At 67.5% G+C, this 101492-nt stretch carries 94 protein-coding genes, 1 other RNA gene and 1 pseudogene (1 of these 96 cut by a window edge); 53 read left to right on the top strand and 43 right to left on the bottom strand.

Going from position 1 to position 101492, the window contains the following annotated elements; translation table 11 throughout:
- On the top strand, positions 1-1797 hold a 1797-nt coding region (locus AB0L57_RS16785), incomplete at its 5' end, for an NAD-glutamate dehydrogenase domain-containing protein (protein ID WP_364962380.1).
- Between the two features lie 174 nt (positions 1798-1971).
- On the opposite strand, the gene AB0L57_RS16780 is transcribed toward AB0L57_RS16785, so the two are convergent.
- Positions 1972-3123 carry an SPFH domain-containing protein gene (locus tag AB0L57_RS16780; RefSeq protein ID WP_364962376.1) on the bottom strand — a complete coding sequence of 384 codons (1152 nt, stop codon included), beginning with the start codon at positions 3121-3123 and terminating at the stop codon, positions 1972-1974.
- A 186-nt stretch (positions 3124-3309) separates the two neighbouring features.
- Between AB0L57_RS16780 and AB0L57_RS16775 the strand changes: the two genes are divergently transcribed.
- Both AB0L57_RS16775 and AB0L57_RS16770 read left to right on the top strand, forming a co-directional pair.
- On the top strand, positions 3310-4923 hold the full coding sequence (locus AB0L57_RS16775) for an amino acid permease (RefSeq protein WP_364962373.1): 1614 nt from the start codon (positions 3310-3312) through the stop codon (positions 4921-4923).
- 127 nt (positions 4924-5050) lie between these two features.
- On the top strand, positions 5051-7492 hold the full coding sequence (locus tag AB0L57_RS16770) for a tetratricopeptide repeat protein (protein ID WP_364962371.1): 2442 nt from the start codon (positions 5051-5053) through the stop codon (positions 7490-7492).
- A 5-nt stretch (positions 7493-7497) separates the two neighbouring features.
- Here AB0L57_RS16770 and AB0L57_RS16765 read toward each other — a convergent pair whose 3' ends face one another.
- The gene (locus AB0L57_RS16765; protein WP_364962368.1) at positions 7498-7872 is read right to left on the bottom strand and encodes a DUF1707 domain-containing protein; all 375 of its coding nucleotides are present in this window, start codon (positions 7870-7872) and stop codon (positions 7498-7500) included.
- A 119-nt stretch (positions 7873-7991) separates the two neighbouring features.
- Here AB0L57_RS16765 and AB0L57_RS16760 point away from each other — a divergent pair, with 119 nt between their 5' ends.
- The 5 genes from AB0L57_RS16760 to AB0L57_RS16740 all read left to right on the top strand — a co-directional run bounded on the left by AB0L57_RS16760 (position 7992) and on the right by AB0L57_RS16740 (position 14081).
- The gene (locus AB0L57_RS16760) at positions 7992-8720 is read left to right on the top strand and encodes a MerR family transcriptional regulator (protein ID WP_364962365.1); all 729 of its coding nucleotides are present in this window, start codon (positions 7992-7994) and stop codon (positions 8718-8720) included.
- 164 nt (positions 8721-8884) lie between these two features.
- Positions 8885-9403 carry a hypothetical protein gene (locus AB0L57_RS16755; RefSeq protein ID WP_364962363.1) on the top strand — a complete coding sequence of 173 codons (519 nt, stop codon included), beginning with the start codon at positions 8885-8887 and terminating at the stop codon, positions 9401-9403.
- Between the two features lie 130 nt (positions 9404-9533).
- Positions 9534-10109, top strand: a complete 576-nt coding sequence (locus tag AB0L57_RS16750) for a dihydrofolate reductase family protein (protein WP_364962360.1) — start codon at positions 9534-9536, stop codon at positions 10107-10109.
- 70 nt (positions 10110-10179) lie between these two features.
- On the top strand, positions 10180-11583 hold the full coding sequence (locus AB0L57_RS16745) for an AAA family ATPase (RefSeq protein WP_364962358.1): 1404 nt from the start codon (positions 10180-10182) through the stop codon (positions 11581-11583).
- On the top strand, positions 11580-14081 hold the full coding sequence (locus tag AB0L57_RS16740) for an AAA family ATPase (protein ID WP_364962355.1): 2502 nt from the start codon (positions 11580-11582) through the stop codon (positions 14079-14081). The genes AB0L57_RS16745 and AB0L57_RS16740 overlap by 4 nt, the downstream gene beginning before the upstream one ends.
- A 72-nt stretch (positions 14082-14153) precedes the next feature.
- Here AB0L57_RS16740 and AB0L57_RS16735 read toward each other — a convergent pair whose 3' ends face one another.
- Together AB0L57_RS16735 and AB0L57_RS16730 are read right to left on the bottom strand one after the other, a co-directional pair.
- Positions 14154-15245 carry an aminotransferase class V-fold PLP-dependent enzyme gene (locus tag AB0L57_RS16735; RefSeq protein WP_364962353.1) on the bottom strand — a complete coding sequence of 364 codons (1092 nt, stop codon included), beginning with the start codon at positions 15243-15245 and terminating at the stop codon, positions 14154-14156.
- Positions 15246-15350: 105 nt separating this feature from the next.
- On the bottom strand, positions 15351-16295 hold the full coding sequence (locus tag AB0L57_RS16730) for an MBL fold metallo-hydrolase (RefSeq protein WP_364962350.1): 945 nt from the start codon (positions 16293-16295) through the stop codon (positions 15351-15353).
- 99 nt (positions 16296-16394) lie between these two features.
- Between AB0L57_RS16730 and AB0L57_RS16725 the strand changes: the two genes are divergently transcribed.
- On the top strand, positions 16395-16841 hold the full coding sequence (locus AB0L57_RS16725) for a MerR family transcriptional regulator (RefSeq protein ID WP_364962347.1): 447 nt from the start codon (positions 16395-16397) through the stop codon (positions 16839-16841).
- Position 16842: 1 nt separating this feature from the next.
- Here the strand turns inward: AB0L57_RS16725 and AB0L57_RS16720 are convergent, their stop codons facing one another.
- The 3 genes from AB0L57_RS16720 to AB0L57_RS16710 form a co-directional block, all read right to left on the bottom strand.
- Positions 16843-18138 carry a sensor domain-containing diguanylate cyclase gene (locus AB0L57_RS16720; RefSeq protein ID WP_364962344.1) on the bottom strand — a complete coding sequence of 432 codons (1296 nt, stop codon included), beginning with the start codon at positions 18136-18138 and terminating at the stop codon, positions 16843-16845.
- 32 nt (positions 18139-18170) lie between these two features.
- On the bottom strand, positions 18171-18974 hold the full coding sequence (locus AB0L57_RS16715; protein WP_364962342.1) for an SAM-dependent methyltransferase: 804 nt from the start codon (positions 18972-18974) through the stop codon (positions 18171-18173).
- A gap of 99 nt (positions 18975-19073) precedes the next feature.
- On the bottom strand, positions 19074-19853 hold the full coding sequence (locus AB0L57_RS16710; RefSeq protein WP_364962339.1) for a maleylpyruvate isomerase N-terminal domain-containing protein: 780 nt from the start codon (positions 19851-19853) through the stop codon (positions 19074-19076).
- A 235-nt stretch (positions 19854-20088) separates the two neighbouring features.
- Between AB0L57_RS16710 and AB0L57_RS16705 the strand changes: the two genes are divergently transcribed.
- Positions 20089-20862: a DUF6319 family protein gene (locus AB0L57_RS16705; RefSeq protein WP_364962336.1), complete on the top strand. Its 774-nt coding sequence runs from the start codon at positions 20089-20091 to the stop codon at positions 20860-20862.
- A gap of 90 nt (positions 20863-20952) precedes the next feature.
- Here AB0L57_RS16705 and AB0L57_RS16700 read toward each other — a convergent pair whose 3' ends face one another.
- Genes AB0L57_RS16700 through AB0L57_RS16690 form a run of 3 tightly spaced genes read right to left on the bottom strand, consistent with a single transcriptional unit; the run spans position 20953 to position 23650 of the window.
- Entirely contained in the window at positions 20953-22488 is a 1536-nt protein-coding gene (locus AB0L57_RS16700; protein WP_364962334.1) for a GGDEF domain-containing protein, read from the bottom strand.
- The gene (locus AB0L57_RS16695) at positions 22488-23045 is read right to left on the bottom strand and encodes a hypothetical protein (protein ID WP_364962332.1); all 558 of its coding nucleotides are present in this window, start codon (positions 23043-23045) and stop codon (positions 22488-22490) included. The genes AB0L57_RS16700 and AB0L57_RS16695 overlap by 1 nt, the downstream gene beginning before the upstream one ends.
- 56 nt (positions 23046-23101) lie before the next feature.
- Positions 23102-23650 carry a pyruvoyl-dependent arginine decarboxylase gene (locus AB0L57_RS16690; RefSeq protein WP_364962330.1) on the bottom strand — a complete coding sequence of 183 codons (549 nt, stop codon included), beginning with the start codon at positions 23648-23650 and terminating at the stop codon, positions 23102-23104.
- Positions 23651-23828: 178 nt separating this feature from the next.
- Between AB0L57_RS16690 and AB0L57_RS16685 the strand changes: the two genes are divergently transcribed.
- Together AB0L57_RS16685 and AB0L57_RS16680 are read left to right on the top strand one after the other, a co-directional pair.
- Complete coding sequence (locus AB0L57_RS16685) at positions 23829-25550, top strand: sodium:solute symporter family protein (protein WP_364962327.1); 1722 nt, start codon at positions 23829-23831, stop codon at positions 25548-25550.
- A gap of 12 nt (positions 25551-25562) precedes the next feature.
- Positions 25563-25847, top strand: a complete 285-nt coding sequence (locus AB0L57_RS16680; protein WP_364962324.1) for a hypothetical protein — start codon at positions 25563-25565, stop codon at positions 25845-25847.
- Here the strand turns inward: AB0L57_RS16680 and lhgO are convergent.
- The 7 genes from lhgO to AB0L57_RS16645 all read right to left on the bottom strand — a co-directional run bounded on the left by lhgO (position 25844) and on the right by AB0L57_RS16645 (position 35801).
- Positions 25844-27049, bottom strand: coding sequence for an L-2-hydroxyglutarate oxidase (gene lhgO / locus AB0L57_RS16675; protein WP_364962321.1), 1206 nt, complete (start codon positions 27047-27049; stop codon positions 25844-25846). The two genes, AB0L57_RS16680 and lhgO, sit on opposite strands and share 4 nt — an antisense overlap.
- 76 nt (positions 27050-27125) lie before the next feature.
- Positions 27126-27782 (bottom strand): YcnI family protein, encoded by a 657-nt coding sequence (locus AB0L57_RS16670; RefSeq protein ID WP_364962319.1) that lies wholly within the window; start codon positions 27780-27782, stop codon positions 27126-27128.
- A gap of 98 nt (positions 27783-27880) precedes the next feature.
- A complete protein-coding gene (locus AB0L57_RS16665; protein ID WP_364962316.1) occupies positions 27881-28579 on the bottom strand; it encodes a hypothetical protein in 699 nt (232 codons plus the stop codon).
- A 281-nt stretch (positions 28580-28860) separates the two neighbouring features.
- Positions 28861-30513, bottom strand: a complete 1653-nt coding sequence (locus AB0L57_RS16660) for a PepSY domain-containing protein (protein ID WP_364962314.1) — start codon at positions 30511-30513, stop codon at positions 28861-28863.
- A 767-nt stretch (positions 30514-31280) separates the two neighbouring features.
- Positions 31281-31853, bottom strand: coding sequence for a hypothetical protein (locus AB0L57_RS16655; RefSeq protein ID WP_364962312.1), 573 nt, complete (start codon positions 31851-31853; stop codon positions 31281-31283).
- 286 nt (positions 31854-32139) lie between these two features.
- Complete coding sequence (locus AB0L57_RS16650; protein ID WP_364962309.1) at positions 32140-33798, bottom strand: acyl-CoA synthetase; 1659 nt, start codon at positions 33796-33798, stop codon at positions 32140-32142.
- Between the two features lie 149 nt (positions 33799-33947).
- On the bottom strand, positions 33948-35801 hold the full coding sequence (locus AB0L57_RS16645; RefSeq protein WP_364962307.1) for an acyl-CoA synthetase: 1854 nt from the start codon (positions 35799-35801) through the stop codon (positions 33948-33950).
- A gap of 94 nt (positions 35802-35895) precedes the next feature.
- Between AB0L57_RS16645 and AB0L57_RS16640 the strand changes: the two genes are divergently transcribed.
- The gene (locus AB0L57_RS16640) at positions 35896-36045 is read left to right on the top strand and encodes a hypothetical protein (protein ID WP_364962304.1); all 150 of its coding nucleotides are present in this window, start codon (positions 35896-35898) and stop codon (positions 36043-36045) included.
- Between the two features lie 44 nt (positions 36046-36089).
- Positions 36090-36383 (top strand): tail fiber domain-containing protein, encoded by a 294-nt coding sequence (locus tag AB0L57_RS16635; RefSeq protein WP_364962301.1) that lies wholly within the window; start codon positions 36090-36092, stop codon positions 36381-36383.
- Positions 36384-36465: 82 nt separating this feature from the next.
- Here the strand turns inward: AB0L57_RS16635 and AB0L57_RS16630 are convergent, their stop codons facing one another.
- The 3 genes from AB0L57_RS16630 to AB0L57_RS16620 all read right to left on the bottom strand — a co-directional run bounded on the left by AB0L57_RS16630 (position 36466) and on the right by AB0L57_RS16620 (position 38420).
- Positions 36466-37353, bottom strand: coding sequence for an aldo/keto reductase (locus AB0L57_RS16630; protein ID WP_364962298.1), 888 nt, complete (start codon positions 37351-37353; stop codon positions 36466-36468).
- A 40-nt stretch (positions 37354-37393) separates the two neighbouring features.
- Positions 37394-37768 carry a DUF2255 family protein gene (locus AB0L57_RS16625; protein WP_364962295.1) on the bottom strand — a complete coding sequence of 125 codons (375 nt, stop codon included), beginning with the start codon at positions 37766-37768 and terminating at the stop codon, positions 37394-37396.
- A 226-nt stretch (positions 37769-37994) separates the two neighbouring features.
- The gene (locus AB0L57_RS16620) at positions 37995-38420 is read right to left on the bottom strand and encodes a YbaB/EbfC family nucleoid-associated protein (protein ID WP_364962291.1); all 426 of its coding nucleotides are present in this window, start codon (positions 38418-38420) and stop codon (positions 37995-37997) included.
- 212 nt (positions 38421-38632) lie between these two features.
- Here AB0L57_RS16620 and AB0L57_RS16615 point away from each other — a divergent pair, with 212 nt between their 5' ends.
- Together AB0L57_RS16615 and AB0L57_RS16610 are read left to right on the top strand one after the other, a co-directional pair.
- A complete protein-coding gene (locus AB0L57_RS16615) occupies positions 38633-40198 on the top strand; it encodes a hypothetical protein (RefSeq protein ID WP_364962288.1) in 1566 nt (521 codons plus the stop codon).
- A 106-nt stretch (positions 40199-40304) separates the two neighbouring features.
- Positions 40305-44786 (top strand): hypothetical protein, encoded by a 4482-nt coding sequence (locus tag AB0L57_RS16610; RefSeq protein WP_364962285.1) that lies wholly within the window; start codon positions 40305-40307, stop codon positions 44784-44786.
- A gap of 25 nt (positions 44787-44811) precedes the next feature.
- Here AB0L57_RS16610 and AB0L57_RS16605 read toward each other — a convergent pair whose 3' ends face one another.
- Complete coding sequence (locus AB0L57_RS16605) at positions 44812-45240, bottom strand: YbaB/EbfC family nucleoid-associated protein (protein WP_364962282.1); 429 nt, start codon at positions 45238-45240, stop codon at positions 44812-44814.
- 215 nt (positions 45241-45455) lie between these two features.
- Here AB0L57_RS16605 and AB0L57_RS16600 point away from each other — a divergent pair, with 215 nt between their 5' ends.
- Positions 45456-47078, top strand: coding sequence for a hypothetical protein (locus tag AB0L57_RS16600; protein WP_364962279.1), 1623 nt, complete (start codon positions 45456-45458; stop codon positions 47076-47078).
- A gap of 105 nt (positions 47079-47183) precedes the next feature.
- Positions 47184-52976, top strand: a complete 5793-nt coding sequence (locus AB0L57_RS16595) for a hypothetical protein (RefSeq protein WP_364962276.1) — start codon at positions 47184-47186, stop codon at positions 52974-52976.
- A gap of 265 nt (positions 52977-53241) precedes the next feature.
- Here AB0L57_RS16595 and AB0L57_RS16590 read toward each other — a convergent pair.
- The 4 genes and pseudogenes from AB0L57_RS16590 to AB0L57_RS16575 all read right to left on the bottom strand — a co-directional run.
- Positions 53242-53436: pseudogene (locus tag AB0L57_RS16590) on the bottom strand (heat-shock protein HtpX); the annotation flags it as partial.
- A complete protein-coding gene (gene arsB / locus AB0L57_RS16585; RefSeq protein WP_364962273.1) occupies positions 53342-54484 on the bottom strand; it encodes an ACR3 family arsenite efflux transporter in 1143 nt (380 codons plus the stop codon). The gene arsB and the pseudogene AB0L57_RS16590, both read right to left, overlap by 95 nt.
- Complete coding sequence (locus AB0L57_RS16580) at positions 54481-54852, bottom strand: metalloregulator ArsR/SmtB family transcription factor (RefSeq protein WP_364962270.1); 372 nt, start codon at positions 54850-54852, stop codon at positions 54481-54483. Before AB0L57_RS16580 ends, arsB begins: the two co-directional genes overlap by 4 nt.
- 74 nt (positions 54853-54926) lie before the next feature.
- A complete protein-coding gene (locus tag AB0L57_RS16575) occupies positions 54927-55457 on the bottom strand; it encodes an ArsI/CadI family heavy metal resistance metalloenzyme (RefSeq protein WP_364962267.1) in 531 nt (176 codons plus the stop codon).
- Positions 55458-55552: 95 nt separating this feature from the next.
- Between AB0L57_RS16575 and AB0L57_RS16570 the strand changes: the two genes are divergently transcribed.
- Complete coding sequence (locus AB0L57_RS16570; protein WP_364962264.1) at positions 55553-55912, top strand: Rv2640c family ArsR-like transcriptional regulator; 360 nt, start codon at positions 55553-55555, stop codon at positions 55910-55912.
- A 185-nt stretch (positions 55913-56097) separates the two neighbouring features.
- Here AB0L57_RS16570 and AB0L57_RS16565 read toward each other — a convergent pair whose 3' ends face one another.
- The 5 genes from AB0L57_RS16565 to AB0L57_RS16545 form a co-directional block, all read right to left on the bottom strand.
- On the bottom strand, positions 56098-57336 hold the full coding sequence (locus AB0L57_RS16565; protein ID WP_364962261.1) for an acyl-CoA dehydrogenase family protein: 1239 nt from the start codon (positions 57334-57336) through the stop codon (positions 56098-56100).
- Between the two features lie 54 nt (positions 57337-57390).
- The gene (locus AB0L57_RS16560) at positions 57391-58776 is read right to left on the bottom strand and encodes an acyl-CoA dehydrogenase family protein (RefSeq protein ID WP_364962257.1); all 1386 of its coding nucleotides are present in this window, start codon (positions 58774-58776) and stop codon (positions 57391-57393) included.
- Positions 58777-59078: 302 nt separating this feature from the next.
- Positions 59079-59864: a histidinol-phosphatase gene (gene hisN / locus AB0L57_RS16555; RefSeq protein WP_364962254.1), complete on the bottom strand. Its 786-nt coding sequence runs from the start codon at positions 59862-59864 to the stop codon at positions 59079-59081.
- A gap of 46 nt (positions 59865-59910) precedes the next feature.
- Positions 59911-60717: an SDR family oxidoreductase gene (locus tag AB0L57_RS16550; RefSeq protein WP_364962252.1), complete on the bottom strand. Its 807-nt coding sequence runs from the start codon at positions 60715-60717 to the stop codon at positions 59911-59913.
- 177 nt (positions 60718-60894) lie between these two features.
- Positions 60895-61491 (bottom strand): NAD(P)H-dependent oxidoreductase, encoded by a 597-nt coding sequence (locus tag AB0L57_RS16545; RefSeq protein ID WP_364962249.1) that lies wholly within the window; start codon positions 61489-61491, stop codon positions 60895-60897.
- A gap of 145 nt (positions 61492-61636) precedes the next feature.
- Here AB0L57_RS16545 and AB0L57_RS16540 point away from each other — a divergent pair, with 145 nt between their 5' ends.
- The 6 genes from AB0L57_RS16540 to ftsX all read left to right on the top strand — a co-directional run bounded on the left by AB0L57_RS16540 (position 61637) and on the right by ftsX (position 66567).
- Positions 61637-62494, top strand: a complete 858-nt coding sequence (locus AB0L57_RS16540) for a helix-turn-helix transcriptional regulator (RefSeq protein WP_364962247.1) — start codon at positions 61637-61639, stop codon at positions 62492-62494.
- Between the two features lie 132 nt (positions 62495-62626).
- The gene (gene prfB / locus AB0L57_RS16535) at positions 62627-63739 is read left to right on the top strand and encodes a peptide chain release factor 2 (RefSeq protein ID WP_025347988.1); all 1113 of its coding nucleotides are present in this window, start codon (positions 62627-62629) and stop codon (positions 63737-63739) included.
- A gap of 159 nt (positions 63740-63898) precedes the next feature.
- The gene (locus tag AB0L57_RS16530) at positions 63899-64753 is read left to right on the top strand and encodes a mechanosensitive ion channel family protein (protein WP_364962243.1); all 855 of its coding nucleotides are present in this window, start codon (positions 63899-63901) and stop codon (positions 64751-64753) included.
- Complete coding sequence (locus AB0L57_RS16525; RefSeq protein ID WP_364962240.1) at positions 64740-64898, top strand: hypothetical protein; 159 nt, start codon at positions 64740-64742, stop codon at positions 64896-64898. The genes AB0L57_RS16530 and AB0L57_RS16525 overlap by 14 nt, the downstream gene beginning before the upstream one ends.
- A 74-nt stretch (positions 64899-64972) precedes the next feature.
- Entirely contained in the window at positions 64973-65662 is a 690-nt protein-coding gene (ftsE, locus tag AB0L57_RS16520) for a cell division ATP-binding protein FtsE (RefSeq protein ID WP_364962237.1), read from the top strand.
- Positions 65662-66567, top strand: coding sequence for a permease-like cell division protein FtsX (gene ftsX, locus AB0L57_RS16515; RefSeq protein ID WP_364962234.1), 906 nt, complete (start codon positions 65662-65664; stop codon positions 66565-66567). Before ftsE ends, ftsX begins: the two co-directional genes overlap by 1 nt.
- 136 nt (positions 66568-66703) lie before the next feature.
- Here the strand turns inward: ftsX and AB0L57_RS16510 are convergent, their stop codons facing one another.
- The gene (locus tag AB0L57_RS16510) at positions 66704-67237 is read right to left on the bottom strand and encodes a GNAT family N-acetyltransferase (RefSeq protein WP_364962231.1); all 534 of its coding nucleotides are present in this window, start codon (positions 67235-67237) and stop codon (positions 66704-66706) included.
- A gap of 370 nt (positions 67238-67607) precedes the next feature.
- On the opposite strand from AB0L57_RS16510, the gene recQ reads away from it, so the two are divergent.
- The 3 genes from recQ to AB0L57_RS16495 all read left to right on the top strand — a co-directional run bounded on the left by recQ (position 67608) and on the right by AB0L57_RS16495 (position 70314).
- On the top strand, positions 67608-69722 hold the full coding sequence (gene recQ / locus AB0L57_RS16505; RefSeq protein WP_364962229.1) for a DNA helicase RecQ: 2115 nt from the start codon (positions 67608-67610) through the stop codon (positions 69720-69722).
- Between the two features lie 85 nt (positions 69723-69807).
- Positions 69808-70062 (top strand): hypothetical protein, encoded by a 255-nt coding sequence (locus AB0L57_RS16500; protein WP_364962227.1) that lies wholly within the window; start codon positions 69808-69810, stop codon positions 70060-70062.
- A 15-nt stretch (positions 70063-70077) separates the two neighbouring features.
- On the top strand, positions 70078-70314 hold the full coding sequence (locus AB0L57_RS16495) for a hypothetical protein (RefSeq protein WP_364962225.1): 237 nt from the start codon (positions 70078-70080) through the stop codon (positions 70312-70314).
- 21 nt (positions 70315-70335) lie between these two features.
- Here AB0L57_RS16495 and AB0L57_RS16490 read toward each other — a convergent pair whose 3' ends face one another.
- Positions 70336-70725: a hypothetical protein gene (locus AB0L57_RS16490; protein ID WP_364962223.1), complete on the bottom strand. Its 390-nt coding sequence runs from the start codon at positions 70723-70725 to the stop codon at positions 70336-70338.
- 330 nt (positions 70726-71055) lie between these two features.
- Between AB0L57_RS16490 and smpB the strand changes: the two genes are divergently transcribed.
- The 5 genes from smpB (at position 71056) to AB0L57_RS16465 (ending at position 74444) form a co-directional block, all read left to right on the top strand.
- The gene (gene smpB, locus AB0L57_RS16485; protein WP_025347997.1) at positions 71056-71529 is read left to right on the top strand and encodes an SsrA-binding protein SmpB; all 474 of its coding nucleotides are present in this window, start codon (positions 71056-71058) and stop codon (positions 71527-71529) included.
- Positions 71526-72389 (top strand): DMT family transporter, encoded by an 864-nt coding sequence (locus tag AB0L57_RS16480; protein WP_364962220.1) that lies wholly within the window; start codon positions 71526-71528, stop codon positions 72387-72389. Before smpB ends, AB0L57_RS16480 begins: the two co-directional genes overlap by 4 nt.
- Before the next feature lie 98 nt (positions 72390-72487).
- Positions 72488-72858, top strand: a transfer-messenger RNA (tmRNA) gene (ssrA, locus tag AB0L57_RS16475).
- A 153-nt stretch (positions 72859-73011) separates the two neighbouring features.
- Positions 73012-74091: a hypothetical protein gene (locus tag AB0L57_RS16470; protein ID WP_364962218.1), complete on the top strand. Its 1080-nt coding sequence runs from the start codon at positions 73012-73014 to the stop codon at positions 74089-74091.
- Between the two features lie 122 nt (positions 74092-74213).
- Positions 74214-74444, top strand: a complete 231-nt coding sequence (locus AB0L57_RS16465) for a hypothetical protein (protein WP_364962216.1) — start codon at positions 74214-74216, stop codon at positions 74442-74444.
- A 141-nt stretch (positions 74445-74585) separates the two neighbouring features.
- Here AB0L57_RS16465 and AB0L57_RS16460 read toward each other — a convergent pair whose 3' ends face one another.
- On the bottom strand, positions 74586-75275 hold the full coding sequence (locus tag AB0L57_RS16460; RefSeq protein ID WP_364962214.1) for a DUF899 family protein: 690 nt from the start codon (positions 75273-75275) through the stop codon (positions 74586-74588).
- A gap of 88 nt (positions 75276-75363) precedes the next feature.
- Positions 75364-76344, bottom strand: a complete 981-nt coding sequence (locus AB0L57_RS16455) for a helix-turn-helix domain-containing protein (protein WP_364962212.1) — start codon at positions 76342-76344, stop codon at positions 75364-75366.
- A gap of 99 nt (positions 76345-76443) precedes the next feature.
- Between AB0L57_RS16455 and AB0L57_RS16450 the strand changes: the two genes are divergently transcribed.
- From AB0L57_RS16450 to AB0L57_RS16430, 5 genes are all read left to right on the top strand, one after another.
- A complete protein-coding gene (locus AB0L57_RS16450) occupies positions 76444-77259 on the top strand; it encodes a dienelactone hydrolase family protein (RefSeq protein WP_364962210.1) in 816 nt (271 codons plus the stop codon).
- A 155-nt stretch (positions 77260-77414) separates the two neighbouring features.
- Entirely contained in the window at positions 77415-80219 is a 2805-nt protein-coding gene (locus AB0L57_RS16445) for a hypothetical protein (protein ID WP_364962207.1), read from the top strand.
- 36 nt (positions 80220-80255) lie between these two features.
- Positions 80256-81047 carry a thioesterase family protein gene (locus AB0L57_RS16440; protein ID WP_364962205.1) on the top strand — a complete coding sequence of 264 codons (792 nt, stop codon included), beginning with the start codon at positions 80256-80258 and terminating at the stop codon, positions 81045-81047.
- A 150-nt stretch (positions 81048-81197) separates the two neighbouring features.
- A complete protein-coding gene (locus AB0L57_RS16435; RefSeq protein WP_364962203.1) occupies positions 81198-81827 on the top strand; it encodes a helix-turn-helix domain-containing protein in 630 nt (209 codons plus the stop codon).
- Between the two features lie 68 nt (positions 81828-81895).
- Entirely contained in the window at positions 81896-83536 is a 1641-nt protein-coding gene (locus AB0L57_RS16430) for an MDR family MFS transporter (protein ID WP_364962201.1), read from the top strand.
- A 70-nt stretch (positions 83537-83606) separates the two neighbouring features.
- Here AB0L57_RS16430 and AB0L57_RS16425 read toward each other — a convergent pair whose 3' ends face one another.
- The gene (locus AB0L57_RS16425; RefSeq protein WP_364962198.1) at positions 83607-84368 is read right to left on the bottom strand and encodes a 3-hydroxyacyl-CoA dehydrogenase; all 762 of its coding nucleotides are present in this window, start codon (positions 84366-84368) and stop codon (positions 83607-83609) included.
- A gap of 371 nt (positions 84369-84739) precedes the next feature.
- Between AB0L57_RS16425 and AB0L57_RS16420 the strand changes: the two genes are divergently transcribed.
- Positions 84740-85315, top strand: coding sequence for a TetR/AcrR family transcriptional regulator (locus AB0L57_RS16420; RefSeq protein ID WP_364962195.1), 576 nt, complete (start codon positions 84740-84742; stop codon positions 85313-85315).
- A gap of 17 nt (positions 85316-85332) precedes the next feature.
- On the opposite strand, the gene mscL is transcribed toward AB0L57_RS16420, so the two are convergent.
- A complete protein-coding gene (mscL, locus tag AB0L57_RS16415; protein ID WP_364962192.1) occupies positions 85333-85773 on the bottom strand; it encodes a large conductance mechanosensitive channel protein MscL in 441 nt (146 codons plus the stop codon).
- A gap of 141 nt (positions 85774-85914) precedes the next feature.
- Between mscL and AB0L57_RS16410 the strand changes: the two genes are divergently transcribed.
- Positions 85915-86676, top strand: coding sequence for a helix-turn-helix domain-containing protein (locus AB0L57_RS16410; protein WP_364962189.1), 762 nt, complete (start codon positions 85915-85917; stop codon positions 86674-86676).
- Here AB0L57_RS16410 and AB0L57_RS16405 read toward each other — a convergent pair.
- The gene (locus AB0L57_RS16405; protein WP_364962186.1) at positions 86658-87050 is read right to left on the bottom strand and encodes a VOC family protein; all 393 of its coding nucleotides are present in this window, start codon (positions 87048-87050) and stop codon (positions 86658-86660) included. The genes AB0L57_RS16410 and AB0L57_RS16405 overlap by 19 nt on opposite strands.
- Positions 87051-87287: 237 nt before the next feature.
- Between AB0L57_RS16405 and AB0L57_RS16400 the strand changes: the two genes are divergently transcribed.
- Positions 87288-88277 (top strand): AraC family transcriptional regulator ligand-binding domain-containing protein, encoded by a 990-nt coding sequence (locus AB0L57_RS16400; protein WP_364962183.1) that lies wholly within the window; start codon positions 87288-87290, stop codon positions 88275-88277.
- Between the two features lie 89 nt (positions 88278-88366).
- On the opposite strand, the gene AB0L57_RS16395 is transcribed toward AB0L57_RS16400, so the two are convergent.
- The 3 genes from AB0L57_RS16395 to AB0L57_RS16385 all read right to left on the bottom strand — a co-directional run bounded on the left by AB0L57_RS16395 (position 88367) and on the right by AB0L57_RS16385 (position 92240).
- Complete coding sequence (locus AB0L57_RS16395) at positions 88367-88558, bottom strand: hypothetical protein (RefSeq protein WP_364962180.1); 192 nt, start codon at positions 88556-88558, stop codon at positions 88367-88369.
- Positions 88559-88875: 317 nt separating this feature from the next.
- Positions 88876-90579: an AMP-binding protein gene (locus AB0L57_RS16390; RefSeq protein WP_364962177.1), complete on the bottom strand. Its 1704-nt coding sequence runs from the start codon at positions 90577-90579 to the stop codon at positions 88876-88878.
- Positions 90576-92240: an AMP-binding protein gene (locus AB0L57_RS16385; RefSeq protein ID WP_364962446.1), complete on the bottom strand. Its 1665-nt coding sequence runs from the start codon at positions 92238-92240 to the stop codon at positions 90576-90578. The genes AB0L57_RS16390 and AB0L57_RS16385 overlap by 4 nt, the downstream gene beginning before the upstream one ends.
- Before the next feature lie 70 nt (positions 92241-92310).
- Here AB0L57_RS16385 and AB0L57_RS16380 point away from each other — a divergent pair, with 70 nt between their 5' ends.
- Positions 92311-93171 (top strand): LuxR C-terminal-related transcriptional regulator, encoded by an 861-nt coding sequence (locus tag AB0L57_RS16380; protein WP_364962174.1) that lies wholly within the window; start codon positions 92311-92313, stop codon positions 93169-93171.
- Between the two features lie 94 nt (positions 93172-93265).
- Here AB0L57_RS16380 and AB0L57_RS16375 read toward each other — a convergent pair whose 3' ends face one another.
- On the bottom strand, positions 93266-93805 hold the full coding sequence (locus AB0L57_RS16375) for a YceI family protein (protein WP_364962171.1): 540 nt from the start codon (positions 93803-93805) through the stop codon (positions 93266-93268).
- 102 nt (positions 93806-93907) lie between these two features.
- Here AB0L57_RS16375 and AB0L57_RS16370 point away from each other — a divergent pair, with 102 nt between their 5' ends.
- The 10 genes from AB0L57_RS16370 to AB0L57_RS16325 all read left to right on the top strand — a co-directional run bounded on the left by AB0L57_RS16370 (position 93908) and on the right by AB0L57_RS16325 (position 99053).
- Positions 93908-94729: a helix-turn-helix transcriptional regulator gene (locus AB0L57_RS16370; protein ID WP_364962167.1), complete on the top strand. Its 822-nt coding sequence runs from the start codon at positions 93908-93910 to the stop codon at positions 94727-94729.
- A 122-nt stretch (positions 94730-94851) separates the two neighbouring features.
- Positions 94852-95418 carry a sigma-70 family RNA polymerase sigma factor gene (locus AB0L57_RS16365; protein WP_364962164.1) on the top strand — a complete coding sequence of 189 codons (567 nt, stop codon included), beginning with the start codon at positions 94852-94854 and terminating at the stop codon, positions 95416-95418.
- The gene (locus AB0L57_RS16360; RefSeq protein WP_364962443.1) at positions 95418-95993 is read left to right on the top strand and encodes an Asp23/Gls24 family envelope stress response protein; all 576 of its coding nucleotides are present in this window, start codon (positions 95418-95420) and stop codon (positions 95991-95993) included. The genes AB0L57_RS16365 and AB0L57_RS16360 overlap by 1 nt, the downstream gene beginning before the upstream one ends.
- Complete coding sequence (locus AB0L57_RS16355; protein ID WP_364962161.1) at positions 95990-96379, top strand: Asp23/Gls24 family envelope stress response protein; 390 nt, start codon at positions 95990-95992, stop codon at positions 96377-96379. Before AB0L57_RS16360 ends, AB0L57_RS16355 begins: the two co-directional genes overlap by 4 nt.
- Positions 96376-96711, top strand: a complete 336-nt coding sequence (locus AB0L57_RS16350) for a hypothetical protein (protein ID WP_364962158.1) — start codon at positions 96376-96378, stop codon at positions 96709-96711. Before AB0L57_RS16355 ends, AB0L57_RS16350 begins: the two co-directional genes overlap by 4 nt.
- Positions 96712-96731: 20 nt before the next feature.
- Positions 96732-97232 carry an Asp23/Gls24 family envelope stress response protein gene (locus AB0L57_RS16345; protein ID WP_364962155.1) on the top strand — a complete coding sequence of 167 codons (501 nt, stop codon included), beginning with the start codon at positions 96732-96734 and terminating at the stop codon, positions 97230-97232.
- Positions 97233-97237: 5 nt separating this feature from the next.
- Positions 97238-97426 carry a hypothetical protein gene (locus AB0L57_RS16340; RefSeq protein ID WP_364962153.1) on the top strand — a complete coding sequence of 63 codons (189 nt, stop codon included), beginning with the start codon at positions 97238-97240 and terminating at the stop codon, positions 97424-97426.
- 101 nt (positions 97427-97527) lie between these two features.
- Positions 97528-97785 carry an Asp23/Gls24 family envelope stress response protein gene (locus AB0L57_RS16335; protein ID WP_364962151.1) on the top strand — a complete coding sequence of 86 codons (258 nt, stop codon included), beginning with the start codon at positions 97528-97530 and terminating at the stop codon, positions 97783-97785.
- The gene (locus AB0L57_RS16330; protein ID WP_364962149.1) at positions 97782-98336 is read left to right on the top strand and encodes a DUF6286 domain-containing protein; all 555 of its coding nucleotides are present in this window, start codon (positions 97782-97784) and stop codon (positions 98334-98336) included. Before AB0L57_RS16335 ends, AB0L57_RS16330 begins: the two co-directional genes overlap by 4 nt.
- Positions 98337-98474: 138 nt before the next feature.
- Positions 98475-99053, top strand: a complete 579-nt coding sequence (locus AB0L57_RS16325; protein WP_364962146.1) for an alkaline shock response membrane anchor protein AmaP — start codon at positions 98475-98477, stop codon at positions 99051-99053.
- A gap of 23 nt (positions 99054-99076) precedes the next feature.
- Here AB0L57_RS16325 and AB0L57_RS16320 read toward each other — a convergent pair whose 3' ends face one another.
- Both AB0L57_RS16320 and AB0L57_RS16315 read right to left on the bottom strand, forming a co-directional pair.
- Positions 99077-100375, bottom strand: coding sequence for a D-arabinono-1,4-lactone oxidase (locus tag AB0L57_RS16320; protein WP_364962143.1), 1299 nt, complete (start codon positions 100373-100375; stop codon positions 99077-99079).
- Positions 100376-100525: 150 nt separating this feature from the next.
- Positions 100526-101200, bottom strand: a complete 675-nt coding sequence (locus AB0L57_RS16315) for a TetR/AcrR family transcriptional regulator (RefSeq protein ID WP_364962140.1) — start codon at positions 101198-101200, stop codon at positions 100526-100528.
- A gap of 218 nt (positions 101201-101418) precedes the next feature.
- Between AB0L57_RS16315 and AB0L57_RS16310 the strand changes: the two genes are divergently transcribed.
- Positions 101419-101492 carry the beginning of an MFS transporter gene (locus AB0L57_RS16310; RefSeq protein WP_364962440.1) on the top strand. It continues 1354 nt past the right edge of the window, so only the first 74 of its 1428 coding nucleotides appear in the window; the start codon lies at positions 101419-101421; the stop codon falls past the right edge of the window.

The raw sequence follows: 101492 nt of genomic DNA, 5'->3' as shown, positions 1-101492 counted from the left end.
GCGTCGTCGTTTGCGGAGCGGTTGCGGTTGTTCGGGTTGCCGCGGTCGTCGTGGGCGGATTACGACGCGTCGTTGATCAGCACCGGCGGCGGCGTTTTCGACCGGTCGGCCAAGGCCATCACGGTCACCCCGCAGATTCGCGCCGCACTGCAGCTGGATCCGGGCGTGAGCACGCTGTCGCCGCCCGAGATGATCCGGGCGATTCTGCAGGCCCCGGTCGACCTGTTGTGGAACGGCGGTATCGGCACCTACATCAAGGCCAGCACCGAATCGCATGCCGACGTCGGTGACAAGTCCAACGACGCCGTGCGTGTCGACGCGGATCTGTTGCGGGTCAAGGTGATCGGTGAGGGCGGCAATCTGGGTGCGACCGCCCTGGGCCGGATCGAGTTCTGCCGGAACGGGGGCCGGATGAACACCGACGCCCTGGACAACTCCGCCGGTGTGGACTGCTCCGACCACGAGGTCAACATCAAGGTGCTGCTGGGCGCGGCGATCTCGGCCGGCGACCTCGCCGCCGACGACCGCAATGCCCTGCTCGCCGATATGACCGACGAGGTGTCGGATCTGGTACTGCGCGACAACATCTCGCAGAATTTCCGCATGGGCCTGTCGCGGTCGAACGCGGCTGCCATGGTGGAGGTGCACCGTCGGCTCATCGCGGAGTTGGAGACTCGACGTGGCGTGGACCGGCAGCTCGAAGCGCTGCCGTCGGAGGCCGAACTGGATCGCCGCGCCGCGGCGGGCGCCGGGCTGACCTCGCCGGAGCTGGCGAATCTTCTGGCCCACGTGAAGCTTTCGCTCAAGGCCGATCTGCTCGGTGGTGATCTGCTCGACAACAGCGCCTTCGAGGCGTCGCTGCCCGGCTATTTCCCGACCCCGCTGCGCGAGCGGTTCGCCGCCGCGATCGGCCGCCATCCGTTGCGCCGCGAAATCCTGGCCACCATGGTGGTCAACGACATGGTCGACTACGGCGGTATCACCTATGCCTTCCGGCTCGCCGAGGAGGCCGGGGCCACCACCGACGACGCGGTGCGTGCCTTCACCGCCGCCGTGGAGATCTTCGATCTGCGCACGCTGTGGGAACGCATTCGCACCACGCCGATGTCCGCGGTCGCTCGCAACGAACTCGAACTCGAGACCAAGCGGACCCTCGATCGGGCGGCGCGCTGGCTGCTGACCAACCGGCCGCAGCCGATCGCGGTGGGTGCCGGTATCGCCCGGTACCGCGACGGCGTACGCACGCTGGCGTCGAAGGTGCAGGCGTGGCGTCCGGGTGGGGTGGCCGACGATATGGCGGCGCGCTCGGGCGGGCCGATCGAGCACGGCGCGCCGCGGGAACTGGCCGAGGAAGTCTTCCTGCTGATCCACCGTTTCCCGCTGCTGGACGTGCTCGATATCGCCGATATCTGCGAGCGGGAGCCCGACGAGGTCGCCTCGCTGTACTACGCGCTGGACGCCCATTTCGAGATCCAGCGGCTGCTGTCCGCGGTCGCTGGACTGGATCGTGACGACCGGTGGCGGACGCTGGCGCGCTTGGCGGTTCGCGAGGATCTCTACGATTCGCTGCGATCGCTGACCGCCGATGTGCTGACCACCGCCGAACCGGAGGACAGCCCCGAGGAGAAGATCGCGTACTGGGAATCGACCAACCGGTCCCGGCTGAGTCGAGCGCGTGCGGCGCTCGGTGAGATCTTCGCTTCCGATGCCCATGACCTGGCCACCCTCTCCGTGGCCGCACGCCAGGTCCGCAGCATGGTCGGCAGCGCCGAAACGACGGCGACGGTGCCCAGCTGACCTGCCGGTGGGTTCGGGTGCGCCGACTGGGACCGGCGTACCCGAACCCGGTCCGGGGCTGATCTGCTCCGGAGCCGATACCGATGCCGCGCGCTCCGTGAACCGGGCGCGTGGCATCGCTGTATTCGGAACCGGGACGCCCGGCCGTAGCGTTGTTCCGCTCGGAGCGGCCGCTCAGGCCGGAGCCGCGGTGCCGCAGGCTCCGCAGAAGCGTGCCGCGGCGGTCAATTCCGTACCGCACTCGGTGCAGTGCCGTGGCAGGACGGCCAGCCGGGTACCGCATTGCATACAGAACCGTGCGGAGCGCGGGTTACCGGTGCCGCATCCGGTGCAGACCGTTTCCCCGGCGGTCAGCGCGGCGGGAACGTCCTCGTCCCGCGCGGGCGGCGGGGTCCGGGTGACCGCCGGCTGCTGTGGTGGTGGCGAGGCCGGCCCGCCGGCCCAGGGTGATGCCGCCGGCCCGCCGGCGCCCGGGTGACCCATGGCTCCCATATTGCCGATGGCACCCAATCCCAGTGTGGCGCCGAGGAATCCGCCCTCCGCGCCACTGTGCCCGTTCGCCATGCCCTGACCGGCGCCCAGCGCCATCTCGCCCGCGGCGTAGCGCTGGAAATCCCCGGCCAGCCGGATATAGGTGACATCCTTCGCGAGCCGCTTGATCCGCTCGGCGTCCTCGGGGGCGAGGGTGATGTCGAAGTTGCCCATCCGCGAGATCCGCAGTCCGTACTCGTACAGGGTGAGGTTGGTCCGTCGCACCACCTCGGTCTCGATCGGCTGCAATTGCGCCGAGAGTCCCAGCACCTGCCACTCACCGTTCGAGATACCGTGTGACACGGTCATCTTCATCGACTTGAGTAGCAGATCCGCACACCATGACTGAATTCCGGCAGGGTCGGTGAGGTCGGTGGTGCCGACGAGGGAGGTGATCAACTGGGCGGGATCGCGGATGGCCAGGGCGAATTCGCCGAAGACCCGCAGCGTGACCACCTGTTCACTGGCCGGGTCCGCGATATCGTCGAGCCGTCCGCCGAATCTCACACCGGCGAACTCACGCGTGGAGACGAAATACAGTTCCGCGCGGTAGAAGTTGTTTCCGGTGACGGTGTCGACCAGTGCGCCCAGGACCGGCAGTTCGTCGGCGTCCACGCGGTGCCGCCCCGGCCCCATGGTCGCCACGACATGCCCGGACTTGACGAACAGCGCGATCTGATCGGCGTTGACTATCGTCCGGCTGTAGCGTCGGATGTTGACGTCGGGCCATTTGTAGACCAGCTGGTCCTTGTGGCCGTCCGGGACGGCGATGAATTCCCGCTCGAACCAGGCCATATCCGCACACTCTCCCTCGACTGTCTACCTGCACATTGTACCGATACCTATCGGTATGGTTTCCGGATCCGGGTGCGGTGTACTCATTTCCTTTGCGTTACAACCCAACACACGTATTGAACGTGCCGTTAAATGACGGTACATTGCTTGAAGATATGATCGCCGTCACGTGAAAGGTCCTCCATCATGACAACTGTTCGACCTCCTTCGGAGGCGACGGCGCCCACGGACGCGCTGCATGCCGAGGATGCGGGCTATCACAAATCGCTGCGCCCGCGGCAGCTGCAGATGATCGCCATCGGCGGTGCCATCGGCACCGGCCTGTTCCTCGGCTCGGCCAGCCGGCTGCACGATGCGGGGCCGGGCCTGTTCCTGGTCTACGCAGTCTGCGGAATCTTCGTCTTCTTCATCCTGCGCGCGCTCGGCGAGCTGGTGCTGCACCGTCCCTCCTCGGGATCGTTCGTCTCCTACGCCCGTGAGTTCTACGGGGAGAAGCTGGCTTTCGGCGTCGGCTGGATGTACTTCTTCCACTGGTGTATGACCGGCATCGTAGACATCACCGCCATCGCGACCTATGTCCATTACTGGGGAGCGACCAAGGTGATCCCGCAGTGGGCGATCGCCTTGATCGCGCTGGCCATCGTGGTCAGCATCAACCTGATCTCGGTGCGCTGGTTCGGTGAGCTGGAGTTCTGGGCCGCGCTGATCAAGGTGGTCGCGCTGATGGCCTTCCTGATCGTCGGCACGATCTTCCTGGCCGGGCGTTTCGACCTCGATGGTGCGACCACGGGTCCGAGCCTGCTCAGTGCGCACGGCGGACTGTTCCCGACCGGATTCCTGCCACTGGTCACCGTCACCACCGGTGTCGTATTCGCCTACGCGGCAGTGGAACTCGTCGGCACGGCGGCGGGTGAGGCGGAGAACCCGGAGAAGATCATGCCGCGCGCGATCAATTCGGTGATCGCTCGTATCGCGCTGTTCTACGTCGGCTCGCTGATTCTGCTCGGACTGCTGCTGCCCTACACCGCGTTCCACTCCGGTGAGAGCCCGTTCGTCACCTTCTTCTCCAAGCTGGGCGTGGGCGGCGCGGGGTCGGTCATGAATGTGGTCGTGCTGACCGCGGCCTTCTCCAGCCTCAATGCCGGTCTGTATTCCACCGGCCGCATTCTGCGCTCGATGTCGATGAACGGCAGTGCCCCGTCGGTGGCCTCGCGCATGTCGAGTTCCGGTGTGCCCTATGTCGGCATCCTCGCCACGGGCGCGATCGCGCTGATCGGCGTGGGGCTCAACGCGGTGGTGCCGGACCAGGCATTCGAGATCGTGCTGAACATGTCGGCGCTGGGCACGATCTTCGCGTGGACCGCGATCATCCTGTGTCAGCTGCAGCTGTGGCGGTGGTCGCGTACGGGTAAGGCGGAGCGGCCTTCGTTCCGGTTGATCGGTGCGCCCTACACCAGTTTCGCGACGCTGGGCTTCCTTGCACTGGTGGTCGTACTGCAGGCCTGTAACCATGAGGCGGCACAACGCTTCGCGGTGCTCGCCATGGTGTGCGTGATGCTCCCGGCGCTGGTCGTGGGCTGGTTCGTGGCCCGGCGGAAGGTGCTGGCCGTGGCGACCGAGCGAATGGGTTACACCGGTCAGTTCCCAGTGCTGGCCGAACGCCCGCTGCAGCACGACGGAAGTGAGGATGCGACCACGCCGGCAGCCCCGGTCGCATCGGCCGAAACCCCCGACGCCACACCGGCGAAGGCGGACGAATCGGAGGACCCGCCGTCGCCGGCCGGTTCCGACGAGAAGTGAGCACCCGATCCGCCCCGGTACCACCGGGGCGGATCGCTTCCCGGGGCTGGGAACCCCGGAGGCGCGAGGTCGCGGCCGGGGAACCAGAATGAAGCCCCGGTTCAGCAGCGGTCTCGGAAGGTTTCTCATGCCGGAACGACCCGATACGCCAGTCCCGCATCCGTGGGCGAATCGCCGGATCCGGGGCAGCGAGGTGCCTGGCCCGGAAGTCCATCCGTGGACGACCCGGCGTGGCGGGGGTGAAGCGTCGCAACGACTCCGGGCCGATGTCGAGCAGTCGGCGCGGCAATCGATACCCGCTGTTCCCGATTCCGAGCCGGTCCACCACCCGGTAACCGGCGGCACGCCACCGGCCGACCCTGATCCGGGCACCCTCGGCGTCCTGAGCTCGGACCTGCTCGGCCTGGACGGTCTCGGGCCGGACAGTGGATCGGGCCGCAGTGCCCGTTCCCGGCCGAGCCCGCGCCGCCTGGGGGCGGGCCTGGTGGACATGCCGCGGGTGATGCCCGTGGATCCGCGTTCGGCGGTGCTCGACGATCCGGAAGTTCCGGAGCACAAACGGTTCTGCTGGAAGTGCAACAAGCCGGTCGGCCGCTCCGGCGACGCGGGCAGCGGCCCGGTGGCGGGCGACTGTGGCAACTGCGGATCGCCGTTCAGCTTCCGCCCCATCCTGGGAACCGGTGAGGTGGTCGCGGGTCAGTACGAGGTGCAGGGCTGTCTGGCCCACGGTGGGCTGGGCTGGATCTACCTGGCCGTCGATCGCAATGTCAGCGATCGCTGGGTGGTGCTCAAGGGGCTGCAGAATCCACAGGATTTCGAGGCCCACGTGGTGGCGCTGGCCGAGCGGCAGTTCCTGTCTGAGGTCGCCTATCCCGGCATCGTGAAGATCTACAACTTCGTCAAGCATCGATGCCCGGGCCGCGATGTGGCCGACGGTTACATCGTCATGGAGTACGTGGGCGGGCAGTCGCTCAAGCGAGTACTCGATCAGCTCGCCCCGCAACGAATTCCGGTGGCCGAGGCGATCGCCTACGTGATGGAGGTCCTGCCCGCGCTGGACTATCTGCACGCGTTCGGGCTGTCCTACAACGACCTCAAGCCCGACAACATCATGGTCGGCGACGACGAGGTCAAACTCATCGATCTGGGCGCCGTGGCGGCCATGGAGTCCTTCGGGAGCATCTACGGCACACCCGGATTCCAGGCGCCGGAGATCGTCGAGACCGGCCCCACCGTCGCCTCCGACATCTACACCGTGGGCCGGACCCTGGCCGCACTGGCGCTGACCCTGCCGCGCGACGAACAGGGCCATCACCCACCGGGAATCCCGGGGCCGGACGAGCAGCCGCTGCTGCGGCGGTATCCGGCGCTGCAGCGCCTGCTCGGCCGCGCCACCCATGTCGATCCGGCACGCCGGTTTCCCTCCACCTATTCGATGTACTGCCAGCTCACCGGGGTATTGCGGATGGTGCTGGCCGCCGACACCGACCGTGAGTATCCGCAGGCATCGGTCGAATTCGGCACCATGCGAGGCGATTTCGGCATCGAGACGCTGATCGGCCAGATCGACGGCATCGTCGACGGCCGTCACCGCATGCCGGTCCTGGACGCCCGCGCGGTCGTGGCGGCACTGCCGGTACCGCTCATCGACGGCACCGATCCCAGTGCCGAGGTGATCTCGACTCTGCTGCACGGTGATCCGCGCCATGCCCTGGACACGTTGCTGCGCATGCGTGATCGCATCACCTCCGGTGTGATGGCCGAGCCGGCCTCCTTCGAACTCGAGGGTGCGCTGGCCGCGGTGCGCGCGCATCTGGATCTGGGGGAGGTGCTCGCGGCACGGGCGCTGTTGCAGGAGTTGGCGATTCGCTACAGCTCCGATTGGCGGCTGTCGTGGTACCGGGGGATCGCGGATCTGCTGGACGGCGAATTCGAGAGTGCCTATCCGCACTTCGAGATCGTGCGCGCCATGCTGCCCGGTGAGATCGCGCCGCCGCTGGCACTGGCGGCCAGTGCGGAGCTGGTTCTGCAGCACCTCGAATTGCCGGCCGACGCGGACGGCTGGCACCGTGCGGCGATCGAGAGCTATCGCACCGTCTGGCATACCAACCGCGGTGTGGTCAGTGCCGCGTTCGGCCTGGCCCGGCGGTTGGCCGCCGACAACGAGTCGCTGGCCGCGGTGGAAGTGCTCGATCGGGTACCGACCTCGTCACGGCATTACGCGGTCGCCCACATGACCGGCGGTCTGTTGCTGGTGTCGCGGCCGGTCGCCGAGGTCACCGCCGAGGATCTGGCCACCGCGGCCGCGCGGCTCGGTGCGCTGGCCGAGGAACCGCGGGCACTGCAACTGCAGGTCGTCGTGGTGGGTGCGGCGCTGGAATGGCTGCGCGCGGGTGGCCTGCCGCGGCACCCGGACGCCACGCTGCTGGGCTTCGCGCTCACCGAATCCGGCTTGCAGGAGGGATTGGAGGTCTCGCTACGCGCGCTGGCCCGGACCGCACCGGACCGGTTGCATCGCTACCGGCTCGTCGACCTGGCCAATCAGGTACGCCCACGGACCCGGTGGTGAATGCCTCAGGCGACGCCGCGGGCCCGCCACACCATGACCGCGACCGGAGCGGCGGCGATCAGCAACAACCACAACCAGTTTCCGGCCGCCCAGGCCGACACGATCGAGAACACGGTGATCGCGCCCGCGAGTACGGTCAGGGACGGTAGCGGATTGGCGGCTGCGGGCGGGTCGGGAGTGACCGGCGGCGCCGGGATGATGCCGGGCAGGTCGGTGAACAGCGCGGCCAGCTCGACTCTGGTGTCGGCCTGGGTGGCCAGGGTGGTGCGCTCGTCGAATTCGGTCATCGTCAATCTGCCGGCGCCCAGCTGCTGTGACAATTCCTGCAGTGCGCGCTCTCGCTCGGCGACGCTGGGGCGCGCGTCCGCCATATCGTCCATGCAGAGCAGGATAGGTCCTCCTACCCTCGCACGCCGCAACCGTACCGGCCAAGCTTGGGAACCGGCATGCCGCTCAGCGCTTTCGGCCGGCTCACATTTTGGTGTGGTTTCCTTGATGTATGACGACCGGGACCGAGTACACCATCGACGAGCTTGCGCGCGAGGCAGGTACCACCGTGCGCAGCCTGCGGGTGTACCACGAGCGGGGCGTGCTGCCCCCGCCGCAGGTCAAAGGTAGGACCGGTTTCTACGGTGCCGATCACCTGAACCGGGTTCGGACGATCAGCCGGCTGCTGGACCGCGGGATCAAACTCAACGGCATCAAGGAGCTGCTCAACGCCTGGGACCGTGGCGACGATCTCGGCGACATCCTCGGCGAGCCCGGGCCCGGCGCGTCGGAGCAGTACTCGTCCGGGGAGACCATCGCCGCGACCGATCTCGAGCGGCGCTTCGGCGAGGTGGCCAACGGGCTGTCCCGGGTGGTCGCCCTCGGCCTCTACGAGCCGGTCGACGCCACCACCTACCGCGCCGCCGATCCGGCACTGCTGCGGGCGGCCGATCAGCTCGCCGCCGCCGGGGTGCCCGAGGCGGAGATCATCACCGAGTTCGAGCGGCTGGCCGGTGAATGCGATCGGATCGCGCGGCGTTTCACCGATCTGTTCCAGCGCACGGTCTGGACCACCTACCAGAACTCCGAGGCCACCTCGGCCGATCTGGCCCGGATGGCCGCCGGTGTGGAGGCGGTCCGGGTCGTTCCGGCGCAGGCGGCGGGTGAGCTCATCGGCCGGTTCGCGGCCCGCTACCTCGACCAGGACAGTGCGCTCACCGAGGCGCTCGCCGATTCCTGAGCCGCCGCCGTCGGGCGGTCAGTTTTGTTCTCCGCGATTTCTGTTACCTCCAGCGCTGGGGATATGACGCATGTAATGCGCCGTTAGGTAGCGGTACATTAGTGGTGTGGCCATTGCTTCGGTTGTGATATGGCGCCGGAGCGCAGATGAACGGAGACACACCGATGACCGCCACCACCCGTACCCGCTCCCTCCGAGCCCTCCTTCTCACCGCCGCCGTCGCGATCACCGCGGGCGCCGCCATGACCGGCCTCTCGGCAGCGCCGGCCGCGGCAGCGCCGGCCGGGCCGTACTGCCTCTGGGCCGGTGACGCTTTCCCGCAGGGTGCCAGCGTCCACGCCGGCGGCTGGGACTTCGGTTGCCGCACAGATCTTTTCGGTGCCGCACGCTGGAACACCGAAGGTGCGTCCGGCCGGGCCGACACCGTCGGCAATCCGGGATCCTTCGGTAATCCCGTGGGCCGCTTCAGTCCTGGAGCCCGCCAGCCCGGCACCTCCTACAACGACTACTGTGTGGGCAATCAGCTGATCGAGGGCACCGAGGATGTGTACGAGGCGGTTCCGACCACGGGCGGGCTGTTCTGGCGTGCGGCCGGGCCGATCTCGCAGTGGCGCTTCCGTGGTGCCGCGCCCGAGCCGACCTGGCGGTCGTCGAGCCTGTGCCGGGACGGCGAACTGCTCTGAGTGCTACGGACCCTTCGCTGCGGGAGTATCGGCACGTACTTAGGTAGGTGCTTCCTGGTATTACCGATGCGCGCCGATGTCTTGTCTGGGAACAATCACACATCCGCGTTCAACGGCAGATGGGGCAGCGATGGGAAGTGTGACACTGTGGATGCAGATGTCGCTCGACGGATATGCGGAGGGTCCTGACCAGGAAGTTCACTGGCCGGTGGTCGACGAAGAGTTGTGCGAGTCCTTCCTCGACGAGCTGCGCTCGGCCGACATGTTCGTCTACGGCCGTAAGACATTCGAAATCATGGCGGCTTTCTGGCCCTATGCGGATTCCGACCCGGCCATCTCGCCGTTCTATGTCGAGTTCGCGCGATGCTGGAAGCGCACCCCGAAACTGGTCTTCTCCCATACCCTCCGGAATCCGGGCTGGAACACCCGGGTGATCGGCGCCGATCCGATCGCGGAAGTCGCCGCGCTGCGCAGCGCGGCGACCGGGCCCATCGTGGTGTTCGGCGGCGCCGAGACCGCATCCTATTTCCTGGAGCACGATCTCGTCGACGAGTACCGGCTGTTCGTACATCCGCTACTACTCGGCGGCGGGGTACCGCTGTTCCCCAAGCCTCTGGACACCGCGGGGCTGCAGCTGATCGACATCATGACCTTCGACAGCGCCGTGGTGCAGATGCACTATCAGCAGGCCGAATCCATCTGCTGACCGGTATTCGAGTCCGGTTCGCCGGGAATCCGGGTGCACCGGGACTCAGGTGCGATAACTTGGTCATACTATGTTCCAGCTATCGCGTCCCGGTGCGCTGCCCGCCACCAGTAGCGAGTTCGTCGGCAGGCAGGCACAGCGGGAGCGAATCGCGGCCCTGATCGGGAGCGGCGCCCGCCTGATCACCCTGGTCGGTCCCGGCGGTATCGGCAAGACCAGACTGGCGGTCGAATCGTTGCGGCGTGATGTCGAGCGGCCGACACGCTGGCTGGCATCGGCCGATCTCGATGCCGCCACCGTGGCCGCGGAATTGCGGATGTGCGCGTCCCGGCCCTCGATCTCCGCGCACATCCTGGTACTCGACGCCTGTGACGGCGTACTGCCCACGGTCGCGTCGGAACTCGTGGATCTCCTGGCGGCCGATCCGAATCTCACCGTCATCGCGACCAGTTGTGAGCCGATCGGCTGGATCGACGAACATCTCGTCCAGGTCCCGCCACTCACACCCGCGGATGCGCTGCGCCTGTTGCGGATTCGGATCGAGCTGGGCGGACGCCGCATCGAGCCCGGCCCTGCCGAGACCGCCATCCTCGCCCGGATCTGCCGCCACGTCGATCACAACCCGCTCTGGCTGCGCCTGGCCGCGGCCCGCCTGCAACAGAATCCGCCGGTCGCCGTCCTTCGTGAGGTGAGCGGGGACGCCTACGACCGCCGACTGCATTGGTCGGATGGCGCGCGGGTCGGGGTCGAGAACCGGCACCGCGATATCGGAGCTTCGATCGCCTGGTCCGCCGGGCGCTGCGATGCGGCCGAACAGCTCATGCTGCAGCGGCTTTCGGTATTTCCCGCCGGACCCGACGGTGACGGTGGCGCGGAGCGGGAGGCGATCGTCGCGGTGTGCGCCGATCGCCGGCTGGCCGCCGAGTCGATCGATGCGATCCTCGACCGGCTGGTGGAACTCTCACTGGTGACGGTCCGCCTCACCGGTGCGACGGCTCGATGGAGTCTCGCCGAATCCGTGCGCATCTACGCGCGAGCGCAACTGCACGGCCGGGATTCGCACGAGGCCAACCGGCTCGCCGCGCGTTACCGCAGCCTGCGCCATCAGCAGGGCCGCCGTGACGCTCCGGCCACCGCACAGCGTCCGTGCCGCATCGTCGCGCCGCCGGTTCGTGTCACCGCACCAGCGGCTGCCACCGCCCCGGCGCATCCGGAACCCGATCGCTGGCAAGCACTGTCGCGGGCCGAGCGTGAGGTGGCGGTACTGGCCGCCGCGGGCTGGCCCAACAGCGCCATCGCCGGGCGCCGTCGGAGTTCGGTGCGCACGGTCGACGCGCAGGTGGCGATGGTCCGGCAGAAATTGGGGATCAGCTCCCGCACCGACATCGTCGGCCATCTGCCCGCCGACGCGGCCGAGCGGATGCGAGCCGAAGCCGCGCAGCGGCATGACCGGCCCGGGACCGCGGGGTCGTGACCGAGCCTGCTGCCTCGCAATTCGTCGGCCGAGGACGGGAATTGCGGCGCATCTCCCAGCTCCTGGAGCCGGGCGGTCCGCGCCTGATCACCCTGCTGGGCCCCGGCGGTATCGGAAAGACGACGCTGGCCACGGAGGCGCTGCGCCGCTCGCATCGGACCGGCCTCGATCAGATGCTGTGGGTCCGGCTGGCGCGGCTGGAGGCGGGAGCCGATGTCGAGGCGGTCGCCGAGGAGGTCGTGCGGGCGGTCGCGCCGTCGGACCTGTCCGGTCGCCGCGCGGAGGACTGCCTGGCGGACGCCTTCGCCGCACTCGGATCCCGGCGGCCGATCATGGTGCTGGACAACTGTGAACATGTGCTGCCGTCGGCCGCCCGGATCATCGTCGAGCTGCTCACCTCCATTCCCGATGTGACGGTCGTGGCGACCAGTCGCGAGCCGATCGGCTGGACGGACGAGTATCTCGTTCCGGTACAACCCCTCACCGGCGATCATGCGCTGGAACTGTTTCTGCGTCGCGCCGAGTTGACCGGCCGCTCGGTGCCCGATCATCCCGCGGAGCTGGAGATCGCCGCGGGGATCTGCCGTCATGTGGACAACAATCCGCTGTTCATCCGGCTCGCGGCGGCCCGGTTGCGCTACCGCCCGGCCGCCGAACTGCTCCGTGATCTCACCGGTGACGGGTCCGATGCGCGGCTGCGCTGGTCGTCGAATGTGCGCGCCGGCGGCGAACCGCGGCACCGCACCGTCGGTGATGTCATCGCCTGGTCCTATGGGCTGTGCAGTGCGCCGGAGCGGCTGCTGCTGGACCGGATGTCGGTGTTCGCGGCCGGATTCGATCCCGGTGACGACGATATCCGCTGCGGTGGTGTCGAATACAGTGCGATCAGCTCGGTGTGCGCGGACGACGCGTTACCGGAGCCGATGATCGCGACCACCCTGCAACGGCTGGTCGAGCGGTCGCTGGTGTCGACCCGGATGACGGCGACCACGGTCCACTACTTCCTGCCCGAGAGTGTGCGAGTGTTCGCGCGTACCTGCCTGCGCGCCCGGTTGCCGGACGGTCCCCGGGCACTGACCGAGTCCCGGCTGCTGGCCCGCCACCGCCGGTACTTCCGCGACAAAGTCGTTGCCGGACGGGCGATCTGGTATGGGCCGGACGAGCTGCAATGGATCATCTGGGCCCGGGCGTCCTGGGACGATGTGGTGCTCGCGGTGGAGACCGGCCTCGGTGATCCGGCCGAGGCGGTGCTGGGGCTCGAGATCGTCACCGCGGCCATGGCTTTGCGGGTGCCGTTCTTCACCGGAGCGAGCCGTGCGATCACGGTACTCGGTGAGCGCGCGCTCGATCTCGTCGGCGATGATTCCGCACATGCGGTCCTGCGGACCTCCGCCAAGGCGCTGATCGGCTGGGTCGCACTGTGGCAGGGGCGTTTCGACTACACCGCCCGGCTGCTGGACGAGTGCGCCGCCGAATGTCTGACCGACCCGGCGCTACGCGGCCGCTGGCGCGAGTTCACCGCCACCGATGTCGGCCTGCCCCCCGAGGTGGAGTTCACCTGGGGCCTGGAGTTGTTTCTCATCCATCTGGATCTGCGATCGATCGATGTGCTGGCGCGGGCCCGGGACAAGTTCGCCACCGCGGGCGATCGCGGTGGCCGCCAGCGCAGCGAATTGTTCCTCGTCCTCGCCGCGGCCAGTATGGCCTCGCCGGAGATCGCCGAACGCGAGATTCGCCGCCATCGCGACGACGCCGCGAAAAGCGATGCGCTCTGGGCGGTGTCGTGGGCCGAGGTCGCGCGTGTCGTCGCCGAATCCCGATACGGCGATCCCGAGGTCGCGGTGCGCCGGGGCCGGGAAGGGGTCGCCCAGCATCTGGAGCGCGGCGACACCTGGACCGCCGGCTGGATCATCCACTTCTGCACCGTCGCCCTCGCCACGATCCTGTCCCGCCGGGCCGAATCCGGCGGCCGCACGGGAGCACTCGAGGCCGCGGCGCGCGAGATCGCCCATCTGCAGGGTGGGACCGCCGCACTGCACCGGTCGATGGGGATCGCCTCGGACCGGGTGCCGTTGGTGATCAGCGGATCGGACGCGGCACGGGCCGCCGCGATCGGGGTGCTCGGCCCGCAACGCTACGAGGCGGCGGTGCGGCGGGGCACCCGATTGCGGCCCGAGGCACAGGAGCTGCCGCGCTACTTCCTCGGCCGGCTGGCCATCACCGAACCGGCGGGCGAACACGACGATTCGGGCTGGCGGGAACTGTCGCCCGCCGAAAGCGATATCGCGATCCTGGTGGCCGCCGGGTGGACGAACAACGCGGTCGCGATGCGGCGCGGCACCTCGGTGCGCACGGTCGATGCCCAGGTGGCCACCATTCGCCGCAAGCTCGCCGCCGCGAACCGGTCGGCCATCATCGACCGTATTCCGGCCGAGTTGCACGACCGGGTCGAGGCCGAATCGCGGCGGCCGCCCGGTCGGCTCCGGAAATCCTCCTGAATCCGGCTGGGCGGTGCTGGGTTTCGGTGCGGCCGGCGCCGCATCGCGGTGAGATACGGCTGGTCGCGTGGCTCACTCGGCCGGAGCACCGGGCGCGGGGCGGACGCCACCGTGGTCGGGCCGATCCAAGATGTCGCCCAGCACCTTCAGCGCCCGGTCGACATCGCCGGTGTCGTTGTAGAGGTGGAACGACAGCCGCAGCGCTCCCGCCCGCGCCGTGGTGACGACACCGGCGGCGGACAGATGCCCGACGGCCGCGCCGGCGCCGGGAATCGAAACGATCGGCGCCGCACCGGCAACGGGCACGAGGCCGAGCTCGGCCAGTCCGGCACGGAATCGGGCAGCCAGTGCCAGATCGTGGTCGCGAATCGCGTCGATCGTCATCTCCTCGAGCAGTTCGGCACCGGCCAGCGCGCCCACCACTCCGAGCCAGTCCGGGGTGGCGTCGAAGCGCCGCGCGGTATCGGCAAGCCGTTGCGGTGCATACATTTCCGCCGCCCGATCGGCAGCGGCGTACCAGCCGGGGGAGGGCGGACGCAGCCGGTCGGCGATCTCCGGGCGCATCGCCAGCAGGCCGACGCTGCGCGCGCCGAGCAGCCATTTGAAACTCGCGCCGACCCAGATGTCGGCGTCCTCGAAGCGCAGCGGCAGCCATCCCGCGGCCTGCGAGACATCGAACAGCAGCAGTGCGTCGTGTGCCCGGGTGGCCGCACGCAACGCGGCCACCTCGACCGCCCGGCCGTCGGCCGACTGGATCAGGCTGCAGGCCACCAGCGCCGTCTCCGGCCGTACCTCCTGTGCGAGCCGTTCCAGTGGCACCGTGCGTATCCGGAGATCGCCCCGGTAACGGAATGGATTGGGGACGGAGGCGAAATCGCCCGCGGCCACCAGGACTTCGGCGCCGGGTGCGAGTGCGGCGCTCGCCGGTCCGACGAGCGTGGCGACCGAGGCTCCGATCGCCACGTCGGCCGCGGTCGCGCCGGACAGCAGCCGGGCGTAGCTCGCGCGCAGCGGATCGACCCGATCGTCGTGGTGCGACGGGGTGGCGTTGCCGCGTGCCCATTCGTCGAGAACCGCACGCACCGCCGCGAAGGCCCGCGCCGGTGGGATGCCGTAGGCGGCGGTGTCCAGATATGTGGTGCCGATATCGAATTCGGAGGTCATACCGTCATGGTCGCCGGAATGCGGGGCGCCGATCCATAGCCAACCGCCGATCGCTGGACCGGGCCGCTATCCCGGTGCGCGGCGCCGTATGCCCGGGTGATCCGTTCACTCCGGTGCGGTGGCGTGGCCGTCCGGCAGGCTACGGGCGGCCGCGTGGTCGTGGGTCGGAACGATGGTCACCGCGGTGCGGGCCAGGTGCAGGCGATGCAGCGTCCGGAAGGTGGCATCGCGGTCCTGGTCGACGAAATTGCCCGGGAAGCTCGCCTTCTGGCGAATCCGCTCGATCTGCAGGGTGTGCCAGGCGGCATCGCCGGCGAGTAGCACCCACCCCCGGCGGGTGTGCGCGAGAACGCCGACACTGCCCGGTGTGTGGCCGGTGAGGTCCACGAGGATCACGGTGCCGTCGCCGAACAGATCGTGACTCGCGGTGAAGGTCAGCACCGGGGGCCCGTCGAGTTCGTATTCGGCGACCGGCCGGTCCCGCAGCGCGGCACGCACACCGCCGACCGGCGCGACCGGTCCGGACGAGATCCACTGCCGCTCGACACGGTGCAGATGGACCGGCAGGCCCGGCAGATCCAGCAGCCCGCAGATGTGATCCCAGTGCGCGTGGGTGGGCAGTGCGAAATCCAGTGGTTCCGGAGCGTGCGCACGCAGCGAGTCGACGGTGGCGACGGTATCTGCCGGTGGGCGGACCACCGCCCGCAGTACCGCCGGCAACTCGGCGATCGCACGCCGTCCGACATCGTGGCAGACCCCGGGATCGACGACGAACCGCGCGCTGGGATGTTCGACGACGAATGCGGTGAGCGCGTTGTCGACGCGCAGAGGGTGCAGCGAGCCCTCGGCGATCACGGCGGTCGGCACCGACCGCGGAGCCTGCGGCAGCGCACGCACCGCGACCGTTCCCTGTGGCCGGGGCAGCCCGGCATCGGTGATCGTGGCGACCAGCCGAGCGTCCGGGCGTCGCGGCGCCACCAGGCCGCGAACGGAACCCGCTGCGGCACTGCAGCATTCGAGTAGTGTCGGCTTTCTCGCTGGATCCGGCATGGGGTACCTCCGTGCTGTGGTCGGGCGCGGCCGGCGAGCCCGGCACCGCGTGTCGTGGCACGATAAAACTTGATGTCGACATGAAGTAAAGGGGCGGAGATGGACGGGCTCAAGATCGGTGATGCCGCGGCGGCGGTCGGTGTCGAGCCGCATGTGCTGCGGCACTGGGAATCGGTGGGGCTCCTGTATCCGGCCCGCAGTGGCTCGGGGCATCGGGCCTACGACAGCAAGACTCTCGATCAGGCCCGGCTGATCCGTGCCATGCAGCGCACCGGATTGTCGCTGAGCCGGATTCGCGAACTGGGCCTGTCCCGGCACGAGCAGCGGCTCGCACTGCTGGCCGACGAGCGGGCGCGACTGCGGCGGCGGATCGAGCTGTACGAGGCCACCGACCGGTTCCTCGCCCATATCGCCGAGTGCAAGCATTCGATCATCGCCGAATGTCCCGGCTGCTCGGCATTCGTCACCGGCGACGGTCGCACCGAGGAGGTCCGGCAGGACTTCTCCCGCCCGGCGGGACGCCGCCCGACGGGTGTCGCCCGCTGATCTACTGATGCTGCCGGGACCGCCCACCCGGCCGATGCCTGGCACTCTTGTCGCGGTACATCGCGGTATCCACCGCGTGCATGAGATCGTCGACCGCATCGGGATACTGGCTGACCAGTGCGGTACCGATGGACGCGCCCACCGTGATCGAGCGATCCCCCACGGCGACCGGTTCGGCCAGCGCGGCGAGTAGTCGTCCGGACACCGTGACCAGCTGCTCCTCGTCCGCGCACTGCTCGATCAGGACGATGAATTCGTCGCCGCCGATGCGCGCGGCCAGTCCGTCCGGCCCGGCCGCCGTGCCCAGCCGCTCGGCGACCACGCGCAGGACGCGGTCGCCGATGGTGTGGCCGTAGTCGTCGTTGATCTCCTTGAATCCGTCCAGATCGAGATAGCACAGCCCGATCGGGGGACGGGACCGGGTGAGCCGGTCGAAGAACAGCAGCCGATTGGCCAGCCCGGTCAGATCGTCGTGGTGCGCGTCGTGCCACAAGCGGTCGGCGAGCGCCTTGCGCTCGGTGATGTCGACGGCCACCCCGATGAGAAAGCGCACACTGCCGCCGGTGTCGCGCACCACCGACATCGACAGGTCGATATCGGAGTGGTGTCCGTCCTGCCGGGTGAGCGAGGTCTCCATCCGGAACCGGTCGAGTTCTCCGGCCAGCAGCTGCTGGAACTGACCGTAGGCCTCACCGATGTTGTCCGATCCGAGTACCGCGGCGACCGACTGTCCCACGATCGCCGTGGTGGGCACGCCCAGCATCTCGGCAAAGGCGGCGTTCACATCGCGCACCCGCCCGGTCCGGGCATCGATGGTGCCGATTCCCACCGAGGCGCCGGCGAAGATGGCCGCGAACCGCGCCTCCGACAGTTGCCGCTGGGCCTGCTCCTCGCGCACCGCCGCCAGCGCGGCGGTCAGGGTGGTCTCCTGTTCGGCGAGCGCGGCCGTGCGCAGGGCCGCGGTGAAACCGGCGGCGAACTCCCCGGCCACGGTGACGGCCCGGTCGCGGACCTCCGCACAGCCGGGCTGCCCGGGATCGGGACAGAGGTCGGCGACCATATCCCGGCAGATCACCGCGATCGATCGGCTCACCGCGACCTCGTCCCGGTAGTTCGCGGCGACCAGTGAGGCCGCCGCCAGCCGCGCGGACTCGATACCGGAGGTGCCGCGCAGCGCGCCCAGCAATTCCTCGCAGAGGCCGGTGAGCAGGGTTTCGATCTGGCTCCGGGTAAGCGTCGGCGCGACCACTCCATCGAGCGCGTCGGCCCAACGCGCAGCCAGCTCTTGCGAACCCACCCTTACAGCCCCTGCCTATCCGGTATGCCCCGCTACGCCTTGTGCCCCACACCCGCCAACCCCAAGGACCGTCCCGGAGTCTCGTGGAGATCGCGCTCGGATTCCGGTCGCCACAAGGGTAGTTCGACCACGCCCGGTTCGACCAGTTCCCATCCGGTGAACATCTCGGTGATCGCGGCCCGGTCGCGGAATCGGATGCCGATACCGCTGGTCGACTCCTCGTGGATCCGGGCCGCGGCCTCCGGGCGCTGTGCCGTGCTCAGATGGGAGATCGCCACATGGCTTCCGGCGGGCAACGCCGCGTGCAGGGCGGCGACCATATCGCCGGGGTGCTCCTCGTCCTGCAGCAGATGCAGGACCGCCACCAGCAGCAGCCCCACCGGGCGGTCGAAGTCGATCAGGCCGGTGGCGCGGGCGCGCGACAGGAGTTCGTCGGGTTTGCGTAGATCTGCCTCGACGGCGCCGGCGTTCTCGTCACCGTTGAGGATGCTCGCCGCGTGGCCGACCGCGACCGGATCGATGTCGACGTAGAGCACCCGGGTCGCTGGATCGATGGCCTGGGCGACCTCGTGCACATTGCCGGCGGTCGGAATGCCGGAGCCGACATCGAGGAATTGGCGAATCCCGGCATCGGCCATGAAGCGCACCGCGCGTCGCAGGAAGGCACGATTGCTGAGCGCCAGCCGAGGCAGATCCGGGACCAGTTCCCGTCCGGCCGCCGCCGCCTGCCGATCGACCTCGAAATTGTGCGATCCACCGAGCAATGCGTCGTACATCCGGGCCGGGCTCGCCCGGTTCATATCGACACCCTCGGGCGCCCACGCTGGCCTGTCCACTCGAAACCCCTCTACCGCTCCGTGCGCCGGCCCGTATTCCGGCCCCCGTCGCCGATCTTGTGAAACATCACTGTACGCCCGCACGCGGTGGTCGGCGGCTCACACCAGATTGATGGAGTCCAGGACGCGGGCGCCGAGTTCGGCATCGCCGGTGACCGCGACGGCTCCCGCTCGCCAGGGCAGCCGCCGGGTACTCCACAGCGGGAACTCGAGCGACAGTGCGGCGATGTGCGCCGCGGCCCCCGCGGCCTGGCCCGGCCGCACTCGCAGCCGTCCGGCCCGGGATTCGATGCGCCAGGTGCCGCCGCCGGGGCCGGTCAGAGTCAGCGCGACGGGGGCGTCCAGCCAGGCCAGTGCCTCGCGATGGGATCGCTCGAGCAGTGCGGTGAGCCAGGTCGTGACCGCGCTCATCCGCTGTGGATCGGTGGCGGGCGGGGGGAGATCCAGGGCAGCGGCGATGTCGTGACGCAGATGGGTGTGCCAATCGAAGATCAGCATGGCCGGCACCAGTTCGAGCCGGTACCAGCCGAGTTCGCCGACCGGGAATCCGATCCGGCGCAGTCCCGGCGCGGTGACCGGCGACAGTGCCCGCTCCGCGCGCCGGGACCAGGTCTCGAATTCCGGCAGGACATGCCTGGTGGTGTGGGAGCGCTTGTCGTCGACCAGTTGTTCGTTGAGGCGTTCCAGATCGCGGGTGGCGGCGAACGCGGCGGCGCCGGGACCGACGACCGCGCGGGCCAGGATCGTCATGTGTATGACGACCTCGGCCACCGACCAGCCGGCGGCGGCGCTGGGCGCGGCCCACTGGTCCTCGTCGAGTCCGGCGCAGAACTCGATCACGGTGCGGCGTTCCTCGCCCAGGCCGGATAGCGAGCTCATGGACACCGCACGCTACCGGTTGGGGCCCGCACAGAGCCAGAGCACAGCGAATATCGGGCGATACGACGACATTCCGGCCTCCGTGGTGGTGGCGCGTGACACCGGCACACGAGCGTTTGCCGACGCGTAGCCAGCGCTCTCGTGTCGCGGCCGATGCCCGGTGCGATGTGGACTTGTCGGTGCCATGGTGCATGCTCATGGCACGCCGATGTCTTCAACCCGCCCGGAGAGCACCATGTCGTCCCCCCGTACGAAACCGCAACCGTTGTCCGACACCGAGATTCGACAGATAACCGACGAGCTCGCCGACGGCCGGCCACCCATGGTGTGGTTCACGGCGGCGGCAGTGGGAGTATCCGAGGGGCGATCGGGCAAGGTGATTGCGCTCGGTGATCCCGCCGAGGGCGATTTCCTGCAGGTCCGTCCCACCGGATCGAAGGACGTCATGTCATTCTCGCCGACCGAGGTGACACTGGCCAAGCCCGCTCGTAAGGACAAGCGCACCACCACATCCGAGACCACCGGCACTTCGCCGTCGGTAACGAGGAAGGACACCGCAGTGAGCATGTCGTCGACCGTGACCGCGCCACCCGCGCCGCCCACCCCGGCATCGGTGCCCGGCGCCGCCGCGTCGAAACCCCAGGCGCCGCAGCCCGCTTCCGAGCCCAAACCGGTGGCGAAGCCTGCCGCGACCACACCCCGCACCCCGCGGGACAAGCCCGCCGCGGCGGCACGCAAATCCAAGACGCCAGAGGTGACGGTCACCTTGGCCGGCACCGCCGACGGGGAATGGACCGTCGATGTGGTGCACGGTAAGAAGCGCGCCATCAAGGGGCTGTCGGTCGCCGGTGCGGCGGTCGCCCAGGCCGCGAAGCTGCTCGATTCGGAGGTCGCCGAAGTGGTCGACTCGGTACTCGAATCGGTCCGTACCACGCAGCGCGCCAAGGTGGAACAGCTGCAGGCCGAACTGGAGCAGGCCCGGCGCCTATTGGACGAGCTGGCCGGATAGGAGCTGCCTTGTCCGGCGCCTGATGGGAGGCCCGCGCGGTGACACTCGTCGCCGCCTTCGGATGCGGCTCCCATCAGGCGCCGCGGTCTCTCAGACCGCTGGTTCGTGCCGGTGCATCCGGCGGCGGCTCTCGGTCTGCGGGAGGTGGCGCAGATCGTCGTGGAATGCACAGCCGAGGGCGTAGTCCTTGGCGTGATACATCGCGGAATCCGCTTCGCGCAGAAGGTCGTAGACGGTGGCGTCGGCGCTGCGTGGCCCGCTGCAGGAAATGCCGATACTCACGCCCATGGTCACCTCGGCAACCGACAGTTCGAAAGGTTTGGCGAAGGCGGCCAGCAGCTTCTCGGCGAGTACCGCCGCCTCGGCGCGGGTGGCGCCGGCCAGCACCACGAATTCGTCACCGCCGTACCGTGCGGCGATGTCGTCGCGCTGGATCACCCGCCGGATCCGGGCCGCGGCATTGGCGATGAGCTCGTCGCCGACCGCGTGCCCGTAACTGTCGTTGACGGTCTTGAATCCGTCCAGATCGAGAAACAGCAGCGCGATCGGGCGCCCGGTCCACAGCTCGTGATCACGAGCCGGGGTGCGCAGCAGCGCGGACCGGTTCAACAGGCCGGTGAGCATATCGTGGTCGGCTTGATACTGGGCCCGTCGTTCGCTGCGCGCACTGCGCACGATCGCCCGTTCGCTGCGCACGAGAACCCCCACCAGCAGCATGGCCAGCAGGGTGGACACGACGACCCGGTCCAGGGTGCCCACCCGCGCGCCGACCGTCGGCACCAGGGAGGCGACCACCAGCGTCACCGTGATGACGCTGGCCCGCTGCCGCGAACGGTGCGGATGGACGCGCCGGGTGCCGCCGAGGGTGACCATGGTCGGATGCAGCGCCGCCAGGCCGACGATCCCGTATGCCAGCAGCAGCGGCAGCAGCAGCGCCCGGTCGTCGAGGTGCACCGACCCGGCCGATTGCAGGTTGTAGCCGAGATCGGCGACGAGAATGGCCAGCAGCCCCAGATGGACCAGCCGCAGCGAGGTTTCCGAGCGGCTGGAGGTGACCATCGAATGGGTCACCAGCGTCAGCAGCAGCGCGTCGATCACCGGATAGATCGGCATGATCAGGGCGGAGGCATCCCACTGCCGGGTGGTGTGCAGCACGGGGGAGATCAGGAAGGTCCACGAGGCGAGCAGCGCCCCGAGCGCGATCAGGCCGGAGTCGAGGACGAGGTCACGTTGTGCGCCGGTGCGGCGCGGCCACAGCCACAGGAACGCGGCCACTCCGACGCCGGTATATCCGGCCAGGGTCGCCAGATCGTCCAGCGGTGGCATCCCGTTGTCGGCGAAGACTCGCAGAATCGTTCCGGCGGCGAACAATACGGCCGAGGCGGCCAGAAGATACCAGGCGGTCGGTGCGGGCGGATGGTACCGGCGCACGCCGATGCCGATCATCGCCAGCGCCGCGAGAACCACGGTGACCATCGCGCCCAGTGCCAGCGCCGGGGACTGAACCAGGAAGACCATCACCATGATCGCCGCGATTCCGGCCGATAACAGTGTGTGCCACAACTTTTCCGACGGCCACGGTCGCCGGATGCGGGTGGTGTGGTGGTGCTGTGTGTCGGATGTCATCAGCCCCCCTGGTCCGCGTCGGAGACGAAGCGAGCCGCGTAGTAGGTCTGTGAATCCTCGACCGCGACTTCTACATTCGCCTGTTCACCGACCGCATTGCGCAATGCGTCGGCGAACGAGAGTTGAGAATTGTTGTACGAGCAGATGTCCCAGCCGACGACCCCACCAGCTGCCGCCAGGATCCGGACAACTGTACTGATCATGGCATGAAAAGCCGCCCCATGTCGCGCAGTTGGGGTAACGAGGGTGAAACCTGCATAGTAAATCGCATCGCGCGCGGCGTGTTGGGGAAATCGTGTCGCAAAATACTCCGGACTGATCCACGGGACGGTGTCGAGATGTCGTGTCAGTGTGGTAAGTCCGATCGGCTCACCGGTCCCGGTACGCGCCACGATCTTGTCCACGCGGGTATCGGTCATCTCCGCGTGGAACTCGTTGCGATGCAGTACCTGCCGGGCGATCGCCCGCGACCGCAACGGTGCGAAGGCCACCTCGTAGAGCTCGTGGAACAATTCGATCTCGGTATCCGGGATCGCCGTCTCGACGGTGATCACCACATCCGGCCAGCACCGGCCGCCCGGCGGCCGGTGCACCAGCCGGGGGCCCGCCCCGCTCACGGGTGCTCCCAGCCCGAGGACCGATAGGCGGCCAGCGCCAACGCGCAGGTGGGCGCGCCGTCGGAACCCGCCTGCACGGTGGCGGTGTGGATCGGCCCGAAACGCCCCGGCCGCGCGGCGGTCATATCGGCGAGGCTGGCGCGGATCAGATCGTCCACCTGCCCGGCGGTCTCGGCCTCGTGCTCGACGAACAGTCCGGCACCCGATCCGTCCGCGCGCAGCGTCCAGCCCACTCCCGCCGCCGTGGTGGATCCCGCGGCGGCCGAATGACCGAGCGCGTAGACGCAGTAGAGTCGATCGCCCCAGGCGATCCGGTGCCGGACCCGGGAGGTTCGCCGAACCCGGGTCCGCGGCGGGATGACCGAGGACAACCGGATCAAATTCGCCTCTCCCGCACCGAGTTCGCGCAGGGCCGCGTCGAAGGCGGAAACCTCCGTCGCTCCGGTTCCGACCGCCGTCGCCACGTCGATGGTCAGTGCCGAGGAGTCGCCGCGGTCGCGTCCGCGGCGGCCGCGCGGGTCGAGCGGAGTGTGAGTCGTCAGCATCGTATCGTCCGATCCTTCCCGGGGGCCCATCAGTCTTACATTTTGGAGGTCCTACTTTCGCTAAAACAGCCCACGCCGCGCCCGGCACCGACTGCCCCCTGAGATCCAGTGTGGCGCGCTACTATCCGGGCACATCGCGATCCGGTCGACCGGCAGGTCAATCCGACAGGAGACCCGTATGCAGTTCGTCGCCGCGGCACCGTACCGATTCGATTCCCCGGTAACGGTTCTGGCCGCCGATCAGCTCCGACTCGATGCCGCTCCGGTCGATTACGCCCTGGTCGCTCTGTATTTCGTCTTCGTCCTCGGAATCGGGCTGATGGCCCGGGCGCGGGTGTCGTCCAGTATCGACTTCTTCCTGTCCGGTCGTTCGCTGCCCGCGTGGGTCACCGGTCTCGCGTTCATCTCCGCGAATCTCGGCGCGGTCGAGATCATGGGGATGTCGGCCAACGGCGCCGAATACGGCATGCCGACCATGCACTACTTCTGGATCGGCGCGGTCCCGGCCATGCTGTTCCTCGGTGTGGTGATGATGCCGTTCTACTACGGCTCCAAGGTACGCAGCGTCCCGGAATTCATGCGCCGCCGCTTCGGCACCGGGGCACATCTGGTCAACGCCCTCAGTTTCGCGATCGCGCAGGTACTGATCGCCGGGGTCAACCTGTATCTGCTGGGTTCGATCGTCAATGTCCTGCTGGGCTGGCCGCTGTGGGTATCGGTGATCGTGGCGGCGCTGATCGTGTTGTCCTACATCACCCTCGGTGGTCTGTCGGCGGCGATCTACAACGAGGTCCTGCAATTCTTCGTGATCGTCGCGGCACTGCTGCCGCTGACCCTGGTCGGCCTGCATCGCATCGGCGGGGTGAGCGGATTGAAGGAGCACGTCTCCGCCCTGCCCGACGGGGCCGAGCAATTGCACTCCTGGCCGGGGCACGAGCTCAGCGGTTTCTCGAACAACTTCCTGTCGGTGGCCGGCATCGTGCTGGGCCTGGGCTTCGTGTTGTCCTTCGGTTACTGGACAACCAATTTCGTGGAGGTGCAGCGCGCACTGGCCACCCATTCCATCTCGGCCGCCCGCCGCACCCCGATCATCGGCGCGTATCCGAAGATGTTCATCCCGTTCATCGTCGTCATTCCGGGTATGGTCAGCGCCCTGCTGATTCCGCAGATCGCCGAGTTCAAGGCCACCGGTGCCGGGGACGCGAACTACAACCAGGCGTTGCTGTACCTGATGAAAGAGGTACTGCCGAACGGACTTCTGGGTGTCGGCCTGGCCGGTCTGCTGGCCGCGTTCATGGCCGGGATGGCGGCCAACATCTCGGCGTTCAACACCGTGTTCAGCTACGACCTGTGGCAGCAGTACGCGGTCAAGGACAAGCCCGACGGCTACTACTTGACCGTCGGCCGCCTGGCCACCGTCGGCGCCACCGCCATCGCGATCGGGACCGCGTTCATCGCGGGCAGTTTCTCGAACATGATGGACTATCTGCAGACGCTGTTCTCGTTCTTCAACGCGCCGTTGTTCGCCACCTTCATCCTCGGCATGTTCTGGAAGCGGATGACACCGACCGCGGGTTGGGTCGGCCTGGTGTTCGGGACCCTGAGCGCGGTCGTGATCTTCATCCTCAACAAGGCCGAGGTGTTCCACCTCTCGGGGCAGGGGGCGAGTTTCGTCGCGGCCGGTGTGGCCTTCGTGGTCGATATGGTGCTCAGCATCGCGGTGAGCCTGGCGACCGCGCCCAAACCCGATGCCGAACTCGTCGGGCTGGTGTATTCGGAGACACCGAAGGAGCAGCTCACCGACCCGGACGCCGCGACGCTGCCGTGGTATCAGCGACCGGTGCTGCTGGCCGGGATAGCACTGGTCATCGTGATCGCTCTGAACATCTTCGTCGGATGAGGAAGTGACGCCATGCTTTTCGATATTCGGACCATCGTCGGCGCGCTGCTGGGGTGCTACGGCGTCGTCCTCGTCGTCACCGCCGCCGTACACGACACCGCTGCCCAGCGCGCCCGCACCGGCGGCTGGAACATCAACCTGTGGGCCGGAGTCGGCATGCTGGTGGTCGCGGCGGTCTTCCTGCTCTGGGCGGTCTTGCGTCCGGTGCGCGCGGCCGGCGGCGGACCCGATTCCGCGGCAACGCAGCCGGGCGGCCACCCGGGGGCCGGACCGGAGCCGGGCGCGAGCGAGCGTTAGGTACCCGCCCGGCCGTCGATGACGTCGAGTACGTACTCGGCGATCGCCATACTCGAGGTGGCGGCCGGTGACGGCGCGTTGCGCACGGTGGTGATCGGGCCGAGGTGGTGGATGCGGAAATCGTCGACGAGCTCGCCACTCGCATCGACCGCTTGTGCGCGGACCCCCGATCCGCCGCGTTCGACATCGCGCACGCCGATCTCGGGCACATAGCGCGCCGCCGCCCGCATATAGGCACGCGCCGACACCGAGCCGTACATTTCGCGAATTCCGGTCCGCCAATGCCGTCTTGCCATCCGCCACGATCCGGGCCAGGCCGCGAGTTCGCACAGATCGCGCGCCGAGAACGCCGACCGGCGGTAGCCCTCCCGTGCGAAGGCGAGGACGGCATTGGGACCGACCTCGACCGCACCGCCCACCCGGCGCGTGTAATGCACACCCAGAAAGGGATACCGCGGATCGGGCACCGGATAGATCAGTCCGCGGACCAGATCGCGCTTCGCGGGTTTCACCAGCATGTACTCGCCGCGGAACGGAATGATCCGCGGGCCGGGTTCGTCACCGGCCGCCCGCGCCACCGCATCGCTGTGCAGTCCGGCACAGATGATCAGCCGATCCACGACCAGACTCTGTGCCGGTGAACCGATCTCGATCGCGCCACCGCGGCGGGTGATCGAGGTGACCGGGAACGACAGCCGCACCTCACCACCGGCGGTGGTGATGTCATCGGCGAAGGCCGCGGCGATCCCGGGAAAGTCGGTGATGGCGGTATGTGGTGAGCACAGCGCCGCCAGTCCGCGCGCGTGCGGCTCGATGTCCCGGATCTGGGCGGCATCGATGCGGCGCAATCCGGGTACGCCGTTGGCACCCGCGCGGGTGGCGAGAGCGTCCATGCGGGTGACATCGTCGGGCGTGATCGCCACGACCAGTTTGCCGACCTCGTCGTAGGGCAGGCGTTTCTCGGCGCAATACTCGCGCAGCAGATCCCGGCCGCGAGCGCACAGCACGGCCTTGGCCGAGCCCGGCTCGTAATAGATTCCGGCGTGCACCACACCGGAGTTGTGACCGGTCTGGTGGGCGGCGACCCGATTCTCCTTGTCCACGACCACCACTCGGGTATCGGGCCGCCGGCGGGTGAGCTCGCGGCCGACCGCCAGTCCGAGAATTCCCGCGCCGATGATGCCGACGCGCCGGTCCGTCATGCTCGTTCCCGCCTCTCGCGCGCTGCCGGTGGCCAATCTACGCATCGGCCGCCGTTCGCCGCGACGCCGGTGTGGTTCAGGACCGCCTGCGGGTGAGCATCGTCGCGGCGGCGAGCACGCTCAGCGCACCGAGCACGATGCCGATACCGCCGAGCCAGCGGGCGGTGGTGTCGTAATCGTGTTCCTCGGCGTCCGCCGCCGCGTGGACGTCTCCGTGATTCGCGGTACCGCCCGACTGCGCGGGCGCGAGGTGCACCGTCGGTGCGGGATATTCGGGTTCGGTGTCACCGGAAGCCGTCTGATCCCAGGCGACGACCGTGCCGTCGGCGTAGGTCTGGGTCGCCGGCAGGGTGAGGATGTCGCTGTCGGGCAGTCCGTCGGCGAGCACCGGGAACTGCTCGAACTCGCCGGGACCGATCCCGCCGCCCTGATCCGCGGTCCAGGTGATGGCGGTGACCCGGTGGCTGTCGTCGCGGGTGATCTTCGTCTTCCACCCCGGGGTCGGTTCGGTCTCGGCTTCGGTCAGCCCGGGAAAGCGCACACTCAGTCCGGTGGTGGCACTGCCGGTGGCCGATTCGTTCGGCACCCGGAAGGTCAGCACGGCCGAACCGCCGCGCGCCGCGTCGGGGGCCGAGACGGTGACATGGGCGGTTGCCGAGGCGGCCACGAGAAATGCGGCCGCCCCGGCCGCGAGGCCGATGAAGATGACGCGGTGAAACCAGGATGTGTTCACGATCGGGCCGCTCCTGTGTCGGTGATGCCGGAGAGAACCTCATGCCGATCGTCGAACCATAACCCGGTCCGCCGCGCCTGCCCATCACCTCATCGCCCTCATTTCGCGGGCATCGGCGCGTTGGTGGTGGTGAAGTACTGCACGGCGGCCATCACGGCGACCGGTGCGGTCACCAGCAGTTGCCCCGCGAGGGTGCCGACCGCGCCGATCGCGACGACGCCCGCGATGCAGCCGACGACCGCGGCCGGGACGAACGGCCCGAACATCCCGACGATCGTGGCGGCCGCGATGGTGGCGCCCGCGACCCCGCCGAGCAGGCAACCGAGTGCGCCGCCGCCGATCCCGCCGACCAGGGTGCCGATGGTGGCACCCGCACCGAGGGTGCTGGTGAGCCGCGACCACGCGGCCTGCTCGCGGTCGTAGGGCGTCTTCCACGGCGCGCTGTCCTCGAACGGCATGGCCACCGGCTGGTAGACCGCGTGCTCCCGGTCGAATTCAGGCGTCAGCGTCGCGGTGCGGTCGTGGACCCGTGCCTGGATCGGGAAGACGAAATCGTCGACACGGAAGAACAATTCGGTTCCGGCGAGGACGGTTCCGTCGGCCGCGCGGATGGTGAACACACCGTGATCGGTGCTCATCGAGCCGGCGTCGGTGGCGATGACGGTGCCGGTCTCGGTGGTGGTGACGTGGTAGCCGACCGCATCGGTCGCCTCCGGCGCGGCGTTCGCGGTGGCGGTGTTCAGCCCGAGGGCGGCGGCGAGCAGTGCGGAGGTGGCGGCGATCTTCTTGATTCCCATGATGAATCCCTTTGCGCTGTGCGGTAATCGAAAATTTGCTGAGGGTGTGCCGACCACACCGGAACGGGGCACGGCCGTGCCCCGGACGACCGAAGCGACGGTGTCCGTGGATATTTCGGCGGGTCAGCGGTTGCCGGTGGTCCACCGGCATCGGTCACGCTCCCGGGGCGCGCACCATCGGACGGGCGGTGCCAGACCGCTCGCGCCGGATCGGTGAAAGCCGCTGTGACGCAGTTGATCAGCGCCGACAGCCGAGGGTGACCGGAGGTAACTTCAGGAGGTCAGGCGACGGCCCCTTCGCGACGTCTCGTCACGAAGCCCACGAACAGATCGATGATCAGGAAGGCGAGCAGACCGATCCCCAGTACCGGAGCGAACCAGCCGACCGCCACGGTGACGACGGCCAGCGCGGCGACGATCCACGGCGGTGTCCGCCGCAGTACCCCGCGCACGGGGGCTCGCCCGAGCGGGAGCCGGCGCTCGGCACGAATCGGCCTGCGCTGCCACCACATTCGGTAGCCGTAGCCGATCACCACGATCAGGGCGATCATCGTGGCCAGCAGCAGAATCTGATTGGCGAGGCCGAACAGCATGCCCATGTGCAGCTGGATTCCCCAGTTCGCGAGTTTCGCCATGAGCGGCCAGTCCGCATAGCGCAGGATGTCGACGACATCGCCGGTGCGGCCGTCCACGGAGATCGAATCCTGGGTGTAGACCCCGGACAGGCGACGTTCCTTGACCACGAACGCGGTGTGATCGCCGGCCGGAATCGAGATCTCGACCGGCCCGTCCACCCCGTGCCCGCGCGCGACGGCGAATACCTTGTCCACCTGCGCGGCACGATCGGCGGAAACCGGCATGGACATCCCCGCGCCACCACCGTGATGGTCGTGTTCGGAGCCCGCCGGCATCGACGGTCCGGTCGAACCCGGCAGTGCGGTGGCGACGACCGGGGTGGTCCAGCTCAACTGCTGCCGCAGTGCGGTGATGTGGTCACCGGCATGCGCGGACCAGGTCAGCCCCGTAGCCGAGAGGAACAGCAGCGGTAGCAGAATCCACGTGCCGAGCGCGGCGTGCCGGCTCATACCGCGGCCGCGCGCGGTCCTGCCCCGCTGCGGCCGGACCATGTGCCGCAGCGATCCACGCGACCGGCGTACCCACAGCACGATTCCCGCCAGCGCGATGACCCACATCCAGGACGCGGCCATCTCGCTGTAGAGCCGGCCGGTCTCACCCAGATGCAGATTGCGATGCAGCACATCGATCCAGGTGCGCAGTGGCAGCGCGCCCGTGCTGCCGTAGACGACGCTGTCGCCGACGGGTTTCGCGGTCGCCGGATCGACGAAGACCGCCCGCTGTTCGGACGCACCCAGCCCCGGATCGGAGAACAGCACCCGGGTGGTGTCGCCCGGATGCTGCGCGGGATCCACGGCGGCAAGCGCCGACTCCGGTGCGCCACCGACCGCCGCCGCGATCTGCTCGGACAGCGGCCGCGCCGGTCCGCTCGAATCCACATGCAGCAGATCGCGATTCACGACCGATTCCATGGTCGGCGCGATCGCGTACAACGCACCGGTGACGGCCGCGATCAGAATGAACGGCGCCACGAAGACCCCGGCGTAGAAATGCAGCCGCAGCGCCAGGGCCTGCAGGGCCCGCGCGGGGCCGTGCGTTCCCGGCCGCTCCGTGACCGCGGACGCGGCCGATGCGTTCGCCGGGGCGTCGCCGGGTGCCCCGGGCCTACCCGGTGACGCGCCATCGGGCGTGGTCCGCGGTGTCACATCCCGCCCGGTGCCGCCCGGTGAATCCGGCTCGGTATCAGTGGATTTCGAGTGCGATTCCGAGGGCTGCGCCTGGGGCGGCGACTCGTGTGCCGCTCTCGGTGGCGCCTTGTCGGGCGGCGGCTCGGCGCCGGTCGCCGGTATATCGGTCATGCTCACTGGTAGTGCTCCTGTTTCGAAGGCACCCACATCCGCTCGACATCGCCGTCGGCTCGATGAGCCCGGCGGGCTCGGCGAGCAGCCGCGATCGTCGGCCGGGGACCGCGCACACACCGGGGCGTGCGGATCGGATGACCACGGCACCTCGGGTGCACTCGACCGGTACGTCGCGCCGAGACGCGGTGCCGGTCGCCGAACGCGGTGCCGGTCGCCGAACGTGGTGCCGGTCCTGCGACGCGGTGCGCCCCGCCGATACGCGGTGCGGTCCGCGCCGAACGCGGTGCCGGGCCTGGCCGATGCCCGCGCGTACGGCGCTCGCGCCCTCGCCGTTGCGGGCCACCGAGACGATCACCGTCGTGTCGTGAACGGCGGGCCGTGATCGCTCGTGCCCGCTGTCATCGGCTCGATCGTTGCGCCGCCTCCGGGGCGACCCGTCGCGTACGCGGACGGCTGCCGCTCAGCGGCGACCGTGACGGCGCAATGCGATGAACCGATGGCCCGGTGGCCGATTCGCGGTGCGAACCGTTCCGGGCCGGTGGACGCGATCGAGGTGACGGTTCGCGATACCGGGCCCGGTCACGGGGCAAAGCAGGGACTCTCGCCCAGCGGGTGGCATCGCGGACCGACCGCGATTCGACTACGGCGCGTGGCCGCGGCCAACCGGTGTTCGGCCGGTCATCCGAGCGCTGGATTCACCACGCGACGAGAGCGTGCGGCGGTGACGACGGCTGTGCGGATGTGGGTATTGAATTGACTCAGCGCTACGCGGCGAGCGGTGGTCCACGGGTGCGGAAGGTGTCGGCGGGGAAGATCCGCAGGATCACGCGATCGCGGTGGGCACCGTGTGGAAGGACGGGTTCGGGTACCGCGGGGGTGCTGACCAGGACCGGCAGCACCCGCGCCACGGCGGTGGCGATCCGGTAGGCGGCCTCGGCGCCGAGAATGACGATCGCGGCGGCGACGGCGCCGGCCAGGTGGGCGCCCACCATCACGGGGGTCCACAGTGGCAGATCGTGCATGTGCGCCATATCGGCCGACATCACCAGATGGCCGAGCAACTGCCCGCCGAACAGTGCCGTCACCAGACCGGCGGTGCTGGTCCGCAGCGGGGCGAGGGCGGCGACCAGGGCCCCGACGGCGGTCGACGCCGCGACCAGCAGCATCAACGTGCTGGACTGCACGGGCATCGCACCGGCGGCCCAGCCGTGCGCGGCGATCGACAACGCGCCCGATATCGACCCCGCCGACGCGCCCCGCAACCGAGCGACCGCGGTCCGGCGCGCACGCGCCGAAACCTGGGCTCGGGCCGCGGGGCCGCCGGAACGGGGAATCACGAGCTGAATGATAGCCGACGCTTCTCGGCTGATTCACAGACAGCTCAACGCTTGTCCGAGTGGAACCGACGGGTGCGCGCCGCGGGCATGGTCGGTGCGGAACACACTGTCCCAGAGGTGATCTCGTGCCCCGTCGGCGCGGCGGGCAGTCTTCGGATCCGATGCGGACCCATGGCGTGGCTCATACTCCGAACAGGCGGGGTATGGCCGGGCTTCGCTCGGTGGCCCGACGATACGACCGGCCCGGGAGCAGGCTGCTCCCGGGCCGATCGAAGAATTTCGCGAACTACTCGCCGGGGACCTCGATCTCCGACAGCGGCTTGCGCAGCAGCTTGCCGGTGGCGTTGCGGGGCAGCTCGTCGAGGAAGATCACCTCGCGCGGTACCTTGTAGCGCGCCAGGTTGGCCTTGACGTAGTCCTTGATCTCCTGCCCGTCGCGCTTGGACTCCGGACCCGGCACGACGAAGGCGCGCAGGCGCTTTCCGAACTGATGATCGTCGACGCCGATGACCGCGGCCTCCTGCACGTCGGAACGGTCGGCGATGAGGTGCTCGACCTCCTGCGGGAAGACGTTCTCGCCGCCCGAGACGATCATGTCGTCGTCACGACCGTCGATGAACAGCAGGCCGTGCTCGTCGAAGTGACCGACGTCGCCGCTGGACATCATGCCGTCCACGGTCTCCTTGGTGCGGCCGTCGGTGTAGGCCTTGAACGAGTGCGGGTTGTCGATGAAGATCGTGCCGGTGACATTCGGCGCGGTGATCCGCTTGCGCTGGTCGTCGTACAGTGCGATCCGGATGCCCACCGGTGACTTGCCCGCGGTGTTCGGCGCGTGCCGCAGCTCCGGCGGGGTGGCCACGGTGATCACGGCGCATTCGGTGGAGCCGTACACGTTGTAGAGGGAGTCGCCGAAGTAGTCCAGGGCGCGGGTCACGACATCCGGCGGGATCGCCGATCCGGCCGCGAAAATGACGTTCAGCGAGGACATGTCGTACTTGCCCAGGATCTCTGCGGGCAGATCCAGCATGCGCTGCAGCATCGTCGGCACCACGACCAGTTCCCCGGCCCCGAATTTCTCGATGTTGGCCAGAGTCTGCTCGGGATCGAACCGCCTCTGCTGGAACACGATTCGGTTGCCGAGTGCCAGGCCGATGGTGAACTGCGACAGCCCGGTGGCGTGGAAGATCGGTGCGGCCATCAGGATCGTGCCATCACGCGGGACCGGAATCCGGTCGACCAGCTGCGCGGAGATGAAGGGGCTCACCTTGTCCCGTGGCGCACCCTTCGGGGTGCCGGTGGTCCCACTGGTCAGGATGACCATGCCGCCCGGTTTCGCCGGAAGTTTCACCGCGTCGGTGGACTGACCGGCCATCAGCGAATCGAGGGTCGGCACCGACGGATCCGCGCCGTCGGACTCGTCGGACCAGGTCAGGATGCGCGGAACCGATTCCGGGATCGCGCTCGTCAGCTCGGTGAACTCGCTGTCGTGCAGGAGCGCCTTGACCTTCTCGCGGGCGACGACATCGGCGAACTGCGGCTTGGCGAATCCCGTGTTCATCAGTACCGCGCGGACGCCGAGCTTGCCGGTGGCCAGCAGCGTCAGCACCAGGCCGCGGTGGTCGCGGGCCAGCACCGCGATCACGTCGCCCTCGCCGACACCCTGTGCATTCAGCGCGCGGGCCAGTGCATTCGACTGCCGGTCGAGTTCGCCGAAGGTCAGCTCGCCACGTTCGTCGACGATCGCCGGGGAGTTCGGCCGGGTCTGCGCGGAATGCACGACCACGCCGGCGAATGGGCCGTACTTCCCGATCGCGACGACCGAGCGCACGGCGTGATCGGGCCGCAGCGGGTCGAACAGCCCGCGCCGGCGCATCGTATTGGCCCCCAGGACCAAATCTCCGACCTTGCGAAGCGTGGTGCTTGCCGACGGAAGGACAGCTGACATGGGTACAACCTTCCGCGATCCCGCCTGACCTGGGCCGGGCTGACCGCAACATCGAGATCCAGTGCGTGCTAACCCTAGCAAGCAGGGCAGGGTGAATGTGGTTCGCGTCTCTGTAACCGACGGTACCGGAAAACTGGTCGGGTGACCGGTTATGTGACCGGGTATTCCACCAGTTCCCGGCGCAGCAGCTTGCCCGTGGCATTGCGCGGCAGATCGTCGAGGAACACCACGTCGCGGGGGACTTTGTACCGGGCCAGCGTGCCCTTCACATAGGCCTTGATCTCGTCGGGATCCAGGGTCGCGCCCGGCTCCGGTACGACGAACGCGCGCAGCCGTTTACCGAATTCGACGTCGTCGACGCCGACCACCGCGGCATCGAAGATGTCGGCCCGCTCCAGCAGCAGATTCTCGACCTCCTGCGGGAAGACGTTCTCGCCGCCCGAGACGATCATGTCGTCGTCACGGCCGTCGACGAACAGCAGGCCGTGCTCATCGAAGTGGCCGACGTCGCCGGAGGACATGTATCCGTCGATGATCTGCTTGTGCCGGCCGTCGGTGTAGCCCTCGAACGGCGCGCCGGAGCGAATGAATATGCGGCCCTTGACATTCGTGCCGCGCACCCGCTGATCGTCGTCGTCGAACAGCACCACTTCGCAGGTGATGGGTGCCCGCCCGGCGGTGCCCGGCGCGATGGCCAGATCCGCCGGCTGGGCGACCGTCGCCACCGCGCATTCGGTGGAGCCGTAGAGGTTGTAGAGCACCGGCCCGAAGGCTTCGGTCGCGCGCACGGTGAGTTCGGGGGACAGGGCCGAACCCGCCAGCACGATCGATCGCACCGACGACAGGTCGTAACGTTCCCGGATCGCCGGATCCAGCTCGACCATCCGGTGCAACATGGTCGGCACGGCCACCACCAGGTCGACCCGATGCTGCTGAATCAGGCCCAGGGTGCGCTCGGCGTCGAAGCGGCGCATCATCACCGTGGTCGCGCCGATGGCGGTCGCGATCAGCCAGGTGGCCTGGCCGGTGCTGTGGAAGATGGGGGAGACGATCAGCATCGTGCCCTGTGTCGGGAACGGGATGCGGTCCGCGATCTGTGCCGAGGAGATCGGCGAAACTGCCTCGCGCGGAGCGCCTTTCGGCAGTCCGGTGGTGCCGCTGGTGAGGATGACGAAGCCGCCGGGTTGCTTCGGCAGCGGCAGTTCGGCCGGCGGATGCGCCTCGATCAGTTCCTCGATGGTCATCGCACCCGGGGGCAGTTCGGCGCCCTCGTCGACCCAGGTGAGCACGCGCGGCAGCTCCGGCGGCAGTGCGTCGAGCAGGCCGACGAACTCGCTGTCGTGCAGCACGACCTTGACCTGCTCACGCTCGCAGACCTGCGCGAACTGCGGCTTGGCGAATCCGGTGTTCATCAGGGCCAGACGGGCGCCCGCCTTTCCCGCCGCGGCCATGGCCAGCAGCAGGCCGCGATGATCGCGGGCGAGGATGGCGATGACGGTTCCGGGTGTGACGCCGAGAGATTGGAGTCCGTGGGCCAGCCGGGTGGAGTTCTCGTCCAGCTCCCGGAAGGTGAGGCTGCCGCGCTCATCGATCAGCGCCGGGCGGTCCGGCCACATCCGGGCGGCGTGGCGCACCATGGTGGCCTGCGGCCCCAGGGCCCGGCCCTCCTTGGCGGTCAGCAGCGTCTCACCCAGGTTGCGCGGGTCGATGAAACCGCGCTCGCGCAGCACATTCAGCGCCCGCACGGCCTCGGTCACCTCGATCGTCCTGCGGCGAACCTCGTGCAGAACGGACCCGATTCCGATGCCCAAACCAATCACCTCCACACCGAGCGCGACCCATCGCGTGCTGGGGACGCTAGCAGGGAGAGGAGGGGGTTGGTACACACTTTCGGCCAACGGTTCGGCCTCGAATATGGCGGAATCGGTGTGCCGCGGATCGCGCCGCGTCTGCCGATGGCTGCCGGGGCGCCCCGCGCCGACAGGTGACCGGCGATTGGCCATTTTTGGGGACAGTGATCGTGGCGCGATCCGCGAGACTGCACGGTGTCGATCGAACTGTATTCATCGGCGATCGACACCAGGAAAAGGAGTAGAGATGAGCAAGTTCTCCACAGCGATGCAGATCGCCTCGGTCACCGCGGCCGGAGTTGTGCTGGCCGTTGTCAATTCGGGTGCCGCGAACGCGGTCATCGAAAGTAACCGCAACATCAAGCGAGACATCACCGAAGTCCGTTGGGACCGCTGATGTCGATCCGGCGGCTTCGGCGTCTTTTGCCGAAGTCGCCGGGGGTGCGGACGCCGGCGGGCGAGGCGGTGAACGGATACGACATCCTGGCGAAGGTCACCGAGCTGCCGATCAGTACCTGGCGCTATGAATGGGAACCCTCGGATGTCCGTCATCTCGGTCCGATGGCTCAGGATTGGATGGCGACCTTCGGCCTCGGCGACACCGACGAGGCCATCTACAACGTGGATGCCAGCGGCGTCGCGCTGGTATGTATTCAGGCACTACAGCGAGAGGTGGCCGAGTTGCGCGCCGAGGTCGCCGAGTTGCGGGCCGAGCGCGAACCGGCGGGCGAGTGAACGCCGCGGCCCACCCCCGAAGCCGGTAGCCGCGCGGGCTGGAGTGGACGCCCGGCGTTCCCTGCCGTCGCGACCGGTCCCCTCATGCCTCCGGGATGGCGACGCCGAAAGTGTCCAGCGTGATGGCCTCGGGCTCCGGCCCGCCTCGGCGGCCGGTGTCGAGGGCGTCGATGACGTCGAGTTCGTCGGCGCTCAGTTCGAAGTCGAAGACCTGGAAGTTTTCGATGATGCGGTGCTCATGGGTGGATTTGGGGATGACCGACCGGCCCTGCTGCAGGCCCCAGCGCAGCATGACCTGAGCCGGAGTCTTGTCGTGCGTGGCCGCGATCGTGATGAGGACCGGATCTTCGAGCGCGCTGGTGTGCACGCCTTCGCGGTAGAAGGTGATGCCACCGATCGGTGACCAGGCCTGGGTGATGATTCCGTGCTCGGTGTCCGCGGCCGCGACATCGGGCTGCCGGAAGTAGGGGTGCAGCTCGATCTGGTTCACCGCGGGCACGATCGAGGTCTTCGCGAGCAGGTTGTCGAGATGGTCGCGCATGAAGTTGCTGACGCCGACGGCGCGGACCTTCCCGTCCGCCAGCAGCTTCTCGAGCGCGCGGTAGGCGTCGACGGTGAGGTCGAATCGGGAGGGCAGCGCCTGGTGCAGGATCAGCAGGTCGATCTGGTCGACGCCGAGTTTGGCGGCGCTCTTGTCGAAGGCGTGCAGGGTGGCGTCGTAGCCGAAATCGCTGATCCACACCTTGGTTTCGATGAACACCTCGGACCGGTCGACGCCGGATCGCCGGATCCCCTCGCCGACCTCGCGCTCGTTGCCGTAGACCGCCGCGGTGTCCACGTGCCGGTAGCCGGCGCGTAGCGCGGCCTCGACCGCCGCCGCGGTTTCCGCGGGCGGACTCTGATACACCCCGAGCCCGATCGCCGGCATCCGGACGCCGTTGTTGAGGGTGAGTTGCGGTGTCGCGTTCATGGATCGTCCTCCTCGAAGTCTGATCTGCGGACGGCCTACCTCAACGCGGTTGCACGCGCATGGTGGTCTGCGCGGCGATCGAGCTGTTGATCGAGTCGACGATCGAGACGGCGTAGCGGTGATACTTGTCGCGGTAGGCGGCATCGATGCGGTCGTTGATCTCCCCGTCGACATCGACGAACGACACATCCACGTCGAGGTCCCCGGCGTGCAGATGGCCCTGGTGCCGGGGGCGGGTGGACCGGTACCAGGCGGCGGCGGGCCCATTGACTGATCGGATGTAGACCTCGTCGCCGTCGCGGACGGCCCAGATGACGCGCGGTGTGGACAGGGTGCCGTCCGGTCGGGTCGAGGATATGTCGATCTCGTCGACCCGGGCGATGGTGTCGAGCTGCTGAGGGGTCCATACGGTCACGTCGATCACTCCTTGTCGATTCGCAGCGCTTGTCGATCCGGGTGGTGCGTTCGTACCGAATTTCTTCTGGGCGGCCGAGGTCCGGGCTACGGAAGCCTCAGAGCACCCGCGGACGCCCGCCGAGCGGCCGACTGCGGACGGACACCGGGCTCTGGTGTGGCCGGATATGTTTCCGAGTCCAAGCTACCGTCCGGCAGGATCCTCCGCCGCGGCCGGTATGCCCGGCTCATGACGGTGCGTCGTCTTCGCGGTCGATTGGGAAGGGGTCTCGCAGGCTCGGGGCGCCGGGGAGTAGATCGGGGAGGTCTGGTAGTCGGCCGACGATTTCGTTGAGGGGTTCGACGGTTTGTGCGGCGTATCTTTCGGCGTGTGTTGCTGCTTCGCGGATGACTTCGGTGAGCATTTGGGCGAGTTTGTCGGGTTTGTTGCGTAGGGCGGCGGGTTTGAGCTGGATTTCTGTGACGACGCCCGCCGAGTCGACGGTTGCTTCGATGGTTCCGTCGACGGATCGTGCCTGGATTCGGAGGGTGTGGAGTTGGTCGCGGATTTGTGCGACGCTGCGCATCTGGTCGTCGTAGGCGTCCAGGAGGCTGTTGATCTCCATGCGGGCGTGGGCCTTGAGTTCGTTGTCGTCGGGGATCAGTGGATCCATTACCGGGCAACATCTTCGAGGGGGCCGCGGGGGCGTCGGATCGTGGCGGCCGATGTCGATATCGCACTGCTCATGGTCACTCCGTTCCTCTCGCGTACCACGGTATTCCGGGGCGGACGCGATTATCGCGTTCCGCCGTCGTGATCATTCCCATCATCAGGAAATCTGCATGAAGACCGGAGAATCGTCGGCAACCGAGTGAGGTGGTTGTATTGGGCCAGGAGCTACGAGTCGACGAGGATCGGCTCCGTGCGGTCGCGCGGGAATACGACACCATCGCCCACAGTGTCCAGGCGGCATATGACGAACTTCGGGCCGTGATGGCCGAGGAAGGCAATTTCTGGGGTGACGACCAGACCGGTCGTGCCTTCGCCGAAACCTATGTGCCCGACTCGCGTTCCCTGGTGGAGAGCACGAAGGACATGCTGACGTTGCTGGCCGGACAGGGAAAGGCGCTCGAAGGAGTGCTCGCCGACCTTCAGGCCACGGACTCGTTCGGCCGGGCCGGCATTCGTGATTCGTTGGACTCCGAGCAGACGCAAGCAGTTCCGGAGCCGGCATCCGCCGGGCAGGTCGGCGACCCGTCCCGTTCGACGGCCGCCCGCCCGGACGGGGTATCGGCATCCGATGCCGACTCGGACCAGCGCACCCGGACGACGCTTCCGGATCGGCTCGGTGCCGAGCCCACGAATGGTGCGTCCGGTGCGGCGCCGGACACCCCGGGTAGCGAATCTTCGGATGCCGCGACCCCGCCCGTCAATGGTTCGCGGCCCACATCCGTTGTGCCGCCATCGAATTCCAAGGGATCGCCGGTACGCGGAACCTCGGAGAACAAGTCTCCGAAGGCAACCGAAAAGGCAGCCGGGGCGCAGCGCTCGGATACACCGTGGGCACGCGGTGCGCGTGGATCCGGTTCGCCCGCTTCCCCGGCCCCCGGCACCGTGTCGGCACCGTCCACCCGGCCGGGCGACGGTCGTGGGCCACGGCCGAACTCGCCTGGGACGAAAGCGCCGCACGGCCCGAACATTCGGAAACCGGCGACGCCGGCTGCCGCTCGACGCGAGGAGAAACCGGACAAGCGCAGGCTCGCCGCTCCGGACGAGGCTCGCCGGCTGGCCGAGCTCCTCGAGGACCGGCACGGTCTGCGAGTCCTCGGATTCGACACTCCGGGAATCGAACTCGACACTCTCCGCGAGATCGTGCGCGCGCTCGACGATGTCCTCACCGCGCATCCCTACCTCGTATTGCCCGAATTCGCGATCGGCGATTGCGGAGTGCGGATCACGAGCCTGGACCGGTCCGCCGTTCGGAGCGAGCGGGAAGCGGTCCCGGGCGTCGTGCGAATGACCCTGAATGCCGCTGCCGCGAAGGATGTCGGTCTGCTGGCGAGGCAGACGGGAGTGGACTTCGAGAACCGGCCGTTGTATTTCACCATCGCGCGCGAACTCGGGCACGTCCTGGATATCACCGGAGGGCTGCGTGCGCATTCGATATCGCAGCGGAGATTGATTGCGGAATATCTTTCCGAACGTGGTGACAGTCGATTCGGTATTCCGGTCGGCGCCATCGTCGGTGACTATCGCCGGTGGCGCGGTCGATTGGGTGAATACGGACTGCCCGGCGGCCGGTTCGATCCAGGTATGGCGCTGGCCGACGCGTTCGCCGAAGTGCAGATGGGAACGGAGGAAGCCGGTGCGCCGGCGCAGGTCCTGCAACGGCTGCTCGTGGAAACCGCGCAGCGTTACAGTCCGAAAGTCGTTACGCGGCGCCCGGAGTGACCGGTACGTCCGCGAATGCCGTCCCGCGCCGGTCGCACCCAGGGTGTGACCGGGGCGTCGTCGTGGCGCCGCTCGATTCCGGCGAGCGCTCGATCGGACATGCGTCGTGAACCCACAGCAGATACCCGCTGAATTTCCGGATTGGCTGGTCGGATCGATCCTCGGCCACAAGCCCGACTACATCGTGGAGAAAAGTAGTCGAGTCAACGATGCCCTCGTGAAATACGCCACCGAATGTGCGAGAGCGGCGGAATGCATCGACAAGAACGCGGCGGCTGAAAAAGACGCAATTTCCGGAGTGATTGCCGAGTCCAGAGCGTCCACGAACACGCAGACTTCGAAATACCTGCGAAATTCGTCCGCGCATGCCCTGTCGCTGTCCGGGCAGCTGCAGTCGACGCAGGACAATGTCGATTACACGAACGCGCTGATAATAGCCGGCGGCGGGGTACTGCTGGCGACGATCGTCGTGGATCTCGCACTCGGCGGGCCAGGGGTTGTCAAAGCGGCGGCCGATCGGGCGCGGACCGAAACCGCATGGAAGGCCATGGTCCGGGGACTCTGCAATCTGGTGAAGGGTGTGGGTGGCAGGGCTACGACAGAGCGGGCCGCGTCGCCGCTGATGCGGCTTGCCGGACACGGTGCCTTGATGGGGGCCGCGAATATGGGCCTCACCGACATTGCCGCACAGGTGTACATGGTCGGCAGCGGGAAATGGGACCACTACGAGGTGGGCAACATCGTGCGGTCGATCGTCGTCGGCGCGGGCAGCGGCGCCGTCGGCTCGGTGATCGCGTACAAGGCCGCGCCATGGATGGACCGCTCACTCAGCCGGTCCGCCGCCGTGAATCCCGTGGTGCGGCAGGTGACGAAGGCAGCGTTCCTCGGCGCCGGTTCCGGTGTCGCCGGTTCCGGTGCGGGAGTGCTCTTGCAGGGGTTGCTCACCGGTCACGTGCCCACGGGCGATGAACTCGAAGCGGCGTTGACGACCGGATTCTTCGGTGGTGTGGCGGGAGCGCTACCCGTCGCGCTCGCTCGTCCGGGGACGGCCACGGCTCGCCCCGGCCAGGTGTCGGCGCCGGAAGGGCGCAGAGTCGTTGCGCCACCGTCGGAGTCGGCGCCACCGATGCTGGGGTACAAGCCCCGTGCGGGGGGCAGGTCCGGTGCGGAGACTCCGCCCGAGCAGATGAATTCTTCTGGGGTGACGGCGGGGGACCAGCTGGTGTCCAAGCCCGCGGAGGGGGGCAAGTTCGGCGCGAAGATCCCGCCCGGGCAGATGAATTCGTCTGCGGTCATGCCCGGGGACAAACTCGTGTTCAGGTCCGGTGCGGAGCCTGGTTCGGGAAGTGGGGCCGCCGGGGCCGACATTCCCAAGGGCCAGACTGTCGAGACGCCGCACCCTGGTCGAGCCGGCGCGGGCGAGACCGGTGCAGGACGTACCGGAGCCGAGCCGCAAGCGGCTGGTGAGAGCGCTTCGCCTGGTGGCCAACAGAATTCGGGCACCGGAAGTGCCGCCCGCCCGCCCGGCACCCCCACGGGTGAACCGGGCGCGGTCAAGCCGGTCACCGAGCCGGCGCCCCGGGCTCCGGCCCAGTCTGCCGACGAGAAGGCAACACCTCCCGCGTCGACAGGCAGTCCGGGCGACCAGGCCGCACACGGCACCAACAGGCCCGGACCGGGTGGGGAAGCCGCGCGCACCGGAAGTGAGAACCAGACTGCCGGATCGGGCGAGGCCGCACACGCGAGTACGGGCAAGGGCGAAGCGGCACCGGACGGGGCCGTCGATCGCAACGCCGACGGCGCCGCGCCGGAGACCGGGCGTGGTGATGAAACGGGGCCCGGTGAGCCGCTGAACCCCGCGGTGGTGGCGTTGAAGCGGGAGCACGGCCACTTGCTGCGAATGATCTGGGATTCGGGGCCGTTCGCTCAGCGAGGGCCCGATACCGCGACCCTCGCGGCGAGATTCGGCTTCCCCGCCGAAGGGTTTCCGACAGGCCGTGCGGTGACCGCGATCAATGACGCCATGCGAGTTACCAGGCTCAGTGGTGGAGATGTCAACGATTTCATCGGCAACGTCGCAATCCGCCTGGAAAACCACAACATCAATTTCGACGGCTCCTCGCGTGGTACCAGCAGTCCGCAAGCCGGTGGACCCGCGCCGAACGCGCGTGCAGGCAGTACCGCAGCTGCCGGTGAGAATCGAACCGGTGGTGCGCTGGAGAGCGGAGGTATGCAGGAGGCTGCCCCGAAGCAGGCCGTCGGTCCGGAGCCGAACGGGCAGCAGCAGAGCCGAGAAGGCGATTCGGGTGAGTCGCCGCCCCCTCGCCAGGGGGCCGATGATCCGGCATCGCTGGGCGAGAGATACCGCGGCCATCTGAATGAATTGATGGATAAGGGAATCTCACTCAAAAGTGAGGCCGGCGCGGAATATCTGGCCCGGAATCCGCTGCCCGAGTTGCCTCCGGGGGTTACCGAGTCGCAGGTGGTGGACGCGATCGATTACGCCGTGCAAGCCAATCGGCGCAATGGCGGGGATGCCGACGAAGCCGTCGCGTATGTCCGTAGGGGACTGGAGCACTACCGGACGGAAAACCGGCTGAATGCGGAATCTCCTGCGGCATCGGCAATGTCGAGGAAGCCGGACGGCCCGCCTGAGGCGAAATCGGCGCAGGAGTCCGGTACCGGAAACAATGAAGGGGCAGGCCGGCCCCACAACGGTTCCGCTGGTCGGCAGGAGGATGGGCAGAGCGCGACCCCACCGCCCGGCAAAACCGGTGATCCGGCCCCGGCGCAGCAGAGCAGTGCGGCGAAGTCCGGTGACCCGGATGGAAGGTCGAGTGCGAAACCGGCGGGTCCCGAGGGGGCGAGCGAAACACCGCCCACGGGCCGGCGGCCCGCCACAGCTCCACCGGATTCTGGTGCAGGAGAGGCAGGCTCCGGTGGGACGGATTCGCCGTCGGCCGGTGTTGGCGGCGGACGCACCGGTGGGACCGAGGAGCCGTCGGCGGGGACGGCCAAGGTCGACGATGCTGGGTCGGGCAAAGACGGTGATGGTCAGGCGAAGAAGTCCGAGAACACGTCCGACGACGGCACGAACGGGGGCAAGGACGGCAAGGACCAGGAGAGCAGGAACGAGTCCGACAATGGCAAGAAGGACCCGCCTGACAAGGAGGACGGCGAGCAGAAGGACGCCGACAAGAAAGACGGTGACAACAAGGACGGCGACAACAAGGACGGCGACAAGAAAGACGGCGACAAGAAAGACGGCGACAAGAAGGCCCCCGAAAAGAAGTTCGATTGGAGCAAGCTCAAGAAAAAGAAGGGGCTCATCGCGCTGGGTGTGCTGGCAGCCGGCGGATATGCCTACTCGCAGAACTGGTTCCCCTTCGGGGGCGGCTCCGAGGACAGTGCCGGCGGGAGCGACTCCGATGACGCAGGGCCGGAACCGAATCCGGCACCGAAGGAGAAGGCGCCGTCGGTGACCCCGGCTTCGCCGGACCCGACGGTCACACCGACTCCGGTCACACCGACTCCGGTGACGCCGAGTGCGCCGTCGAGTGCCACGCCGTATCTTCCGCCGAGCAGCGTGACGCCGACTCCGGTGACTCCGAACCCGGCAAATACTCTGCCGGATCACAACTCGCCACCGACCGTGCCGACGCCGGTGGATCCGACGGGACCCGGTGCGCAGCCGATCGACAACCAACAGGTTCCGGCTCAGCAGCAAGGATCAGGTCTCGGTGGTGTCGTCGGCGGTGCCGGGATGGGTTCGGACCAGTCGGGAGGAATCGGAGGTTTGATCGGCTCCGCCGCGAATGCCATGGCCATGATGTCGATGATGGGTGCGATGCAGCCGCAAGACGATCCGGATCTGGGCTATGACGACAACGCCGTGGCACAGGCGGCACCCGCGCCGCCGCAGGGTGACGGTGCGCAGCCGGGTGCTGCGCCTGCCGAGGGCGAAGGTGAGGGTGGTGATCCGGAGGGGGACAAGGATTCCGGTGCGGAGTCGGACAAGGACCCCGGGGCCCCGGGCGACGACTCGAAACAGGATTCGAACGAAGACGGTGCGGACGAGAACAAAGAAGACGGTTCCAGCACGGATGCGAACGAGGGGCCCGCAGCGGACAACGAGGCTGGACCCGATGCGGGTGACGGATCCGAACCGGCCTCGGAGGGAGCCTCGGGCCCCGACGCGGGGGCGGGCACCGAGCCCGGCGAGGAATCGGCTTCGGGGCCAGGGGCCGGTACCGACGCCGCCCCGGGGCAGACCCATGATGCGAGTTCGGCTCCGAACCCGGACGGTTCGATTCCGGCTCCGGAACAGGGATCGAACCAGGATGCCGACCCGGCAGACGGCGCGAACCAGGCCGCCGACGGCGGTGCTGCCCCGTCGGATCAGCAGCCGGGCCCGGCTTCCGATTCGCAGGCGGACCCAAGCTCGACGACTACAACTCAGTCGGTCGCCGACACCTCACCCGCTCGGCCCGGGGATCGCTGGCGGTTCGGTGCCTCCCCACGCGGTGCGCACCCTTGGTCGCGACTGTCCACTACCGGCCCGGATTCTTCGCTGCCGTCCACGACCTGACCGGCCGTGCGGCGAATGATCCAGCTCAGGGCGACGGTGCGTCGTCTTCGCGGTCGATTGGGAAGGGGTCTCGCAGGCTCGGGGCGCCGGGGAGTAGATCGGGGAGGTCTGGTAGTCGGCCGACGATTTCGTTGAGGGGTTCGACGGTTTGTGCGGCGTATCTTTCGGCGTGTGTTGCTGCTTCGCGGATGACTTCGGTGAGCATTTGGGCGAGTTTGTCGGGTTTGTTGCGTAGGGCGGCGGGTTTGAGCTGGATTTCTGTGACGACGCCCGCCGAGTCGACGGTTGCTTCGATGGTTCCGTCGACGGATCGTGCCTGGATTCGGAGGGTGTGGAGTTGGTCGCGGATTTGTGCGACGCTGCGCATCTGGTCGTCGTAGGCGTCCAGGAGGCTGTTGATCTCCATGCGGGCGTGGGCCTTGAGTTCGTTGTCGTCGGGGATCAGTGGATCCATTACCGGGCAACATCTTCGAGGGGGCCGCGGGGGCGTCGGATCGTGGCGGCCGATGTCGATATCGCACTGCCCACTCTCGCTCCGTTCCTCATGCGGCCGGCGATATCCGGACTCCGGGTGTGATTATCGCGCGTCGCCATCGCGATCATTCCCATCACTAGGAAATCTGCCTGGAGACCGGAGAATCGTCGGCAACCGAGTGAGGTGGTCGCGGAATGGGGCAGGAGCTGCGGGTCGACGAGGATCGGCTGCGCGAGGTCGCGCGGGAATACGATTCGATCGCCGACAGTGTGCGCCGCGCCTACGACGAACTTCGGGCCGTGATGGCCGAGGAAGGCAATTTCTGGGGTGACGACCAGACCGGTCGTGCCTTCGCCGAGACCTATGTGCCCGACTCACATGCCTTGATGGACAGCTTGAAACAAATGCTGACGTTGCTGTCCGGGCAGGGAAAGGCGCTCGAAGGAGTGCTCTCCAACCTCGAGGCCGCGGATTCTGCAGGTAAGAGAATCACGCGTAATGCATTGTCCGATAATGACTTTCGCTCGAATACCGGTGCGTCCGCACCGATCGCTCCGGCTGCGGCCGCCGATCGGGTATCCGCCGGGCAGCCGGGCGATCCGGCTCGATCGTCGGTGCCCGGTACCCCGCCGGATGTATCGGTTGCTCCCGGCATTGTCGCCGGCGCCGGGCCGGAGGGGGCGGATCCGCTCGGAACGAAACCCTCGGCTGCTACGCCGAATCCCGCCGCGTCCGATGCGGCGCCGGCAACCGCCGGCGACAGTTCGTCCGATGCGTCCGTCCCCGCTGCCGGTGGTTCGCAACCGGCATCCGGTGTGCAGGCATCCGACGCCAAGCGCCCGGCGCCGCGCGGGGCCGCGGAGAACCAGACCTCGAAGGCGGCCGATAAGCCCGCCGCGGCGCAACGAGCGGATACGCCGTGGTCGCGGAGCCCACGTGGCACCGGTTCGTCCGCTCCCGCCGCACCGGGCAAAGTGTCGGCACCCTCCACCCGGCCCGGTGGCGGGCACGGGGGCCGGCCGAATGCGCCGGGGTCGAAAGCCCCGCACGGCCCGAACATCCGGAAACCGGTGTCGGCGGCGCCGATTCGTGCCCAACGCGACGAGAAGCCGGACAGCCGCAGGCTCGCCTCCCCGGACGAGGCTCGTGAGCTGGCCGCCATCCTCGAGGAGCGGCACGGTCTGCGAGTCGTCGGATTCGAAACTCCGGGCATCGAACTCGATACGCTTCGCGAAATCGCGAGCGCCCTCGACGATGTCCTCACCGCGCATCCGTACCTCGTACTGCCCGAATTCGCGATCGCAGATTGCGGGGCCGAGCCCATCGGCCTGGACCGGGTCGGCGACCTGGGCGAGCGGGATGTGGTCCCTGGTGTCGCGCGTATGACCCTGAATATCGCTGTCGCGAAGGATGTCGGCCTGCTCGCAGGGCAGGTAGCGGCTGAATGCGAGGACCGGCCGGTGTATTTCACCATTGCGCGGGAACTCGGTCGCGTCCTCGATATCACGGGAGGTCTGCGTGCACATTCGATATCGCAGCGGAGATTGATTTCGGAATATCTTTCCGAACGTGGCGACAATCGGTTCGAAATCCCGGTCGGCGCCATCGTCGGTGACTATCGCCGGTGGCGCGGTCAATTGCGTGAACATGGGCTCCGGGGCGGCAGGTTCGAACCGGGCATGGCGCTGGCCGACGCCTTCGTCGAGGTGCAGATGAGAATGGGGGAAGCCAGTGCGCCGGCTCAGGTCCTGCAACGGCTGCTCGTGGAAACCGCCGAGCGGTACAGTTCGAAAGACCTCGCGAGTCGGCCGGGGTGACGGAGATGTGCGCGACCATCGTTCTATGCCGGACACGCACCTCGTGATGACCGGCGCGTTTGCTGTGCCGGTCGAGTCCGGTAGCTTCTCGGCAGGGTCGCTCTCATGGACCCGCTGAAGATACCCGGTGAATTTCCGGATTGGCTGGTCGGCTCGATTCTCGGTCACTCTCCCGACTACAAAGTCGAGAACGGTGATCGAGTAAATGACGTCCTGATGAAATGCGCTGCCGAGTGTAAGAACGCGGCAGCGCGTTTCGATAAGAACTCGGCAGCCGAACAAGAGGCGCTTTCCGGAGCCGTTGCCGATTCGAGGGCCCCTGCAAATGCGCAGACGGCTCAATATCTGCGAAATTCATCCGAACATGCCCTGTCGTTGTCCGGGCAGCTGGTGTCGACGCGCTACAACGTGGATTACACGAATGCGATGATCGTATCCGGCGCCGCCGTGCTGCTGATAATGATCACTGCTGAACTCGCACTCGGCGGCCCCACGGGCGTCGCCAAAGCGGCCGCGGACCGGGCGCGGACCGAAGCAGGATGGAAGGCAGCGGTCCGGGGGCTCGGCAACTTGCTGCGGAAGGTGGGCGGCCAGGCAACGACGCAGCGGGCCGCATGGCCGTTGGCGCGGATTGTCGGGCGCGGCGCGGTGATGGGTGGGTTGGGCATGGGCGCCACCGACGTCATCGCGCAAACATATCTTGTGAGTACTGGGAAATGGGACCACTACGAGGTGGGGAACATCCTGTCGTCGGTACTTGTCGGCGCGGGCAGCGGCGCTGTCGGTGCCGGGGTCGCGTACAAGGTCGCGCCATGGATGAACCGAAGTATCGGTCGATCCGCCGGCGCGAATCCGAAGATCGCGGATCACATCGTGCGGGTGGCCTTGTTAGGTGGTACTTCCGGTATCGCCGGCGCTGGTGCCGGCGTCGGTTTGCAGGCCATGCTCAACGGCGGGCACATGCCGACCGGCGAAGAACTGAAGGCCGCGATCACCACGGGGTTGTTCGGTGGTATCGCCGGAGCGTTGCCCGCGGGGCTCGCCCATCCGGCGCCGGGGGCGAGTGCGGCGCATCCCACGATGCCGAGCCGGTCTGTCTCGGCGGACGTGCCTGTCTCGAAGGCGGTCGATGCGAAGGGGCTGTCGTCGAAGGCGCTGGCGGAGGTATCCGGGCCGGTGAATTCGCCGGATGTGAAACTGCCATCGTCGACGAACCTGCCGGAAAACCGCAGCGGCATCAAGTTGACGGAGTCGACCCCCGGCCTGTTCCCGTCGGAGCGTGCCATCGACTCCATCCCGGTGAATTCTTCCGATGTCCCCCTGCGGGTTCCGGAGAATTTCTCGCCCAAGACCTCGCCCGAGCCCGTGCCCGTCGACGCATCGAATGTGGTTTCCCAAACCCAGGAGCCCGTCCTCGTAGGCGCGGTCGCAGAGGGAAAGGGCGCGGCCGACGGCGCCGCTCCGGACGGTCCGAGGATGAACTCGGATTCACCTCGAGGGCCGTCGGAGCCGACTCCGAAGCCGGATACGGCGCCCCGGCCGGCGAGCCCTGTTGGGGGGCAGTCGGATTCGAGCTCGTCGAGTGGCACCGGATCGAGCGGGACCGGAGGCTCCCACCGCCCGGGCGGCGGATCGACAGAAGGACCGTCTTCGAGCCAAGCGCCCAGACCGCCGACGGGTGGTTCGGGAGATTCCGCATCCGGCTCACCGGAGAGTTCGCCGACTCCGCCGGGAAATGGGACCGGCCCTGAGACGAACCCATCGCCGCCGAGGCAGGGAGCAGACGCCACGGACGGTTCGAGTGATTCGTCGGTGTGGGGTCCGCGCGATAAGGAGTCGGTGTACGGACCGCCTGAGAACGTGTCGGTGTGGGGACCGCCTGAGAAGGACGTGCTCGGTTCGCCCGATCCGACAGTGTGGAGTGGAGGCCAGACCCAGGGCGATTCGGCAGGCCAGCCCCTGGTTGGTGACGGCGCTTCGACCGGTGAGCCGGGCAACCCGGGGAGTGGGCCCGGCGCTGAGGATATCGGCAAGGCCCAGACCACCGAGACGCCGCACCCCAATAGAGCCGGCGCGACCGACACCGCCACGGACCAAGGAGCAGCCGAGCCCGCGCCGCCGGCGGCGGCAAAGCCCGCCGAGACAACCCCACCTGGTGAGGGGCCGGTGACTCGGACGGCCGAGGAGGGATCAGGTACTCCGAAGGTCGAAGAGACTGCGGGCCCGAACGACCCGGGAGCCGCGCAGACCTCCACTGCCGCTCGGCCCGCGGGTTCGGGTGGTGAGGCTTCGTCGGGACAGGTCGTGCCGCCGGGTGCGGCGTCGGCCAGTGGGGATCGTGCTCCCAGCGGTGGGCAGCAAAACCCGGGATCTGGGACCGGGGAGCGTGCGTCGAGTCCGCGTGCATCGGAATCCGGTGCCGGACAGGCAGGTACGGGTCCCGCGAAACCAGCGGCTGGAGCGGCGGAGTCGAAGCCCGGTGGGCCGGCCGCCGCGGAAACCGGTGCGGCCAGGCCAGTGCGCGAGTGGGAGCCGCTGCGGCCGCGTACGGGAGAAGGTGATGACACCGCACCGGGCGCGAGTCAGCAGCCCGTGAAGGTTGCCGGTGAGGGTGAGGCTACCGATCCGGCCCAGCCTGCCAAGCCTGATGGGACTGAGCCCGGGGAAGCGAAGCCTGATAGGCAACCGACCGGTCCGGAGGAACCGGCCGCTCGTCAACCGAGCGAGGAACGGGAACCGGCCCAGCCATCCGGCAAGGCCGATGAAACGTTCGCGAAGCGGCAGGAGGAGCTCCAGGAAGAGCGTCGGCAACTCGATCGCGAACAGGCGGACAACCGGAAGGCGGTGGAAAAGCACCGCGCGGCCGGGGACCAGTTGGATCACGACGAAGCGGCAGCTGGACAATCGGAACTGAATCCGGAGCAGCGGAAAGAGCTGCAGGACAGGGATAAAAAGTGGGTCACCAAAGCCGACAGGCTGTACGACGAGGGCCGCGAACTGAGGGCCAGGAACGATGCGCTGAGTGCCAAGGAGCAGAGGCTGAGTGAGGATCTCGGCGCAGCGAGAAAACAGCTGGACGGCGAGTGGGAGCAGTACCGGGAGAAGCTCTCGGCGCATCAAGCCGAATCGGAGGAGCTGAACGCGGATATCGCTAGGAACAAGCAGGCTTTGGAGGAGACAGATCGTCCGGGGGCGACCGCGGAGCACAACGGGAAGCCGTCGAGAGAGCATCTGCTGGAGGAGAAAAAGGCGCTGGAGGACAGGCAGGCGGACCTGGCCGACAAAAAAGACAAGCTCTACGACACGGATGACGATCTGAACGCCAGGAACGATGCACTGTGTGACGCGGAGCGGAATCTTCGTGAGAGTCAGCGCAATTCGGGACAACGGCCTCGAGAAGAAGAGCCGCCCGGGACTGCCAAGTCCGGTGATGCGGAGGGGGGGAACCCCGACGGAAGCAGTGGCACGAAGGGGCCCGACGAGGCGGGTTCGCCGGAGCGGCCGAGTACGCCGGAACAGCGGGTTGAGAATTTGAAGGCGGAACAGGCTGATCTGAGGCGACAGCGGTTACGCCTGGACCGTGACTATGAGCTCCTGCGCAACGACAACGCAGTGAAGGATGCAGAAAATGAAATAAATTTGTCGAAATTTTCGAAGGATAATCCGGGCAACGAAAGTGGATTGGAGGATTTAAAAGCGAAACACGCGGAAAAGATGATTCCGCGGGAAAAGGATCTGCAGGCCATAAAACAGCAGTTGGATGATATACACGGAAAGCTGGAGGCGAAGCAAAAGGAGTTGGACGAGCTTCAGAACGAGCTGCAGGGGGAACCAGACGGGGAAGCGAAATCAAATCCGGATCCGGATAAAACGCCTGAGCCGGGATCAGAACTTCCTCGCGATCCGAGTAATGGGACGCCGAGGGCGACACCACCACCAATGGGGGAGCCTCCAAAGAGTGGTGATGGAACGGGAGCAGGTGCGCCTGATGGGGCGGCCGCGCCCAAGGGGGACGGTGAGGGGGCCGCGCCCAAGGGTGATGGTGAGGCCGGAGCTGCGAAGCCCAGCGATGGCGAGTCGCAGGCGGCGCTCGAACGGCAGCAGAAGAGTTTGGAGGCGGAAAAGGCGAAGCTGGAAAAGGAGCGGGACGCCCTGGCTCGTGAGGTGCAAGAGCTGAAAGGCAGAAAGGCATCGCAAGATGCCGAACACATAAAGGAAATAGAAAAGCTGGTCGGGGAAAAACCGGACGACCTGGAGGCAATGAACAAATTAAGAAGGGAACAGCTGGAAAAAGAGAAGCCGCTGGATGGGGAGCTGAAGTCAAAGGAACAGCAGTTAGCGGATAAACAGGAAGAGGTGAAGGAGAAAGATGGAGAGTTAGGAGGGGTTCAGAAGAAGCTGCACGGGGAAAAAGATACGGACAAGGACGGCTCGGGCAAGGGCGATAAGGACACGAAGACCAAGAACGAATCCGACAACGGCAAGAATGACGGCGACAAGAAGGACCCCAAGAAGAAATTCGACTGGGGCAAGGTCAAGAAGCACAAGGGCCTGATCGCGCTCGGTGTGCTGGCGGCCGGCGGATATGCGTACTCGCAGAAATGGTTCCCCTTCGGGGGCGGCTCCGACGACAGCTCCGATGACGGGGGCGGTTCGGACGACACAAACACACCGGACAAGAGCACGACACCGAAGGAGAAGACACCGGCGGTGACCCCGGCTCCGACGGACTCGTCCACGACCACACCCGATCCGGTGATACCGAATTTGCCGTCCGTGAATACACCCGGTCTGCCATCGCAGACTCCGTCGAGTTCGTTGACGCCGAGTTCACTGACCCCCAGCCAGTCGATTTCGCCGATAGACGACAGCACGTCGTCGCCGACATCGCTGGATCCGACGGGATCCGGGGCGCAGCCGGATGACAGCTCGTCCTCCGATGTTCCCAATGATCTCGGCTCGGGCGGCCAGCAGATTCCGTCGCAGCAGAATCCGTCCCAGCAGACCGGATCGGGGCTCGATGGTCTCGTCGGCGGTTCCGGCGCGAGTGCCGACCCGACGGGCGGTATGGGTGGGATGCTCGGCGCCGCGATGATGATGATGTCGATGTTGGGCTCCGGAACGGGCTCCGACGACTACTCGGACGCGGGTTACGACGATGGCGGCGTGGCACAGGCGCCGCCTGCGGCACCGCCGCCGGCGGTGGATGGCACACAGCCGAGTGACGGCACGGGAGAAGCACCCGCCGATGGCACGGGAGCCGACTCGGGCGAGGGCGCCGATCCGGAGTCGGACAAGGATTCCGATCCGGACAAGAAGCCGGAGGACGGGACCGGTACCGACTCGGAGGACGGCTCGGGCACGGGCGATGACTCGAAGCCCGGCTCGGACAAGCCGGACGGCGCGGACGCGGACAAGAAACCGGACGGTGACAAGCCCTCGGATTCGGAGGCGGATACAACGCCAGGTTCGGAGTCGGCTCCGGGTGACGGTTCGACGCCCGGCACCGATGACGGCTCGAGCCCCGGCGACGGTACGAACCAGGACCAGACATCAGGTGATCAGGGACAGGCTCGAGGCGATGGTTCGGAGTCGACTCCGAACCAGGGCTCGGCCCCGGGCACGACCTCGACCGACGGTTCGGCCCCGAGCCCGGATCAGTCGTCGGTCCCGGAGGCGACCTCGACCGATGGATCGGGAACGAGCCCGGATCAGGCTTCCGACACCGGCACAACCGCCGGGCCCGGTTCGGGTGCCCCGATTCAGCAGGTCGCCGACACCTCACCCGCGCAGGCGGGAGACCGATGGGAGTTCGGTGTTTCCCCGCGTGGTTCACACCCTTGGTCGCGTCTGGCCACCACCGGTCCCGATGCCTCCGCGCCGCCGTCCAGGGCCTGACCCACACCTCGGCGACCACGACATCGGCGCGACAACCACCAAGGGACCGCCGCCTTTGGCACGGTCCTCCGGGATATCCGTGACGGGAAGAAGTTCAAGCTTCCGCATCGGCGGGAACGCGCAGACCCACGATGTCCTGTTGTCGATGTTCCGAATGCGCTGGACCGGGCAACGCGATCGCCACGGCGGCCCCTCTGGAGACGTGCACATGTCGCTGTTCCCTCTGGCCGGTTCGCGCCCAGGTGCACCGGTGCACCGTGCCAATTCAGGCTTGCCGCAGCACCAGTTGTGCCACCAGTTGCTCTACGAGCGAACGGATTTCGTCGCGGATGGGTCGGACCGCGTCGATGCCGAGCCCGGCGGGGTCATCGAGTTTCCAGTCGCGATGGTCGACGCCGGGGAAGTACGGGCACCTGTCGCCGCGGCCCTTGGTGATCACGACGTCGCTGGTCTCGACGGTTGCGTAGGGCGAGGGAGACGTAGACGAGGCCGACGAGTACGGGGACTTCGATGAGGGGTCCGACGACTCCGGCGAGGGCTTGGCCGGAGGTGGCGCCGTAGGTGGCGATCGCGACGGCGATGGCGAGTTCGAAGTTGTTGCCCGCGGCCGTGAAGGCGAGGGTGGTGGTGCGTTCGTAGCCGAGCCCGGCCAGGCGTCCGTAGAGGTAGCCGCCGCCCCACATCATCGCGAAGTACGCCAGCAGCGGGACGGCGATCCGTACGACATCCCATGGCCGTGAGGTGATCTGGTGGCCTTGCAGGGCGAACAGGATCACGATCGTGAACAGCAGCCCGTAGAGCGCCCAGGGCCCGATCCGCGGAATCAACCTCGACTCGTACCAGTTCCGCCCGCGAGCCTTCTCGCCGAGACGGCGGGTGAGGAACCCGGCGACCAGTGGGATGCCGAGGAAGATCAGCACCGATTTCGCGATCTGCCACGGCGAGGTGTCGATCGCGTCTTGTTCCAGGCCGAGCCATCCGGGCAGGACCGAAAGGTAGAACCAGCCGAGCGCGGCGAACATGACGACCTGGAAGATCGAGTTCAGCGCGACGAGCACGGCAGCGGCTTCGCGGTCACCGCAGGCGAGGTCGTTCCAGATGATCACCATGGCAATGCATCTGGCGAGGCCGACGATGATCAACCCGGTGCGGTACTCGGGCAGATCCGGCAGCAGCAGCCACGCGAGAGCGAACATCAGCGCGGGCCCGATCAGCCAGTTCGATACCAGGGAGCCGATGAGCAGTCGGCGGTCGCCGGTGACGGTGTCGAGGCGGTCGTAGCGGACCTTGGCCAGCACCGGATACATCATGACCAGCAGCCCGATCGCGATCGGCAGTGAGATTCCGTCCACCTCGACCGCGGACAGGCCGTCACCCAGGCCGGGGATCAGACGCCCGAGTAGCAGACCCGCCGCCATGGCGACGCCGATCCACACCGGGAGAAAGCGATCCAGTGTCGACAGCTTCCCGACCACCGCGGGGTGATCGGCGTATTCGGTGGCCGTCACACCGGCATCCCCAATGCGTCCTGTCTGCCGAGTATCGACGACAGTTGTTCGAGAGCTTCGGGAACGATGCGGTAGTAGACCCAGGAGGCTCGGCGTTCGCTGGTGACCAGCCCGGCCTCGCGCAGGACTTTGAGGTGATGGGAGATGGTCGGCTGGGTGACCTCGAGTCCGTCGGACACATCGCACACGCACGCCTCCCCACCGGCGCGGGCCGCGATGGCCGACAGCACCCGCAACCGGACCGGATCGGCGAGGGCTTTGAACATCACCGCCAACTCGACCGCTTCCGCACCGGTCAACGCGCGCCCCACCGTGGGAGTGGGGTCACAGCCGACCGGCGCAGCCGGCGACACCTCTGATTTGGACATGCATCGATATTGACCGACATCGATATCGCAGGGCAAGCGAACACCCGGTGAACGCGCTCACCCTGACGGTGTGGTCAGTTGCGGCAGGTGCCCGAGGCGGTGGCCTTGTCCTTCGCCCCGGGAGTGCAGCACGCCGCCGACTCGTCGACAGCGGACTCGGAGGGCGCACTGCCGGTGCTGCGGCAGGCCTGGACGGCTTCGGCGTCATCGGTGGCGAATTCCGGTGCGGCGCCGAAGTTGTCGGTGTCGGCGAGAACGGTGTAGACCTCCCATTTCTCGGCGTTGGGGCCGGTGACCCACACCTTGTCCTGGGTGGCGAAGCAACACGTGGTCGCGATCTGCTCCTCGGTGAACAGGCCGGCCTCGGACAGGCGCGCGATCTCGCCGTGAACCTGTTCGGAGGTGTCGACCTCGACGCCGAGATGATTGATCGTGCCACCCTGGCCGCTGTTCTCGAGCAGGACCAGCTTCAGTGGCGGCCGCTCGATCGCGAAGTTGGCGTAGCCGGGCTCGCGCTTGGCCGGTGCGGTGTCGAACAGGGTCGAGTAGAAGGTGATCGCCCGCTCGAGGTCGTCGACGTTGAGGGCGAGTTGCACGCGGGACATGAAAACCTCCATAGTGAGACATATGTCGAATAGGTGATGAGGCCGAGTCTGCCACTTTTTCGACATATGTCAATATCGCAGGTAGTCTGGTCTGCATGCCCAAGACGCTGCCCGTGATCGACATGTCCGCGCCGGTGTGCTGTGCGCCGGTGGCCGCGGGCCCGGTCGACGACTCCGCCGCCCTCGAAGTCGCCCTGCGACTCAAGGCGCTGGCCGACCCGGTGCGAGTGAAACTGATGTCGCTACTGCTCGCCAGTCCCGGCACCGGCGAGAACGGCGGCGATCTCGCCGCCGCGGTCGGACTCTCGGAGTCGACCGTGAGCCATCACCTCGGTCAGCTCCGCAAGGCCGGTCTCGTCGACTCCGAGCGCATCGGCATGAACGTCGTACACCACGCCAAACGCGACGCACTCACCGCGCTGTGCGTGGTCCTCGACCCCGATTGCTGCCGCTGAGTCGCGTCGGCCGAGGCGCATTCGCCGCGCTGTACTGTGCACCGGAATGAACGGCTCGCCTCGCCGTCGAAGGCGGCCCAGCGGCGGCCCGAGACCGACTCATGAACAGAACACTCTGCCCGGGAACGAAAGAACCGGTGCGAGTCGAGGAGCAGACTCGCACCGGTTTTTCATTGTCTACCAGCCTATTTCAGCTCGGCGCTGCTCAGTTCCAGCACCCGCCGGGCCACGATCAGCTGCTGGATCTGCTGGGTGCCCTCGAAGATGTCGAGAATCTTGGAGTCGCGGCTCCACTTCTCCAGCAGGGTTCGCTCGGAGTAGCCGATGGCGCCGGCCAGCTCGACCGCCTTGAGGGTGACGTCGGTGCCCATCCGGCCGGCCTTGGCCTTGGACATGGACGCCTCGAGGCTGTTGGGCTTCTTGTTGTCGGCCATCCACGCCGCGCGCAGCGACAGCAGATAGGCGGCCTCCCAATCCGATTCCAGGCGAAGGAATTCCGCGGCCGCGGCGGGCTGGTTGTTGGCGGGGATGTCGTAGGAGATCTCCACGCCGGCGTCTTCGAGGATCTTGCGCAGTTCCTCGAGCGCGGCGCGACCGACACCCACGGCCATCGCGGCCACCAGCGGGCGGGTGTTGTCGAAGGTCTGCATGACCCCGGCAAAACCCTTCTCCACGTTGACTTCCGGACTGCCGAGGATGTTGTCGGCCGGAATACGGCAGTCCTCGAGACGAAGCTCGGCGGTGTCGGAGGCCTTGATGCCCAGCTTGTGCTCGAGGCGAGCGACGGTGAGGCCCGGGGCATCTCGCGGCACCACGAACGACTTGATCGCCGCGCGGCCCTTGGACTTGTCGACACTGGCCCACACCACGATGTGGGTGGCGCGCGATCCGGCGGTCACGAAGATCTTGGTGCCGTTGAGCACCCACTCGTCACCGTCGAGTACCGCGGTGGTCGACACCGCGGCCGAGTCCGAGCCGAACGAGGGTTCGGTGATCGCCATCGCGGCCCACACCTTGCCGAACCGCTCGAGCTGCTCATCGGTGGCCACCGCGGCGATCGCGGCGTTGCCGAGACCCTGATACGGGATCGACAGCATGAGACCCACATCGCCCCAGCAGGTTTCCAGAGCGTTCAGCAGTGCGGACATGTTGCCGCCGTTGGTGTTGCCGAGCAGTTCGGTGGCGTGACCGCCACCGGACTCGGTGCCCGACTTGGCCTTACGGCCGCCCGACGCACCGGAGATGTCCTGGGTGCCGGAGTCCGCGAGGCCCTCCACCATGGCGGCCATGGTGTCGAGTTCGACCGGGTATTCGTGTTCGGCCAGATCGTATTTGCGCGAGGCCGGGCGGAAGATCTCGGCGGCGACCTGGTGGGCCTGGTTGGCGCTGGCCCGCAGCTTCTTCGGGAGTTCGAGATTGATCATGTTCGGGTTCTCCTGGGGGAGTTGGCTGTTGAACTGGGCGCGTCAGCGCGCCAACTACACGAGCACCACACCTTCGGCGACGCCGATGGCCCGCAGATCGCGGTACCAGCGCTCGACCGGGTGTTCCTTGGTGAAGCCGTGCCCGCCGAGCAGCTGCACGCCGTCGAGTCCGATCTGCATGCCCTTGTCGGTGGCGAGCTTGCGGGCCAGCGCCGCCTCACGGGCGAACGAGAGCCCCTGCTCCGCGCGTGACGCACCCCGCAGTGTCACGAGCCGCAGGCCGTCGAGTTCGATGGCGATATTGGCGACCATGAACGCGACCGCCTGCCGGTGCGCGATCGGCTCGCCGAACGCCTCGCGTTCCTTCACATACGGCTTGACGTAGTCCAGCACGGCCTGCCCGGTGCCGGCGGCGAGCGAGGCCCAGCCCAGGCGGGCCAGCCGCACCGCGTCGGCGTACTCCTCGGCGCGCTGGGCGGCGTCACCGTCACCCAGGATCGCCTCGGCCGGTACGGCCACGTTGTCCAGGATCAGCCGGCCCAGTCCCGCGGCCCGCAGGCCCATGCTGGGATCGGCCTCGATGACCACACCCGGGGTATCGGATTCGACGATGAACAGCGCGGGGCGGCCGTCGATTTCGGCGCCGACGATGAACAGCTCGGCGTCGGCCGCGGCCGGAACCAGGCTCTTGACACCGTTGATCCGGTAACCGCTGGGGGAGCGGGTGGCCTTGGTCTGCAGCGCGAACGGGTCGAACAGGGCGCGCGGCTCGCTGATGACCACCGACGCCTGCGGCACGTTCTCACCCGTGAAGGCGCCGAGGTAGGTCTGCTGCTGCGCGTCCGAACCCCACTGTGACAGCGCGACCGCGACACCCGAGGGCGCGAGAATCGGCAGCGCCAGACCCATGTCGCCGTGCGCGAGTGCCTCGGCCACCAGCGAATTGGTGACCGCGCCCCGCTCGCTGGCCGCGCCCTCGAGTTCCTCGGGCACGTTGATCAGCGTGATGCCGAGTTCGGCGGCGCGTTCGAGCAGATCCTTCGGGGCCGCGGTCGCCGCGTCCGCCTCGAAGGCGGCCGGGCGCAGGATCTCGCCGGCGAAGTCGCGCACCGTCTCGACGATCATCTGCTGCTCGTCGGTCGGGGTGAGGTCGAAGTAGTCCTTGGTGCGGGACTCGTTGGCGGGCAGGCGTTTCGGCTTTCCGCCGCCGGAAACCTTGCCGAACGCGCGGGTCGCGGCGCCGAGTGTCCGGAAGCCGGTCTTGGTGCCCTCGTAGGTGAGCCGTTCGATGGGTTTGCGCAAGTTGTACTTCTCGGCCAGCTCGGACCCGGTAATAGTGGTCATGACCCGCATGGCGGCGCCCATCCAGTCACGCTTCACCGGGTTGAGGCCGACAGCGGAATCCGGACGTCGCGTGGTTGCGGTGTCTCGAGTGCTCATAGTCACCAGTCTTCTCGGGTGGGTTCGGGTGATCGGTCCCAGCATCTTACTTTCGAGTAAGTATATCTTACTCCAGAGTAAGAACGCCGTCGAGCAGTAGCGGATATCGCGGTGATCTCGATCCCGCGCGCACCCGCGGCAATCGCGCCGGGCGGTGCGGAAACATGGCTTGGACCGGCGCCTTCGTCATACGGAGAGCGCGGCCCCCGATTTCGGAGTGAACGCCGGGACAACGACGGACGCCGCATCGATGCGGATGCGGCGTCCTCATGGCTTGTCGAGTTGTGCCCCGATCGTGCGGTTCAGGCCCGCAGGGCACTCAGTACCGATTCGTGCAGTAGCCCGTTGGTCGCGACGGCGCTGCCGTGATGCGGGCCGGGGGTGCCGTTCAGGGCCGTGAAGGTGCCGCCCGCCTCGCGCACCAGGACATCGAGCGGGGCGAGATCCCACAGTGAGACCTCCGGCTCGGTCGCGATGTCCACCGCACCCTCGGCGAGCAGGCAGTAATTGAAGAAATCGCCGTAACCGCGGGTGCGCCACACCTGGTCGGTGAGGTCGATCAACTGATCGCGCAGGCCCAGATCGCGCCAGCCGGACAGGCTCGAGATGGCGAGGCTCGCGGAGTTCAGACCCGTCACCGCGGACACCGAGATCGGTGTCGGGGCGCCCTCGCCGAAGGCGGTCCAGGCGCCGGAACCCGTTGCGGCCCACCAGCGCCGGCTCAGGGCGGGCGCGCTCACCACGCCCACCACCGGAACGCCGTCCTGCAGTAACGCGATCAGGCTCGCCCAGACCGGGACGCCGCGCACGAAATTCTTGGTGCCGTCGATCGGATCGATCACCCACTGCCGGCCGACGAGTTCGGCATCGCCACCGAACTCCTCACCCAGGACCGCATCGTGCGGGCGGCGCTCGATGAGCGTGGCCCGCAATGCCCGCTCGACGGCCAGATCCGCATCCGACACCGGCGTCAGATCCGGTTTGGAATCGACCTTCAGATCCAGTGCGCCGAAGCGTTCACGGGTGATGGCGTCGGCCTCATCGGCCAGGCGCAGGGCAAGTTCGAGATCGCCGGCATGCTCGCTCACACCGCAACCGTAGTGGGCGCGGCTTTCCCGCACACCGGCGACCGGTTCACTGCTGCGGCTGCCAGACCGCGGGCCAGTCCTTACCGCGGAAGGCGGCGTCGATCCCGCCGTCGCAGAAGATGACCGAGCCGACGAAGAATCCGGCCTTGTCCGACAACAGGAATGCCGCGAGTTCGGCGATCTCCTCCGGTCGTCCCGCCCGCCCGATCGGGGTCATCGCGAGGAACTGCTTCATCCCCTCGCCGGTGAGCGCGTCCTTGCTGCCCTCCTGCGTCATCGGGGTGTCGATGATGCCCGGTGCGATGGCATTGAGACGGATGCCCTCGCCGATGTACTCGGCGGACTTCGTGCGCGCGTACCAGGCCAGTGCCGCCTTGGTGGCCGGGTAGGCCTGGATGGCGCCCAGATCGCCGAAGGATTCCGCGATCTCCCGGGCGCGCTGCTCCTCGCCGGCGAGGCAGGCATCGGCCAGTTCGACCGGCCACATCGGTTGTGTCGTGGTGGAATTCGACGACACCAGCACCACCGAGGCGGCATCGGATTCGCGCAGCAGCGGGCGCAGCCCCTCCAGCAGTTCGACGGCGCCGAAGTAGTTCACCGACACCACCAGGCCACCGGGCCGGCCGGTCGCGGCGGCGACGCCGGCGAAGGGCAGGAAACCGTCGAGCCGTCCCTCGCTGATCCGGGTGATCTCGGCGACCGCCTGCGCCCGGCCCTCGGGTGTGCCCAGGTCGGCGGTCACATCGGCATCGCGAAGATCGACGCCGATGACCCGATGCCCTTCCTTCTCCAGATGCGCGGCGACGGCCGCGCCGATACCCGACGCGCTACCGGTTACGGCGATGGTCCCCATCGACCCTCCTGTTCGGCTGGATAAGTCCACGAATCAGCTCTTACGCATCGAGGCTAATGGTCCCGGTCCCGGCCGCCGCGCGGCGTTCCACTGAGCGGGCCGAACACGGTGGCAGCGAGCGAGTCGCCGGCGAGCTCGTCGACGGGCCGAGCGCCGATTTCGGGGGCTGTCGGGGTGCTATGCGGGTTCGGCCGCGGGGCGCAGGGCAGCCAGGGGTACCGCCCAGCGATACAACTGCTCGAGCATGGTGCGGGCAGCGGTCTCCGGGCCGGAGGGATCGTGCAGTGTGCCGTCGGCGTCGAACAGTTCGAAATACCGCGGGAAGGTGACCACGCCACCGACCGTGTGCGCGTCGAGCTCGTTGAAGACCTGTCGCAGGTGACCGATGGCGTAGAGGCCGCCACTCTTCCCGCCGTACCCCACGAACCCGATCGTCTTACCGCTCCATTGGGTGAAATGCCAGTCGATGGCCACCTTGACCGCGGCCGGATAGCTGCGGTTGATGTCGGGGGTCACCACGACGACGGCGTCGGCTTCGTCGAGCGCGCGCGTCAGCGGCAACATCCCTTGTGGGCGAGGCGGATCGGGCTCGATCATCGGCGAGATCGCGGGCAGGGCCAGCGGCAGGTCCACCTCGGCCAGATCGACGACCCGCACCGCGAAACCCTCGTGGCGGCGGGCCTGTTCGACGAACCAGTCGGCCACCACCGGGCCGAACCGGCCCTCCCGGACACTGGCGATGATCACGGCGAGTTTCACGGTACTGCTGGACAATTCGACTCTCCTCGAGCGTCGGTGCCGCGGCCGGGCGGCCGCTTCCCCTCGACTGTGGCCGGGCGCGCGGCGGATAGGGAGTCCGTGCCGAGAGTGGTAGTCGCGGGGCCACCCTCCGCGCGGCCGACGCTGTTAGGTTCGAGATGTGAGCGACAACGAGCTCGGGACCTTCCTGCGCGGCCTGCGGGAATCGGTGGCACCCGCGCAGGTCGGCCTCCCGGCCGGGCCGCGCCGCCGGACCCCGGGGCTGCGCCGTGCCGAGCTGGCGACCCTGGCCGGGGTCAGCGTCGAATATCTGACCCGGCTCGAGCAGGGCCGCGATCGGCATCCGTCGGCCGCCGTATTGTCGTCCTTCGCCGAGGTGCTCGCCTTGACGCCGGCCCAGCGGGTGCATCTGCACCGGCTGGCCAAAGGCGCCGAGCCCGGCTTCACCTGCAGCGGCAGCCCACATCCCAATCGAGTGGTGCGACCGCCGGTGCTGGCGATCCTGGATCGGCTCGCCCCCGCTCCCGCGGCCGTGTTCAACCGGATCGGCGAGGTGCTGGCCTGCACCGATGGCTATCGGGGGTTGATGGGCCCGACGGGGCAGCTCGACGGCGGCCTGCCGGCGAACCAGCCGCGCTGGCTGTTCACCGATCCGCGCGCCCGCGCCGTCTACCCCGACTGGGAGCACAAGGCCGACCTGGCGATCGCCACGCTCAAGCAGGGGCCGTTCCGATCCGACCCCCTCGTCGCCGCGCTGATCGATGACCTCTCCCTGCTGGCAGGCCCGGAGTTCACCCGGCGACTGGCGTCGATCCCCGGCCTGCCGGACGCCACCGGCGTGGTCCGGATGGACCATCCCGAGGCGGGCCCGCTGCGCCTGGCCTACGAGCGTCTGGATCTGTCCGCCGATGACGACCAGTACATCCAGGTCCACCTGCCCGCCGACGATGCGTCCGCCGCGGCGCTCGATCGGCTGACCGGGCGGCGTCCGGGCGGTTTGCGCGCGGTCTCCGGCTGAGCATCGCGGTCTGCGGCGTCGGCCGCCGGTCCGCTCCCGGTCGTGCCGGCGGGTGGCATCCTGGGGTCCGATACCGCACCACGCCTCGCCGGATTGCACCGCCCCAGCACGCGACCGGTAGATTGGAACACCGTGCATCCTGACGTTTCCGCTGATCTCGCCGAACTCGACACCACGCTGAAGACTGTCGAGGCGGTGCTCGACATCGACGAGCTGCGCCGGCGTATCGACGAACTCGAACACCAGGCCGCGGACCCGGAGCTGTGGAACAACCAGGAACACGCGCAGCAGGTCACCAGTGAGCTGTCACATGCGCAGGGTGAGCTGCGCCGAGCCACCGAGTTGCGGCAACGCCTCGACGATCTGCCGGTGCTCTACGAGCTGGCCGAAGAAGAGGAGGGCGAGGCCCGCACCGCCGCACTGGCCGACGCCGATGCCGAACGCGCGTCCCTGCACGCCGATGTGGAGGCGATGGAGGTTCGCACCCTGTTGTCGGGTGAGTACGACAAGCGTGAGGCGCTGGTCAACATTCGCTCCGGCGCCGGTGGTGTGGATGCCGCCGATTGGGCGCAGATGCTGATGCGCATGTATGTGCGCTGGGCCGAGAGCCACAAGTATCCGGTCGAGATCTACGACACCTCCTATGCGGAGGAGGCGGGCATCAAGAGCGCCACCTTCGCGGTGAAGGTGCCCTATGCCTACGGCACGCTGTCGGTCGAGATGGGTACCCACCGGCTGGTGCGCATCAGCCCATTCGACAACCAGGGTCGCCGTCAGACCTCCTTCGCCGAGGTCGAGGTGCTGCCCGTGGTCGAGGGCACCGATCACATCGAGATTCCCGAGAACGAGGTCCGCGTCGACGTCTACCGCTCCTCGGGCCCGGGCGGCCAGAGCGTCAACACCACCGACTCCGCGGTCCGGCTCACCCACATTCCGACCGGCATCGTGGTCACCTGCCAGAACGAGAAATCGCAGCTGCAGAACAAGATCTCGGCGATGCGGGTGCTGCAGGCCAAACTGCTCGAGCGCAAACGGCAGGAGGAGCGCGCCGAGATGGATGCGCTCAAGACCACCGAGGGTGCCTCGTGGGGCAACCAGATGCGTTCGTACGTCCTGCATCCGTACCAGATGGTGAAAGATCTCCGGACCAACTTCGAAGTGAACAATCCGACAGCGGTTCTCGACGGTGATATCGACGGCTTCATCGAAGAGGGAATCCGCTGGCGGATGCGTCAGGACGCGTGATTCAGCGAATTTTCGATCGCAGATGAAATCCGGATTCGCCTATCACGGCACAATCACGGCCGCTCGGTCGCCGCGGAACCGTAGTAACCTGTCTGACGTGTGTTCGGTCGGCAAGATGGCTTGTGTCGGTGCGTGGTTGACTGCGGAGAGGATGTGCCGATGACGACATCCCTCGCCGGAGCGGGTACCGAGTTCACCAACTTCGTGCGTGGCAGCGGGCTCGAGATCGTTCTGCTGATCGTGGGCGCGATGCTGTTCAGCCGCTTCGCGACCTTCGTGCGCGACCGTGTCACCCGCCGGATCGACTCCGGATTCCAGAGCAGTGATTCACTGGTCCGCACCGAGGCCGCCAAGCATCGGCACGCGCTCGCCCAGGTCATCACCTGGGTGCTGCTGACCCTCGTCTATTTCCTGGTGACGCTGGAAGTGCTGCAGCGCTTGGGCTTTCCCATCGGCGGCCTGGTCGCTCCGGCCGCCGTGATCGGTGCCGCTCTCGGTTTCGGTGCGCAGCGCATCGTGCAGGATCTGCTGGCCGGATTCTTCCTGATCACCGAGCGGCAGTACGGCTTCGGTGATGTGGTGCGGATCGCGGTCACCGGCCAGTCCGAACCCGCCGAGGGCACGGTCGAGGACGTCACGCTGCGCATCACCACGCTGCGCAATCCCGACGGCGAAGTGGTCACCGTGCCGAACGGTCAGATCGTGAAAGTCACGAATCTGTCGAAGGATTGGGCCCGCGCCGCGATCGACATACCGGTTCCGGCCACCGCCGACATCACCAAGGTCAACGAGATCCTGCACGAGGTGGGCGCCAGGGCCTTTCAGGATCGCCGCCTGAAATCGCTGCTGCTGGACGAACCTACGGTGATGGGCGTGGAGGATCTGACCGTCGACCAGATGAACATCCGCATGGTTGCCCGCACGCTGCCGGGTAAGCAATTCGATGTGGGACGTGAGCTACGGGTGCGCGTGGCCGCGGCACTACGCCGGGAGGGCTTGAGTGAAACTGCGTAAATCGACCGCCGTCCTCGTCAGCGTCTGGGTGGCGACATTGGTCGTGTATCTGTTCGTCAAACCGTCCACTCCGGACCATTCCGATCTCCCCAAGATCATGAATGCGGTATCCGGATCCACGATGACGACCGAGCCCGCCCACTGACTTCCCTGTGACAGATCGCATGACCCGGTGTGGGGGGAAGAATGCCATGACTTCGCTGGCTACACTGACTCTTCGTGATTACCCTGCGGAACGTCACCAAGTCGTATAAAACTTCGACGAGACCCGCGCTGGACAATGTTTCGGTCGAGGTCGACAAGGGCGAGTTCGTCTTCATTATCGGGCCGTCCGGGTCAGGTAAATCGACGTTCATGCAACTGTTGCTGAAAGAGGTCAAACCGACCGCCGGCGAGGTGCATGTCGCCGATTTCCGGGTCGACAGGTTGCCCGGCCGCCGCGTGCCCAGGCTGCGGCAACGCATCGGCTGCGTCTTCCAGGACTTCCGGCTGCTGCAGCAGAAGACGGTCGAGCAGAATGTGGCCTTCGCGCTGGAGGTGATCGGCAAGAACCGCAAGTTCATCAACCGTGCCGTGCCCGAGGCGCTGGACCTGGTCGGCCTGTCCGGTAAGGCGGACCGGCTGCCCAGCGAACTGTCCGGCGGTGAGCAGCAGCGCGTCGCGATCGCCCGGGCCTTCGTGAACCGTCCGCTGGTGTTGCTGGCCGATGAGCCGACCGGCAACCTGGACCCCGACACCAGTCAGGACACCATGATGCTGCTGGAACGCATCAATCGCACCGGCACCACGGTGCTGATGGCGACCCACGACAACCACATCGTCGACGCGATGCGCCGGCGCGTGGTCGAACTCGATCGCGGCCGCCTGGTTCGTGACGAGGCCACCGGCGTGTACGGGGTGGGCCGGTAATGCGCGCGAGCTTCCTGTTCAGCGAGGTCTTCAACGGCCTGCGCCGCAACATCACGATGACCATCGCGATGATCCTGACCACGGCCGTCTCGCTGACGATGCTCGGCGGCGGCATGCTCGCGGTGCGGATGGCCGACAAGACCGAGCAGTACTTCCTCGACCGGCTCGAGGTGCGGCTGTATCTGACCGAGGACGTCTCGGCGAACGATCCGGACTGCTCCCAGGATCTGTGCCGGGCCCTGATGTCGGATCTCAAGGCCGAGCCGGGCGTGGAATCGGTGCAGTTCCTCAACCGCGCCGAAGCCATCCGCGAGGCCAAGGAGAAGACCTTCAAGGACCAGCCGGAGCTGGCCAAGTATGTCAGTGAGTCGCCGCTGCCGGCCTCGCTGCGGGTCAAGATGGCCGACACCGGGCAGTATCCGCGCATCTTCGCCGACTTCCAGAGCCGTCCCGGCGTCGGATTCGTGCGCAATGACAAGGACATCGTCGATCGGCTGGTCAGCCTGTTCGACGGCCTGCGGAACGCGGCATTCGGCCTGGCGGTGCTGCAGGCCCTGGCGGCGCTGCTGCTGATCGCGAACATGGTTCAGATCGCGGCGTTCACCCGTCGCGAGGAGGTCGGCATCATGCGCTTGGTCGGCGCCACCCGCTGGTATACGCAGCTGCCGTTCCTGATGGAGGCGGTGGTCGCGGCGCTGGCGGGCTCTGTGCTGGCGGTGATCGGCTTGATCGTCGCCCGCCCGCTGGTGATCGACCGTGCCCTGGGCGACCTGTTCGCCTCCAAGGTCTTCCCGCGCATCACGGGCGACGACATCGCGGTGGTCGCGATGACGGTGCTCCCGGTGGGCATCGTGTTCGCGGCCCTGACCGCGTACGGAACCCTGCGGTACTACGTGCGGGAGTGAGGCTCCGTCGACGGTGATCCGGATCGCGGCCCGAGCACAGCAGTGTGGGGCCGCGATCCGGTCACCTGGATCGGCGCAGACATGGTTATCTGCGTCGCGGTGTCCGCGCGCCTGTGCGAACCGTCCCCGGACGCGATCAGCTCAGTGGCTCCCGTGGCGCCGGGACCAGGGATTTCTCCAGTAATACGACACTGGCGACACCGTTGAAGTGCGCGGGCAGCGGAACCTGCCGGACCTCGGCGAACCCGTGCCGGGCGTAGTAGGCGCGCAACACCGGATTGGTCGCGACGACGTCGAGCCGCTGTGTCGCGAGACCGTGGGCGAGTGTGCGCTCGGCGCAGAACCGCAGGACGGCGCTGCCGATCCCGAAGCCGCGCATCGAGGGCGCGACCATCAGCCCGTGAACGTAACCGGCAGGGGTGTGCTCACCCCAGAACTCGGCATCGTTCCAAGCCAGGCGCACCGCGGCCTGGAGGTCACCGCCGTCGGACCGCAGGACGTACCACTCACCCGAGCCGATTTCGGTGGCCAGGCGACCGGCCGGGTATTCGCCGGGCACCCACTGCGCGATGGAGTTGCCGACCATCCACCCCGCCAGCTCGTCCCGCAACGCGAGCACCGCCTGCGCATCGTCGGAGGTCGCCGAAAGCATCGCGGCAGGTCGAGTCACGAATCGGAGACTAGCAACCAGCGCGAAAGTTCCGGGAATGGTCCACCCGGGTGGGTCGGGGCCAGGGGTCGAAACCATCGCGGCGGCCCGGCTCACGAGCCCGCAGACCGACAACTGTGCTGAACCCTCCCGGGACGGTGCTCCAGGGTGGGTTTCGGCCCGCCTCGATTCTGGACTGCCGGAGCGGGGGAGCGAAGCGGAGGAGCGGAGAAGGGAAGAATCGAGGCCCAGAGGGCCGAAACCCCGCCGCAGCGAAGCGAAGGCAGAAGACACAGCCGAAACCCCGCCGCAGCGAAGCGGAGGCCAAGAATGGAGTGCGGCTGTGGATCGGGGATCGTTTCCGTCGGCCGAGGTCCGTAGGATGGCTGGCGTGAATCCCCCGGAGACGCTCGATACGGCCGACCCTGCACCAGCAGGTGTGGAAACTGGTGCGGCGCAACAGGTTCTGCAACGCGTCTTCGGCTACGACAGTTTCCGGGGCCTGCAGCACGAGATTGTCGACCAGGTGATTTCCGGTGGTGACGCGCTGGTGCTGATGCCCACCGGCGGGGGTAAGTCGCTGTGTTATCAGATTCCGGCGCTGGTGCGCCCGGGGGTGGGGGTGGTGATCTCACCGCTCATCGCGCTCATGCAGGATCAGGTGGACGCACTGACCGCGCTGGGGGTGCGGGCCGGGTTCCTCAACTCCACTCAGTTTCCCGACGAGCGGCGCACGGTGGAGGCGCAGTTCGTCGCCGGGGAGCTGGATGTGTTGTATCTGGCCCCGGAACGGTTGAAGCTGGAATCGACGGCGCAGCTGCTCGACCGGGGCACGGTGTCGGTCTTCGCCATCGACGAGGCGCACTGTGTATCGCAGTGGGGCCACGACTTCCGGCCCGACTATCTGGCCCTGTCGATGCTGCACGAGCGCTGGCCCGACGTCCCGCGTATCGCGCTGACGGCAACGGCCACCGAGGCCACGCGTCGTGAGATCGCCGAGCGGCTCGATCTCACCGGTGCGAAGCATTTCGTCGCGGGCTTCGACCGGCCGAACATCCAGTACCGGATCGAGCCGAAGAATCGCGCCGATCAGCAACTGCTGGCGTTCATCCGCGCCGAGCATCCGGGGGAGGCGGGCATCGTCTACTGCCTGTCCCGTAATTCGGTGGAGCGAACCGCGGACTTCCTGTGCGCCAACGGAATAGCCGCCGTGCCGTATCACGCCGGCCTGGACGCGCGTACCCGTGCCACCAACCAAGCGCGGTTCCTGCGTGAGGACGGGCTCATCGTGGTGGCGACGATCGCCTTCGGGATGGGGATCGACAAACCCGATGTGCGGTTCGTCGCGCATCTGGATCTGCCGAAATCGGTGGAGGGCTACTACCAGGAGACCGGCCGCGCGGGTCGTGACGGGCAGCCCTCGACGGCGTGGATGGTCTATGGCCTCAACGATGTTGTGCAGCAGCGGAAAATGATCGACTCGTCCGACGGTGACGCCGCTCATCGCCGGCAGTTGCAGCTGCATCTGGACGCCATGCTGGCCCTGTGCGAGACGGTGCAGTGCCGCCGGGGGCAATTGCTCAACTACTTCGGTCAGTCGGGCGGCACCTGCGGCAACTGCGACACCTGCCTGAATCCGCCCGAATCCTGGGACGGCACGATTGCCGCGCAGAAGGCGCTCTCGGCGGTGCTGCGGCTGCGGCGTGAGCGTGGCCAGAGCTTCGGCGCCGGGCATATCGTCGATATCCTGGTCGGCAAGTCGAATCCGAAAGTACTGCAGCACAAGCACAACGAGCTGAAGGTCTTCGGCGTCGGCGCCGATCTGCGCGATACCGAGTGGCGTGGGGTGATCCGGCAGTTGCTGGCGCAGGGCCTGCTCACCGTGCACGGTGAATACGGCGTGCTGACGCTCACCGAAGCCAGCGACGATGTGCTGTTCAAACAGCGCAAGGTGATGATGCGCCGCGAACCGGAACGGGTGAAGGCACCGCGGGCGGCCAAGGGGAAGGCGTCGCGGCTCGCCGCCGCCGACCTCGATCCGGCTGCCGCGGACCTGTTCGAGCAATTGCGCGGCTGGCGGGCCTCGGTGGCGAAAGAGCAGGGTGTGCCCGCGTATGTCGTCTTCCACGACGCCACTCTGCGCGAGATCGCGAGCCGCATGCCCACCACGTCTGTCGAACTGGGGGCCATCAGCGGAATCGGTGAGAACAAGCTCGCGAAGTACGGCGAGGGCGTTCTCGAGGTCCTGACGACCCCGTCGGGGGAGCGGGAATCCGCTCGCACCGCCGCTTCGGGTGGCGGGGGCGAGTCCGCGCCCGGTGCGGACGCGTCCGCCCGCCGATCCGGTTCGGGTCCGGCCGATCGGCAATCGGCGCGTTCGGCTCGCACGGCGCGCGATTCGGGGCCGTCGGCGAACCGTGGTCGTGCCGCCGCCGCTGCGCCCGCCGTTCCTGACTGGGACTTCGCCGATCCGGATTTCGAGCCGCCGCCGGACGAGGGGTACTGAGTCCGGATACCGCGCGACCGGCCGGTTATCGCCCGGCACCGGGCTCGTGTTTATCGATCGCGCCCTGCTGGGTAACCATTTCGCCATGACCCAAGGCCACGACCCGGTGATCGACAGCAACGGTTCGCCCGGATACCGCAGCACCGTTCCGGCAACCGAATCCGTGGCAGCGGTCACAACCGAACGGCCGGAGGCGGCGGTGTCGGCCCCCGCCGGTCCGGTGGCCCGGCCCAGCTCGGTACGGCGGGCACGGATGGGTTTGCGGGCGTCGACGGTGATGCTGATCGCCGTCTGGATTGCGGTATTGGCCCTTTATCTGGCGGTGCGACCGGGCGGATAGCGGTAGCGTGCCGCTATGTCCCACGATCACCACGACGACCGATCGGATCAGTCGTCGGATTCCGGCCCCGGCGGCGAACCGCCGGATGCCGCGAAATCCGTTACTCGCCGGGGCCTCTCGGATTCGGTCGAGGCGGGATGGTTGCGCCCGCGTGCGCAGCCGCTCGGGCACGTCCGGGCGTCGACGGTGGTGCTGTTGCTGGTCTGGATCGGTGTGCTGATCCTCTACCTGGAGGTCCGTCCAGGCGGCTGACGCGTCCGATGCCCGGGTGGGTCAGCGCTCGGCGCCGACCCGCTCCCACATCATCGCGTCGTACCAGCCGTAACGCTGAAAAGCCCAGTCCTGCACCGTCTTCGCCATGAGATCGAAGGCGGGCGAATGCGGATTGCCCCAGCGCGCGTTGTCACGCACACTGGCACGAAACTTCATACCGGGACCGCCGGTGTACTCGACGATGTAGCCGCGGCCGTCGTCGGGATCGATGCGCTGATCCATCCGGACGCGTAGATACTGTTGGGCGGCAGGCGAACCCGGCCGCTCGACGACGAGCTGTGGTTCTCGGTAGTCCAGCTCGGCCAGGAGATCGTGTAACTGGGCATCGGTGGGGTCGTCGAGAACACGATCCCCGGCCGTGCTGACTCTGAATTTGGGTGCCGTTGTCACACAATCATTTTGGCTGAAGATGACCAAGATCGTGACCGAAACGGTTCCCTATGTTGGGGATTCCAAACGTGAGAATCCGCACCCTGACCTCGCCGCTGTCGATCAGGCCACCATTCGGCCTGTCGAAGGGTGACCGGGGTCACGGGCATTTTCGGGCCGCGATATTCGTTTTCCTTCCGTCGGCCCGGCGTGTAGACCGGGACGGGTCCGTATGGTGCTCATCGGGCGCGGAGCCCCGAGCGGCCGGTGCGTGCCGGGCTGCCGGTCGAGCAGGGGACAATGGCAGCGAGCAACGGCCGCCGAGCTGCGTGGAGTGGAAGAAAGGTGTTCATGAAGGAGAAGGGGCGCAAGGTCATCGCGACCAACCGCAAGGCGCGGCACAACTACACGATCCTCGATACCTATGAGGCGGGGATCGCGCTGGTCGGTACCGAGGTGAAGAGCCTGCGGGAAGGAAAGGCGTCACTGGTGGACGCCTACGCCACCATCGACGACGGTGAGGTGTGGCTGCGCGGCCTGCATATTCCGGAATACGGGCACGGCACCTGGACCAACCACTCCCCGCGCCGCACCCGCAAACTGCTGCTGCACCGTCGCGAGATCGACAAACTCACCGGCAAGACCAAGGAGAGCTCCCAGACCCTTGTCCCGCTGTCGATGTATTTCGCCGACGGCAAGGTGAAGGTGGAACTCGCGCTGGCCAAGGGTAAGCAGGACTACGACAAGCGCCACGACCTGGCGCGGCGTACCGCCGAACGGGAGGTGACGCGCGAGCTCGGTCGGCGGGTGAAGGGTATGCGTTGACCGCTATCGCCTTGGCGCTGATCGCATCCATCGGTTACGGGGTCAGCGATTTCGTGGGTGGGCTCGCGTCGCGCCGGGTGGCCGCACTGCGGGTGGTGATCGTCTCCTACCCGCTGTCGGCGGTGATCTTGATCCTGATCGCCCCGTTCGCCGGTGGCGGCCCCGACGTCGCCACCTTGTGGTGGGGTGCCGCCGCCGGTGTGGCCAGCGGCCTGGCGGTGTGGTGGTTCTACGCGGCACTGGCCCGCGGTCCGATGGCGGTGGTGTCGCCACTGACCGCGGTGCTGTCCGCCGGAGTGCCGATCGTGATCGGTCTGGTCGTGGGCGACCGCCCCAGCCCGGCCGCCTACGTGGGCATCGTGTGCGCGGTGGTGGCGGTGGTGCTGGTGAGCAAGGAATCGCCGGACAAGGTGACCGAGGAGATCACCGGCGGCCGGGAACTTCGCTTCGACCGCCGCATCGCCGTGCTGACCGTGGGCTCGGGCGTGGCCTTCGGGCTGATGTTCGTCTTCCTGCACGAATCCGCGGCGGCGCCCGGCCTGTGGCCGGTGCTGATGTCGCGGCTGTCGGCGACCGTCGTGGTGTGGGTGGCGGCGATGACCACCGGAAACTTCCATCGCCCGCGGGGCGAACCGCTACGACTCGCGTTCTATGTGAGTGTGCTCGATGTGGCCGCCAATGTGGCGATGCTGTACGCCTTCCACGGTTCGATGCTGTCGCTGGTCAGCGTGATCGGCTCGCTGTATCCGGCGGCGACGGTGCTGCTGGCGATGGTGCTGCTCGGCGAGCGGGTGGGCCTGCTCCAACGCATCGGCATGGTGCTGGCGCTGGGCTCGGTCGCCCTCATCGCAACCGGTTGAAACCCGGTCACGACCGGCGGGAATGCATGACGCGGAAGTGATGTTAGTATGAAAAGCCCGGCTTACCGGCCGGGTGTTCATCTGAATCGAACGACTACGGGGCTGATCGGTTTCGACTGCGTACGTCGATTCAGGGGAAGCGTGTCGGTGCAGGCAAGAGACCACCGTAAGCGTCGCTGCAACCCTATAAGCGCCGATTCCAATCAGCGCGACTACGCTCTCGCTGCCTAAGCAGTAGAGCGTGTCTGTCAGTCCGGGTTTGCTCTCGGTCCGGGTACTGGCATCAGCTAGAGAGCTTCACCGTCCGGCTCGGTCGCGGAGTCGTACGGGACATTCAACAGCGACTGGGATCGTCATCTCGGCTTGTTCGCGTGACTGAGAGATCCGAGTAGAGACACAGCGAACTGCACACGGAGAAGCCCTGAAGAAGCGGCGGAGGACCCGGGTTCAATTCCCGGCAGCTCCACTACGGGCCCCTCACCTGAGCCCCAGGTGAGGGGCCTTTCTCATCGCCCATCCCACCCCGCGATGCGGCGGCGATCGCTCGACCCGTCCGGAACCGGTGCCGGGCGCGGTCCCGCCACAGCTGTCATATCGCCCGGCCCGGGGTAGAACTGACACCGTGACGCGGTATGCATACGAGCCAGGGTCCGGCGCTCTCGTCGCGAGCTGGGGAACCGGCCAGGGGGATGTGGCGCAGACCATCGCTACTCTGCCGAGGGCAGTGGAGCCGAAGATCGCCCTGGCGCTGGCGGCCGCGCTGACGAAGCTGTCGGGGTATCAATGGCGAACGTATACGCATCCGGCGTCCGCGGCGGGTGATCCCGAGCTGCCCGGCAGTGTGGCGTGGCATCGGGCCGAGGAGCGCAACCGCTTCGATCAGGTGGAAGGGGCGGTGCGGGACCCGAATCTGCCGGATGAAGACGGCCTGATGGCGATCTCGTACAGCGTGGTCGAGGAGGCGGCGCATCGGGTCGGGCGGGCCGCGCATCTGATCGGCGACGCGAAACTGATGGATCTGCTGGTCGCCGAGGTGCGGACCGAGCAGGCCGCGATCGAGTCGGCGGAGCTGGGTGATCTGTCCGGGCGGTCCCGGCAGGCGGTCGAGTTGTCCCGGGCGGACATCTCGCCGGTGCAGGTGTATGCGGCCGATTCGCTGCTGCACGCAGACCCGCTCGCCACCATCGACCGGTTCACCGATATCGACCCGGCCGCGGCCGCGGTGGCCGCCGCACGCTGGCTCCACCTCGCCGCCCAGGTCGCGGCCGAGGCGGCGGATGTGCACCCGGTACATGTCGTCGTCGAGGCCGACAATCTCGAGGCACTCCAGGTGGAAACGCCGACCCTGGTGCTGGAGCGGCTGAGCGCGGGCGAGAGCCCCACCGGGGTGGTGGTCGACCTGATCGCCGACGCGCTCGCCGCCGCCGAGGGCCGGGTGCGCGACCCGGCCCGGATCGTGGAGGCGGCCGAGGCGATCGAAAGGCGTATGCGCGGAGAGGAACTCGACGAGGAGGGCCTCACCGCACTCACCGACGAGTTCCGCATCAGTCACCTCGACCCGGCCCGCCCCGCCATCGATTTGCTCGAGGATCTGCTGGCCGCCATCCACGGTTGCCGGCTGCTGTACTGCGAGACGTACGAGTCGGGGTTCGAGGATGCGGTCCGGGCGGCGGGGGACGACCAGAGCACGCCACTGCTCTAGCTGCCGGATCCGCCGGCCCGTCGACCGAACGATGTTCGCGGTGTCACCGTTTCGAAGAGCGGCGGGCGTCCGGCTCGGGTACCGCGAACATCTGCTCGGCGCGTCGGGTGTCCATTGCCCGCATGCGTTCCTCCACGACAACGGTCGTGCCCCCGGCGATGACCGCGGTGAACTCCAGGCGGCACGGCACACCGATCGCCGGGCTGGGGCAGTTCGGCCTGACCCACGTGTTCCCCACACCCGCTGCCCTCGCCGCGGCCGATTTCCGTGACCTGCCCGTCGACGCGGCCTGCGCTCGGGCGATCCGCGACTGCGGCCAGGATCCGAATCGGTGTGGTCGATCCGCCTCGTGATCGCCGTCGGTGACCGGTTCGACCGGGAGGCTGATATCGTTGCGCGGCGGGATCATCCGGGGTCCGGCACGACGACCATCACCTCCGGATCGGGGCGGGTTCGGATTCCACGCCGCGTGAAGCCGCGGTGCCGCCGCGTCCTCACATCTGTGGCTGCCCATACGCCGCGGCGATGTCCTTCGAACCGGACCACCGGCTGTAGGTGGGCGACTGCGGCCAGCCGTCGGGGGAGTCCTGCCAGACCTCTTGCCGTCCGTACGGCAGTGCGTCGAGCAGGGCGAAGGTGTGGCCGAGTTGTTCGGTGCCGCGGCCGTCGGTGTGCCAGGTGCGATAGACGGTGTCGCCGTCGCGGAGGAACACGTTGACCGCGAAGCCGCCGCCGGGCGGGGCACCGACATCGGTGCCGAACGAGCTGTTCGCGGTGGAGTACCAGGTCATCTTGTTGCCCACCCGGCGCTGGTAGGCCAGGGCCTCGTCGATGGGCCCCTGGGTGACGATGACGAATCGGGCGTCCCAGTTGTCCAGGAAATCCAATCGGGTGAATTGCGAGGTGAATCCGGTGCAGCCGGGGCACTGCCACTGCTCGCCCGGAAACCACATGTGGTTGTAGACGATCAATTGGGACTTGCCGTCGAAGACATCCGCCAGCCGGACCGGGCCCTGTTCGCTGTCGAGCGTGTACTCGGGCATCTCGACCATCGGCAGCCGGCGGCGTCGAGCGGCGATCGCGTCGAGTTCGCGGGTCGCGGCCTTCTCGCGGAGGCGCAACGTGTCGAGTTCGCGTTGCCAGGTCTCGGCATCGACGACGGGCGGCAATGCGTTGGTGCTCATGGGTCCTCCCTGACCGGTGCAGTGTGCGAGCTGTAGATGTAGACGACGCGGGGCCGTCGAATTCACCGGGTGGCCGCACCCGCGGTTCTCAGTCGATGCGGGAGCGATCCCGATGGAAGGTCGCGCGGTAGTCGCCGGGACGCTGCCCGGTGTGCTTGGCGAACAGTGCCGCGAAGGTCCCGGGATCGCGATATCCGACGGCGGCGCAGACGCTGGTGACGGTTCGGTCGGTCGTCTCGAGCAGGTGCCGGGCCCGCCGGACCCGAGCGGACTGCAGATGTTCCAGCGGGGTGCTCCCGGTTTCGTTCGCGAAGCGCCGCAGCAGGGTACGGGTGCTCACATGGAAGGTGTTCGCCAGCCCGGCGAGGTCGTAGCGGGCCGTCAGATGTTGTTCGAGATGGCGCATCACCTTGCGGGAGAACGTATTTCCGGGCCGAGGCAGCAGCCGGGCGTCCACATAGGGCGTCTGTGACATTCGGGCGTCGTCGATCAGTGCCACTCGCGCCGTCGTCCGCGCCACCTCCCGGCCACTGTGCCGGGCGATCAGATCCAGTGCGAAGTCGTACATGGCACTGAAGGCAGCCGTGGTCGTGATGCCGCCGTCGGTGAGGACCAGCCGATCGGAACGAACGTCGGCCTGCGGGTGGCGCCGGGCCAATTCGTCGGCGAACAGCCAGGCCGTGGTCGCCTGCCGGCCGGTGAGCAGTCCGGCGTGGCCGAGCAGGAAGGCGCCGACACAGATCGAGACGATCGCCGTACCGGCGGCGGCCCCGGCCCGGATCGCCGCGATTTCCGGGCCCAGTGCGGCGAGCCGGGTATCGAGATCCGTGCCGGTGACGAGTTCGAACCCCGGAACGACCAGCACGTCGACCCTGCGCAGTGGCGAGACGGCCAATGTCACATTGCCCGACGACACGACTCGGCGCCGCGGCGAGATGACCGACACCTCGTAGTCCGAGTGGCCCGGACCGGCGATCCGGGCGGCCATGGTCAGCAGATCGGGCACGCCGAACACCTCGGACGCGTAACAGCCGGGATACGCCAGCACCCCGACGCGCAATGCGCTCATCCTCGCCCTCCTCGCACCGGTGACCGGTGGCGAGATTACCCCGATATATGGCGATCCGGCCTATCGCCTTCGCGGCACCGCCCGGCGAGGCTGGCGGGTATGAGTGCTGACGATTCGATCGCCGACTTCGCCTCCCGGGATGTCGAGGTGGACGGCGTGGTCAAAACCGTCCATGTGTCCGGCTCCGGACCGGCGGTGGTCCTGATGCCCGAGATGCCCGGGATCAGCCCGGATGTGCTGCGGTTGGCGCGGTGGATCCGGGATGCGGACTTCACCGTCCACGTCCCCTCGCTGTTCGGTGTGGACGGCGCCTGGCCCACCGCCGAGGAAGGAATCGCGGTGCTGCGGCGTGCCTGTGTGAGCGCCGAATTCCGCGCCTTCGCCGGCGGCGGCACCAGTCCGGTCACCCACTGGCTGCGCGGCCTGGCCCGGTCGGCGCACGAGGAATGCGGCGGTCCGGGGGTCGGTGCGATCGGGCTGTGCTTCACCGGAAACTTCGCACTCACCATGACGCTCGAGCCGAGCGTCATCGCACCGGTGGTCAACCATCCATCGCTTCCGCAGGACGATCCGGCAGGCCTGGAACTCGACGAACAGGACGCACGCGCGATCCGGGACCGCGTCGAGCGGGACGGGTTGACGGTCCTGGCCTACCGTTTCGACAACGATCGCTGGTGCACCGGTCAGCGCTTCGCCGCCTATCGCGCACTGCTCGGCGACGCGTTCGACGGGCGCGTCCTGCCGGGCAGCAGCGCCAATGCCGAACCGCCGCCGTTCTTCCGGGATGTGGTGCAGACACCGCACAGCATCGTCACCGCGCATTTCGTCGACGAACACGGACATCCCACCCGCGTCGCCCGCGACGAAATCCTCGAATTCCTGCGTACCCGTCTGCATCCGCCGAAAGGCCGATGACGCCCGGCCGACGAACAAGGAGGTGGCGGCAGCCGAATCCTTCGGAGCCGGTGCGGGTGAAACCTTTTCGCCCACAGCGGACTCTGCGATCGCGCGAGCATTCGGCTGGAGTTCCGGGCACTCTGGGTGGTGACGGGGAGCACTGACGATCGGGGATGGCTGTGGTGGACCGGGAACGCTATATCCGCAAGTATTCGAATACGTTGCGGGCGATAGCCGTTCCGGACGAGCGGCCACGGATTCTGCCCGTCGTGGTGCGGCGTCGCAAGAATCGCCGGCTACCACCACCGATCCTGCGGTTGATCGCGCCGGAGACAGCGGATTTCGACCGCTCCACGGGGCTGCTGCCGCGCACCGGCGAATGGCTGGCCGAACCGGGTGGCCGGCGGGCGGTGCCGCGGGCGATGGTCGACGCGGCCGAGGCGCGGCCGGACATGTTCGACCCCGGCTTCTCCGCCGAGGGTGATCAGGAGCTCGAGGAACACTGCCTGCCGATCCTGCACGAGCTCTACATCTGCTTCGCCAGCGACGATACGGCCATGGGGCCCATCTCGTTTCCGCGCTACCGCACCGCCGACTGGCTGACCAGGCAGCGATTGACGGGTTCGGCGACCGAGGCGTCCGAGCAATTGCGCGAACGTCTGCCGAAACTGCTGCGCGGTGTGCACGCGACGGATCGTTCGGCCACTGCCCTGGGCGCCGTCGGCGGGACGGTGGCCCGGGTGCTGACGCTGCTGCTGTCGCTGTGGCCGGTGGTCCGGCTCTGGTTGTTCGTCAGTTCGCATATTCCGGGGCTGTCGCGGGTGAGTTATTGGTTCATGCACCAGCGGTATCTGACACCGCGCCTGTCACACAGTTTCGTCGGGTTCGGTGTGCGCCTCACCGAGCCGATGCGCCGCCGGGAGAACAGCGACCAGATAGCGAAACTGCTGGTGAACGCATTTCTCGAGGATCTGCGGGCGGCGTATCGACGCACGCCGTGGCGGCCCTCGGGATGGCGGCGCACGGCCTACCCGGTCGCACTGTTCGACCGGGTGGGTCCTGACGACAGCGCCACCCGGCTGATGCGGTTCGTCAACGAGATCCGCAACGAGACCGGGCTTTTCGATCCACTGGTGATCGTGGCCCGGATCGACGGCTCGGCGGAGTCGCCGCAGGCCCGCTTCGCGGATCTGGGGGTGACGGTCGACGGCGAGGTCCGTGATCCGCTGCGGTTGTGGCGCGCCGACATCGACGAGCGCCGCCGCCATCGCGATACCGACAGCTGGTATCTCACACTGCCCCTGCCGGATTCGCTGAGCGGTACGCTGCCGCGATTCGGCCGTTCCGAGCTGTCCCATCCGCCCGCCCCGCCGTGGGCCGCCCGGCGATCGATGGTCGCCGCCGTCGCGTTGCTGCCGGTCGTCGCGCTGGTGGCCGTGGCGGTCGTCGTGGTCCAGCCGCGGATCGCCGCCGGCTGCACGCCGTGGCCGTGGCGGTCCGGGGTGGACGTGGCGGTCGAGGGCATCGAATGTGTGGGTCTGAGTAGCTCTGCGGCCCAGGTCTTCTCCGACGACCCCGAACTCGGCGAGATGCAGCGCGAGGTGTACCACCAGAACGTCGACGCCGACCGGTTGCGCCACGAAAATCCGCGCCGGCCGCTGGTCACGCTGGTGTATTTCGCGGGGATGACCTACGTCGATCGCAACGCGCGCTACCCGCACGCGCAGGCCGAGGAACTCGCGGGCCTGGCCGTGCGCCAGCGCTGGGCCAACCGGCAGAGTGGTGCTTCCGAGCCGCTGCTGCGGATCGTGATCGCCAACGGCGGTACGACCATGCGATACGCCACCTGGGTGGTCGATCATCAGATCAGCCGGTTGCTGCGTTCGGATCCGACCGTGATCGGGGTCGTCGGCCTGGACCGCAGCTCCGACGAAACCCGCCGGGCCATCGGGAGATTGGGCGAGCTCGGGGTCGCGACCATGGCGACGACCCTCTCCGCCGATGGGCTCCAAGAGGTGTCACCGCTCTATTTCCAGCCGGTGCTGGACAATTCGGCGCAGGCGAAGCTGGTGGCCGATTATGTCGCCGGCGCACGCGATCCGGATGGCAGCCCCCGTTACGGCAAGGTGTACGTCTACGTGCCCGACGACCCGGCCGACGTCTATGTCCGGACGCTCGAGAACGATCTGCGGCAGACGCTCGGCCCGGACCGGCTCGGCAAGGTCGATCCGTGGTCCGATCAGGGGCAGATTCCCAGCCGGCCGATACCGTGCGCACCGGCCGACCATGAACGCCCCGCTGATCTGCTGTTCTTCGGCGGGCGCAACCCGGATTTCGGCCCGTTCGTCAATGCGGTGGCCCAGCATTGTGGTGCCGCGATGCCGCCGATCCTCGCCAACGACACCGCGACGCGCGCGGTGTCGGACAAGTTGGTGCAGGACGCCGCACCGATCGGATTTCCCGTGCACTATGTCGCCAAGGGCGTTCCGGCCCTGCTGGCGGGCAGCAACTGTGTCCGCGACGGCACACCGGATCGGTCGGCGGTCGCCAGTCCGAGTATGTACACGTTGTGCACCGAGCTGACCGCGCTGCGTCACCAATTGCCGCACTTCCAGGTGAGCTGGCCGGGTGACCGCACCGGTATCGGGTTCGACGTCGCCGAACTGTTCCTGGGTGCGGTCAAACGGAATCGGTCCCGGCCGGAGTACTCCGGGGCGGCGGTCGACCGCGCCGCCATCGGTCTCGAACTGCGCCGAGGTGATCTGGACGCCGACACGGTCACCGGAAAACTGCGCTTCGATGGTCCGGGCGGGCGAGTGAGCGGCGCCTCGATCGCGATCTTGATGACCCCGGACCTCAACGACGCCGACGTCCCGCCGAAATGCCTGCTGCAAATGCCCCTCCCACCCGAAGGCGGTAACGGCTGCCCGCCGGGTACCGGCAGCGAGACCGAAACCTGGGTCGCCCCGCCCGGCTGAACCCGCGGCGCCGATCCGGTGCGGTAATAAGGACGCATGGAGGCCTTCTATCACCCCGATCCCGCCGATCCGGCGCTGTTTCACTCCACCGAGCTGACCCGCGGTCCGTGGTCGCCGGATGCCCAGCACGCCGGACCGCCGTCGGCGCTGCTGGGACATGTGATCGAGCGATGTGAGCCGAGGCCGGGATTCCGGGTGGGCCGGGTGTCGGTGGAGATCCTGGGGCCGGTGCCCATCGAGCCGTTGCGGGCGCGGGCGCGCGTGGTCCGGCCCGGGCGCAGTGTCGAACTGATCGAGGCCACCATCGGTACCGAGCGCGGTCCGGTCCTGCGAGCCAACGCCTGGCGGCTGCGAGTGGCCGATCCCGAGATCGAGCTCCCGGCCGATGCCGTCGCCAACGGTGCGTATCCCGGACCCGACACCGTGCCCGCCGGCGCCGAATTCCCGAGCACCCAGCCGGTCGGCTTCCACACCGGCATCGAATATCGTTTCGTCGCCGGCTCTTTCGACCGGCCCGGTCCCGCGGTGTGCTGGATCCGCTTGCGGTATCCGATCGTCGCGGGCACGACCCCCAGCCCCTTGGAGCGCACCCTCGCGGCGGCGGACTCCGGAAACGGCGTCAGCGCGGTGCTGGATTGGGACCGTTACCTTTTCATCAACACCGACCTCACCGTCACTCTGCACCGGGAACCGGCCGGGGAGTGGATCTGCCTGGACGCGGTCACCTATCCGGAGCGCAGCGGCATCGGCATGGCCGAATCTCGTCTCTACGACGAGCAGGGGCCGGTGGGCCGCAGTACCCAGACCCTGCTGATCGGACCACGCTGACCGCGTCTGCGCCGCTCGCGCCGGGCGGTTCCGGCCCCGCCCGGTGGAATCGCCCACTGTCGTGAGGAATTCGGTACCCGCCTTCATTTCGACGTGATCCACACAACATTGCAGTTCCTGAAATATTTCAGTCTGTGCTACTTTTCTGCTGTGTCCCCGATTCAGCACGACGATGCGCCGCTCGGCCTGCGTGAACAGAAGAAGCGCCGTACCCGCATCGACCTCTGTATGGCCGCGCGGCGGCTCACCGTGGAACGCGGTCTCGATGTCACGACCGTCGACGACATCGCCGCCGCGGTGGGGGTTTCCGGGCGCACGTTCTTCAACTATTACGAGACGAAATTGGATGCCGTGGTCGGCCCGGTCGGGGAGATCGGCACGCCCGAGGCGCGGCAGCGGTTCGTCGCCGGCGGTCCCACCGGTGTGCTCATCGACGATCTGGCCTCGCTCTACGGATCCAGCTTCGAGCCGGAAAGTGAAGCGAAGGAGGCGATTTCGCTGGTCACCGAGATCGTTCACGCCGAGCCGCGGGTGCTGGCGGGTTTCGTCGCCGCGGGTACGCGCCAGGAGGCGGCGCTCGTCGAACTGCTCGACGAACGGATGGGCGGGGCGGTATCGCGGGATTTCGCGCTGCTCACCGCGCGCCTGATGCCGACGCTCACCATGAGCGCCGCCGCGACGCTGACCGAAGATCCGGACAAGTCTCTGGTCACCGCGCTGCACGAACAGTGCGCGCTGGCCGCGCAATTGTTCACACCATCCACACAGGAGCACCGATGAGACAGGATGCGAAGCCCCCTCTTCGACGCGACCGGGTGCGGGTGTCCCGCAACGACACAGGAGTCCCGATGACCACGACGGCAGATTCGCCGCCGGCCCCGATCGTATTGACCCAGAAGAGAATCTGGCTGATCTTCTCCGCCCTGATCGCCGGGATGTTCCTGGCGAGCCTGGACCAGACCATCGTGGGCACCGCGATGCCGACCATCGTCGGTGACCTCGGCGGCGTCTCCCATATGGCGTGGACCGCGACCTCGTATCTGCTGGCCACCACCATCGTGATGCCCATCTACGGCAAATTCGGCGACATGTTCGGGCGCCGTTGGCTTTTCCTGTTCGCGATCGCGGTGTTCACCGCGGCGTCGGTGGGTGCGGCGGTCTCGACGAGCTTCTGGGAGTTCGTGGTGTTCCGCGGACTCCAGGGTGTCGGTGGCGGCGGCCTGATGATCCTGGCGCAGGCCATCATCGCCGATGTGGTCCCGGCCAAGGATCGCGGTAAGTACATGGCCCCGATGGGCGCGATCTTCGGCGTCACCTCGGTCGCCGGACCGCTGCTCGGTGGCTTCTTCGCCGATCAGCTGAGCTGGACCTGGTGCTTCTGGCTGAATGTGCCGATCGGTCTCGCGGCGTTGTTCATCGCCTTCCGCTACCTGAGCATTCCGAGTCATCGGCCCAAGACCCGGCCCGACTATCTCGGTGTGGTGCTGATGTCCTCGGCGACCACGCTACTGATCCTGATCACCGACTGGGGTGGCAAGCAGTACGCCTGGGGCTCGGCGGTGATGGTGTCGATGATCGTCGCCCTGGTGCTGGTGGTCGGGGTGTTCATCGCGGTCGAGGCCCGGGCGGCCGAGCCGATGCTGCCGCTGTGGCTGTTCCGCAATCGCACCTTCGTTCTCACCTCGGCGATCGGCCTGATCGTGGGCCTGTCGATGTTCGCCGCACTTGCCTTCATCCCGACCTACCTCCAGATGGCCACCGGCGCTTCGGCTTCGGTGTCGGGCCTGCTGCTGATCCCGATGATGGTCGGCATGATGATCACGCTGATCGGATCGATGTCGGTCATCACCAAGACCGGTCGCTACCGGGTGTTTCCGCCCGCGGGCGCGCTGATCATCGTCGGCGGCATGCTGTGGCTCACCCGGCTGGACGCGCAGAGTTCGATGTGGCTGGTCTCCGGGATGCTGTTCGTCATGGGCGCGGGACTCGGCCTGATCATGCAGATCATCGTGCTCGTGGTGCAGAACGCCGTGACCCCCGATCAGATCGGCACCGCGACCAGTGCGAACAACTATTTCCGCGAAATGGGCGGTGCCATCGGCGTGGCCATTTTCGGTTCGATCTTCACCAATCGGCTCACCGACGGTCTCACCGATGTGTTCCACGCGCATCTGCCGGATGTGATGGCGGCGCACCTGGATCCGAGCAGCCTGGTTCCGTCGGTGGTCAAGAACCTTCCCGACACGCTGCACGATGCCATCGTCGGCGCCTACGTCGATGCCCTGGTTCCCGGCTTCTGGTATCTGATTCCCGCGGCGGCGCTGGCATTCCTGCTCGCGTTGTTCATTCCGCACATGACGCTGTCGGACGAGGCGGGCATGATCGCGCGCGGCGAAGCGGTGATGGCGCACGAGAGCGAAGGTTCGGCGGATGCGGATGCGGCCGAACAGGATTCGGCTCAGGATCCGGATCCGCAGCCGGTGCGCTGATATCCGGCACCGACGACGAGGCAGGGCCCGGCTTCCGCGGAAGCCGGGCCCTGCCGTTTGTCGCGTGGGATCAGCGCGGTGCCATGCGGATCGCGCCGTCGAGGCGGATGGTCTCGCCGTTGAGCATCGGGTTCTCCACGATGTGGCGGGCCAGGGCCGCGTACTCGGTGGGATCGCCGAGGCGGGCCGGGTGCGGGACCTGGGCGCCGAGGGCCTTGATGGCTTCCTCGGGCAGGGACTCGAACAGCGGGGTGTGGAACAGGCCGGGAGCGATGGTGTTCACCCGGATGTTCAGGCTCGCCAGATCGCGCGCGATCGGTAGCGTCATGCCGACGATGCCGCCCTTGGACGCGGAGTAGGCGGCCTGGCCGATCTGGCCGTCGTAGGCCGCGACCGAGGCGGTGTTGATGATGACACCGCGCTCCTCGCCGTCGAGTTCGGTGGCGGAGATACGCTCGGCGGCCAGCCGGATCACGTTGAACGTGCCGATCAGGTTGACATTGATGATCTTGGTGAAGTCGGCCAGCGGGAACGCGCCCTTCTTGCTGACCGTCTTGATGGCATTGCCGATACCGGCACAGTTCACCGCGATACGCAGGGTGCCCAGCGCCTGCGCGGCGTCGAGGGCCGCGGCGACCTGCTCCTCATTGGTGACATCGGTCGCGGCGAAGACCACACCGTCGCCCAGCTCCTTGGCGATCGACTCACCGTTGGAGGACGGCAGGTCGATGATGACGACCTTCGCCCCCTGACTGTGCAGTTCCTTCACCGTGGCCAGGCCCAGACCCGACGCGCCACCGGTGACCACGGCGACCGCATTCTCGAGCTTCATCCGAAGTCCTTTCTGATCGGTATCCGCGCCAGACTAGTCGCTGCACCGGGAACAAGTAAATAGCGATTCGCAAAATTGGACTGCATGGTGCAGTCGAGCGATCGCCGTGAATACCTCTATTGCTACTGGTCCAGTAGGTGCTGTCGGCGGATTACCAATCGCTCTCCTGTCGTTGATGTTCCGCCAAGTTCGCTAACTGTCACCCGCCGGACAAATACTAGAACATGTTACAGTTTCGGCGGGGGAGGTACCAACTACCGGGTTCGCCGAGACGATCGGAGCTGCCGCGTGTACCGGTCGCCGCAGGTCCCGCGGGGGGCGCCCTGGTGTGTTGGTGGACGGGAACCGCCGTGCTGGGCCACGATCGAGAGGTGACCAAGAGCGGATATCACCACGGCGATCTGCGCGAGACGCTGCTGCGGGCGGCGGCCGAACAGATCGCTGCCGAGGGCGTCGACACCGTCTCGCTGCGGGCGCTGGCCCAGCGTGCCGGGGTATCGCATGCCGCACCGGCGCACCACTTCGGCAACCGGCAGGGGCTGCTGACCGCACTCGCGATCCGCGGGTTCGAATTACTCGCCGACGAATTACGCGCCGCACGTGACGATTTCCGTGAGATGGCGGTGGCGTACATAGGATTCGCCCGTCGCCATCCGGGACACTTCGATGTGATGTTCCGTCACGATCTGCTGCGTGCCGACGACCCGGATCTGATCGCCGCACGCACCACATCCGGTCTGGAATTGCGCTCGGGCGTCGCGCAACTGGGCGTCGTGGACGATGTGCGGCCGGCGACCGAGCTGGCGGCCTGGTCGCTCGTGCACGGCTTCGCCTCGCTGTGGCGCGAGGGCGCGCTGACCGATTCCGAGCTCGGTGGCGCCGATCCCGAACAGCTCGCCCGGCAGATGGTCGCCACCGTCGACTTCGTCGGTGCAAAACAGGGCTAGTCACAAGCCCTTTCGGCTCAGTGTTCGTGCACCATCTCCGCCACCCGGCGCTGGGTGTGGGTATCGGTCGCGTCCTTGGTCTGCTGCGCGGCCAGCAGATCGCGGATTTCGGCGAGCAATTCGGTCTGCGTCGGCTCGGACTTCTTCTTCTTGCCGAATCGTTTCTGCAGGTGGTTCATCGGCAGAATCAGCACGAAATAAAGCACCGCCGCGACCATGACGAAATTGATTCCGGCACTCACGATGGGGCCGACCGCGATGAATGTCGCGGGCTTGCCGGCAACCAATTGAATGCCCAATCCCAACTGTCCGTTGGTGCCCACGACGGCCAGCAGTGGCTCCACGATTCCCTTCGTGACCGAGGTGACGATCGCGGTGAATGCGGTACCCATCACCACCGCGACTGCCAAATCGATGACATTGCCGCGCATCAGGAAGTCTTTGAAACCCTTGAGCATGTGCCTCACGATCCGATCTCGTACGTCTACGCTGTCTCGGCCGAGGAGTCTATCGGCGAACAGCGAACCATCAGCAACTCGTTGTGCGCGCGATCACGCGCTCCGCGGAATTCTGTCACCGCTCGGCGATAACCTCGACTCGTGAGCGATCGCGGGCCGTCGGCCTACCTCGAGCACCCCTCGCGGGCGTACGCGGGCGCGGTGGTGTGGCGGCGCCGGGTGCGCGCCGAATCGGTGACGGTGCTGCCCGATGGGTGCATGGATTTGTTGTGGCTCGACGGCAGGCTCGTGGTCGCCGGTCCCGATACTCGCGTCCAGCACAGTACGGCCGGGCCGGCTACGGCCGTGTACGGCATCCGTTTCGCCCCGGGGACCGCCCCGGCGCTGCTCGGGGTGGTAGCACCCGAGCTGCTCAACAGCCGCGTCGACCTGGACCGGCTGTGGCCGGCCCGGCGGGTGCGCCACATGGCGGACCTGGTGACCGCGGCGCCGGATCCGGCAGCCGGTCTGGAGGAGATCGCCCGCCGGTGCGCGGCCGCGGCCGGCCCGCCGGACCCGTTGCTGACCCAGATCGTGTGGCGGCTGGACGCCGGCGCGTCGGTCGGGGACACGGCAGTGGCCCTGGGCCTGGGCGCTCGGCGACTGCACCGGATATCGGTCGCCGCCTTCGGATACGGGCCGAAGCTGCTGGCCCGGATACTGCGGATGCGCCGAGCACTCGAATTGGCCCGGTCCGATATCGGCTTGGCCGACACCGCGGCCCTGGCCGGTTATGCCGACCAGGCACATATGAGCCGCGATATCCGCGCTCTGACCGGCCGGCCTCCCGGCCGGACGATCGGTACGCCGGAGCGCGCGCACCCCGGGACCCGGTCCCGCGAGGTTCAGCCCAGCGGCGCGTAGAGATCGACGCCGTTGCCGTCGGGATCGTGCACGGTCGCGTATCGCTGTCCCCATACGGCGTCGAACGGTGTCGTCTCACCGTGATATCCGGCCGCGACCAGGTCGGCGAACACGGCGTCGACCTCGGCGGGCGAGGCGCAGCCGAAGGCGAGCCCGATCCGCCCGTTCGCGGCGTTCCATTCGCGGCCGGGACCGACATCGGTGGCGATGTTGTCCTCGCTGTCGAGCATGAGCCGGAATCCGCCGGGCAGCGCGGCCTCGACATGGCCGCCGCCGATGATGTCGCCGAATTCCAGTCCGAGTCGCCGGTAGAAGCCGATCGCGGCCGTCAGATCCGCGACGACCACGCCGATTGCATTGAGTTCAGGTGCCATGCCGCAACGCTAGATCGCCACCGCGCCAGCGGTCTTGAACGAATCGGACAACCCCCGAGCTTTGGTCACAATTCGGGCTCGGGAACCGGGTGACCTGGATCTATCTATTCGGCGGACGTGCCGACCGCCACAATCGGAGTGAATATCGGTTGAAACGCGGGTCCTAGTGATTAGCGTTTCCCACAACGTGTTCGGGGACGCGAATGAAGCAGGAGGGACATGGCTACCGACCAAACTATGCTGCATCGTTTCGTGATCTCGCAGATGTCGGACGCCGGGATCGACCGCGATCGACTGCTGCGCGAATGTGAACTGCCCGAATGGACGCTTGCTGGAGAAGGCGTGCACGTCCCTTCCCGGATCTTCTCCCGGTTATGGGAGGTCGGTGAGAAATGGCTGGACGATCCGGATGTGGCCCTGCATGTGGCCAGCAGATATCAATTGGCCGCCACCCGGCTCTATGACTATCTGTTCGCCAGCGCACCGACCGTGGGTGCCGGGCTGGCGACATGCGGGCCTTACGTCAGCGCGGTGACCACCAATCACCGGTTCGATCTGGTGCCGGAGACCGCGAGTGAAACCACCCTCTACCTGGAGATGATCGAGGGGGACGGGCGCGGTCGCGAATTGGTGCAATTGTGGGGCCTGGTCGCGGTGCTGACCCGCAGTCGCAGGGTGCTGACCACGCCGCTGGATCCGATCCGGGTGACGCTGCGACAGTCCGCACCGCAGCGGCTGGATGTGTTCCAGGAGGTATTCGGCACGGCGGATCTGGTATTCGACGCGGATACGGATTCGATGGTGTTTCGCTCGGCCGATATGGAACGTCCGCTGATCACGGCCGACCCGGTACTGGCCGACGTGCTGCAGCCGCTGGCCGCGGCGCTGCCACCGCCACCGCCGCTGGTATCGGCGTGGCCGGAACGGGTGTCGAAAGCGCTGGCCGAGGCCTTCTCCGAAGGTGAGGTCTCGCTCGATCAGGTGGCACGGCGGCTGGTGATCAGCCCGCGTACGCTGCAACGGCGGCTGGCCGAGTCCGGCACCACGTGGCGTCAGGAATTGGATCGGGCCCGGCTGGCACGGGCCGCGGCCGCGGGCCCGGTGAGCCGGGAAAGACAGGCGGAGTTGCTCGGGTACGCCGATGCCGGATCGATGCGGCGCGCAGCGCGGCGCTGGTCGATGGTGGCGCATTCGCGGTCGGCCGGTCCGGCCGGGTGTCAGGCCTAGACAGCTCACGAGATTCGCTCGATCACCGACCTCGGCGTGGGCAGCGAGCGCCCGCGCCGGGGTCGGTGATCGAGCGGCGTCGCGACCATTTATGCCCGCAGGTTGCTCGCCGCGATACTCCAGAATGTGTGCCTGTCCAAGACCTGGAAATCCCAGCTCTCGGCAATGGCGTGGGACGTGGCGACGATGGCGGGCACATCGAAATCTTCCCGGGTCGCCGTACCCTTGGCCTCCAGTTCCGCGATGACGTACTGGGTGGCGCTTTCGAAGGTGTACAACACGGTGAGCTCCCATCTGTCGTAGGTACACATCCGTTCCGCGCTGCGCGTACTTTGTCAGTCTTGTCAGGCTGTCACAAACGGGCCAGCGCTGAACGCGCCACGTGCGGGCAAATGTGCCATTTTCACATTTTGCTGGCGACAGGGATCTCTCGCGAGAAGTCTGCACCCGTCGCAGCTTTCGGCCAAACTAATCATCGGTTCAGGAGTGGGAAGTGGTCGCCGGGAGCGACACGCGGCGCAAATGTGCACACCCGCCGGCGCTCGTCGTCGGATGTTCCCGGCGACGAGCAACCAACGGGCAATATTTGGGTGATCGGCTAGCCTGCCGCACCGGTGAGGATCTCCTCGTACCGGAATTCGCCCGGGAGAGCGGTTCCCGCCGTGTGTGCGGCGTCTTCGCGCTGCCGCAGTTCGACACGGCGGATCTTGCCCGAAATGGTTTTGGGCAGGTCGGTGAACTCGATCCGCCGCACGCGCAGATACGGCGCCAGATGATCACGCGCGTATTCGAAGATGGCCCTGGCGGTTTCGCTGTCGGGTTGCCATCCGGTCGCCAGGGTCACATACGCCTTGGGCACCGACAGGCGGGTGTCGTCGGGCTGTGGGACGACCGCGGCCTCGACCACCGCGGGATGTTCGATCAGCACACTCTCGAGCTCGAACGGCGAGACCTTGTAGTCGGAGGATTTGAAGACATCATCGGTGCGGCCGATGTAGGTGATGTAGCCGTCGGAGTCGCGTGCGGCCACATCACCGGTGTGGTAGTAGCCGCCTTCCATCACCTGCGCGTTGCGTTGCGGGTCCTGCAGATAACCGGTCATCAGGTTGACCGGATGCGCACCGAGGTCCAGGCAGATCTCACCCTCGTCGGCGGGTGCGCCGGTGACCGGATCGATCAGTGCCACCGGGACGCCGGGCATGGGCCGGCCCATGGATCCCGCCTTGACCGGTTGCCCGGGGGTGTTGGCGATCTGCAGGGTGGTTTCGGTCTGGCCGAATCCGTCCCGGATGGTCAGCCCCCAGGCGTTCTCCACCTGTGCGATGACATCGGGATTGAGTGGTTCGCCGGCGCCCAGAATCTCTCGCAGACCCGCGGGACGCTCGCCGAGATCGGCCTGAATCAGCATGCGCCACACCGTGGGTGGGGCACAGAAGGTGTTCACACCGGCTCGGTGCAGCTGGTTCAGCAGTGCCTCGGCATCGAATCGGCCGTAGTTGTAGACGAAGATCGTTGCCTCGGCGATCCACGGCGCGAAGAAGCAACTCCACGCGTGCTTGGCCCAGCCGGGAGCGCTGATGGCCAGGTGGGTGTCACCGGGGCGCACCCCGATCCAGTACATCGTGCTGAGGTGGCCGACCGGATAGCTGATCTGGTTGTGCTGCACCATCTTCGGCTTACTGGTGGTGCCGGAGGTGAAGTACACCAGCAGTTCGTCGGTGACCTGCGTGACGGTCGGGAAGGGGCCCGCCGATTCCACCGCGGCCGCCTCGGCGTAGTCGTGCCAGCCTTCGACAGGCGCGCCGACCGCGATCCGCCGGTAGTCGCCCGGCACCTCCGTGAACTTGGCGGTGTCGCCGGTGTTGGTGATGACGAAACGTACCGAGCCCCTGCCGATCCGATCGATCAGGTCGTCCGGTCCCAGGGCGCCGGTGGTGGGCATGACCACCGCTCCCAATTTGGCCACGGCCAGCATCGACTCCCACAGTTCGACCTGGTTGCCGAGCATCAGGATCACCCGATCACCCTGGCGCACACCGAGTCCGGCCAGCCAGGTCGCGACCCGGTCCGAGCGCCGCGCCATCTCGTCGAAGCTCACCCGCTGCTCCCGGCCGTCCTCCTCGACGATCCACAGCGCGATGCGATCGTTACCGCGCGCGATGACATCGAACCAGTCGACGGCCCAGTTGAACGCGCCGGTGAGTCGCGGCCACTCGAAGGTCCGCACCGCGGTGTCGTAATCGGACGCCGACTCGACCAGCTGGTCACGTGCCGCGCGGTACAAGTCGGTATTGGATGTCACGACTGAACTCTCCTCTGCTGCTGTTCGCGCTCCGGCATGCCGAACAGGCGCACCGAGGTGGTGCGGATGTCGATCTTGCGGACCTTGCCGGTCACCGTCATCGGGAACTCGTCGACGATGTGGACGTAGCGCGGAATCTTGAAATGTGCGAGCCTGCCGGTGCAGAATCGCGCCACCGCCGCGGCGTCCAGAGGCGCCGCGCCCTCGCGCATCCGGATCCACGCGACGAGTTCCTCGCCGTATTTCTGATCCGGAATACCGACGACCTGCGCGTCCAGGACGTCGGGGTGGGTGTAGAGGAATTCCTCGATCTCGCGGGGGTAGATGTTCTCGCCACCGCGGATGACCATGTCCTTGATCCGGCCGGTGATGGCGACGTAGCCGTCGTCGTCCATGGTCGCGAGGTCGCCGGTATGCATCCAGCGCCCGGCATCGATGGTCTCGGCGGTGCGTTCGGGATCGTTCCAGTAGCCGAGCATCACCGAATAGCCGCGGGTGCACAGCTCACCGGGTTCGCCGCGCGGCACGGTCAGCCCCGTGTCCGGGTCGACGACCTTGATCTCGAGGTGCGGGCCCACCCGGCCGACGGTCGTGGTGCGCTGGACGAGGGTGTCGTCACGGCGGGTCTGGGTGGAGACCGGGGATGTTTCGGTCATGCCGTAGCAGATCGACACCTCGGTCATCCCCATTCGCTCGATGACCTGTTTCATCACCTCGACCGGGCAGGGGGAGCCGGCCATGATGCCGGTGCGCAGCGCGGACAGGTCGTAGGAGTCGACATCGGGTTCGGCCAGTTCGGCGATGAACATGGTCGGTACCCCGTACAGCGAGGTGCATCGTTCCTCGGCAACGGCGGCCAGGGTGGCCCGTGGGTCGAACGCGGGCGCCGGAATGATCATCGCCGCACCGTGACTGGTGGCCGCCAGATTGCCCATGACCATGCCGAAGCAGTGATAGAACGGCACCGGAATACAGATCCGGTCCGCCTCGGTGTAGCCGCACAGTTCGCCGACGAAGTAGCCGTTGTTGAGGATGTTGTGATGTGACAGCGTGGCGCCCTTGGGGAAACCCGTTGTGCCCGAGGTGTATTGAATATTGATCGGCTCATCGGGCGACAGCCGGGCGGCCGCCGCGGCCAGGCGCTGCCGATCTCCGGCACGGCCGGTCTCGACCACGGCCGCCCATTCTCCGCTGTCGAACAGCAGTACCTGTTCCAGATCGGGGCATTCGGGCCGGACCCGGTCGATGATCTCGGCGTAGTTCGAGGTCTTGAATTCCCGTGCGGAGACCAGCATTCGGATGCCGGCCTGTTGCAGCACGTAGCGCAGTTCCTCGCTGCGATAGGCGGGATTGATGTTCACCAGGATGGCGCCGATCTTGGCGGTGGCGAATTGCACCAGCGTCCATTCGGCCCGATTGGGTGACCAGATACCCACCCGATCGCCCTTACCGATCCCGGAATCGAGCAGGCCCAGTGCCACCGCGTCCACTTCGTCGGCGAATTGCCGATAACTCCAGCGCACGCCGGTCACCCGGTCGACGAGTGCGTCCCGGTCACCGTGCATGGCCACCGTGCGATCGAGATTCGCTCCGATGGTCTCACCGAGCAGCGGCGCATCCCATACTCCATGCGTATAACTGGTCGGCCGGACCCGGCCCATATTCGCGCTCACAGTTATAGGATTCACGTCACACTTTGCCTCCCGCCACCCCCGGAAAGGGGTACCGCCGATGGTCGCCGCAGATCTGCTCCGCCCGCGTGACGCCGATGCGTTGCGGGCCGAGTTGCGGCAGGTCGCGACCATGTCGGGGATGTCGGTGGTCTTCGGCGGCGAGGTGCGCGACGGTGTCCTGGTGCTCAGTGAGTTCTTCGGTACCCGCACCGTCGCCATGCGCGGGCTGATCGTGTCGCCGACCTCGGGGGTGGGTGGTGCGGCGGTCGCGAGCCGTCGCCCGACCTCGGTGGCCGACTACCGGGCGGCGCTCACCATCACCCACGATTACGACGCGCCGGTCTCGACCGAGGGGTTGCGCGCGGTGGTCGGAGTGCCGGTCGTGGTGGACGGCAGTTCCCGTGCGGTGCTCTACGTCGCCAGCCGGGAGGCCGGTCCGATCGGGGGCCGGGTCGCCGAATTGGTGCTGCGTTCGAGCCGCCGGCTGGCCGAGGAACTGATGGTGCGCGACGAGGTGGACCGGCGGTTGCGGCTGCGTTCGGTGGTCCCGCCCGCCACGCCGGTCGCGCCGGATTCGGTGGTCGCCGAACAGCTCCGGGATCTGCACGCCGAGGTGCGCGGTATCGCGCAGACACTGACCGACGGCGAGGCGCGTCGCCGCCTGCGGGCGGTCTCGGAGTCACTGGTGCGGCTGATGGGCGGTGCGGATGCCGCCGAGACCGCACCGGCGTTGTCGCCACGCGAGCTCGACGTGCTGTCCTATGTCGCGCTGGGATGTACCAACATCGAAGCGGCCCAGCGTCTTTCGCTGCGTCCGGAAACCGTGAAGAGTTATCTTCGCAGCGCCATGACCAAACTCGAGGCGCATACCCGGCACGAAGCGGTGTCCCGGGCCCGGCGCTGGGGCCTGCTGCCCTGAATGGTCCGGACATGCCACTGCCGGTCCGGAAATCCCGGACCGGCAGGCACAGTTCCGAACGTCGGCCTCGCGGCGAGACGGGCCCCGAGGTCGGCTAGTTCTGCGGCTCGACGAGCTGGATGTCCAGTTCGATGGCGATCTTGTCGCTGAGCATGGCGTTGGGCAGGGCCGGTGCGACGGCGAAGTCGCTGCGCTTGAAGGTGCCGGTCGCGCTGAATCCGGCGTGGTTGGAGCCGTCCTGGAACTGCTGGACGCCACCCCACTCGACGTCGAGGGTGATCTCCTTGGTGACACCGCCCAGGGTCACCTCACCGGTGACCTCGAATTCCTCGGCCACCTGCACCGGCTCGACGGCCTTGAAATGCAGGGTGGGGATTTCGCTCACATTGAGCAGTTCGGCGCTGCGGACGTGGTCGTCGCGCATGGAGTTGCCGGTGTCGAAGGAGTCGAGGTGCACGGTGGCCTCGATGGTGGCCGCACCGTTCGCGTCCACCACGAAGGTGGTCTCGAAGTTGTTGAACCGGCCGCGGACCTTGGAGATACCCAGGTGGCGCACGGTGAAGTTCACGGAGGAGTGGGCGGCGTCGAGGTTCCAGGAACCGGTGGCCAGAGTGCTCTGCTCGGAAGTGGTCATGTCCACAATATTTGCGGACCGTGGTCCGGTTAGCCACACCGTCGTTATCCTGGGACTGTCAGGGCGCGGATAACGGGCCCCGGATGGGTACAGGATGGTGACGTGGCACGTTCGGAATTCGCCGAGTTTCTCATCGCCCGGCGCGCGCAGTTGCAGCCCGAGGAGGTCGGGCTGCCGGCCGGGCGGCGCCGGCGCACGCCCGGATTGCGGCGCGAGGAGGTCGCGGCGCTGGCGGGAGTGAGCGTCGACTATCTCGCGCGCCTGGAACAGGGGCGCGATACCAATCCCTCGATGGCGGTGCTCGGCGCGCTGTCCGAGGCGCTGCGGCTCAACGAGGTCGAACGTCACCACTTCGGCAAACTCGCCATCAGTATGGAGCAGGGCCGCGACTGTCCCTCCGCGGGACAGGCCCGTGAGCGGGTCACCGAGACCGTGCAGGCGGTCCTGGACGCCATGCATCCCACGCCCGCCTTCGTCGTCGGACGCTGGCTCGACATTCTGGCCTGGAACGCCGCGTGGCGTGACTTCGCCGAGCCGCTGGGGCTGTTCGACGAGGTCGCCGAGGGGAATCTCGCCACCTACTTCTTCGCCCATCCGGAGGCGCCGCGGCGCTGGCGGGACTGGCCCCGGGGTGCCGCGATGATGGTGTCGGCGCTGCGGGCCGCACGCAGCCAGTGGCCCGACGACGAGCGCCTGGCCGCATTGGTCGAGGCGCTGCAGCGGTTCCCGGAATTCGCCTGTCGCTGGCGCGAGCACCGGGTCACCGAATTTCGTTCCGGCGCGCTGGAGGTCATCCATCCGCAGCGCGGCGAGGTCGAGGTCGAGATCGAAAGCCTCAGTCCCGCAATCGATCAGAGTGTCCAGGTGTGGCTGGTCGATCGTCGCGGTGCGGCGACGCCGGCGCTGCGCCTGGTGAACGAGTAGCGTCGCCGCACCGAACACATCGCGTCGGTCGGCTCCGGGGGAGACGACCATCACGCATAATCCAACGTGAGCAATCCTGCCCGGCCGGTGTCCATCGATCAGAGCAGCGGAGGAGGTGCCCGGTGGCCGATGCGGCAACGGCACCCGAGGAGGCGTTGGACGATGCCACCCTCGCCGGACGTGCACGTGACGGCGATATCGGGGCCTATGAGCAGCTGGTGCTGCGATATCAGGGACGCATGTTCCGGCTGGCGTCGACGATGCTGGCCGATCGCGCCGAGGCCGAGGACGTCACCCAGGAGGTGTTCCTCACCGCCTGGCGGCGCATCACCCAGTTGCGCGACGACGGCGCATTCGCCGGATGGCTGTACCGGATGACCACCAACCGTTGTCTCAACGTCCTGCGCGCACGGCCCGACCACGCCGATGTGGACCCCGACAGCACCGAATCACCGCAGCGCAGTACCCAGCCGGAACATGCGGCACAGGTCAACGGTCAGCTGGCCGCTCTGACCACCGCATTGCAGCGGCTCACACCCGAACAACGTGCATGTTGGTTGCTCCGTGAGGTTCACGGGCAATCCTATGAGGAGATCGCCGAAATCGTGGGCGCGAACACCACGGCGGTCCGGGGCCGAATCGCCCGGGCTCGCGTGCAGCTGGCGGAGGTGATGCAGCCGTGGCGCTGATGGAGAAGACCGACAGCGACTACATGCTGCCCTGTGGGCGCAGCGTCGAACAGGTGTGGGAGCGGCTGGACGCGGTCGAGGCCGGTCGGGCCGACGACCACGAAGCGAGCTGCTCGCACTGCGCGGCCGCCCGGGAGAGCCTGCTCGTGCTGCGTTCGGCGACTCGTGAGCTCGTCGACGAACCGGATCCGCCACCACCCGCGATGGCCGGCCGGATCATGTCGGCGGTGCGCGCGGAGGTCCGGCGCGGGCGCATGGTGAATCTGCCCACTCCGAATTCGGGAACGATAGAGGTCAGCGAACAGGCCATCGCGGTGGTGCTGCGCTATGCCGCCGATACCGTGCCCGGAGTGCGGGCGCGTGAGTGCCGCGTCGACGATCAGGGGATCGGGGCCGACGGACGGCACACCGTCTCGATCTCACTGTCGATCGCGGTCCGCCACGGTGACACTGCCGTCGAACAGGTCGTACCGCTGGTACGTGAGCGCCTCCGGGCGGCGGTCGCGGCCCGCATCGGGCTGGTACTCGACCGTCTCGATGTCGCCGTGGTCGACATCTATCAGGAGGAGTCATGACACCGGCTGCCTCGTCGTCCCCGGCCGCCGCCGAGTACGTCGCCTCCGACGAGGTGATCGCGGCGGTGGCGGCACACGCCGCGACCGCGGTTCCCGGAGTCGCCTATCTCGAGCCCGGTGTCCTCGGACTCCTGGGACATCTGGCTCGCGGCGGCCGGCAGCTGTGGGGCGGTCCGGATCTCGCCCCGGGGGCCGGTGTGCGCGTGCGGCACAGCGGTGGCTGGCTCAGGGTGCACGTCGACCTCGCGGTCGCGGCGGGATGTCAGGTCGGCGAGGTGGGGCAGGCGGTACAGCGGGCGGTGGTCGGCATGGTCACCGAACAGACCGGGATGGTCGTCGACGCGGTGTCGGTGACGATCCTGGACATACAACCGGGAGAACTGTGAATGAGGACGAACTGATCGACGCCGTCATCAGCGCGATCGGCGCGGTGGCGGGATTGCGTCCCACGGTTCCGCTGGGGGTCGCGCTCGCCGACTGGGTGCCCCGGCTGGGCCCCCGCTCGGCGGTGGATCTCGGCACCGACTGCGTCGAGATCCGCGTGACGGCAACGGAACTACCGTTACCGCCTCGACTGGACCGGCTCTCCGCCCTGGTGGGGGAGCTGCTGGCACCGACCCGATGGGCCGCGGCGCGGTTGCGCATCGTGGTCACCGACCTGGACGCGGGCGCTTTCGACGCCGCCGCCCGTGACGATCCGCAGCGTGCGGTGTCGTAATAGTGAATAGGGAGGTAGTCATGACCAGTACGACAACAGGTAAATCGTCCGGTGCGGCTGAGACCGCGAGCGCCAAGGAGACCGCTCAGGCGGGGACCGCGAAGTCCCGGCAGGCGGCCCCCAGCGCCCTGGCCAGCGATCAGGGCACCACCACCATCGCCGATGCCGTGGTGCAGAAGATCGCCGGTCTGGCCGCGCGGGAGGTGCGTGGTGTGCACAACCTCGGAGGTGGCGCCTCACGGGCGTTCGGTGCCTTCCGTGACCGCATTCCGGGCGCCTCCGCCAGTGTGGGACAAGGGGTTTCGGTCGAGGTCGGGGAGACCCAGACCGCGGTCGATCTGGAGCTCGTCGTCGAATACGGCGTCTCCATCGCCGAACTCGCCCGTGCGGTGCGGCGCAATGTGATCACCGCGATCGAGCAGATGACCGGACTCGAGGTGGTCGAGGTCAACATCAACGTCAACGACGTCTTCATCGAAGAGGACGAGGAACAGCCACCGACTCGCGAACGGGTGCAGTGAGCATCATGAATGCCACCACACTCTGCCTGATCGTCGGGCTGTCGCTGGGCTTCGCCGCCGCCTTCGGCGGTATCGGAGCCTTCGCGGTGGTACTGATCTTCGGCGCCCTGGGTCTGGTGATCGGCCGCTGGCTCGACGGTCACGTCGATCTGTCCGGTCTGATCCGATCCGCGCAGGACCGGGGACGAAAGTGAGCCCTCCCGAGGCCGCATCGCCCGATCCGGCCGCGCACTCGATCCTCAGCGCTGTCGAATTCCGGGGCCGCACAACGGTATCGGAGCGTACGGTGCGCAGGATGGCCGCGCGGGCCGCCTGCGAGGTGGACGGCGTGGCAGGCAAACCCGAGGTGTCGGCACGGGTGGTCGGCGATACCGCGGTCCTGCGCGTGCGGGTGCCGGTCGTCTACCCGATGCCGGTGGGCGCGGTGACCGATGCCTGTCGCGACCACCTGATGCAGCGCACACACGAACTGTCCGGATTGGTGGTGCCGCGAGTGGATATCGACGTGAGCGAATTGGTGAATCCGGTCGAGGCGGCCCGGAGCGTGCAGTGAACCGGCGCCCGCGACGGGTGACGCCGGCCGTGGTGGTGGCGGTCGTGCTGCTGGCCGCGGCCGTCGCCGTGGCCGTCTCGTTGATCCAGAACCTCACCCACAGTAGGGAACTCGTCTCCTACAACAGCATCGCGACCAGATTGCACGACACCACCTGGCACAGCCACTGGGTGCTGGGCGTCGGTATCGGCGCCGCGGTGGTCGGCGCGGTGCTGTTGCTGGTGGCGCTGTGGCCCGGGCGCCGGGTCGTGGTCGCGCTGAAACCGGAGGAGGGGACGTCGGCCGGGATCGCGCGCCGCAGCCTAGACGGTGCGCTCGCGGACGCGGCCGCCTCCGTCGCCGGGCTGGAGAGCGCGCGAGTTCGCCGGACCCGCAAGCATATTCGCGTCTACGGCCGCGCCGCCCACCCCGACCACACGGATCTGGAACAGACCGTCGACGCCGCCGTTTCCGACCGGCTCGACCGGATATCCCCGCTGGTCGCCCCGCCGGTGAGCACACGCCTGCGAACCAGCAAGCAGCCTGATTCCGGTCACCAGGAGGCATCGTGAGTGACACTTGCGCAGCTGCTTGCGATGCCGACCGGGTGCGGGTGTCCCGCGGAATACTGGAGGCATCGTGAGTGACACTTGCGCAGCTGCTTGCGATGCCGACCGGGTGCGGGTGTCCCGCAGAGCACAGGAGGTGTGGTGAAGGGTTCTGCCAATCGTCCGGCTCGGCTGAATCGGTTGCTGCTCGCGGTGATCGGATTGCTGGTGCTGCTCGCCGGGGCCTATGCGATCGTCGCCTACATGGGCGAGCTGAGCTGGGTGGACTCGGACGCCCGGCTGGTTCCCGGTACCGCCGAACCCTCTCCGTGGGTGTTCGTGGCGGTGGTGGCGGGTGCGGTGCTCGTGGCGCTGGCCGTCCTGCGGTGGCTGGCGGCGCAGTTCGCACGGCTACCCGGCCGGGTCCGCTGGCATATCGGAACGGTCGGCAATTCCGGTGAGACACTGCTGAATTCGAATATCGCCGCCGCGCCGGTGGTCGCCGACATCGAATCATATCCGGAGGTGCGTTCGGCCCAGGCGAGTCTGTCCGGCCAGGCGCGCACGCCGGAACTGCATCTGGTGGTCACCGCCGAGCCGGATGCCGATCTCACCGAACTGCGCAGGCGTATCGACACCGATGCGGTGGCCCGGTTGCGCCAGGCCCTGCAAGTCGATGCGATACCGGTGTCACTGGAACTGCGGCTCGTCGACCGCGGTCGGACCGCTCGCGCGAAATAGCGCTACCACCAAAGTTTTTCGCACTACGTGACGGGACCGAGTACCCGTTCCAGGTAGGCGTTGGTGAACCGGCCCTTCGGATCCAGCCGCCGGCGGACATCCTGGAACCGGTCCCACTCGGGGTAGCGGCCGCGCAGCGTCTCGGCGGTCTGAAAGTGCCGCTTCCCCCAGTGCGGCCGGCCGTGGTAGCGATCGAAAATCGCCTCGCACGCACGGAAATACGGTTCGTGGTCCATCCCGCGATACTGGTGTACGGCGATGTAGCAGGTATCGCGCCCGCCCGCGGGGGACAGGAAGGCGTCGTCGGGCGCGACGAATCGGACCTCGGTGGGCATGGGCGATTCGAATCGCTGCCCGGCCTCCTTGATCTCGCGGATCGCCGCGACGGCGTATTCGCGCGGGATCGCATATTCCATCTCGGTGAAGCGGATCAGCCTGGGGGAGGCGAAGACCCGATACGAGCGATCGACCTGGCGGCGATAACTGCCGGCATACGCGGCGCCGCGGTGGATCCACGGGATCAGACCCGGCTGCACCCGCGCCAGCCGGCACAGCGCGTCGAAGGTGTGATTGGTCATCAGGATGTCGGCGAACCAGTCGACAGCCTTGGGACGTGGCTGTTCGGGGAGTTCGACGCGATTGTTGCGTTTGGTCATCGCCAGCGGGCTGTGCGCGAAGACGTAGAACTCGAAATGTTCGTTACCGTCGACGAATTCGTCGAGATTCGCGAGGACGTCGTCCACCGGGATCGGGCGTTCGACGCCCTCGAGGACGAACGAGGGCACCAGCTGCAGCGTCACCGCGGTGACGACGCCGAGGGCGCCGACATTCACCCGGGCCGCGCGCCATCCGTCGGGATCGCTGTGTTCGTCGAGTTCGACGATGCTGCCGTCGGCCAGCATCAGTTCCACCGAATGCAGTGCGGCGGAAAGGTTCTGCAGGGTGGCGCCGGTGCCGTGGGTGGCGGTGGCGGTGGCGCCCGCGATCGACTGCACATCGATGTCGCCGAGGTTCGGGAAGGCCAGCCCCATCGGGTGCAGGGCGGAACTGAGGGTGTTGAGGGTGGCGCCCGCCTCGACCCGGGCCAGGCCGCTGGTCCGGTCGACCCGCAGGATCCGGTCGAGGTGCGCCAGGTTCAGCAGGGTGCCGTCGGTGAGGACCGTGTCGGTGAACGAATGCCCGGCTCCCGCAACCCGCACGGTATGGCCGTCGGTCTCGGCCCGGGCGAGTAGTTCGGCGATGTCGTCGCGTGTGCGGGGGGCGGCGTAGGTGGCCGGCGTGCATCGTTGATCGCCGGCCCAGTTCACCCACGAATTGGTCATACGTCCAACTTTAGGACATGCGTTCAGTGTGCGCCAGCCCTCGTCCGGCGTCGAACGTGGCGGATCACACTCGATCGGCCGGACTCGGGTTCTTACGTCGAGGGTGCGGGTGTCGATACCGTGGCGGAGTGTCGGGAACGGCGGAGTGGATCACCTTTTGCGGCAGGCGAATACCGCCGCTTTCGCCTGGTCCACGTCGGCGTCGTCCAGCGGCGGGACCTCGAGTGGGACCCGAGGGAGGTGGTCGGCACGAACGCCGTCGAGAACGATGCTCATGTACCGCCGCCAGACCTGCGGATTCACCGGCTTGGAGAATCCGGCGATGGCCTCGACCATGTGGATCATCGCGAAGAAGTCGGAGGCCGCGATGCCCGGGCGCACCACGCCCTCGGCCTCGGCCTTGTCGATCAGCCGGGTCACCATCGGTTTGATCCGATCGCGCACGGAGGCGAAGCGTTCCATGGCATCGGGCAATTCGAGCATCACCTCACCGAAGCCGCGATTGCCCGCCATGTGTTCGCAGGACCATTCGAACAGCTGCGTCAGGCCGTGCCAGGGGTCGGGGTCGGCGTAGGCGGCCTCGGTGGCCTCGGCCATCTCGTTGACGGTCTGGTCGAAAACCTCCGCGATCAGCTCCTGCTTGTTCGCGAAGCGGCGGTAGACCGTGCCGACGCCGACGCCGGCGGCCTCCGCGACGTCGTCCAGGGTGACCTCCAGGCCACGCTCGGCGAACAGGCCTCTGGCCGCAAGCAGAATCCGCTGGTGGTTACGGGCGGCGTCGGCGCGCAAACGCCGACCTGCGGGGGTGGCCGTGGCGTGATTCACACCCCGATATTACCAAGTTCCGGGATTAACCGGAGACGCTCTCTCCGTTATCGTGATAGCTTTTGAAACAAGCGGAGGATGCTCCTCCACTTAATCCATCGTTCAATCGTCGCAGGACAAGGGGACCCATGACTTCCGCGATCGATCTCGACAAGAAGCGGTCGGACCAGCCGTCGAGGCGTTCGACGCCGGACGGGGGCCGCCGCGGCTCACATGCCATGCGCTGGTGGGTGCTCGCTGTACTCGGCGTCGCCCAGTTGATGGTCGTGCTGGACGCGACCGTGGTGAATAT

It is taken from the genome of Nocardia sp. NPDC052254 (assembly GCF_040679495.1).
Taxonomy (GTDB): Bacteria; Actinomycetota; Actinomycetes; order Mycobacteriales; family Mycobacteriaceae; genus Nocardia.
This window is presented reverse-complemented; position numbering and strand designations above follow the sequence as displayed.

Bases quoted from the DNA above. Each gene is read 5' to 3' on its own strand.
- AB0L57_RS16780 (WP_364962376.1), bottom strand. From the start codon at position 3,123: ATGGCCTGGTTCGAGCGGGAATTCATCGCCGTCCCGGACGGCCACAAG.
- AB0L57_RS16775 (WP_364962373.1), top strand. From the start codon at position 3,310: ATGACAACTGTTCGACCTCCTTCGGAGGCGACGGCGCCCACGGACGCG.
- AB0L57_RS16770 (WP_364962371.1), top strand. From the start codon at position 5,051: ATGCCGGAACGACCCGATACGCCAGTCCCGCATCCGTGGGCGAATCGC.
- AB0L57_RS16765 (WP_364962368.1), bottom strand. From the start codon at position 7,872: ATGGACGATATGGCGGACGCGCGCCCCAGCGTCGCCGAGCGAGAGCGC.
- AB0L57_RS16760 (WP_364962365.1), top strand. From the start codon at position 7,992: ATGACGACCGGGACCGAGTACACCATCGACGAGCTTGCGCGCGAGGCA.
- AB0L57_RS16755 (WP_364962363.1), top strand. From the start codon at position 8,885: ATGACCGCCACCACCCGTACCCGCTCCCTCCGAGCCCTCCTTCTCACC.
- AB0L57_RS16750 (WP_364962360.1), top strand. From the start codon at position 9,534: ATGGGAAGTGTGACACTGTGGATGCAGATGTCGCTCGACGGATATGCG.
- AB0L57_RS16745 (WP_364962358.1), top strand. From the start codon at position 10,180: ATGTTCCAGCTATCGCGTCCCGGTGCGCTGCCCGCCACCAGTAGCGAG.
- AB0L57_RS16735 (WP_364962353.1), bottom strand. From the start codon at position 15,245: ATGACCTCCGAATTCGATATCGGCACCACATATCTGGACACCGCCGCC.
- AB0L57_RS16730 (WP_364962350.1), bottom strand. From the start codon at position 16,295: ATGCCGGATCCAGCGAGAAAGCCGACACTACTCGAATGCTGCAGTGCC.
- AB0L57_RS16725 (WP_364962347.1), top strand. From the start codon at position 16,395: ATGGACGGGCTCAAGATCGGTGATGCCGCGGCGGCGGTCGGTGTCGAG.
- AB0L57_RS16710 (WP_364962339.1), bottom strand. From the start codon at position 19,853: ATGAGCTCGCTATCCGGCCTGGGCGAGGAACGCCGCACCGTGATCGAG.
- AB0L57_RS16705 (WP_364962336.1), top strand. From the start codon at position 20,089: ATGTCGTCCCCCCGTACGAAACCGCAACCGTTGTCCGACACCGAGATT.
- AB0L57_RS16700 (WP_364962334.1), bottom strand. From the start codon at position 22,488: ATGACATCCGACACACAGCACCACCACACCACCCGCATCCGGCGACCG.
- AB0L57_RS16690 (WP_364962330.1), bottom strand. From the start codon at position 23,650: ATGCTGACGACTCACACTCCGCTCGACCCGCGCGGCCGCCGCGGACGC.
- AB0L57_RS16685 (WP_364962327.1), top strand. From the start codon at position 23,829: ATGCAGTTCGTCGCCGCGGCACCGTACCGATTCGATTCCCCGGTAACG.
- AB0L57_RS16680 (WP_364962324.1), top strand. From the start codon at position 25,563: ATGCTTTTCGATATTCGGACCATCGTCGGCGCGCTGCTGGGGTGCTAC.
- lhgO (WP_364962321.1), bottom strand. From the start codon at position 27,049: ATGACGGACCGGCGCGTCGGCATCATCGGCGCGGGAATTCTCGGACTG.
- AB0L57_RS16665 (WP_364962316.1), bottom strand. From the start codon at position 28,579: ATGGGAATCAAGAAGATCGCCGCCACCTCCGCACTGCTCGCCGCCGCC.
- AB0L57_RS16660 (WP_364962314.1), bottom strand. From the start codon at position 30,513: ATGACCGATATACCGGCGACCGGCGCCGAGCCGCCGCCCGACAAGGCG.
- AB0L57_RS16650 (WP_364962309.1), bottom strand. From the start codon at position 33,798: ATGTCAGCTGTCCTTCCGTCGGCAAGCACCACGCTTCGCAAGGTCGGA.
- AB0L57_RS16645 (WP_364962307.1), bottom strand. From the start codon at position 35,801: ATGGCCAATCGCCGGTCACCTGTCGGCGCGGGGCGCCCCGGCAGCCAT.
- AB0L57_RS16640 (WP_364962304.1), top strand. From the start codon at position 35,896: ATGAGCAAGTTCTCCACAGCGATGCAGATCGCCTCGGTCACCGCGGCC.
- AB0L57_RS16630 (WP_364962298.1), bottom strand. From the start codon at position 37,353: ATGAACGCGACACCGCAACTCACCCTCAACAACGGCGTCCGGATGCCG.
- AB0L57_RS16620 (WP_364962291.1), bottom strand. From the start codon at position 38,420: ATGGATCCACTGATCCCCGACGACAACGAACTCAAGGCCCACGCCCGC.
- AB0L57_RS16605 (WP_364962282.1), bottom strand. From the start codon at position 45,240: ATGGATCCACTGATCCCCGACGACAACGAACTCAAGGCCCACGCCCGC.
- AB0L57_RS16600 (WP_364962279.1), top strand. From the start codon at position 45,456: ATGGGGCAGGAGCTGCGGGTCGACGAGGATCGGCTGCGCGAGGTCGCG.
- AB0L57_RS16595 (WP_364962276.1), top strand. From the start codon at position 47,184: ATGGACCCGCTGAAGATACCCGGTGAATTTCCGGATTGGCTGGTCGGC.
- AB0L57_RS16580 (WP_364962270.1), bottom strand. From the start codon at position 54,852: ATGTCCAAATCAGAGGTGTCGCCGGCTGCGCCGGTCGGCTGTGACCCC.
- AB0L57_RS16575 (WP_364962267.1), bottom strand. From the start codon at position 55,457: ATGTCCCGCGTGCAACTCGCCCTCAACGTCGACGACCTCGAGCGGGCG.
- AB0L57_RS16570 (WP_364962264.1), top strand. From the start codon at position 55,553: ATGCCCAAGACGCTGCCCGTGATCGACATGTCCGCGCCGGTGTGCTGT.
- AB0L57_RS16565 (WP_364962261.1), bottom strand. From the start codon at position 57,336: ATGATCAATCTCGAACTCCCGAAGAAGCTGCGGGCCAGCGCCAACCAG.
- AB0L57_RS16560 (WP_364962257.1), bottom strand. From the start codon at position 58,776: ATGAGCACTCGAGACACCGCAACCACGCGACGTCCGGATTCCGCTGTC.
- AB0L57_RS16550 (WP_364962252.1), bottom strand. From the start codon at position 60,717: ATGGGGACCATCGCCGTAACCGGTAGCGCGTCGGGTATCGGCGCGGCC.
- AB0L57_RS16530 (WP_364962243.1), top strand. From the start codon at position 63,899: ATGACGACATCCCTCGCCGGAGCGGGTACCGAGTTCACCAACTTCGTG.
- ftsX (WP_364962234.1), top strand. From the start codon at position 65,662: ATGCGCGCGAGCTTCCTGTTCAGCGAGGTCTTCAACGGCCTGCGCCGC.
- AB0L57_RS16500 (WP_364962227.1), top strand. From the start codon at position 69,808: ATGACCCAAGGCCACGACCCGGTGATCGACAGCAACGGTTCGCCCGGA.
- AB0L57_RS16495 (WP_364962225.1), top strand. From the start codon at position 70,078: ATGTCCCACGATCACCACGACGACCGATCGGATCAGTCGTCGGATTCC.
- smpB (WP_025347997.1), top strand. From the start codon at position 71,056: ATGAAGGAGAAGGGGCGCAAGGTCATCGCGACCAACCGCAAGGCGCGG.
- AB0L57_RS16465 (WP_364962216.1), top strand. From the start codon at position 74,214: ATGCGTTCCTCCACGACAACGGTCGTGCCCCCGGCGATGACCGCGGTG.
- AB0L57_RS16460 (WP_364962214.1), bottom strand. From the start codon at position 75,275: ATGAGCACCAACGCATTGCCGCCCGTCGTCGATGCCGAGACCTGGCAA.
- AB0L57_RS16455 (WP_364962212.1), bottom strand. From the start codon at position 76,344: ATGAGCGCATTGCGCGTCGGGGTGCTGGCGTATCCCGGCTGTTACGCG.
- AB0L57_RS16450 (WP_364962210.1), top strand. From the start codon at position 76,444: ATGAGTGCTGACGATTCGATCGCCGACTTCGCCTCCCGGGATGTCGAG.
- AB0L57_RS16445 (WP_364962207.1), top strand. From the start codon at position 77,415: ATGGCTGTGGTGGACCGGGAACGCTATATCCGCAAGTATTCGAATACG.
- AB0L57_RS16440 (WP_364962205.1), top strand. From the start codon at position 80,256: ATGGAGGCCTTCTATCACCCCGATCCCGCCGATCCGGCGCTGTTTCAC.
- AB0L57_RS16430 (WP_364962201.1), top strand. From the start codon at position 81,896: ATGACCACGACGGCAGATTCGCCGCCGGCCCCGATCGTATTGACCCAG.
- AB0L57_RS16425 (WP_364962198.1), bottom strand. From the start codon at position 84,368: ATGAAGCTCGAGAATGCGGTCGCCGTGGTCACCGGTGGCGCGTCGGGT.
- mscL (WP_364962192.1), bottom strand. From the start codon at position 85,773: ATGCTCAAGGGTTTCAAAGACTTCCTGATGCGCGGCAATGTCATCGAT.
- AB0L57_RS16405 (WP_364962186.1), bottom strand. From the start codon at position 87,050: ATGGCACCTGAACTCAATGCAATCGGCGTGGTCGTCGCGGATCTGACG.
- AB0L57_RS16400 (WP_364962183.1), top strand. From the start codon at position 87,288: ATGCTGCATCGTTTCGTGATCTCGCAGATGTCGGACGCCGGGATCGAC.
- AB0L57_RS16385 (WP_364962446.1), bottom strand. From the start codon at position 92,240: ATGGGCCGGGTCCGGCCGACCAGTTATACGCATGGAGTATGGGATGCG.
- AB0L57_RS16380 (WP_364962174.1), top strand. From the start codon at position 92,311: ATGGTCGCCGCAGATCTGCTCCGCCCGCGTGACGCCGATGCGTTGCGG.
- AB0L57_RS16375 (WP_364962171.1), bottom strand. From the start codon at position 93,805: ATGACCACTTCCGAGCAGAGCACTCTGGCCACCGGTTCCTGGAACCTC.
- AB0L57_RS16360 (WP_364962443.1), top strand. From the start codon at position 95,418: ATGGAGAAGACCGACAGCGACTACATGCTGCCCTGTGGGCGCAGCGTC.
- AB0L57_RS16355 (WP_364962161.1), top strand. From the start codon at position 95,990: ATGACACCGGCTGCCTCGTCGTCCCCGGCCGCCGCCGAGTACGTCGCC.
- AB0L57_RS16345 (WP_364962155.1), top strand. From the start codon at position 96,732: ATGACCAGTACGACAACAGGTAAATCGTCCGGTGCGGCTGAGACCGCG.
- AB0L57_RS16340 (WP_364962153.1), top strand. From the start codon at position 97,238: ATGAATGCCACCACACTCTGCCTGATCGTCGGGCTGTCGCTGGGCTTC.
- AB0L57_RS16335 (WP_364962151.1), top strand. From the start codon at position 97,528: ATGGCCGCGCGGGCCGCCTGCGAGGTGGACGGCGTGGCAGGCAAACCC.
- AB0L57_RS16320 (WP_364962143.1), bottom strand. From the start codon at position 100,375: ATGACCAATTCGTGGGTGAACTGGGCCGGCGATCAACGATGCACGCCG.